Here is a 114459-nt window from a genome sequence, read left to right on the forward strand (position 1 = left end):
CGAGCACCACCTCACCAGCAACGGCCGCCTGACCGGCACCGACATCCTGCTCGACGAAGCCTCGGTGATGGCGACCGAGAACGCCGTCATGGCCGCGGTGCTGGCCAAGGGCACCACCCTCATCCGCAACGCCGCCTCCGAGCCCCACGTCCAGGACCTGTGCGAGATGCTGGTCCAGATGGGGGCATCGATCGGGGGCATCGGATCGAACCTGTTGATGATCGACGGCGTCGACACGCTCTCTGGGACCGAAGCCACCATTGCTCCCGACTACATGGAGGTCGGGTCCTTCATCGGCTTGGGCGCGGTCACCGACGGCGACTTGCGGATCGGACCGGTGCGCCACGCCGACCTGCGCATGATCGTCGCCAAGTTCGCCGTCCTCGGTGTGGAGGTCACCACCGACGCCGACGAGGTCATCGTTCCCGGCCACCAGAGCCTGCACATCCAGGAGGACTTCGGTGGCAAGATCCCCCGCCTCCACGAGGCCCCATGGCCCGGATTCCCCGCCGACCTCATGTCCATCGCCCTGGTGGTGGCCACCCAGGCATCGGGCACGGTGCTCATGCATCAATGGATGTTCGAGAGCCGTCTCTACTTCACCGACCGCCTGATCGAGATGGGCGCCCGGATCATCGTCGCCGACCCGCATCGCGCCGTGGTCACCGGCCCCTCCAGCCTCCGGGGCGCACGCCTGCAGTCTCCGGACATCCGCGCCGGGATGGCCCTGCTCATGGCCGCGCTGTGCGCCGAAGGACCCTCGTCGATCGCCAACATCGGCCAGATCGACCGCGGCTACGAACGCATCGACGACAAGCTGCGCGACCTGGGGGCCCACATCGAGCGCGTGCCCGCCTGAGCCCCGACGCCTCGGGTCGGGTGGACGACCACCGGGGCGACACCACTACAGTCCAACACCTCGACCCCGTTCCTGTGCACACCGGGGCTTGAACTCAGGCACCGGCTGCCGATGGAACGGGGTCCAGCCGCTGTGAGCGATATGGGGGGAGTGCCAGCATGCAGATCGAGTCGAGCCGCACCAGGCTGCTCGTCGCGGTGGCCATCGTGTCGGGCCCGCTCGCTGCAGCCACCGCGGCGGTGTTGTCGGGCCCCGGACGCCTCGTCGCACCAGCCGTGGCCGCCGCCATGGCCACGATCGGGCTCGCCGCCGGACACACCTACCGACGCGGGACCGACGCCGCGCTGCGCCAGCTGCAGCACGACCGGCTCAAGCTGGTCTCACTGCTCGAGGAATCCGACGCGGCGGTCGCGATCCTCGACGCGGACGGCCGCTACCTCGATCTCGGCCCCACAGCGATCGAGATCCTCGGCCGGACCGAGGAATCGCTCGTCGGCAGGTTGGTGGGCGAAGACATCGACCCCGAGGACCAGGCCCGGGTGATCGACGCCATCGGCTCAGTGGCCTCGCAGGGACTCAACCGCCTCACCGGGCTCCGGACCCGGATCCATGCCGGCGACGACCGCTGGCTCGACATCGAACTGGCCATCAGCAACCGCCTCGATGACCCGGCGGTGCAGGGGCTGGTCCTGACCGCACGTGACATCTCGCCCCAACTGGCGGCGACCAAGGAGCTCGCCGCCAGCGTCGAGCAGCAGGCAGGGGTCGCCCAGCTCGGGCGCCGTGCGCTCGAGGGCGCCGACCCGGCCCGTCTCGCACTCGAAGCGGTGTCCATCTTGGCCAAGACCCTGCACGTCGACGGGGTCGAGCTCTACCGCCACGTCGCCAACGAAGGCCTGCTGCTGCTCGAGACGTCCCTCGGTCCAACCCGCGACCTCGCCGGGCTCATCACCGTGGACTCGGACGAGTCGCTCCCCGAGGTGCTGGCCATCACCGAACGCAAGACCGTCGTGGTCGACGACGTGTTGATCGACCCGCGCTTCGACGTCCCTCCTCACCTGCGGACAGGCGGCCCCCACAGCATGCTGTCGGTCCCCGTCACCGGCCCCGGACAGCCCTACGGCGCGCTGTCGGTCCACTCCGCGCAACGCCGGATCTTCACTCCCGACGACACCGTCTTCGTGCAATCGATCGCCAACGCCCTCGGCTTGGCGCTGGACCGCCGACGCGCCGAGGAGGAGACGCTGCACCGCGCCTTTCACGACGCGCTCACCGGGCTCCCCAACCGCACCCTGTTCGTCCACCGCCTGCAGCGCACCATCGAACGCTTGGGCCCCCACGCGTCCGACGTCGGCGTCTTCGTCATCGACCTCGACCACTTCAAGGTCATCAACGACTCGCTCGGCCACGAGCTCGGCGACGCGCTGCTCATCGAGGTCACGAACCGGGTCCGCGACACCGTCCGGCCCGGAGACATGATCGCCCGACTCGGTGGCGACGAGTTCGCACTGCTCTGCGACGACGCGGGCTCGATCGAACGGATCGACTCCATCGCCAGCCGCATCGCCGAGGCGCTCTACGTCCCCATCGAGATCGCCGGCCGGGCGATCCACGTCACGGCCAGCATCGGCGTCGCCGGCCCGTCGTCGGCTGAGGACACCGCCGCCTCGCTCCTTCGCGACGCCGACATCGCCCTCTACCAGGCCAAGGACCGCGGACGTGGTGGCTACGCGCTGTTCGATGAGACCCACCGTGTGCGGGCGGTGAACCGCCTCGAGACCGAGAGCGAACTACGTCGCGCCGTTCCCGCCGGTGAGCTGCGGGTGCACTACCAGCCCACCGTCGACCTCTCCACCGGCGCGACCTCGGGTGTCGAGGCGCTGGTCCGCTGGAACCACCCGACCCGCGGCATGATCCGGCCGAGCGAGTTCATCCCCATCGCCGAGCAGACCGACCTCATCGACCACGTGGGGCGGTGGGTCCTCGAACAAGCGTGCCGGCAGCTGGTCGACTGGGAACGGCGAGCCGACACCTGGAACCTGTGCGTCGCGGTGAACCTCTCGGCCCGTCAGTTGTGCCTCCCCGATCTGGCCGAGGACATGGCGCTCATCATCGCGCGTTCGGGGGCCGACCCGGCCAAGCTCTGCCTGGAGATCACCGAGAGCGCGCTGATGATCGACCTCGACCGGGCTACCGAGGCGGTGCGTGCCTTGAAGGCACTGGGCGTGCGGATCGCAGTCGACGACTTCGGCACCGGATACTCGTCGCTGACCTACCTCACCCGCCTTCCCGTCGACGTCGTCAAGATCGACCAGAGCTTCATCACCGCGATCGCCCACGATCCCCAGGACCGTGCCATCACCCGGGGCATCATCGACCTCGCCCACTCCCTGGGACTCACCGTGGTCGCCGAGGGCGTCGAGAACGAGCAACAGCTCCTGATCCTCGACGAGCTGGGGTGCGACCAGGCTCAAGGGTTCCTGTTCGCCCGTCCGGACGTCGCCAGCGCGGTGTCCACCAGGCCGATCTCGGTCGACGCCGACGTCGTCGGTCCATGATCCCCACGTCTCCGACGGGACGCGATGCACCCGAGTGACCGCGTCCGGTTCGCGACCGAGACCGCCAAGGCGGTGCTCGAGGGGCGCCTCGATCCCGTCGAGGCCGAGGCCGCGCTGGCCCTGCAGCTCGAACAGCTCGTCCCACAGCTGCGCAGCGACCGCGACGCGGTCACCCACAGCGAGTGCGAAGCGGTGGCGACGACCCTCCGGCTACTCGGTGAGCAGATCAACGACCGCTCGTCCGAACACGGGGAGCCGGCCGCCCACACCGCCATCGCCGAGATGCTCGGGCGCCTCGCCCAAGTCCTACGCTGAGGTGGCGGCGGTGACCGAGGACAGGAACGACGGCAGCTCCGACACCCGCATGGGGCGTCCGAGGAAGTAGCCCTGCAGCGAGTCGACCCCGAGCGCGCTGAGCGCGTCGAGGTCGGCCTGAGCCTCGACCCGTTCAGCCAGGACCTCCAGACCCAGGCGCTTGACGAGGGCCACGATCCCGTCGACCAGGTCGCGCTGGCGCCCCTCCGACGCCGCCCCACCCACGAACGCGCCATCGAGCTTGACCACATCGAGCGGCAACGCGTCGAGGTGGGTCAGCGAGGACAGGCCGGTGCCGAAGTCGTCCAAGGCGACCTTCACCCCGCGTCGACGGAGCTCGGCCAGGGTGGCGCGGGCCTGTGCGATGTCGCCGACGACCGCTGTCTCGGTGACCTCGACCCCCATGGCATCAGGCGGCAGCTGGTACGCGTCGAGGGCCGCCATGACGTCGCCGACCAAGGTCGGCGACATGAGCTGGTCGGCCGCCAGGTTCACCCACACCCGGACACCGGCGTGGCGGTGGACCAACCACCGGCGAGCATCGTGGCACGCCCGGTCGAGCACCCATGCCCCGAGCCTGGACATGAGCCCGGCGTCCTCGGCCACCGACAGGAACTGGTCTGGTGCGAGCCGGCCTCGCACCGGATGGTTCCACCGGATCAGCGCCTCGACACCGACCCACCCGCCCTCGACCAGTGACCACAGTGGCTGGTAGAAGAGCTCGAGCTCATCGGAGTCGAATGCCCGCCGCAGGTCGTGTTCCACCTGGTGGCGGGCCAGGGCCGCCTGGCGGATCTCGTCGGTGAAGAGCTCGACCCGGCGGCGACCCATGGCTTTGGCGTGGTACATGGCCGCGTCGGCGTCGCGCAGTACCGAGGCCACCGTGCTGTCGGTGACCGCCACCACCACACCGATGCTGGAGGTGATGACCACATCCTCCCCGTCGACCTGCACCGGCTCAGAGGTCGCGGCCACCACCCGCTCGGCAAGCGACAACGCATCGGCCGCCGACGAGATCCGGTGGGACAACACGGCGAACTCGTCACCACCCAGGCGTGCCACCACGTCGCCCGGCCGCACCGACCTCGTCAACCGATCAGCCGCAGCCTGCAGCACGGCATCGCCCACGTCGTGACCCTGGCTGTCGTTGAGCACCTTGAACTGGTCGAGGTCGATGAACAGCACGGCGGGAAACGCCCCGCTTCGTGTCCCGTGGCGCAGCGCGTCGTCGAGGTGCTCGGAGAACAGTCGCCGGTTGGCGAGCCCGGTGAGGGCGTCGTGGGTGGCCTGATGGATCAGCGACGTCTGCAGACGCTGCTGCTCGGTGACGTCGCGCACCACCACGATCGCTTCGTTGCCGGCCACGGTGACCCTGGCCTCGTACGACCTCGTGTGCCCGCCCCGTGATTCCTCCACGGCCTCGATCCGGCTGGTGCCGGCCTCACCACGATGCAACGCCTGTTCCACCGGTCGGACCAGCTCGGGAAACACCTCGGCGAGCAACCGACCCGACGCGGCATCGGCCGACAGGAAGGTGGGGTCCTCCGCCGAGGGGCGCCAGTCGAGCACCACGCCCTCGGAATCGACACGGACCAACAGATCGGGGATCCCCTCGACGAGCGCCCGGAACCGTCGTTCGGAACGGCGGACCTCGATCTCGGCATCACGCCGGGCGATCACCTGGCCGAACGACACGGCAGCCGAGCCCAGCACCGTTGCCTCCTGATCGGACCAGGAGCGGGCTCGGCCACACACGTCGAACCCCACCGATCCGATGAGGCGCCCACCGTCGACCAGGGGCATGACCATCGTCGACTCGACGCCGGTGGCCTCCCAGACAGCTTGCTCGGCTTCCCATCCCGACCCGAGCGTCTCGACCGAGCTGATGCGAACGGTCTCGCCGCCGGACAGCGCCTCGCGGACCCGGGGCATGGTGGTGTCGGGGAACGCCACCACCGACGGCCGAGCCGCCGGGACTCCCGGGGCCGTCCACTCGTGGGTCATGTCGAGCAGCACCCCATCGGGACGGTACTGGGTCACATAGGCACGGTCGGCCCCCATCGCCTGGCCGAGAGAACTGAGGGCGGCCTCGATGCCCGAGTCCACCTCATCGGGCGGTATCTCGATGAAGCGCTGACTGACCTGGGTGACCAGCGCCAGCACCTCGGACCGCTCTTCGACCGCCACCTCGGCACGCTTGCGGTCGGTGATGTCGATGCCGACCGCCTGGATCTGGGTGACCCGACCGTCCTCGACCACCGCCGAGGTGCTCCACTGTTGCCACCGTTGGTTGCCCTCGGTGTCGTAGAGGAACCCCTCGTCGATCACCAGCGGGTGTTCGGGGGTCAGCGACGCGATGGTGACCGCGGCCGGCTCACGACGCGGCTCGGGCAGCAGGTCGAGCATCCGCTTGCCGACCAGCTGGTCGGGCTCGTGGCCGTGGTAGTGGGCGAACGCCTCGTTGGCGAAGAGGAGCGTCGAGTCCGGGAGGAACCGGCACACCAGCTCGGCCTGGTGTTCGACCAGGTCCCGGTAGCGACCCTCGCTCTCGGCCAAGGCGGTGAGCGCCTCGTGCTCGCGCGTGACATCGCGCAACGACACCACCACCTGATCTCCCCTTGGGATGGCCGACAACGCGAGCCGGTGCGTGGTGCCGCGCAGGAACGTGGCTTGCACCTCGGTGGCCTGGGGCTTGCCGGAGGTCACGGCCTCTTCCAGGAGCTGGTAGCGGCCATCCTCCACCGTGGCCGGCAGGTGCTCGCGGAGCCGGCGACCGACCCAGTCTCCGCTGCCGGGTGGGAACATCCCCAGGAGCACCTCGTTGACGAAGACCATCTCGAAGTCGATGATCTGGCCCGAACCGTCGCGGACCGCGCGGTGCACGGCGATGCCGTCGCTGGTCGCGTCGATGACCCGGCGAAGGAACGCCGCGTCGTACACCGGTTCGTTCGGGTGGTCGGCCGCTGAGGCCAGGGTCATCGTCAGCTCCAGGAGCCGTGAGCGGAGATCTGGTGCAACCGTCGGCACCTGGGGGACCCAGATGAGTGTGAACCACGGGGTGCAGTCGACGCCGAAGGTCACCGAAAGTCCCTGGACGGGCGGGTGCGGGCGGCCAACGGCAGCGGCTCGATCCGCTCGGCGATGACGTTGACCACCCCGCCGTCGCCACGTTCGAGACGACCGTGCACCATCAGCGCCGGGGCCCCCCGAGCCACCCGCCGGTACCGGCTCCAGCACCCCATCGACACCACCACGTTCACCAGGCCGGTCTCGTCCTCGAGGTTGACGAAGGTGGTGCCCGAGGCGGTGGCCGGCCGTTGCCGGTGGGTCACCACACCGCCCACCAGGACCTTGGTGCCGTGATCGAGACCGACCAGGTCGGCGGCGGTGACCACCCCCAGGCCGGCGAGATGATCCCGGACGAACCGGGTGGGGTGCCCATCGGGTGACACGCCGGTGGCCCACAGGTCGGCCATGGCCAGCTCGTGGTCGCTCATACCGGGCAACGGCGGTGCCTCGACCCCGGTGAGCATGCCCTCGAGGCGATCGTCGCGCGCCACCGCGACCGCACCCGCGGCCCACAGCGCCGAGCGACGGTCGAGTCCGAAGCCGTCGAAGGCCCCTGCGGTGGCGAGCGCCTCGAGCACGGGGGCTGGTGGCCGGACCCGCCGGGCCAGGTCCTCGGGCGAACGGTAGGGAGCACCGTCCACGATGCGTTCGGCCAGATCGGTTCCGACCCCACGGATCGACGACAGCCCCAGCCGTACCGTCGGTCCTCCCACCCCCCACTCCGACGGCGGGGCACCCGACGGTGGCGGCGTGCCGGCAGATCCTTCGAGGGTGGCATGCACCCCCGACGCATTGATGTCGGGGGTGGCCACCGGGACTCCGTGACGGCGGGCATCCTGGACCAGCGAGTGCGGCGAGTAGAACCCCATGGGTTGGGCGCCGAGGAGCCCCGCGCAGAACGCCGCCGGGTGGTAGCGCTTGCACCACGAGCTGGCATAGACCAGGTAGGCGAACGACACCGAGTGGCTCTCGGGGAACCCGAAGTTGGCGAAGGCCGCCAGCTTGTCGTAGATGGCATCGGCCACCTCGCCGGTGATGCCCCGGGCGCCCATGCCATCGAAGAGGCGCCGACGGAGGCGTTCCATGCGCTCGGCGCTGCGCTTGGCTCCCATGGCCTGGCGGAGCTGATCGGCCTCGGCCGGGCTGAAGCCGGCCACGTCGATGGCCATCGCCATGAGCTGCTCCTGGAACAGCGGCACACCGAGGGTCTTGGCCAGCGACCGCTCGAGCAGCGGATGAAGGTAGGTGACCGGCTCCTGGCCGTTGCGGCGCCGGATGTAGGGGTGCACCGACCCGCCCTGGATCGGCCCGGGACGGATGAGCGCGACCTCGACCACCAGGTCATAGAACGTGCGGGGACGCAACCGTGGCAGCGTGGCCATCTGGGCCCGGCTCTCGACCTGGAAGACCCCGATGGAGTCGGCCCGGCACAGCATGTCGTAGACCTCGGGGTCCTGGGGCAACGAGGCCAGGTCGATGTCGATGCCCTGGTGGTCGCGCACCAGGTCGATGGTGAGGTGCAGGGCGGTGAGCATGCCGAGTCCGAGCAGGTCGAACTTGACCAGGCCGGTGGCCGCGCAGTCGTCCTTGTCCCACTGCAGCACGGTGCGGCCGTCCATGCGGGCCCACTCGACCGGGCACACCTCGACCACCGGCCGGTCGCAGATCACCATGCCCCCGGAGTGGATGCCGAGATGGCGGGGGAAGTGCTCGACCGCTCCGGCGAGCTCGAGCACCGACGGCGGGATGGAGGAGTCCGGTCGGGCCGCGGTGGCCGACACCGGACCCCAACGGTCGACCTCCTTGCTCCAGGCGTCCTGCTGGCCCGGCGCGTGGCCGAGCGCCTTGGCCATGTCGCGCACCGCGGACTTGGCCCGGTAGGTGATGACGTTGGCCACCTGGGCAGCGTGGCGGCGACCGTGCCGTTCGTAGACGTACTGGATGACCTCTTCGCGCCGATCGCTCTCGATGTCGATGTCGATGTCGGGAGGGCCGTCGCGCTCGGACGAGAGGAATCGCTCGAACAGCAACCCGAGCGAGACCGCATCGGCGTTGGTGATGCCGAGGGCGAAGCAGACCGCCGAGTTGGCCGCCGAGCCCCGTCCCTGGCAGAGGATGTTCTGGCGGTGGCAGAACTGGACCAGGTCCCAGACGATGAGGAAGTAGCCGGGGAACCCCAACTGGTCGATGACGCTCAGCTCGTGGTCGATCTGAGCCCACGCTCCCGGCACCCGTTCGTCATGGCGGGAGCCATACCTCGAGGTGGCGCCCTGTTCGGTGAGGTGCCGGAGATGGGACATCTCGTCGAACCCGGCCGGGCAGGGGAACGGCGGCAGCTCGGGTGCCACGAGGGCCAGGTCGAACGCGCACGCCAACCCCAGCTGTGCGGCCCGCTCGACCACACCGGGATACCGGGCGAAGCGTCGGGCTTGTTCGGTGCCCGACCGCAGATGGGCGCACGGACCGGCCGGGAGCCAGCCGTCGACGTCGTCGAGCGAGCGTCGGGACCGCACCGCGGCGAGCGCGGTGGCGAGCGGCCGACGGGCGGGGCTGGCGTAGTGGACGTTGTTGGTGGCCACCGGCTCGACCCCGAGCGACATCGCCAGGGAGGCCAACGCGTCGTTGCGGGCCGAGTCGAGGGGATCGCCGTGATCCCACAGCTCGACGAAGACGTGGTCGGTCCCGAAGCGCTCGACCAACCGCTGCAGCTCGCGCCGGGCCCCGGTCGGGCCCTCGGCCATCAACGCCCGGTTGACCGCTCCCTTGCGGCACCCGGTGAGCACCGCCCAGTGCCCGGGCGGACCAGCCAGCCCTGCCAGGGCGTCGAGGTCGAGTCGGGGCGCTCCCTTCTCCCCTTCCAACTGGGCGTCGCTGATGGCCGCAGACAGCCGGGCGTAGCCAGTGGGGTCGCGAGCCAGCACCACGAGGTGGTCGCCATCGGGATCGGCGTGGCCGGCCGGTGGCGCGACGGCGCCCAGCGTGAGCTCGGCCCCGAACACGGTGGGGAGGCCGTGGACCCGGGCGGCCTCGGCGAAGCGGACCACCCCGTAGAAGCCGTCGTGGTCGGTGAGCGCGAGGGCCGCGAGCCCGAGCTCCGCGGCGTGCTCCACCAACTCCTCGGGGTGTGAGGCTCCGTCGAGAAAGCTGAAGTTGGAGTGGCAGTGCAGCTCGGCATAGGGCACCGAACCCGGCCGGCGCCGGACCTGGGCGGGCGGGGTGTAGGGCCCACGTGTGCGCGACCAGGCCGGGCTGTCGGCGCCGTCACCGGGGAAGGGGTGGTCGCCTCGGGCGCTGCCCGACAGGCGCTGCTCGAGCACCGACCATCGAACCGGAGGGTTGCGCCATCCCATAGGGAGCCCAGGCTATCGAACAGTTGTTCGACCTACGCCGCTCGGTCCGGGCGCGGGTGGGCCCCGGCCGCGAGACCGGGGCCCACCCCCTCGAACTGCCTCCCCTCAGATCAGCAGCTGTCGACCTCGGTCCAGGAGTTGGTTCCGGTCTGCTGCAGCGAACTGAACGAGAACGAGCTGTTCCAGCCCAGGTAGTCGCCGGAGCCACGGGCATAGACAAAGCCCCAGATCGACACGGCACGGTCGTTGTCGACATGAGCCGCGTTGCTCGACGTGATGCAGACCAAGCCGTCGTCGCCGTCGTCGTCGCCGTCGTCGCCGTCGTCGCCATCGTCACCGCCGGTTCCCCAACCGGTGTCGCAGTTGTCGCGGACGTCGCTGAACGAGGCGCCGAAGCCACCCGCGGTCGGGGCCTCGTCGCCGCACAGGAACGTGTTGTAGCGGGAGTCGTCGTCGACCCAGCGCTTGAACCACGACACGCTCACCGCCGAGATGTCGGCGTTGGTGATGTTGGGAGCGCCGTGACCCGCTCCGTCGAGCTCGACATACATCTTCGGAGTGGAGTCGGGCAAGCCCTCATAGAACGGGATCGAGTGCGAGCTCACCGAAGCGATCGAGTCGTTCTCGGCGCCGACGATGAGCTGCGGGACGGTGATGCTCGACCAGGTCTTGGTCGTGTGCCAGGCCGTCAGCGGGACCGAGGCCTCCAGCGAGGGACGGTCGTCGGAGGCCGCCAGCGAACCGCCGCCTCCCATGGAGTGGCCCGACACCGCCATGCGGCTGCTGTCGAGACGGGCCTGCACCGCAGAGGGAGGCGAGCTCGAGCTCAACCAGTCGGCGGCCGCCAGCAGCTGGTCGCCACGGCTGTTGGGGAAGTCGAACGCGCTGTTGGTGTCGATCACCAGCACCACGAACCCGTGCGACGCCAGGCGCCGGCCGTACCAGCTCAGAGTCGACGAGCCAGCGGTGTAGCCCGGCGACGCCACGATCCCGCCGAAGGTCTCGCTGGTGCCGGTCGGGTAGTAGACGGTGCCTCCACCGAACCCGCTGACGAACGACGACACGCCGCTCGTCGAGACCGAGTACGGTCCCGAGCTCTCGATCGACGACGAGGTGGGATCGGGTCCCCGTTCGTAGGGATTGGTCTGGGCCTCCACCGCCGACGGCGCGAAGAACAGGCTCGCCGCCAGCAGGGTGAGGGTCACGAGAAGCGCCGAACGCCTCCGGTGTTGAGTGGTCATCGAGTGGTTCCCCTTCGCTTGGCTGTACTGGTGCCCACACGGGCAGGTCGGGAAGGTCCCGAGCTCGGGGCGCGACGAGCCAGCACCCCCGCGCGTCGCGTCGGCGACACCCGGGCGGCACGACTCGCTGGCCCCCACCGCCGACCGAGGAGGATCGCTCCTCCACAGCCAACGTGACGCGACGGTAACACGACGAGGCGTTGGTGACAAGAGGCACTGTTGACCGGCTTCTACTGACACCATGGCGTCAACAAGGTGGCCCGGGACGGCCCCCGACCGTCAGGGCTCCTTCGGGTGAGGGATGGTCACCCTGACGGTGGTGCCCCGACCCGGCGCCGTGGCGATGTCGAGCGTGCCACCGATCCGCGCGATGTTGGTCTTGACCACGTCCATGCCGACGCCGCGACCCGAGAGGCTGGTGACCTGCGAGGTGGTGGTCAGGCCGGGCAGGAAGACGAGCTTGACCAGCTCCTGTGGGGTCATGCTCTCGCCCTGTGAGCGAGTGATGCTCCCCCGCTCGATCGCTTCGTCACGAATCCGGCGCGCATCGATGCCCCTCCCATCGTCGGCGATCTCGATGACCACCTGCCCAGTTTCGTGGTAAGCCCGCAACCAGAGTCGACCCTCGATCGGCTTTCCGGCGGCTGCTCGGGCGGACCGGTCCTCGATGCCATGGTCCACCGCGTTGCGCACCAGGTGCGCGAGGGGATCCTTGATCGCCTCGACGACCGCCTTGTCGACCTCGACGTCGGCTCCGTCCATCTCGACCCGGACCTCCTTGGAAAGCGAGCGGGCGAGGTCCCGCACCACACGGGGGAACCGCTTCCAGAGGACCCCGATGGGCTGCATCCTGGCGCTCATCACCTTCTGTCCCAGCTCGGAGCCGATCCGCTCGAGCCGCTCCACCGGATCGGCGAGCCCTTGTCGAGCACTGTCGGGCCCGAGACGTCTCAGGTCCTCGCTCACCGACCCCAGCTCGCCGACGAGCCCCAGGAGCTCGTCGAGCAACCGAACGTCGACCCGGACCGTGGATGCGGCGGAGGCGACCCCTCGGACCTCGCTCTGGGCGTGCAAGGCGGCCTCGACGGTGGCGTCGTCGATCACGCCGAGGGCAACAAGGATCTCCCCGAGCGGCCGCCGGTCGCCGAGCGCCTGTTCGGTGACGGCAAGCTCGACGGCCTCCGCGCTGACCAGGCCCTGCTCGACGAGCAGATCGCCGAGACGTACCGGACGGCTCGGAGGTGGACCATCCTGCAACCGGATCAGCTCCGCGATGAGCTCCTCGTGGTCCCCGGCTTCGTCGTCGGATCCGGTGGCCGCGATCACGAGCAGGATGTCTCGCATCGCGTCGACCGTGGACAGCAGTGCTGCGGTGACCTCATCGGTCACCGCGAGGTGCTCGTCGCGTAGCAGGCTCAACAGGTTCTCCGCCGCGTGACCAACCGACCCGAGCAGGTCGTAGCCGAAGAAGCCACACGTTCCCTTGATGCTGTGCACCGCCCGGAAGATCGAACCGAGCAACTCGGTCGAGGGACGCTCCTCCAGCGCGAGCAGATCGAGATCGAGTCGATCGAGGCTGTCGTGGGCCTCGGCGAGGAACTCCTGCACCACCTCGTCGACGAGTCCATCGTCCATGTCGGTCACACTGATCGGTCTCCGGTGTCGTCCTTGACACGGCGCTGGGGTCGGGCCGCACTCGATCAGTGGGCGCGATCGGCACCGGACCGGGCGGGATGAGCCTTCACCGGCACGGGTGACCGAACCGCGGTCACGGCACCTAGTGTCACGGTGTCGAGACCCACTGGAGGAGCGCACCGATGACCCGCATGCCCGCTGTCTGTCTGACCGCTGTCCCCGGCAAGAAGCAACGAGCCATCGAGGTGGCCCAGGAGGTCGAGCACCGAGGGTTCAGCGGGATCTACGCCGCCAGCTTCGGCGATGCCATGGGCCTCTGCCAGGCACTGGCCCAGGCGACCTCCACGATCGAGCTCGCCACCGCCATCCAACCGATCTACATGCGAGTCCCCTCCGAGCTGGCCACCCACGCCGGCACCATCCACGAGCTCTCCGGCGGACGGTTCCGCCTCGGTCTGGGCGTGAGCCACGAGCCTGCTCTGGCCCGCATGGGCATCGAGACCGGCACCCCGCTGGCGGACATGCGCAGCTACGTCGAGGGACTCAGGGCCGCCGAACGCCAAGCGGGCGAGCTGCCACCGATCGTGCTCGCCACCCTGCGGGACAAGATGCTCGACCTGGCGGTCGAGATCGCCGACGGGGCGATGTGGGCAAACGGGTCGCTCAGCCACATGGCCCACTCCCTGGCCCGCATCCCCACCGAGCGACGCGACGCCGGCTTCTTCGTCGCCAACCTGGTGCCGACCGTGATCGACGACGACATCGACGCGGCCCGGGCCGTGAACCGACAGACCATGTGGATGTACCTGCGACTACCGAACTACCGCAACTACTGGAAGGCGGCCGGCTACGTCGAGGAGATGGAAGCCATCGAGGCTGCCCTCGAACAGCGCGACCGCGACGCCGTCTTTGCTCTCATGTCCGACCGCTGGCTCGACGACTGCACCATCTCGGGTCCCGCGGCACAGGTGCGCGAACGGGTCGAGGCGTGGTTCGACGCGGGCGTCACCACCCCGGTGCTGGTGCCGTCGTCGACCACGGGCGGCCAGTTCGTGGCCTTCGAAGAGGTGCTCGCGGCCTACTCCTGACGCGGACGCTTGGTTCAGTCGTAGACGGCGGCGATCCACCAGCTGCCGCCTTCGAGCACCAGCAGCCGAGCGGCGCCATCGTCGGTCACCATCTGGAACCGGGCCCGCCGTCGGCGCGACCCAGGGTCCCACCAGCGCTCGTCGACCGGCCACGGCCCCGCCCACGCCACGATCTCGGCCGGTGCGCCGCCGACCACCACCTGTCGGGGCGCCGCAGTGGGCGTGCCCCGTCCATCGACCCCCACCCGGCGGCCGTGGTGGTCGAGCACCTCGACCCGAACGGCTTCGGCCAACACGGTCGACGGCGACGGTGACGGCAACCGCCCCGGCCATGGAGCCACGGCGCCGGTGGGGTCACCGACAGCGCCGACCGCGCGTCGCTCGGTCAGCTCGACCGCCTCGACGGGCACCAGCATCACCTGACTCGACGGATCGCGACCGCCGCGCAACTCGGGGACCACCACCGCACCGGAGCCCAACGTCGCCTGCAACCGGGCGAGGGCGCGCGCCGCCCGTTCGGTGGCCGCCGACTGCCCTCCCCAGAACCCGAGCTGGCGACCCGATGCCGCCCGGACCTCGTCGGGCAGCAAGGCCAGACGGGCGATGCCGCCGGTGGGGCGGGTGACCGCGGATCCCGACAACCAGCCATCGAGCTGCCACCGGACCCGGTCGGCGATCGCGCCGGGCGACAAGGTTCCTTCGTGACGCCACTGGCGCTCGAGCCGCTCGCCGTGCTCGGTCTCGGCGGCGATGGTCAGCATCGAACACCCGAGGCCCACGGCGTCGAGCCGCTCGTGCAACCGATCGGCCAGCGCCTTGGCCACGAACGCCGCCTGGTCGACCCGCTCGGCCGGCGGATCGAGCTCGGTTGCGACCTCGATGTTCGGTGGGACGGGCCGAGCGTCGGGCGGTCGGGGATCGAGCCCGGAGGCCAACCGGTGCGCGTGATCGCCGGATGGACCGAACCGGGCGGCCACGTCGGCACGGGGCAGGGCGGCGAAGCGGCCGAGGGTGCCGATGCCCAGACGTTCGAGGACATCGACCAGCTCGGGCGCGTCGAGGGTCGAGATCGGCAAGCCAGCGAGGAAGTCGGGGGTCTCACCCGTCGCGATCAACCGGTGAGCGGGGTCGCGGCGACGGGCGGCCAGCGCGGCGGCGAAGGGACCGTCGGCGGTGCCGACCCGCACGTCGATCCGCCGACCGTCGTCTGAGTCGAACGCCGCAGCTGCAGTTGCCTCGACCAGCGCCATCATCGCTGCGTCGCCCCCGTGGTAGCGCGAAGGCCCCCGGGTGGCGAACGCGCACAGGCCGGGGCGGGTGACCTCGATGAGTGGGGTGACCGTCTCGATCGCGGCGACCACCGGTTCGAACGTCCGGGCATCGCGGGCCGGATCGTGGTCGAACAGAACCAGATCGGGACAGCGGGCCTGGGCCTCGCGGCGCCGCTGTCCTCGCCGCACCCCCTCGGCTCGAGCTGGCGGTGATGTGGCGACGAGCCGGTTGGCGTGCACCACCCCCACCGGCTGATCCGACGGGGCCCCCGTGGCGACGACCGGCCAGTCGGGGCACCACACGACCGTGGTACGCACCGATGGCGGAGCCATCACCCCACCGGACGCAGACGGGCCGGCCCCGCGTCGGTGCCGGCAGGAGGTTCGGAACGGACATGGGGTTCGGACCGGGCGGTGGGATGGTCGAAGGTGGCGACGCCCCCGTCCGGGCCCGGCAACCAGAGCTCGACCGAGCGGGAGCGGGCCGCCTCACGCCGCCCGGTGGCGGTGACCCGGACCCGGCGGGCCTGCAGATGGCCGTGACCGGCACCGAGACCCTCCCAGCGACCGTGGCCGGCGGTGAGCACGACGTCGGGAGCTTCGGGCCAACCGGCCGCCACCGGCATCAGGACCGCTCCCCGTTCGCGAGCCCTGGCCGCCAGACGGCGAGCATCGGTGGGCCGGACCCGGGCGGGGCCGAACAGCACCACGTCGACCGAGTCGACCAGCGCCGCGACCGTGGCCGCCCAGGTGCCGGGCCGGGGCTCGACCAGCGCCGTGCGGTCGAGCGCCACCCCCAGCTCGGACGCGGCGACCAGGCCCACCGACGGCATCCCCACCATCACCACCCACGAGCCCAGCCCGGATGACTCGGCGGCCACCGCCAAGGCCAACGACGTGGCCACGTCACCATCGACGGCCACGATGCTGCCCCGACCCAGCCCACCGGCGGCGAACAGCGGCTCGAGGGGGGCCAGCACGGGAAGGAGCTGACGGGTGGCCATGGTGACCGGGCGGAACCGCTCGTCGAGCGACCGCAACGCTGCTCGGGCCTGGGCCCCCTCGGCGACTGCCATGCCACAGTATCGAACAGATGTTCGATACTGTGCAAGCGTCAGGTGACCAGCACCACCACGGCGACCAGCGTCGCGACGAGGGCCACCACCACCATCACCGCAGCGAGGACCAGCCCCAGCGTCAGGGCGAGCCCCGATCGGACCTCGACATCGGCGAACCGTCGCCGGAGGCGAGCGCCCCGTTGTCGCATCGCCTCGTATCGACCTCAGCCCTCGGAGGAAGCCGACTCGGGGATCTCGACCTCGACCCCTGGCCGGTAGTAGATGTAGAGCTGCTCGACGATCTCGCGCAGTCCATCGAGGTCGGCGCCGTCCTCGAGCTCGAGGGTGATCATGTTGGCGTAGATGTGGATCGCCGAGACCCCGCCGTGCTCGAACAGGGCGCGAGCCAGGATGTCCGGTGGCCGGTCGTCCTCGACGGGGATCCTGGCGAGGTAGCGCTCGTGTCCCATCCCGGTGAGGCTGCGGTTGATCTCGAACCGCACCGTGCCTGGCCGGGAGGAGCTGGTCGTGACGGCGGTGATCGGCTGACCCATGGTGGCCGGATCGTAGCGGGCCGGTCCTGGTTCCGACTAACCCACCCGGGATGGAGGAGCGACCGGCCAGGTCCGCCGCAGCCCCCATGCCGCGATGCCGGCCACGACCAGGGAACCGATCATCAGCGCGGTGTGCACCAGCTTGAACCCCACATCGTGGTTGGGGTCGAGCAGGATCCCCACCCCTCGGATGGTCCACACGATGACGGTCCACCCGCACAGCAGCGTGGTGGCGGACACGCCCCAGCTCGACAGACCGGGACCCACCCGCCAGCCTCCGCGCTCCCAACGAGCGGACTCACGCCAGTTGGGGCGACGCCGACCCGCCCAGCAGGCGGCCAGGACGAGGGCACCGGCGGTGATGAACGACACGGCCAACGCCAAGCGGATCCCTCGAGCGGCGCCGGTCAGGGTCTCGTCGCCCACGATGTTGCGGATCCGACCGGTCCACATCGCCACGCTGAGCACGCCCAAGGCGACGACGGGCCAGGTGCGGTGCCACCAGCCCGGTACCGGAGGCGATGACGCGAGCGACATGACCGGACGGTATCGCCCCCGCCCCGCCGGGTGGTAGTCGAGGTGTCAGGGGTCGAACAGCGAGCCCTGGGGGTCGGGGGCGACGTAGCGCGGCACCCCGGTCCAGGGCATGTGGTCCATGAACACCCAGCTGCGTCGGTGGATCGAGGTGGGGCCGTAGCCGGCGAGGGCCAGCTTGTGGCGAGGGCACGGGTAGCCCTTGTTGGCCTCGAAGTCGAAGCCAGGGAACTCGACCGCCTGGGCCCGCATCATCCGGTCGCGGGTGACCTTGGCCAGGATCGACGCCGAGGCGATGGAGAGGCAGGTGGCGTCGCCCTTCACGATCTTGCGGGTGTTGCCACCGCCGATGAAGTCCCAGTTGCCGTCGATGAGCACCTGATCGGGTGTGACACCGAGTCCCTCGATCGCCCGCCGCGCCGCCAATCGCTGCGCCTCGGACATCCCGAGCTCGTCGCACTCGTCGTGGGTGGCGTGGCCGACCGACCAGGCCACACACCAACCGGCGATGCGGTCGAACAGCGCCTCACGCTCGGGTTCGGTGAGCATCTTGGAGTCCCTCACCTTGTACACCCGCCGGTCGCCGGGCACGACCGCGGCACCGACGGTGAGGGGACCGGCCCACGCGCCCCGCCCGACCTCGTCGACACCGACCACCACCCGGTGGCCCTCGGCCCACAGCTCGCGCTCGACCATCAGGGTGGGTCCCGTGGTCTTGAGTGCCCGCCGCAGGCGTGGCGCGGTGGTCGTGGCGTTCACCGGTCGCGGGCCTCGGGTTCGACGGTCGCGATGGTGTCGAGCTCGTCGGCATCGGGATCGGCGGAGAGGAAGGCGTCGAGCATCTCGGCCGCGACCTCCTCAGAGGTGAGCCGCAGGCCCATGGCCAACACGTTGGCGTCGTTCCACCGGCGGGCACCCCTCGCGGTCTCGGCGTCGGTGCACAGCGCGGCCCGCACACCGGCAACCTTGTTGGCCGCGATCGACACACCGGTGCCGGTCCAACAGCAGACGACCCCGCGATCGGCGCGTCCGTCGGCCACCGCCTCGCCGACGCGGCGACCCACCTCGGGCCACGGATCGTCCTCTGCGATCACGGTCACGTCGTGGCCGGCGGCGACGAGGCGCTGGGTGATCGCCGCGGTGAGCGAGGTGGTTTCGTCGGTTCCGAACGCGATCTGCATCTCGGCACCCGAGCCTACGCTGGGTCCATGACCCGTCGCGTGACAGTCGTGCCCCACACTCACTGGGACCGCGAGTGGTATCGCCCGTTCCAGTCGTTCCGGGCCGATCTGGTGGCGCTGCTCGACGAGCTCCTCCCCCGCCTCGACGCCGACCCCTCGGCCGGTCACTTCATGCTCGACGGTCAGATGGCGGTCGTCGACGACTACCTCGAGATCCGTCCCGAAGCCGAACCCCTCATGCGCCGACTGGCCGCCTCGGGTCGGCTGGGGGTGGGGCCCTGGTACATCCTCATGGACGAGTTCCTCGTGTCGGGCGAGACCATCGTGCGCAACCTCGAGATGGGCCTCGACCGCGCCGCGACCTTCGGTGGCGCCATGCGGGTCGGCTACCTGCCCGACATGTTCGGCCACATCGCCCAGATGCCCCAGATCCTCACCCAGTTCGGCTTCTCCGACGCCGTCGTGTGGCGCGGCGTCCCGACCGCGATCGACCAGAGCCCCTTCTGGTGGCGAGCTCCCGACGGATCGACGGTGAAGGCCGAGTACCTGCCGAGGGGATATGGCAACGGAGCCCGTCTTCCCGACGACGCCAAGGACCTCGTCGAACGCATCCGGGAGTTCGACCGCGCCCAGACCCGCTTCGTCGGCGACGGCCCCATCCTCTGGATGAACGGCACCGACCATCAGGTCCCGGCCTCGCACCTCGGGCGTCTGGTCGCCGAGGCCAACGACCAACAGGACGACTACGAACTGGTGGTCGGGTCGCTGCCCGAGCACCTGGCCCTCACCTCGGCCGATGGCGCCCCCACCTGGACCGGCGAGCTGCGATCCGGCTCGCGGGCGAACCTGTTGATGGGGGTGGCCTCCAATCGCACCGACGTCCGACAGGCTACCGCCAGGGCGGAGCGGTCGGTGGAGCGTCTCGCCGAACCGCTGGCCACCATGGCCGCGGTGGCGGGGTACGAGTGGCCCTCCACGTTCCTCGGCCTGGCGTGGCGCAACCTGGTGCTCGACTCCGCCCACGACTCGGTGTGCGCCTGCTCGGTCGACGAGGTGTGCGACGCGGTGCTGGTCCGCTACGCGGAGGCGAACCGCATCGCCGAGGCGGTGGCCGGCCAGGCCTTGGAGGCGGTGGCGTCGAGCCTCGCCGAACCGGCGACGATCGTCGCCAACACCTCGGGCCGCACTCGCGGGGGCCTGATCGAGCTGGAACTGCCGGGCAACGGTACCGACGACAGCCTGCAGCTGCTGTCCGAACGCCCGGAGCGGGAGTTGATCCACACCGTCGCCCGCAGCGACGCGCCCACGGTGGTCGAGCGCGAACTGCACATCCACCTCGGTGTCCAGGGTGTCGAGATCGACACCAGCGACGATTCCTCGGTCGACGTGACCATCCACGCCGACCCTGCCCACCGTCGCCAGCCGACCTTCGGGTGGGTCGTCACCGAGCTGCGGTCGATGGTCGACCACGCCCCCGACGGCGCAGTGCGGGTGTGGCTTCGGCGGCCACCCACCCGGAAGGTGCTCGCCCGGGTTGGCGACGTACCCGGCCTGGGATGGACGGCCTGGACACCAGGTCTGCTCGACGTCGACCCCGTCCAGGTACTGCCGGCCGCTCGGCCCAACCGTGAAGAGTTGAGCACCGCCAAGGTTGGAAACTCTTCACAGAATCCCGCGGTGGCAGCCCTCGGGCTCGCCAATGGACTGGTCACCGTCGAGGTCGATCCTGACGACGGCACCTTCTCGGTCAACGGCCACGGCGGACTGGGGAGATTGGTCGACGACGGGGACGAGGGCGACACCTACAACCACTCTCCCCCGTCGCACCAGCAGGTCATCGACACGCCCGACTCGGTGCAGGTCGCAGTGACCGAATCGGGACCGCTCCGTGGTCGCGTGCAGGTCACCTGCAACTACACCTGGCCCGAGGAGGTCGTCGACGGGGTCCGGGTCGGGTCGGTGCCGGTCGAGGTGTCCACCACCCTCGAGCTACGGGCAGGCGAGTCGCTGGTTCGGGTCACGACCGCTCTCGACAACCGCTGCCGCGATCATCGGCTGCGGGTGCACCTCCCCCTGGTCGAGCCGGCCGAGGGCTCCGAGGCCGAGTGCGCCTTCGGGGTCGTCACCCGTGGCCTCGTCGCCGAAGGCGGCGAGACCGAGACGGCGCTGGCCACCTTCCCGTCCCGGCGGTTCGTGCGGGCGGGCGGGATCACCGTCGCCCACGAGGGTCTGACCGAGTACGAACTGGTCGACATCGAGGGCGAGACGGCCCGGACCCTGGCCGTCACCTTGCTGCGCTGCACCGGGTGGCTGTCCCGAGGGCCCATGGCCTACCGACCCCAGCCCGCTGGGCCCGTGCTCGAAGCACCCGGAGCTCAGATGTCGGGCCGCCAGGAGATGCGGTGGGCGGTCCAGGTCGCCCATCCCGGCGATGCGGCTCCCGATCCCTACGCCATGGTCGACGACGCGTTCCTCCCGCTGTTGGTCACCCGCGGCGACGGCGGCGGCACGTCGCCGCTGCACCACCAGCTGGTCGATGTGCAAGGCGCCGAAGCTTCCGCGGTGCTCGGTCGTGGCGCTCGGGTCGAGGTGCGCGTGTTCAACCCGTCAGCCGAACCGACCGAGGTCGCGGTACCGCACCGGTCCGGGTGGGTGTGCGACCTTTCGGGGAGAGCGATCGAACGCTTCGACCAGCGCCTCCGACTACCACCCTGGCGCATCGCCACCCTGTCACTCGACAGGCACTGATCAGGCGAAGGACTCACCCTCGGTGGGCCCGGTCCCGGCTTGGGGCGGGGCGGGTTCACCGTCGCCGTCGCCATCCACGAGGTGAACGGGGGCTGCGAGCAACGCCTCGCCCCGACGCTCGCTCGAGCTCCACGACGGGTCGAGCCCCGGGATGGTGAGTTCCACCGCGTCCACACCCGGGTGGGGTTCGAGCTCCCACAGGAGTGCGGGGCGTTCGCCGTGCCAACGGATGGCAAAGGACACGGTCCCGAGCGCGGTGCGGAGCCCGTGCACCTCGACCGGGGCGCCGAGCCAGGACTCGGGCCACACCGCGCACAGCACCAGACCGGCTCCATCGGCGGTTTCGTGGACGAGCAGGTCGAGCACCAGATCGACCAGTGACGCGGCCGCCGCGGCCGAGCACCCGTCGCCTCCGCAGCCGGTGCCCAGCCGCGGATGCAGTCGCTGCGACCACGAGCGCGTCGGGCCACCGGTGCGCACGAACCAGTCGATGCGATCGAGCGCCGACACCTCGCCACGACGCAGCTCGGCGCGGCCCACGAGTGCGGTCAGTTCGGGCGAGAGGCCGGTCGCACCGGTCAACCGGGCGACACCTCCGTCGTGGATCGCACGGTCGCGCACCCAGTCCAGCACCGAACCGACCAGCGGGTGCGACGCATCGAGCACCCCGAGCGGCGCGACGAGCGCGAGGACGTCCACCAGCTCGGCATCCACCCGCGCGGTGGTGTCGACCACCGCGTCGAGCTCGGCCCGAGCCGTCGAGGCCAGCGCGTCGAGCGCCTCGGCCGCGTCGGGCTGGCTGGCACGCACCGCCGAGCCGGCGTCGACGATCCCCCGTAGGCGCCAGCCCAGATCGACCAGCGGCGCGGGCGCACTCCGGCCCCGGCGCAAGAGTCCACCACGCCGCGCGTGGTGGTGGCCGCCCGCCGCGAGCGGTCCGGCCATCTCGGCCATGAGGACATCGTCGCGCCCGATCCGCCAGTGTCGCCCGGCGGCGGACAGGGCCGCGCTGGTGGCATCGGAGGAGGGATCGGCACCACCGAGGCGTCCGCCGCCCCGCTGGCCGTGCGGCAAGGTGGCCACGACGCGCCGCGTCTGGTCGTGGAGTCCGAGTCGATCGAGCGCGCCGACGAGCGCCGCCGTCTCGGTGGTGGGTTCGCTGCCGGTCAGGGCTCGTCCTGCCGCCGAGAGTGACAGCTGTGCCGTCGCCGCCGACAGTGACGCGCTCCACTCGGGGTCCGGCACCTCGACGCGGGTGTGCTGGCCCAGATGCGTTGCCCACCCGCGAGCCACGGCATCGGGTGGCGGCACCGCTTCGGGTCGCTGGTCGTGGTCACCGGGAGCGAGGGGGATGAGCACCCGCAGGGTGGCGGTGTGGGCGAGCGGATAGATCAGCGCGGCGGTGGCGAACCCAGCCGTGCACTCGACCGTGCCGTGGCTCGCGCCGACGGCCTCCCCGGCAAGGACGGTGTCGGCGGCATCGCCGTCGGCGAGCGACGACCATGCCGTGCGAGCCGCAGGCTTCGGGAGCCACAGGACCTTCCGGCCGTCGATGTCCAGCCCGGCGTCGGTGACCTCGATGCGATCGATCCGGCCCGCGCCGTCGGGTCCGTAGGGCCGGACGGCGAGGGCGAGGGCCACCGGCAGACGGCTCGCGTTCTCGAGCTCGACCGCCAGCGCATCGCCGGCGCTGGAGTCGCGGAACGCCCAGACCCGCTGGATGAGATCGCCACCGGGGATGCGCATGGCCGTCTCGACCACGGGCGCATCACCGATCAACCCCTGTCGCACCGCGGGCTCACGTGACGGTAGGTGCCAGCGGTCGTCGGCGCCCACCCACCAGTCGAGCGACCAGCCCTGCTCGCCCGGGGTGACCAGGCCCCGGGGATCGACCGTGGCGATGACGGTCCCGTCGAGCACACCGACCGGTGCACGGTCTCGACAGGTGGTGTTCACCACGCCCCCTGCCGCTGGGGCCGGCTCGAAGGCGGGGCTGGCCGGGTCGGCCTGGCGCTCCAACCAGTGGGGCAGCACCCAGCTGCCCCACCGCTCGGCGAGCACCCTGGTGCGGGCGGGATCGGGTGGTGCGGTTCGCGACATCGGACCGGCGATGCTACCTGCCGGGACGAGGAGTCCCGGCCGAGCCAAAGCCGGTCAGCGATAGAGCTCGGGGCGCTGGTCGCGAGACAGGAGGTGACGGTACGCGTCGACCGCGGTGCACCGGCCCGCGCACACGGCGGCGACCTGGCGCGCGATCGGCATCTCCACCTGGTGCTCCTCGGCCAGCTCGACCGCCACCGGCGCCGCCTTGACCCCTTCGGCCACCATGTCCATGTCAGCGATGACGTCATCGATCTTGCGCCCTGCGCCGAGCTGCTCGCCGACGTAGCGGTTGCGGGACTGGGGACTGATGCAGGTGGCGATCAGGTCACCCATGCCGGCCAGACCCGCGAAGGTCATGGGATCACCACCCATGGCCAGCCCCAGTCGGGTCAGCTCGGCCAGGCCCCGGGTGATCACCGCGGCCCTCGTGTTGTCACCCGCGCCGAGCCCATCGGCCATCCCCGAGGCGATGGCGATGACGTTCTTGAGGGCGCCGCCGATCTCGGAGCCGATGACATCGGGGTTTGTGTAGACGCGAAACCGCTCGCCCGCGAAGAGCTGTTGGAGCTCGGCCGCCACCGTGAGATCCGACATGGCGATCACCGACGCCGCGGCGTGACCGGCCAGGATCTCCTTGGCCAGGTTCGGACCCGTGAGCACACCGACCGGGTGTCCGGGCAACACCTCTCCCACCACCTGGGTCATCCGTAGTCGGCTGCGCTGTTCCAGTCCCTTGGTGAGGCTCAACACCGGCACCCAGGGACGGAGGTGCTCGGCCACCGCCTCGATGGTGTCGCGAAAGCCGTGGGAGGGCACTCCCATCACCAGCACGTCCGCGCCGCTGATCGCCTCCGACATCGAGGAGGTCGCCCGGAGCTCGGGGTGCAGATCGAACCCGGGCAGGTAGCGGCGGTTGGTGTGCTCCTGGTTGATCTCGTCGGCCACCGCGGCGGTCCGCGCCCACAGCACCGTGGCCGCGTTGGACGCCGCGAGGTGCGCAACGGTGGTCCCCCAAGAGCCTGCGCCGACGACGGCGACACGGATCCCCATGCCACGACTGTACGCTCGGCTGCCATGTCCGCGCGGTGTGGAGTGCTCGTACCGGTGAAGGCCTTCGCCGAAGCCAAGGTCCGGCTCGCCCCCGCACTCGACCCCCAGAGCAGGGCCACTCTCGCCAGAGAGATGGCGGGGGTGGTGTTGGCCGCGGCGGCGCCGCTGCCGGTCGCAGTGGTGTGTGACGACCCTGGTGTCGCCGACTGGGCCCGGATCCACGGTGCCGAGGTGTTCTGGCGGCCCGAGCGTGGGCTCAACGCGGCGGTTGCCGACGGGGTGGAGCGTTTCGCCCAACGTGGATACGACCGGGTGATCGTCGCCCACGGCGACCTCCCCCTCGCCGAGCACCTGGGATGGGTGGCCGAGTTCGACGGCATCACCATCGTCCCCGACCGCCGCGACGACGGCACCAACGTCATCTGCGTCCCCGCGACCGCGGGCTTCGAGTTCCAGTACGGCGCCGGTTCGTTCCGCCGTCATCTCGTCGAGGCCGAACAGCTCGCCATCGCGGTTCGAGTGGTCCGCGAACGACGGCTCGGATGGGACATCGACCATCCCGCAGACCTCGACCTGCCAGCCGACCTCATCGCCCCGAAGGCCACCCCGTGACCACCGACGACACCGGCACACCGCGACGCGCCCTGGCCATCGGCGCCCACCCCGACGACGTCGAGTTCCAGTGCGGCGCGACACTCGCCAAGTGGGCCGCGGCCGGATGCGAGGTCTCGCATCTGATCTGCACCGACGGCTCGAAGGGCTCGTGGGATCCCGACGACGATCTCGACGCGCTCGTCGCGCTCCGCCAGCGCGAGCAGCGGGCGGCCGCGGCGAGCCTCGGTGGTACCGGCGAGGTGGTGTTCCTCGGCCGGGTCGACGGCGAGCTCGACAACACCCGGCCGTTGCAGGCCGAGGTCGCCGCGTGGATCCGCCGGCTGCAGCCCGACGTGGTGCTCGGCCACGACCCCTGGAAGCGCTACCGCCTCCACCCCGACCACCGCGCCGCCGGGTTCCTCACCATCGACGCGGTGGTCGCTGCACGCGACCCCCACTTCTTCGCCGACCAGGGCCTCGGCCACCACCGGCCCGACGCGCTGCTGCTGTTCGAGGCCGACCAACCCGACCACCACGAGGATGTCACCGGCTTCGCCGGAGCGAAGCTCGCGGCCCTGGAGTGCCACCAGAGCCAGTTCCGCACGACGATGTACATCGAGCCCGACGACGACGGCACCCAACGCCAGGCCTTCCGCGACCGGATCACCGACGAGCTGGCGACCGTCGGCAAGTCGATCGGCGTCGCCCACGCCGAGCGGTTCAAGCGGATCGCCCCGCTGTGAGGGTGCACCGGTGAGCGACACGCCCGCGCTGCCCGACGGCACCTACGACGCCTTCGTCGTCGATGCCGACGACGATGCCGACAGCGCCGACCGGATGCACCTGTCGGTCACGATCCTGGCCGGTGAGCACAAGGGTGAGGTCGTCGAGCTCACGGCCAGGGGTCTGGCGGGGACCAGCATCGACCTCATCGGCATGCCGGCCACCCTCACCGTCACCGGTGGCTCACCGTCGCTGCGGGTCGACGAGCCCTGATCCCTCCAGTGCCAGAGATGTGACCTCCGGCCCCTTGCCGAGCCGGGCATCACCTGTGAACCTACGGTTCATGAAACGACTCAGCGGGCTGGACGCGACGTTTCTCTACCTCGAGACGCCCACCTGTCACATGCACGTGTGCGGACTCGCGGTGTACGACCCTTCGGAGGCGCCCGGAGGATGGTCGTTCGAGAAGGTGAAGGAGGTGTACAAGTCTCGACTCCACCTCGCTCCACCGTTCCGGCAACGGATCGTCGAGGTGCCCCTCGGCCTGCACCATCCGCTGTGGATCGAGGACCCCGACTTCGACATCGATCAGCACATGCACCAGGTGGCCGCCCCCGCGCCGGGCGGGCCTCGCGAACTCGCCGAGCTGGCGGCGCACCTCGTCACCATCCAGCTCGACCGGTCGCGGCCACTGTGGGAGATGTGGATCATCGACGGACTCGAGCACGGACACGTCGCCGTGCTGTCGAAGCTGCACCACGCCACCATCGACGGCGAGTCGGGTACCGAGCTCACCGTCGCGACCCTTGACCTCACTCCGGAGATCGCGATCCACGACCCCGAGACCGAGTGGGTCCCCGACCACATCCCCAACGAGGTCGAGCTGCTGGGGTACGCCACCAACTCACTGGTGCGTCAACCGGCGAGGGTCGCCAAGTCGCTCCAGCGATCGCTCAACGCGGGGCTCGACGTCCGTCGACGCAACCGGCGACCCGAGGCCCACCCTCCGCCCGCCCCCTTCGCGGCGCCTCGCACCTCGTTCAACCGAGCCCTCACCCGAAACCGCAGCTTCGCTCCGGTGACCTTGTCGCTCAGCGAGGCCAAGCAGGTCAAGCGCGCGTTCGGCACCACGCTCAACGACGTCATCCTCGTGTTGTGTTCGGGGGCCCTGCGCCACTACCTGCTCGAGCAGGACGAGGAACCCGACGCGCCGCTGGTCGCCATGGTGCCCATCTCGGTCCGCACTCCTGAACAGAACGGCGAGATGGGAAACCAGGTCACCTCGGCCCTCGCCTCGCTCGCGACCGACCTCGACGATCCCGCCGAGCGCCTGCGAGCCATCGCGGCGGGCACCCGCGAGGTCAAGTCCCAACAGGAGGTCATTGGGGCGACCACCCTGCAGGACTGGGCCGAGTTCGCCGCCCCGGCGGTGTTCGCTCGGGCCGCCCGTCTGTACTCCCGCACCAGGATGGCCGACCGTCACCGTCCCATCTTCAACCTGACCATCTCCAACGTGCCGGGACCCCCGTTCCCGCTCTATCTGGCGGGTGCCCGGATGGTGCACAACTATCCCCATGGGTCCCATCTACGACGGCGGTGGGCTCAACATCACCGTCATGAGCTACCTCGACAACCTCGACTTCGGGGTGGTCGCCTGTCCCGAGCTGGTCGACGACGTGTGGATCATCGCCGACGGGCTCCGGACCAGCCTCGATGAACTGCTCGCGCTGGTGCCCGAACCCGAGCCCGAGCCCGACACCATCAACCTCGACACCCAACCAGAGCACAGCCAGAGCTGACCTGTCGGCGCCATCCGCGTCCTGGCACCTCGGATGCGCTTTGATGGTGGAACGCCGGTTTCACCTCTGGAGTGTGCTGTGACTGATCTCCTCCCTCGCTCGTCGGACTCGGACGCGGAGGAGGTGACCAACCCGGTACGGACCTGCGTGGTGCTCGACACCTCGGCGCTCATCGCCGATCCCGAGTGCCTCTTCTCGTTCCCCGACGCCGACGCGGTGATCCCGCTGGTGGTCATCGAGGAGCTCGACCAGCACAAGACCCGCCTCGATGACGTCGGCCGCGCCGCCAGAGCCGTGATCCGCACCATCGAGGACCTGCGGGTCGGAAACGCCGGCGACATACGCCACCCGGTGACCGTCCCTGGTGGGGGCACGATCCGGATCGAGACCAACGGGTTGCACCTCGACCGCATCTCCGATCAGGGCCTCGACGCCGCCAAGGCCGACAACCGCATCCTGGCCGCGGCGCTCGGACAGGCCGAGCACCACCCGGTGCGGGTGATCTCCAACGATGCCGCCCTGCGGATCAAGGCCGCACAGCTCGGCCTCGACGCCAGCGAGCATCAACGGCTGAGGGGCCGGCCCGAGCGGGACCGCCCCCACGGCTGGACCACCCTCGAAGTCAGCCCCGAGACCATCAACCAGGTGTTCGCTGCGCCCGACGGCGTCGCCACGACCGACCTCGCGATGGGGGGACAGCTCGCGGTCGACCTGTTGCCCAACCAGTTCGGTGTCCTGCGTTCGGGCAGCCAGTCCGCGTTGGTGCGTCGCCGCGAGGACCAGATCGTCGCCTTGTCCCGTCCGGTCGAGGCCTGGGGGCTTCGCCCCCGCTCCAAGGAGCAGCAGTTCGCCCTCGACCTGCTCCTCGACCCTGCCGTTCGCATCGTCGCCCTCGACGGCATGGCGGGCACGGGAAAGACGCTGCTCGCGCTGGCCGCCGGCCTCGAACAGGTGATGGAGCGGTCGCGCTATGACAAGGTGGCGGTCTACCGCCCGGTGGTGCCGGTGGGCCGCGCCGAGCTCGGCTTCCTGCCCGGGGGCCTGGAGGAGAAGCTCGACCCGTGGATGACCGCCGTCACCGACGCGCTGGTCGCGCTCACCGAACGCCGCAGCCACGCCGATGCCCGCAACCTGCTCGAGGAGATGACCGACCGCGACAAGCTCTCGCTCGAGGCGGTGACCTATCTGCGCGGCCGGTCGCTGCAGGGCACCTACGTGGTCGTCGACGAAGCCCAGAACCTCGAACCCCCGACGCTCAAGACCATCCTCACCCGGGTCAGCGAGGGCACCAAGGTGGTGTTCACCGGCGACACCAGCCAGATCGACGCCCCGTATCTCTCCGAGCACAACAACGCGGTAGCGGTGCTGATCGACGCGTTCGGGGGCGAAGAGGTGTTCGGCCATGTCCGCCTCACCCACTGCGAGCGCAGTGAGGTGGCCAACCTGGCGGCTCTGCGGCTGTGACATCGGCCACGACCATCACCCACCTGGCCACATGGGGTCCCTAGCGTCGTGGGTGAGATGACGCGACGTACGCCGATCTACGGGCTGGACATCGAGACCGACACCACGGTCGATGGTCTCGACCCGGCGGTGGCCCGCATCCTCACCGTCGCCGTGTCCTCCGACGAGGTCGACGAGTTGTTCACCGGTGCCGAACCGGACCTGCTCGCCGAGCTCGATGCCAGGCTCGCCAGCCTCACTCCGGGGGTGATCGCCACCTGGAACGGGGCTGCGTTCGACCTCCCCTTCATCGCCGACCGTGCGGCGATGCACGACACGCCGCTGGGGTTGCGCCTCGAGCACGATCCCTCGATCATCGTCCGGGGCCGCAACCTTCCCGGGCACAGGGGCGCCTACCGGGCCGCCTGGCACCACCACTCCCATCTCGACGCGTTCCGCGTCTATCGCGGCGATGTCGGCCCTGCGCTGCGGATCTCGTGCGGGCTCAAGTCGATCGCCCGCTTCGTCGGCCTGCCCGTGGTCGAGGTGGACCGCGAACAGATCCACGGCCTGAGCCAGGAGGCGTTGCACGCCTACGCGTCCAGCGATGCCCGACTGGCCCGGGTCCTCACCGAGCGACGATGGGCCTCGGCGCGTCGCGCCGTCGACCGCCATCCACTCAGCCCGACACCTGCGGTCGATCACACCCGTCGCCTCGAGGCCATGCAGGCCGCGACCGGCGGTGAGGCCTCATCGGCGTTGCCCCGCGTCGAGGTCGGCGGAGAGCGCGGGGCCCGACAGGACGAACCACCGCGGACAGGACCCATCGCCGACGCCGGCTGAGCCGGCCCAGCGACGGCGACCGACGCCGTGGCACCGCAACGGGGCGGCGCCACGGCGTCGGTCAGGGTGCCACGTTGGAGAACACCACGGTGCCGCTGGCGGCGAACATGCCCCCCGCCCCGTGGGCGATCGAGATCTCGGCGCCCTCGACCTGGGCCGGAGCGATCCCCCGCAGCTGGCGGACCGATTCCTGGAGCGCGTACATGCCGTACATGCCCGAGTGCATGTAGGACAGGCCGCCTCCGTTGGTGTTGAGCGGCAGGGAACCGCCGATGGCGGTGTTGCGCTCGGCGATGAAGGCGGGGGCCTCGCCCCGGCCGACGAAGCCCAGGTCCTCGAGCCCGTAGATGGGCAGGTGGGCGAAGGCGTCATAGATCATTAGATGGTCGACGTCGGCGTGGGTGATGCCGGCCTCCTCGAACGCGCTCGAGCCGGCCACCCGGAACGCTCGCGAGGTGGTGAAGTCCTCCATCTGCGAGACCATCTGGGTCTCGACGCTCTCACCGGTACCCAGGACATAGACCGGCTTCTGGGGGAAGTCCTTGGCCCGATCGGCCGAGGTGAGGATCAGCGCGCCACCGCCGTCGGTCACCAGACAGCACAACAACTTGGTGAAGGGCCAGGCGATCATGCGGGAACCGAGCACGTCCTCGACGGTGACGGGTTCGCGCTGGGACGCCCGGGGGTTGAGTGCCGCCCACTCGCGCTGGATGACCGCCACGTTGGCCAGGTCGATCTCGCTGGCCCCGTAGGTCTTGGCATAGCGGAGCCAGGGGATGGTGAACAGCGTCGGGGGTCCCATCGGCCCGTAGGGCATCTCGAACTGGCCGTTGAGGCTGGCACGCGCCATCGACCCACCGCCCACCCCCACCCGCGACCGGCCGCTCTCGCCGTGGGTGATGAGGATCGTGGAGGCCAGCCCTTCGTCGATGGCGGCGGCCGCGTGGCGGACGTGGACCATGAACGAGCATCCGCCCACCGCGGTGCCGTCGACCCACGTGGGCACGATCCCGAGGTACTGGGCCAGCGCGGCCGGCGACTCGCCGGCGGTGGCGATTCCGTCGATGTCGACGGCGGTCAACCCGGCGTCGGCCATGGCGTTGAGGGCGCCATCGGCATGAAGGCCGATCTGGGACAGCCCGGGGATCCTGCCCATCTCTGTGGTCTCGGCGGCGCCGACGACCGCGACGGTCTTGGGAGTCATGGCGACACCTCGACGGGACGAAACAACGGGAGGGAGATCTCGTCGCTGACGGATTCGAACGTGACCTCGAGCTCCATGTCGAGATCGAGGGCGTCTGGGGTCTGGTCGCATCCGACGATGTTGGTCATCATGCGAGGCCCCTCGGCGAGCTCGACCACGGCGATGGAGTAGGGAGCGGTGAACCCCGGAGCGTCGCGCTGGTGGATCACGTAGCTGTAGAGCGTGGCTCGGCCGCTGGCGGCGAACACCTCGACCGACCGACTCGAGCACGTGGGGCAGAACGGCCGCGGCGGGAAGTAGGCGTGCTCGCAGTCGGAGCAGCGCTGCAGGCGGAGCTCGCCGGCTCGGGTTCCGTCCCAGAAGTGCTGGGTCTCGGGGGTCGGTTGCGGCAGTGGACGATCGGGGGGCACAACTGATCCTTCGGAGCGGAAACTGGGGGTCAGGAGCTCGGGAACCGTATGGCGTACACCAGCGAGCCGGTGACCGCCAACTCGGCGTCATCGGCTCGCACCTCGGCTCGGCAGAACACCGTCGACCGCCCCCGCCGCTCGACCCATCCCTCGGCCACCGCGTCCTGCTCACGGATCGCCGAGAGATAGTTGAGGTTCATCGAGATGGTGAGCTGCACCGGTCGGATCTCGTACACGGCGGCCACCGCGGGCACCACCACCGTGTCGACCAGGGTGGCCAACGCCCCGCCGTGGATGACTCCGGCAGGTTGGTTCAACTCCGGCCGGTACCGCAGACGCAACCGGCAGTAGTCGGTGCGGATCTCCTCGCGCTCGATCCCGATCCAGGTCGGGAAGAGGGTCTGGTCGGGCCAGGCCAGGAAATTGTCCCACGCGGCCAGGCGTTCGGGCGGCAGTGGTTCGAACCGGTGGGCGTTGGGCGCGGTGGCGGTGGACTCAGCGGACACGGGGGGCGAGGTTACCCGCGCCCGACAGCGGATCGGTCCGCCTCGTAGCGAGACGGGCGACGAGGTGTGACCACACATCGGGAGCCAACAGCTCGGACAGCTCGACGGTGACCTCGAGCGGGTCGGCGAAGGCTCCCAGGCACACCCGTGCGAACATGCCCTCGTCCATCCACCGGGCGAGCTCGGGATCGACCTCGAGCTCGGGCCACGAGCCGTCGCCGCACTGCCACCGGAGATCGGTCCAGGTCGCGGGCAGTCGCGGACGCAGGGCATCGACCGTGGAGCGGTCGACGTGGGCGGTGCCGACCGCCGCCTGCAACACCCGGTGCAGCCAGAGGTTGTCGGAGACGGTGTGCACGGGAGCCAGGGGAGCCGGGGTCGCCAGCCCCAGAGACCGGCGCAGGACGTCGAGCAGCCGGCCGACACCGGCCTCGGGGGAGGTGGTCTCGGACACGACCTGGACCAGCGGCTCGTCGTCATTGACCCGCAGGGCGCTGGCGACGGTCCCGTCGCGGCTGCACAACACCGCCGTGGACGCACGCCCGAGGCGTTCGCCGGGAGCGAGGCGTCGGTCGGGATCGCCGAGCGAGCGGGCGGTGCCTCGGACCACGAACCCGGCAGCGTCGAAGTCGTCGGGCACGGTGGCACCGAGCAGGGCGTCGTAGACATCGCGATCGGCGATCGGCGCGAGGGCGAGCTCGAAGGCGTCGGTGTCGAGCCCCCGAACCTTCACCAACGAGGCTCGAGGGTCGGGTGAGCGGTGGTGCGCCGCCTCGAGTACCTCGGCCAGGTTGAACAACCGGCGGGCGGACGAGCCCTCTGGCAGCGGAGTCGATGATGTTGGCACGGGTGGCCTCCCGGGTGGAGCTCGGTCGGGGAGGCGACCTGACTGCCATGCGGAGGTCGCGCGCCGCAGCGGCCATCATCGCAGGCCGGTGTGACATCGAGCTCGGGGCCCGCGACGAGCAGCGCCACACGTGGAAGACTCGCGACATGCCCGATGCACCCCCCAGCCCGCCCCACACCATCCTCGTGGGCCTCGACGGCTCGGACATGAGCCATCGAGCCGCGGCCTACGCAGCCATGCTCGCCAACGCCTTCGGTTCCGATGTGGTCGCGGCGCACGCGGTCGGTCTCCTCAGCGTCATCGACGGTGAGTCGGTACCCAGCGACCAGGTCCGGGACCGCATCGAAGAGGCCTGCAGCTCGTGGTGTGCACCGTTGAGCGCGGCCGGCGTCACCTACCGCACGGTGCTCGATGACGGCCCCCCGGGGCTGGTGCTGCTGCGGCTGATCGAGCGCACCGGCGCGGGCATGGCGGTCATGGGCACTCGGGGCATCGGCTCAGCCGAGGGTGTGGTGCTGGGTTCGACGAGCTACCACCTGGTGCAGCACTCCCCGGTCCCGGTGCTCGTCACCCACTGATCGGGCGGCGGCTGGGCGAAGATCGACTCAGCCCGAGTCGGGGCGGCGGTGCCGCCGCTCGTCGAGACGTGCGGCGAAGGCCGCGGCCTCGGTGCGACGGTCCATGCCCAGCTTCATCAACAGGTTCGAGACGTAGTTCTTCACCGTCTTCTCGGCCAGGTGCACCTGCTCGGCGATCTGGCGGTTGGTGAGACCCTCGCCGATCAGCTCGAAGATGCGCAGCTCCTGCTCGGTGAGCTGGGCGGTCCGCTCGTCCTCGACCACGCCGGTGCGGATTCGCTCGAGCACCTTCTGGGTGAGCGTCGGATCGAGCAACGACTGACCGGCGGCGACCGACTGGATCGCTTCGATGAGGTCGTTGCCCTTGACCTGCTTGAGGAGGTACCCGGCAGCACCGGCCATGATCGCCTCGAACAGCGCTTCGTCGTCGGAGTAGGAGGTCAGCATGAGACAGGCGATCTCGGGGTGCTTCGACCGCACCTCCCTGCACACCTCCACCCCGTCGCCGTCGGGAAGCCGGACATCGAGCACCGCGACCTCCGGACGCGTGGCCGGGATCCGGCTCAGTGCCTCCTCGGCCGTTCCCGCCTCGCCCACCACCTCGAACTGCCCCGAGGCCTCGAGCAGCTCACGAAGCCCTCGGCGAACGATCTCGTGGTCGTCGAGCAGGAACACACGTGTTGAGGCCATGCCCTCAGTCTGGCTCAGCGCCGACCGCCACGGGTACATCCCACACCAGCACGGTGCCCGATTGGACACCGGGACGCAGCTCGCAGGTGCCGCCGAGCTGTTCGGCACGCTGGGCCATGTTCACCAGACCGTGACCGGAGTTGGCCGAACGGGCTCCCTCCGCCGAAGTGCGGACCCCCACCCCGTCGTCGGCGACCTCGAGGACGAGACGTTCGGCGCTCCCGGACACGGTGACCTCGACCTGGGCTGCCTCGGCGTGGCGGGCGACGTTTGCCAGCGCCTCTCGAAGGGTCGGAAGGAGGTGCTCGACCACCTCACCGGTGACCGTGGCATCGATCGGGCCGACGAAGTGAACCCTCGGTTCGAACCCCAACACCGCGGTCGCCTCACGGACCACCTCCAGCACCTGGGCCCGGAGTCCGCTGCGGAACGCACCACCCTGGAGCCCGAAGATGGCGGTTCGGATGTCGCGGATGGTGGTGTCGAGGTCGTCGACGACGCCGCGGAGACGGTCGGCGGCATCGGGGTCGCCAACCCGACCAGCCAGCGCCTGGGCCGACATGCCGGTGGCGAACAGGCGCTGGATGACGGTGTCGTGGAGCTCGCGGGCGATGCGCTCACGGTCCTCGAGCAGCTGGACCGCTTCGTGCGCCTCCCGCAGACGGTGCTCGGACTCGAGCCGTTCGCTGATGTCTCGGACCAGCGCCACGACCGTGGGTTCGAGCCCCCTTCCCAGGTCGGGGCACTGCACCACCACCTCGACCGGGACCCACTGCCCGTCGCGGCGACGATGGCGGGTCGTGAGGCTCCGCGAACCGACCCGGTGGTCGAGAAGTGGAGCGAGGATGGCCCGCAGCGCCTCCTCGTCGTAGTCGACCATGAGATCGATGGGACCCATCTCCACGAGCTCGGCGCGGGTGTAGCCGACCTGCTCGATGGCCCCCTGATTGACATAGGTGAACCGGAGGTCGTCGGGACCGAACATGAACACGCCGTCGCTGATCGCATCGAGGCTCTGCTGGATGCGTCGGGCATGAGCTTGCGACGCGAGCCGCTCGGTCACGTCGCGCACCGCGGCGACGACCAGCAGTCCGCCGGCGCTCTGCAACGGGCTGAGGCTGATCTCCACCGGGAACTCGCTGCGGTCGGCCCGGCGGGCGCTGAGCTCGAGCCCCACCCCCATGGGACGCGCATGAGGGCTGGCGTGATAGGCGTCGCGGTCAGCCTCGTGGCGCTCGCGATGGCGCGTGGGCACCAGCTCCTCCACCAGGGTGCCGACGAGCGTGCCGGGCTCGTAGCCGAACATGGCGTGGGCGACCGAGTTGGCCAGCACGATCGTGCCGGACTCGTCGACGATGACGATGCCGTCGGGCGAGGAGTCGAACAACGCCGACGCCAGCGGGTCGGAGAGGTCGACCTCCTGGGACTCCATGGCTGCATCGTAGGCACGACACCTCCCCTCGCCGACAGCTGGGGTGAGCGGTGCCGAGGCGCTGCACGTGCCACGATGGCGGCGCATGAACGTCGAGACCGCAAACCTGTTCTTCGCCTTCCTGAGCCTGGCCGCCCTCGCCCTCGCCGTGGCCATCCCCATCGGAGTGCTCGCGGCTCGTCGCCGACCCGACAGCTCGGTGGCCGTGTTGCTCGACGACCTCCGACCGGTGGCGCTGTGGCTGGCCTTCTCCATCGCCGCGATCTCGACCCTCGGCAGCCTCTACTACTCCGAGGTCCAGGACTACACGCCGTGTCTGCTGTGCTGGTACCAGCGGATCGCCATGTACCCGCTGGCGGTCATCCTCGGCATCGCCGCGTTCCGTGACGACCATCTGATCAAGTTCTACGCACTCCCGGTGGCCGCGGTCGGTGCCGCCGTCTCGACCTACCACTACCAGCTCGAGCTGTTCCCCGATCAGGGGTCGGGGGTGTGCGCGGTCGACGTGCCCTGCACCGTGCGGTGGTTCGAGGTGTTCGGCTTCATCTCCTTGGCGTTCATGGCCCTGACGGGCTTCCTCGCCATCATCGCCCTACTATCGATCGCGCGGCCCCGGCCGCTCGACGAGCCTCTCGACGAGGCTGCCGCCGCCAGTTCCGGACCGGCGGCGGTCTGATCACCGTTCCCAACCTGAGGATCACCTCATCACCATGCCTTCGACCCGAGCTCCACGTAGCCGGTCCTCTGCGGTGGCCAAGGCCGCCAACGCAGGCGACGGCTCGAAGAAGATCTGGATCATCGCCGCAGTCGTGCTGGTGGTGGGCCTGGCCGGGGTGATGGCCGTGGCCCTCGCCGGCGAGGAGACCGCCAGCGAGGTCCGAGCCAACCAGACCGCAGAGGTCACCGTCACCGGCGATCCGGTCCCACCCGCCGACCCCGAAGGAGCCGCCCCCGCCGGCGTCTCGACCCCCGAGCTGTCCGGAACGTCTCTCGACGGCGATCCCATGGCCATCGAACACGACGGCGCCCCCAAGGTCATCGGCTTCTTCACCCACTGGTGCCCGCACTGCCAGGCCGAGGTGCCCGAGGTCAGCGAGTGGTACAACGCCGACAACGCTCCCGACGACGTGGACGTGGTCGCCGTGAGCACGGCGGTGAACCCCACCAGCGACAACTACCCGCCGTCGGACTGGTTCGAGCGCGAGGACTGGGAGGTCCCCACGCTGCTCGACGACGCCGCCAGCAGCGCGGCGAACGCGTTCGGGCTCACCGGCTATCCCTACTGGGTCGCCGTCGACGCCGAGGGCGAGCTCGTCGCCCAGCGCAGCGGGCGCATCGGCATCGAAGAGCTCGAACGGCTCATCGACCAGGCACGAACGGGGGCCTGAGGTGACGGCCACCATCATCGCCGGCGTCGACGGATCCCCCGGCAGCCGAGCAGCGCTGCACTGGGCCATCGAAGAGGCGACGCTGCGCAACGCCACCGTCGACGCGGTCATGACCTGGCAGACACCGACCTACGCCTACACGGGCATGGCCGTGATGCCACCCGTCGCCGAGCTCGGCGAGTCGGCCACGGCCGCGCTCGACGACGCCATCGCCACCGAGACCGCAGACCTCTCCGGCGCTGCGGCCGAGGTCGAGATCCGCCCCGTCGTGGTCGAAGGCCCCACTGCCTCGGTGCTCATCGAACGCTCGGCCGAGGCCGATCTGCTCGTCGTCGGCTCCCGCGGCTACGGCGGGTTCCGGGGGCTCCTGCTCGGCTCGGTGAGCCACCAGTGCGCCAGCCACGCGCACTGCCCGGTCGTCGTCGTCCCCTTCCGCGACGACGACTGAACGTCCCTGTCCGACCGCGCTGAGCGCGCAGTCGTCCTCAGATGGGTTCATTCTCACGACGAGGTGCCGATAGGTCCGTGACCAACGTCTCAACAGAGGCGGTCGAACACGAATCCCGACGATCAACGATGTCTTCTGGGGGAGTCCGATGAATCACATGCGGCGCAGCTGGTGGCAGGTCCTGGCCACCCTTGTCGCCTTCACCCTGATCAGCGCCGCCTGCGGTGGCGGCAACGGCGACGATGCCGCCACCGACACCACCCTGCCACCGCAGGGTCTGATCGGCGGTGACGACGAGGACGAGGGCGACGGATCCGACGACGGCAGCGGCCCCGAGTACGGCGGCCGCATCGTGGTGGCGCTCGAGGCCGAGACCGACAACTGGCTGCCCGGCCAGGCCGACTTCGTGGTGCCCAACGGCAGCTCGGTGGCCCACACCATCTATGACCCCCTGATGATCCTCAACGAGGACGACAAGCTGGTGCCCTACCTCGCCGAGAGCATGGAGCCCAACGACGACCTCACCGAGTGGACGCTCACCCTGCGACCCGACATCACCTTCCACGACGGCTCACCGCTCGACGCCGAGACGCTGGTGTGGAACTTCGACACCCTCCACGACCAGCCCGGATCCAACACCGCGGGCTCCATCGCCAACAACGGCATCGAGGAGGTCGAAGCCATCGACGACCTGACCGTCGTCTACCGCCTGAGCGGACCCAACGCCGCGCTGGCGGACTCGCTGCGCAACTCGCTGGGATGGCCCGTGTCGCGCCAGGCCTACGAGGAGATGGGAGCCGACGAATTCGCCGAGAACCCGGTGGGCACCGGCCCGTTCGAGTTCCAGGAGTGGACCCGCGACGACCGCCTCGTCGTGACCCGGAACGAGAACTACTGGCGCACCGACGAGGACGGCAACCAGCTCCCCTACCTCGACGAGATCGAGTTCCGGCCCATCACCGACGAGGACAGCCGCTATCAGAGCCTCGCGGCCGACTCGGTCCAGGTCATGGTCACCCTCCGCGGCAGCACCGCCAAGCAGGTGCTCAGCCTGGCCGACGAGCGCAACTACCGGGGCAACCTGTACTACGGCAACCAGTCGGGCAGCTCGATCTTCAACACCGAGCGCCCGCCGGTCGACGACCTGCGGGTCCGGAGGGCCCTGGTGGCCGCGAGCGACGGCGAGGCGGTGGCGATCGTGCTCGGCGACGACGGGCTGGTGCCGCCGACCAACCAGTTCTTCAACGACGAGAGCCCGTGGTACTCCGAGGTGGCGGCCGAGGCCTATCCCGCGGCCGACGGCCCCGACCTCGAGCTGGCCGCCGAGCTCATGACCGACTACGTGAACGACCCCGATCGCTCCGACGGCAAGGCCCCGGGCGAACCGGTCGACCTGGAGTACGCCTGCCTACCCGACCCGAGCCTCATCGAGATCGGCCAGCTCTACCAGCAGGACTGGGGCGACATCGCCGGTGGTGGCTATGTCAACGTCAACCTCCGTCAGGTCGAACAGGCAGAGCACGTGAGCAACGGCATCAACGGCGACTACATGATCAACTGCTGGCGGGCGGGCGCCGGCGCCGGCGATCCGCTGACCCAGCTGCAGAGCTTCTTCTCCGATCCCGAGACCAACCCGCTGAACTTCACCAACTTCGGCCATCCCGAGATCGACGAGGCTTTGGTCGACCTCCGCACCAACCTCGACTTCGAGGTCCGCTACGCCGCCGCGGAGACCATCAACCGCATCGCCAACGAGAACTCGGTCATGACCTGGAGCATCGCCACACCGACCTTGGTCGGCTGGCGTGACGACATCCACGGGTTCACCACCTGGCGCCTCCCCGACGGCGACCTGGGCAACGGCACGCCCGGGGGTCACATGCACTTCTCCCAGGTGTGGATGGAGCAGTAGCAGCCCGGCCCCGGTGACACCGCCGGGTCCGCTCCTGTCCACGGGACCCCGACCAGCCGGACTGGTCGGGGTCCCGTGCTGTGTGGTGCCGAATTCTGTGGTGCCGGGGTTGTGCCGTCGCCGGTCCGGCGTGGCAGACTGGGGAAACCCGAGAAGGGGGCGACCGCACACGTGGCGCCCACCACCACAGGAGAACTCGATGCGCCGCCGCATGATGAAGTCGAAGATCCATCGCGCCACGGTCACCGACGCCAACCTCAACTACGTCGGTTCCATCACCATCGACCGTGATCTCATGAGCGCGGCCGATCTGCTCGAGAACGAGCAGGTGCACGTGCTCGACATCGACAACGGAGCCCGGTTCGAGACCTACGTGATCCCCGGCGAAGCCGGCGACATGTGCCTCAACGGGGCGGCTGCCCGCCTCGTCCAACCGGGCGACAAGGTGATCGTGGTGAGCTACGCCGACTACGACGACCACGAGCTCGAGGACTTCGAGCCGCGGGTGGTGCACGTCGACGAGTTCAACCGCCGGCACCAGCCGATCCTGGCCTGAGCCCTCGTCTGCCCGCCCCGACCGCGCGGGCCGCTCCCGCTCGGCCACACTGGATCCTCGTCGTCGTGAGGAGGCCACGGTGGGCAAGCTGAAGTGGGCGGTGGGCGCGATCGCCGCGGTCGCGGTGCTGATCGTGGGGGGCACCTGGGTCTACATCAACGTGATCCGCGACGACCCGCCCGAACGGCTCGCCTTCGACGCCGGCGAGTCTCCGGAGGACGACGGGTCTCCCGACGACGCCACCGCAGGGTCGACCGTCGACGATGCCACGTCTCCCCCGTCGACGGAGGCCACCAGCGGCGGCGATCCTGTTCCGGGCGGCTCGGACGGCGATGACGCGGTGGAGGGCCGATGGGAGCTCGGCGGCGAGTCGGTCGTCGGGTACCGGGTCGAGGAGGTGCTCTTCGGTCAGGCGACCGAGGGGGTCGGACGGACCAGCGAGGTCGACGGTCACCTGACCATCGACGACACGGCGGTCACCGAGGCCACCTTCGTGGTCGACATGGCGACCCTCGAGAGCGACGACAGCCGCCGCGACGACCAGTTCCGTGGCCGCATCATGGACGTCGACACCCATCCCACGGCAACCCTCGAGCTCGTCGAGCCGATCGAGCTGGGAGAGATCCCCGCAGAGGGCGAGGTCGTCGAGGTCACCGCCACGGTCGAGCTGACGCTACGGGGCACGACCCGCACGATCCCGGTCGACCTGCGGGCTCGCCGGACCGACGCCACGATCGAGGTCGACGGTTCGGTGCTGATCGTCTTCGAGGAGTGGGACATCCCCAACCCCAGCCGCACCGGCGTCACCACCGACGACGAAGGCGAGCTGGAGTTCGTGCTGGTGTTCGAGCCGGCCTGAGCCTCGGTCCGCCCCGGCTGTCTCACCCCGCTCCTAGTGTTGACGCCATCGGGCGAGCGATCGCTCCTGGGCGCCGTCACCACCGGAGACATCCAGTCATGACCACCACCGACACGAGCACCGACACGAGCACCGACACCGTGCTTCGGCGGATCCGCGGCCTGCTCGACCAGGCCGAGAGCACGCCCTACCCCGACGAGGCCGAGACGTTCGCGACCAAGGCCGCCGAGCTCATGGCCCGCTACCGGGTCGACGAAGCCATGCTGGAGCGGGCCGGGAGGCACCGTGGTCAGGGCATCATCGAGCTCGACATCGAGCTCGGTCGCGGCCAGTACGTGCGGGCGCGCCTGGCCCTGCTCGGCGCGGTCGCCGGCGCCTTCGGCTGCCGGCTGCTCAGCTCCTCGGGGCCCGACGGCCGCACCGGCCACCTCGTGGGCCATGCCGGCGACGTCGACCGGGTCGCGGTGCTCTACACGTCGCTGCTGGTGCAGGCCACCAGAGCCGCCGACGCCGAGCCCACCCCATCGGGCCACGCCCGCGTCACCTTCAGGCGGGGGTTCCTCCTCGGCTTCGCCAACCGCGTCGGCGACCGGCTGGCCGAGCAGATGGCCTCGGCGGTCGACGACGCAGACCGCGCCGCGCACAGTGGCGGACCATCGGTGGCGCTGGTGCTGGCCGATCGCCGCCACGAGGTCGATTCCTGGGTTTCGGACCGCTACGGTCGGCTCGGCCGCTTGGGTCCGGCCGCCCCGGTCCACCTCGGCGCCGCGGCTCGGGGCGCAGCGGCCGGCGATCGCGCCGACCTCGGTGGCCGTCGCGTCGACGGGCACGGTCGGACCCTCACCCCGTGACCCCGCCGAGCGACCGGCATCGCCAGCGCTGCTACGACGCCGAGGCGAGCGCCTTCGGTGGCACCACGCTCGACCGCCGCATCGGCTGGGACGACCTGGTCGCCTTGTTCGAGGCGGTCACGCGGCACCCCTGGTGGCTCTCACTCGGTGTCGTGCCGCCCGTGCTCCGCCCTGCCCGCCGTGATGCTGCTCGGTCCTCGGCCGACGGTGCAACCATCCGCATCGCGCCCGGGGGCCGTACGGCGCTCACCCTTGGCCACGAGCTGTGCCATCACCTGGTCTCTTCCCTGCAGATCGACGACCCTGGTCACGGTCCCGCCTTCCGTGCCGTCGAGCTGCGGGTCGTCGAGCTTCTCGGCGGGGGAGGCGCACGACAGCAACTGGACCAGGCCTGGCGCCGCCACGGGTTGGATGTCGGCCGGTGGCCGGGTCCCGAGCCGGACAGCAGCGGCCCGGGGCTCGCCACCTCGCTCACCGCAGCAGCGCCCGGCCGGCTGCGGGGAGCGGTTCCGCTGCCCCCCTCGGTGATACCCGAGCCCGTGGTCCGATGACGCTAGGGTTCGACTCCATGGACAAGGTGGTCATCGACTCCGAGATCGTGTCCGAGGTCAAGATCGGCGGAGACTGGTACAGCATCAAGCACGGGAGCCTTCAGATCGGTGAGCTGTCGTGGACCAGCGCCGGGGAGACACAGGTCGACTCCGGCCAGCTCGGGTTCACCTTCGAGATCTACGGCAGCCAGGCCTTGGTGGTCGCGGGACCCCTCACCGCCATCACGGGTGTGCGCTACAGCAAACCCATCTGATCCACGTCACCCCGCTGCAGGGACGACGCCGAGCTCGACCCGGCGCAGCAGCTGCGCGTTGAGGGCAACGACCACGGTGGAGGTCGACATCAGGATCGCGCCCACCGCGATCGGCAGGATGAACCCCCACGGCGCGAGCACCCCTGCGGCGACCGGGAGCGCGACAACGTTGTAGCCGGCCGCCCACCACAGGTTCTGCACCATCTTGCGGTAGGTCTGCTGGGAGAGGTGGCGGATGGCGACCACCCCCCGGGGGTCGTCGGAGGCGAGGATGATGCCCGCCGACTCGATGGCGACGTCGGTCCCCGCGCCGATGGCGATGCCGACGTCGGCTCGGGCCAGCGCAGGAGCGTCGTTGACCCCGTCGCCGACCATCGCCACACGACGCCCGCGATCCTGGAGCGCCTCGACCTTGGCGTCCTTGTCCTCGGGAAGGACCTCGGCGAACACCTCGTCGATCCCGAGCTCTGCTGCCACGGCATCGGCAACCTGTTGGGCATCGCCGGTGATCATGGCCACCGTGACCCCGGCCTCGTGCAGCTGGGCAACCGCGTCGCGGGAGGCGTCGCGGAGCTGGTCCTCGAGGGCGATGGCCCCGATGACCTCGCCGCCGCGAACGACGTGGAGGATCGCGGCCCCTCGGTCCTGCCACCGTTCGAGGTCCTCCCGCAGGTCGTCGGGCACCTGGAGTTCGCGCTCGCGCAACAGCGCGGGACCCCCCACCGCGACCTCGGTGCCGTCCACCGTCGCCTGCACGCCCCGGCCCGCCATCGACTCGAACCCGCTGGCGGTGGGCAGCTCGCCCGCTTCCTCCTGTGCGTAGGTGTGGATGGCGCGAGCGAGGGGGTGCTCCGAGTCGGATTCGACCGCTCCGGCAAGTCTCAGCATCTCCTCCAGGGAGGTGTCTCCCGCAGCCGCCGCGTCGGCCACGGTGTGCTCACCGATGGTGAGGGTGCCGGTCTTGTCGAAGAGCACAGTGTCGATGCTGCGCATCGCCTCGAGTGCCAGGCGGTCCTTTACCAGGATCCCCGACTCCGCCGACTTGGATGTCGAGATGGCGGTGACCAGGGGGATCGCCAGGCCCAGCGCGTGGGGACAGGCGATGATCAGGACCGTGACCGAACGGTCGAGCGCGGCATCGGGCCGGCCGGTGAGCGCCCACACCACGGCGGTGATCGCCGCGGCGGTGACCGCCACGTAGAACAACCACCCAGCAGTTCGGTCGGCCAAACGCTGGGTGCGCGACTTCGACTGTTGGGCATCCTCGACCATCTGCTGGATGCCGGCCAGGGTGGTGTCCTCGCCGACGGCGTCGACCTCGACCCGCAGGCTCGAGCCGGCCACGACGGTCCCGGCGACGACCCGCTCGCCCTCGCCGCGGGTGACGAGCGTGGACTCACCGGTGATCATCGACTCGTCGAGGTCGGCCGAGCCATCGGCGATCCGGCCATCGGCAGGGACCCGGCCTCCTGGACGAACGAGGATCGTGTCGCCGACCGCCAGCTCGTCCACCGCCACCATCTCGGTGGATCCGTCCTCGCCGACCCGTTCGGCCTCGTCGGGCATCATCTCGGCCAGCGCCGCCAGCGCGCCTCGGGCGCTGCCGACCGCCCGCATCTCGACCCAGTGGCCGAGCAGCATCACCGCGATGAGCAGGGCCAGCTCCCACCACACCTCCGAGTCGAAGAACCCCAGCGAGGTCGCCAGGGACGCGAGGTAGGCGACGCTGATCGCCATCCCGATCAGCAGCATCATCCCTGGCTGGCGTTGGCGGATCTCGTGGACGGCACCGCTGAGGAACGGCCACCCGCCGTAGGCCAAGATGATCGAGCCGAGCACCGGGGCCAACGCATCGTCACCGGAGAACTGCGGGGCGGTGTAGCCGAACCAGTCCTGGATCGTGGGCGCCCACACGACCACCGGAACCGACAGCACCAGGGTCAACCAGAAGCGGTCCCGGAACTGAGCTGCGTGGTCGCCGTGGCCGGCGTGGTCCTCGTGTTCCATGACCTATTCCGGATCGGAGGCGAAGACCATCGCGTCGTCGGCGAAGGCCTTGAGCTCGATGGCGTTACCGGCGGGATCGCGGAGGAACATGGTGTGCTGCTCGCCCGGGCGCCCGGCGAAGCGCACATGGGGCTCGAGCACGAACGCGACGCCCGCGTCGCGCAGCCGTGAGGCCAGCCCTTGCCACACCTCGACATCGATCAGGACCCCGAAGTGGGGTACCGGTACCTCGTCGCCGTCCACCGGGTTGGTCGCCGAGTCGCGCAGCTGATCGGGCACCAGGTGGGTCACCAGCTGATGACCGAAGAAGTCGAAGTCGACCCAGGTGTCAGCAGATCGGCCTTCGGGGCATCCGAACAGCTCGCCGTAGAACCGGCGTGCGGCCTCGAGGTCGTCGACCGGCACCGCGAGATGGAAGCGGGGAGGCGGGCTCACGGGAGCAGCGTATCGAGCACCCACCCGCGTCGGGCGATCAGTGGCCATCGTCAGGAGCGGAGCGTCCGCGCCCCGAGGGCGCGTTGGGCGATGGTGGCGACCACCAACGCCGTCATGAGCCACATCCAGCCGGTGAGCCAGCGGGGTAGGGCGAGCATCAGGGAGTACAGCACGATGGTCTCGGTCCCTTCGATCACGCCGACGGGCATCGAGATGCTGGTGGGTGTTCGGCCCGCCTGCCCCCGCTTCTCCATCAGGGCCGACAGGTACGCCCACGACACCGAGTTCACGTAGAAGGAAGCCAGCAGGGCGGCGCACGCGATCCAGGTCGCTCGGTCGTCGACCGCGAAGGCGAGCCCCAGCGGGACGACGGCGTACACCACCGTGTCGGCGAGCTGGTCGAGGTACCCGCCGAGGTCGCTCGTCGAGCCGCGCTGTCGGGCGACCGCACCGTCGAGACCGTCTGCGACACGGCTCAGCCACCAGAGCAGCAACGCGACGACGAACAGCTCCAATGCCGCGAACGCGCCCGCGGCCACGCCCGTGACGAGCGACGCCGAGGTGAGCGCCGACGGCGACATCCTGGGGGCGAGCACCCGGACGAGCGGTCGGGCCACCCGGTCCTTCACCGGGCGAAGGTGGGCGTCGATCACCAGGGCCGGACCCCGCCCGTCACGGGGCGAGGATCCTGACCTCGACCGCGCCGACGTTGCCTCCCGTCGACCGGTCGACGTCGAAGCGGAACACCTGACCGGTGGTCTCGACCTCGGCGATCTCGAGCTCGGCCGGGGTTGCAGCAGGGAACGGGCCGAGCGGTTCACCTCCGTCCACGGTCACGGTGAACATCTCGGCGATGGCGGACCCATCGGCCATGGACCGGGTCACGAACTCCACCCCGCCGACCTCGGCAGGCGCACCGAGGTCGACCGTGATGGAGGCATCGTCGCCGTCACCCGCCGATGACCACTCGGTCAGGCCGTCACCGTCGATCGCGAGCTCGGCGCCGAAGCTCGCACCGAACTCCGAGCTCACCTCCGACACCGTCGCATCGAGTGCGAGGTTGGTGCCGGTGCGCTCCGGGGCCGGCTCGGTGCCGGATTCGGGAATGGTGAAGGTGCCCGTCTCGGACCGGAACTGGCGACCGTCGGCGGTCGAACCCTGAACCCGGAACACGTAGGTGCGTCCCGGCTCGGCACCGGGGAGCGACACATCGTGTTCGATGATGCCGGTACCGCTCATGGCGAGACTGTTGTTGAAGTTGCCGAAGCTCTCGTCCTCGCCCCAGATGATGGCGCAGATCATCGGTTCGGTGGTCGTGACCCGGAAGATCCCCCGGTCGGGGTCGGCGGGGTCGGCCTCGAAGACGAAGTCGCTGTCCTGGACCTCGCTGAAGGGCAGAAGTTCGGCGTCCGCGGCGCTGTCGGAGTCATCCGATGGCGAGCAGGCAGCGAGGACCACCAGTGCCGCGGCGGTCACGCCCAACGCCATCAGATGCCGCCACGCCGTGACGCGGCGCCTGGTAAGAGTCGAGATCGACACGCTCATCTGTCGAGATGATAGGTCTGGTTCGGGGTGATGAAGGGATCGGTCCCAGGTGGTGCAGCGCTGCCAGCCCGGGGGGCCCGCCGCCGAAGCAGGCGTGAGGCGGCGATGCTGGCGAGGATGAGGACCACCGACACCACGAGTGCGGTGCGGTCGATCCCTCCGACCCCGGTGGTCAGATCGCTCAGTGAGGCGCCGAGCAGCACGAAGGAGACGGTGCCGGGCAGCGAGCCGATGGCGGTGGCGGCGAGAAACGACCACCGGCGGACTCCCAGGTAGCCGGCGGCGTAGTTCACCAGGTCATAGGGAAGGAAAATGAGCCGCATGAGCAGTACCGCCTCGAAGCTGTTGCGTCGCAGGCGGCCGCGCCAGGTCGCCACCAGGCCCGCCCGCTCGACATCGCCGATGAAGCTCCGACCCACGGCGTGGCCGATCAGCGCCGATCCGTTGGCCCCCGCGGCGGCGATGACGACACCCGCGACCGGTCCGTAGAGCAGGCCGGCGGCGACGGTGATCAAGGTGGCGGGCACCAGGACGAAGGGCCGGGCGAGCGAGAGGAGCAGGAACGCCGGCACCGACCACCACGCTCCACGGATCGACTCCACCAGTTCCTGTGCCGCAGCGGTGGTTCCCAGCCCCGAGCTCCATCGGTAGGCGAACCACGCGATGACGATGGTGAGCCACGCCGCGACCAGCCCTGCAAGTCGTCGCCGCCTCATGAGAAGGAGAACCCTCCGCTGCTCCCCTGAATTCCCGCCTGGCCGGGCCCGGAATGACGCGGTGTGCAACGGGGTTCCACCTGGCATGCCCATGACCTATGACCTGCTGGTGATCGGCGGCGGTGCCGGCGGTCTCGTCGCCGCGCGCGAGGCCAGGCGGCGCGGCGCCTCGTGCCTGATCGTGCAGGACGGACCCGTCGGCGGCGACTGCACCTTCACCGGGTGCGTGCCCTCCAAGGCGCTGATCGCTGCCGCCAACCGGGGCGAGTCGTTCGACGACGCCATGTCGGCGGTGCGTCGAGCGATCGAACGGATCGCCGCCACCGAGGACGCGGCTGCGCTGTCCCAGGCGGGGATCGATGTGATCGACGGACGAGCCCTGGTCGTCGCTCCCGACGCCGTGGAGGTCGATGGCGCGCGGATGCAGGGCCGCAACCTGGTGGTGGCGACCGGATCACGACCAGCGATGCCGCCGATCCCCGGTCTCGCCGAGCTGGAACCGCTCACCACCGAGACGCTGTTCGACACGTTGGCGCTTCCCGAGTCGTTGGTGATCCTCGGGGGTGGTCCCATCGGGTGCGAGATGGCGCAGGCCTTCGCCCGCCTCGGCACCCGGGTCACCCTGATCGAGGCGTTGGATCGCCTTCTGGGCCACGAGGAACCCGACGCCTCCGAGGTGGTCGCCGAGGCCCTGCGAGACGACGGCGTCACGGTGATCACCGATGCCACCGTCGACCGGGCGGGACGACTGGATGACGGGACCGTGTGGGTGCACCTTGCCGACGGTGCCCAGGTCGACGCCGCCGAGCTGCTGGTGGCCACCGGCCGGGTGCCGTCGGGAGGCGGCATCGGCCTGGAGGAGATCGGGGTCGAGGTCGACGTGCGAGGCGCGGTCGTCGTCGACGCCACGATGGCGACCTCGGTTCGTGGTGTCTGGGCGGTCGGAGACGTCACCGGCGGGATGCAGTTCACTCACGTGGCCGGCCGCCAGGGGTGGGTGGCGGCGTCGAACGCGCTGGCGAAGCTGGCCCGACTCCATCGCTTCCGGTTCGATCCGACGGCGATCCCCTGGGTGACCTTCACCAGCCCCGAGGTCGGTCGGGTCGGGTTCACCGAGGCCGAGGCCGCCGAACACCATCCCCGTGCCAGGGTGGTCCATCTCGATCTCGCCCATGTCGACCGGGCAGTCACATCAGGGGACGAGCGGGGGTTCGTGAAGCTCATCGCCGCCCCCAAGCGCGGCGCTCGACACCTCGGCGGAGGACAGATCATCGGTGCGACCGTGGTGGCACCGACCGGCGGTGACCTCGTCCACGAGGCGGCGCTGGCCATGCAGACCAAGATGTTTGCCGGTCGGCTGGCACAGACCACCCATGCCTACCCCTCGTGGGCGATGGCCATCCAGCAGGCCGCCCTGGCCTTCTTCGGAAGCTCGGCGGGAGTCGAAGCACGCCCGGTCCGCAGGCAGGGCTGACCAGCTCAGGGGGACGGCGACTCCTCGCCACGGGCGAGTCGTTCGCCGAAGTGGCGGAGGCGATCGACCGCGTCCTGGGGCACCTCGGCGCAATGGGTCGCGAGGCTGGTCTTGATCCGCTCGTAGGTCTCTGCTTCGAGCCCGCACCGGCGGCACTCCTCGAGGTGGTCGGCGATGAGCTCGGCCCGGTCAGGGTCGATGTGGCCGTCGAGGTAGCGCTGGAGCAGCTTGCCGACCTGGTGGCAGTCCATCTGCACGCCCCGTCGCCTGAACAGGTTCGTGATCCACTGCTTCATGAGGTGCTCCTGGGGGCCAGTCCAGACTGGTCGAGCTGGTCGCGGATGCGGCGCCGGGCCCGGTGGAGACGGCTCATCACCGTGCCCACCGGGATGTCGAGGGCGTCGGCTGCCTCGGCGTAGGTCAGCCCATCGATGTCGACCAGCTCGACGATCCGCCGAAACGGTGGATCGAGCGCATCGAGGGCGTCGGTGATCGCGGCATCGAAGGAACGGTCGACGAAGTCGTCGACCCGCTCGTCGCTCGCCGCCTCGATCATCCGGTCGTTCGTCTCGTCGGGATCACGCAGCAGCTCGGGTCGGCGCTTGCGATTGCGGTTGATGTGGGTGTTGCGCAGGATCGTCAACAGCCACGCCCGTGGATAACGGCCGTCGAAGCGGTCGATGGCCCGATAGGCGCGCACCAGGGTGTCCTGCACCAGGTCTTCGGCCTCGGCGTGGTCTCGGGTGAGCGACATGGCGACGCGCAGCATCACCTCGATCTCGGGCAGCACATAGCGTTCGAACGCCGCCTGCTCGGCCTTCTGATCCGGCACGCACCGGGAACCCTAGCGCAACCGCCCCTATTCCGGGGAAGAGTCGGGCCGGCTACCGGGTTCCGTGTGGCGTGCGCATCGTCGACGTGCTCGCCCATCTCCGCTACCGGCGCTTCCTCGACGCGCACGTCGACCACGAGCTGAGCGACGTGTTCGCAACGCGGGTGGCGACCCATGTGGCCAGCTGCCCCCGATGCGCCCGCGAGGCGGATCTCGCCATGGTCGTCAAGAGTCACCTCGCGCTGCACCGGTTCCTTCCGCCACGGCCGGATCGTGACAGAGGGTGCAGCACCTGAGCCACGGGGCGTGGGTCAGGGCGTGGCGGCGGGCTGCTCGGTCAGCGCGGAGTCAGGTTGGAAGGCCGCCCACGCGAACCAGAACGTGTCGAGGTGCTCGACCGGTGTCAGGCGTTCGCCGGTGAGGGGGCCGTCGACGGCATGGCCGAGGATGTTCCACTCCGAGCCGGTCTGATCGTCGGTGAAGCCGCCGTCGTCCCCGGTGAAGGTGAGATCCTGTCCGTCGGCTGCGGGGATGAACACCCCGGTCGACCCGACGTCGTCGCCGTCGGCGATCGAAGCCGAGTCGAGCGCCGACGCGGTGCCCGGCTCCCAGAACACGACCAGTCGCTGTCCGCCCAGCTCGTGGGCGACGACCCGCTCGTCGCGCAGCTGGGTGAGCGGAACCGCCAGGGCCTCGTCGTCGAGCTGGATGCCGACGATCCTCGTCATCGCGGTGAAGCGACCGTCGACCTCGCCCTCGAACAGGAACGGCTGACTGGTCACATCGTCGTAGCCGGGATAGGGGTTGCGCCCGTAGTCCCTCGAGAACCCGGTCTCGCGGCTGAGCACCAGGGCATCAGGGTGGGTGTCTCGCCAGCGACCCCAGGGAACGGTGGCGACCGGGAAGGTGTCGAGGGTGGTGCCGGTGAGCTCGCCGACGATTCCCTGGCCGGTGAAGTGGCTCCACAACGTCTCGGTCTGGCGGTCGTACATGACCAGCGCCGAGTTCCACAGCATCCCCGAGGTGCCGAAGTCGACCACCAGGTCGTCGAGGCGCCGGTCATAGGCCACCGCCGAGTTGCACAGCGGGCAGTAGGTGACCGACACGGGCACGCCGGCGATGGTGTCGTTCACGATCTCGTGCCACATCAGGATCTGCACCGGATAGGCCCGCGCCTCGCCGTCGATCTCGACCGCGAGCACCGGTTCGTTGTCGGCCAGGAAATCCACGTCGTCGACCGAGGAGAACCGGGGCTCGTCGATCGGTGGGATGCCATCGGGTGGAGGTCCGCCGCTGATGATCTCGTCCATCGGTACGAGCGGGCTCGGCCCCTCGACCTCGGCCTGTCCCCTGGCCATGTCGAGTCCCGAGATGGTCACCGTCGACGGCGACGAAGCGATCTGGTCGACCGTGATCGACGTGGAGTCCTCGGCCGGTTCGGTCCCGTCCTCGGTCCCGTCTTCGGGCGGGCTCTCGGCCGGTTCGTCGCTCTCCCCGGCCGAGCACGCGGCCAGCAGGAGCACCAGCACCGCGAGCAAGCCGGTGCGGCGGCGGAAACGGGATGTGAGGAGATCCATACGAGTGGAAACCCGGCGAGGCAGCGAGGACTTCCCGGATCGGGAATCGAGCGACCCGACCGCCGGGTTCCTGGCTACGGTGCCCTGAATCCCACTCTCACGTTCGAGGAGACCCCATGGAGCTCGACGATCGGCAACGACAGCTGTGCAGCGAGAGTCGCTGGGACTTCTCCGACCTTCGGGCGCTGTTCCTCAACTGCACCCTGAAGCCCTCACCCGAGCAGTCCCACACCCAGGGACTCGCCGACATCGCCATCGCCGTGATGGAGGCCAACGGGGTGGCCTGCGAGGTCGTTCGAGCGGTGGATCTCGATCTCCCACCGGGCGTGCAACCCGACATGACCGAGCACGGGTTCGCCACCGACGATTGGCCCGGTCTCTACGAACGGGTGATGGCAGCCGACATCGTCGTGGTCATGACGCCGATCTGGCTGGGTGACAAGTCCTCGGTCTGCAGCCGCGTGATCGAACGCCTCTACGGCAACTCGGCGGTGCTCAACGACGCCGGCCAATACGCCTACTACGGGCGGGTCGGCGGGTGTCTGGTGACCGGCAACGAGGACGGCGCCAAGCACTGCGCCATGAACATCCTCTACTCCCTGCAGCACCTGGGGTTCACGATCCCGCCACAGGCCGACGCGGCGTGGCTCGGCGAGGCCGGCCCCGGACCGTCGTACCTCGACCCGGGTTCGGGTGGGCCGGACAACGACTTCACCAACCGCAACACCACCTTCATGACCTGGAACCTCCTGCACATGGCGCGCCTGCTGGCCGACCAGGGAGGTATCCCCGCCCACGGCAACCAGCGCGCCGGGTGGGACGCCGGATGCCGCTACGACTACGCCAACCCCGAGTACCGATAGGCGGGTGTGCCCGACGGTGGTGTCAGCCGCTGATCTCCAGCACATAGGTGGAGGACTGACCCTCGGAGTCGGGGAAGACCTCGATGTACCAGGGAGCGGCCACGGGATCATCCACGACAACCGTCCGGGTCTCCTCGACACCGAACTGGTCCATCGTGTCGGCATTGGCTGTCTCGCCGGCAGGCCGAGCGGAGAGCGCGATCTGGCCTTCGAGGCCGCTCAGCGTGACGGTGAACGCATCGAGCCGGGTGGATCCTCGGCGCCATCGTCGGGATCAGGTGTCCCCTCGGTGTCGAGCACCGTGGTCTCCGCAGCGGTGAAGTCCGATCCGTCGTCGTTGCCGCACGCCCCGGCGAACAACAGCACCGCCGACACCACCAGCAAGAACCGCCCCGACCTTCGATGCCCCATGCCGTTCGCTCCCCGGCTCGTGCGCTCCCACACCCGGCCAGCCCGGCGCACAGACCACCACACCGTGCTCGGGTGAAGCCGACTCCAGGTCTGCGCGGAGTGCTGCGGGTTTGCGCCGAGAACAGGTCAACGATGCAGGAACCGTGCCCGGCTCACCCGCCGACGAGCCGCAGGTGCGCAGGGCTCGAGGGCACGACCCCGACCAGGTCCCGAATCGCCACCTCGGTGCCCTCGTCGGCCGGCACCCACACGATCGCGCGCTGGTCGTTGGCGCTTGCGGGCGACACCGTGGGCACACCACCGCCGCTCGAACTCCGCGAAGCCTCGGAGCCCGACCAGCAGTTCGCTCATCCGGCCGTCCTGGCCCCACCGCACTGCGGGATCACGGATCCCCGACGATCGAGCAACTGCGCGCCGCGCTCCCCCAACGGCGTTGACTCGACACAAGCCAGGTGCCCCGGGAAGATCCGGGGCTGCGCCTTCGAGCTCGCACAGGCTTGTCCGATGGCCGGGCCCATCAGCCGTCGCGAGGGACGGCAACGGTGACCGTCCCACCGCCGTATCCACTGAGTTGATCGCGGCCCTCGACGGTGATCTCCTCGACGCCGTCGGGAATCTCCACCGTGGTGCTGCGGGTGAAGGGCTGCTCGGCCGCGTGATCATGCAGGAGCTCGCGACGGCCGAGCTCGTTGCCGTGTTCATCGAGCACGCGCCAGGCGTCGGCGTAGCGCTCGGGTGAGTCATAGGGCGACGACAGTGTGGCCGCCACCTCATAGCGTCGGTCGGCCAACGGGGTGACCTCCACCTCGATGACGTCGGGGAAACGCTGGGGACTCTCATCGGCGGCGCCACGGTCGGAACCACCTCCCGTGGTGTCGACGTCGGTCTCGGGAACCTCCGGGTCCGACTCGCCGGTCCCGCAAGCGCCGGTCACGACCACCATCATGGCCGTAACCGCCAACGCTGCCATCCTCGTCCGCCAGCCACTGGGCGCACCGGTCACGGACATGTTGGCCCACGGTACCGGGCACACCGGGCCACGAGTCGGGTCGCGTCGAGCAGCCTCGCCCCGGCCTCCTCGACCCCTGGTCAGGCGCGATGTGCAGTGCTGCGACCAGGGGCATCTCGCGTGGTACCCCCAACGGGATTCGAACCCGTGCCGCCACCTCGAGAGGGAGCGGCAACCGAGGCCTTCAGAATAATGAGGTGCTCGTTCACACCAGCACCGCCGCGGCGGTGACGACGACGACAGCGATCCCGAAGAACATCTGCTGCAGGCCGATGACCTGGGCGGGCCGGGGCGCGGCACGGATCGCCGCCGCGTTGAACGCAGCAACCGAGGCGATCGCGACCGCTGCCGCGGGGGGCACGGCACCGATGAGCCATGCGACGGCGACTGCGGCGACTGCGAGAGCTTGCGCCATGTCGCTGTGCCAGAGGTGGTGCGGCCTGCCGTGTGCCCGGAACACCTGGGTCCGTGCGTAGGGGATCGCAGCTGCGCCTCGTGCCGCGACGACGACCCACAGTCCTAGAGCTAGTGAGGCCTCCGCTCCGTCCGCGAGCGCGATCGCTGCGGCAACCGAGCTGATGCCGACGGTCCCGGCCAGCTCGGGCAACAGCCGTCGGCCACGGCTACGCATGTCGAACCACAGTTCGATCGCCACAAGAGGCGCTGCGGCGAGCAACGGCCACCACATGCGTGCGTCGCCTCCCACCGCCGCGGCCATCGCCAGCGCGACGAGCGCGACGAGCTCCACCGCCGCGACCCGTGCGGCGAGAGTGGTCCGCGGCAGCCAGCGGCCGCGCCACCGATCGACGAGCACGAGCTTCAGGGGTGCCCGTGCGAGGAAGGCCAACATGGCCGCGGCACCGAGCGCCAGACCGGGCCAGGACCATGCGACCAGCAGACCGAGCAGGATCGGTTCGAGCGTCAGACTCCAGCCGCCGTGCTCGATCGGCATGGCCACGGCTCGCAGCGCGGAGCGGTCTCCGGGAGAGACCGGTTCGCCCGACGCACCCGCAGCGCGACGAACGGTCGACTCAGCCATGTCGAGCCTGCGATTCGCTGGCCATGGCCCTCGGCATCTCAGCCAGCTACGCCCTGGGCACTGAGCCAGGCTCTCGCCAGATCCTCGAGGGTCTGCGGACGGTTTTCGTCGAAGTCGAGGTCGCACTCGCCGAGCGTTCGCTCTCCGTACTCCTCGGCTACGGCTTTCCACAGGTGGAGCAGGGCAAGCTCGTCATCCACGCCTGCCTCGACGAGGTTGGTGGCCGATGCCGATGCCGGGTCGGCGTCGAGGAGCGACGCGAGGAGGTCCACGACGTCGTCCAGGGTCGGCGGCTCTGCGAGCTGGTGGGTCTCGGCTGGCATCAGCACTCACCTCCTGATGTGATCGTTGTTTCGTTCACTGGTCGGTTCAGTTCACGACGGTTCGGACGTCGTGATCGACCCCGCGGAGACGCCGTGAGATCAGTCCGGCGGTGGCCGCCGCGTGTGCCTTGGCTTGCTCGGAACGTGGCCCACTCCACCGGGCATCGATTGAGGTGACCCACAGCTCATACCACCGATCGAAGTGCTCGTCCCGGAGCGGGTCCCGCTGGTGCACCTCCCGATGGGCCCCGAGCAACGCGCCGTGGTAGGCCTGCTCGCCGAGCAGGATCGTGCACCAGTAGTCGACCAGGCGCGGGATGTGTGCGGCCCAATCGGTCTCTGCGGTCTCCGCGAAGACTGGAGCGAGGAGATCGTCGAAGACCACCTCACGATAGAACGCGACGACGAGATCGTGGATCGCCGAGCGTGTGTCGAGGTCACCGACCGGTTGGGAAATCAGTCCTGGCCCCCGGTCTTGCACCAGGGATCGAGGTGCTGCTCTGCTGCTCATGTCGATTCGCCTCGTTCGAGTGCGACGGGATGTCCGAGCAGTTGCTGGCTGTGGACGCGCGCGACGTTGTCCGCGAGCTCTAGTGCGCGTTGCACGTTGGGACCCGCCCAGCCAGCCTTGAGGGTCTCATGGAACAGGCTCAGCCACCGCTCGAAGTGCGCGGGGCTGAAAGCTCGTTTCGCGTGAACGAGCTGGTGGGCACGAAAGGGGTTGCCCTGGTATCCGGGTTCGCCGAGCAACGCCCGACACCAGAACGCGACCAACTTCGGTAGGTGCTCGGTCCAGTCGACCTCAGCCACCTCGTTGAACACCGGGCCGAGCAGGTCGTCCTGGGCGACGTCGGCGTAGAACCGACGGACCATCTCGGCGATCTCGGCTGCCGAGTCGAGGTCGGCCACCGCAACCGATTCGACTGCCGGGTGGGCTGCTTGGTGTTCCACCACAGATCCTTCCATCGAGCGGCCTAGTACACGCTGGCAATCGAGACACCGACCAACAGCACCGACACCGCCACCATCAGCAGGATCGCCCGTCCCCTCGGATGGCCCGGACCACTCTTGGGTGGCGATGGCTTGTTCGGTCGAGGTCGTCGAGACCTCGGTTCGTCGGTCATGGTTCTCCGGCACTCCCTCGCCTCGAGGCGCCTGCGACGCGGTCGCACGGCTCAGCCTGCTACTTGCAGGAAGTATTATTACAGCTTAGACTAGAAAAATACAAGGAGGGTGAGCATGTCCGCAACAGCACCAGACCCTGAGGTCCTTCGGCCTGCGGCAATCGGCGCCGCCATCGGCTTCGTCGTCATCACGCTCGCCGTGACCATCGGCGGCTCGGCAGGAGGCATCGAACCAGGAGCTGCCCTCGGGCTCGGACTCTTCACTGGCATGTGGGCCGGTGCGGGCTTCGGGTTCATGATGGGAGCCACGCTGCCGCTCGCGCGGCACATGGACGCAGCCGAACGCAACAAGGCGAGGCCCACACCGGCCAGCACCGATAGTGGACATGAGACCAAAGCCGCGTGATCCGGCGGTCCGAGACCTGCTCGAGATCGCCTTTGACAGCCCCGGCGACCACGACCGCGCCGTCGCCGCGCTGGTGTCGTCCACACCCGACCGTGAGACCCTCGAGTCAGCTCATCTCGAGCTGCTCGAACAGATGCACAGGGGCCCCTCCGACGACTTCGAGGCGACCGCGACGCTGAGGCGGATCCTTGCCGCGCTCGCATCGATGCCTCACCACTACGATCGGCGAACGGTCGGGCCCGGTCCAGGTTGACCTTCGAGGTCGGTCCGACCCAGGACCTCGAACACCAACGGTGGCGCACAGCATCGCCGTTCGTCGCGATCGGCGTCGTGTCGATCGTGGCGGGAGGACTCGTCGCCGCGCTCACCCGTCCCCTGGAGCTCGACGCCGGACCGTGGATCACTGCGTACCTCGTGCTCGTCAACGGTGTCGCCCAGATCGGACTCGGTGCCGGTCAGGCCGCACTTGTCCACGGGGCTCCGCGTCCCCGCGTGGTGATCGTCGAGGTCGTGGCATGGAACACGTCGACGACCACCATCATCGCCGGCACGCTCATCGGGTTGCCGCTGCTCACCACCGCCGGTGCCCTGAGTCTGCTAGTCGCAGTCGGGTGCTTGATCCGACACGTCCCAGTTGCGCCAGCCAGGCGACGCATACTCGCCGTGGGGCACTGGACACTCGCTGTGCTCATAGCTCTGAGCACCCCCGTCGGGGTGCTGCTCGCCTGGCTCCGCCACGGCTGACGGTCGTGCTGATCTGCCCCAGCTGCCCCACCAGGCGGCTCCACCAGCACGGTGCTCAACGACGAGTTGCGGACACCATCCGGCGTAGGACGTGTTCGAGGATGCCGCCGTGGCGGTAGAACTCGGCCTCCTGCGGGGTGTCGATCCGCACCCGGGCCCGGAACTCCAGCGACCCGGCTCGAACCGTGACCTCAGACGGAGGATGATGCTGACCGTCGAGCCCGAGCACGGAGATCTCCTCGTGTCGGTAAGACCCAGGGAATCGAGCGACTCGCCATCGGGGAACTCGAGTGGGAGGACGCCCATGCCGATCAGATTGGACCGATGGATGCGTTCGAAGCTCTCGGCGAGGACAGCCCTGACCCCCAGGAGTTGAAGGCTGGCGGCTCCACACCCTGCTCGATCAACCACTGTCCTGCCGGGCTCTCGGCCCGGATCGCTCCGGCAGGTGAGATGTGGTCGGTCGTGACGCTGTCACCGAGCGCCGCCAGAACCCGCGCGCCGGTGATGTCGCGAAGGGGCTCCGGTTCGGCGGTCAGGTGTTCGAAGTAGGGAGGCTCGCGGACATAGGTGGACTGATCGTCCCACTCATAGCGATCCCCACCGAGGCTCCGGGGGCTCACTACAGACACGGCCCGGAACTCACGGGGAGCGGAGGCCCCGCCGTCGTTCGGCGAGGTCCTCGCGCCAGGCATGCAGGTGGGCGACTGCGAGGTGGATCGTTGCCCTCACCAGGGTTGGTTGCGTGTCGTTCTCGCCAGCGTGGTGACCCATGGTTGGCTCGACAGCCCCCGCTCGACGGCCTTCTTGGCGAGGAGGCCGGCGGCGAGCATGACCGACGGGTTGGAGGTGTTGGTGCAACTGGTGATGGCAGCGATGACGACGTGGCCGTGATCGAGGGTCACGTCGTGCCCGTCCTGCAGCCGCACCGGCACCGCTGCCCGCGGCCGCGCACCGTCCAATCCTTCGGCGTCCTGCTCGAGCTCGGGCTCGTCGATCTCTGAGACCCACTGTCGCGGTGTGGGAGGGTCGCTGGCCGGAAACGACTGGATCGACAGCTCGTCGGGAGATCCCCGGCGACGGATCGGGCAATGACGACTGCAGGTCGATGGCGAACCGTGCCTTGGCCTCATCGAGGCGCACCCGATCCTGGGGGCGGGCCGGACCGGCGATGCTCGGCACCACCGTTCCCAGGTCGAGCTCGAGGGTCTCGGAGAAGCGCGGGGTGGCGTGCGGGTCGAACCACAACCCCTGCTCCTTCGCATATCGCTCCACCAGATCGACCTGTGCCGGTTCACGTCCGGTGAAGCGCAGGTACCGCAGCGCCTCGTCATCGATCGGGAAGATCGTCACCATGAGGATCCGCGCCGGCATGAACGAGATCTCCTGCTCCACGTCTCCGCCGCCCGACCAGTCGGCCAGCGCTCGAGCGTCCGCGGCTGTCACCGACGTGCCGTCCTCGTGACGCAAGAGGTTCTCGAGGAACACCTTCGGGCTGAACGGCAGGCCGTCGACATCACCGCCCACGGCATCGAGCCTGAACATCTCGAGCGAGCCACCCTCGGTGGGAAGCGTTGCCCGGGCACCGAAGCTGTTCTCAGTCATCCACCCATGCCGCCCCACCGCACCCAGGTATGCACCTGGCACACCAAGCACCGCCGGGGAGACCCTCGCGGAAGCTCACTCGGCGTCGTAGACGACGCGTCGATCGCCCAGTCGTGCACCCGATGTGATCGGGTGCTCGGTGATCCGGCCGTCGTGGAGCAGGTGCCTGACGTCGGCACCTTTCACCAGGACCAAGTGGTCGGCGAGCAGTCGGCGGTGGCAGCGCCACCACACCGACTCGGCGCACATCACCGCGGCGCGCGACACCTCGGCCACCTCGAGCAACGCGTCGACCGCAGCGCCGAACTCGCCCGATGCCATGTGGTCGGCGTAGGCACGAAACTGACGGTTCCGCAAGGCACTGTTGGGTGAGTCCTCGCGCACGGATCGGCGACCACCCAGTTCCACCATCCATCGGTAGCCGACTCCCCGATCGGCCAGCCAAGGCTCCATCGCCTCGCGCCCGAAGTGCGGGTGTCGGCGACTACCGGGGTAGCGCCGCACGTCGACGACGAGGTCGATGCCGACAGGCTGCAGGATCTCCAGGAACCCTGCGGCCGACACCGTACCGTGCCCGACCGTCCAGATCGGGGGCCTTCGATCCAGTGTCACCCGACGATTATTTCTAGGAACGACTAGAGTTGCAACGGCGGGACCACTGCCCACGACCGATGGCTCGGTCAGAGCCGCCAGGATGGAGCACCTCGTGACCGCCACCACGCTCCAGGAGCAAGCAAAGGCGCTCGGCGACCCGACGCGCCACGCCATCTTTCGTCATATCGCACGGTCTGGACGCCCTGTTGGCATCGCCGAGCTCGACGACGAGTTCCCGTTCACGCACAACGCCATCCGACAGCACTTGGCAAAGCTGGTCTCGGCCGGTCTCGTTCTCGAGGCCAAGGCTCCACCCGCCGGACGGGGCCGACCTCGCCTGATCTATGAAGTCGATCCGGCCGTCGAGGGCCAATGGGGGACGACGGGGCCGTATGAGCGCTTGAGTCAACTGCTGGCCGAGGTCATCGACACAGGGCTCGGGCCCGAAGAGGTGGGTCGACGCGCCGCCGATCTGTTCCGTGTGCCCTCGCCGTCGGGTGACATCGTCGCCGATGTGACCGCCGCAATGGCTCGCCACGGCTTCGACCCCGAGGTCAGGCCGCTACGTGATGGTGCCGAGATCGTCCTGCAGAACTGCCCGTTCGCTGCCACCGCCCTGTCCCATCGCGACACCATCTGTACGCTTCACCTCGGCATCGCCGAAGGGTTGGCCGCGGCCGAGTCCGCCGTGGTCAGCGAGCTCGTGGCCTACGATCCTCGCAAGGCCGGCTGCAAGCTCCGCATCCGCCTCGTCGCAGAGGATTCAGAGAACCCAGAGGACTCCGGGACCCTGACCGTGCGTGGGAAGGCTGGCACCCGATGACACCGTCAGTCGGGGGCGGTGAGGATCCGCTGGACCACCCAGAGGAGACCGATGAACCAGGTTGAGCTTCCTGTCGGCCTCGTCGAGGCGAGACGTACGCCGATGTTCGACTTCGAGTCGATGCCCGAACCCATCGCGACCTCGCACCGCACCACGGTCTGGGCATCGCTGCACGTCGAGGCAGGCGATGTCGACTACAACGACCTCGAAGGCGACGAACGACGCCACGAGCGGCTCGAGGAGGGCGACAGCATCGTCATCCCCCCATGGGTGCTCCACCGGGTCGATCCATCCACCGATGCCCACTTCTTCGTGCAGTTCTACCGGGAGCCCCAGGAGGGTCTGGTACCGGAGATTCATCCCACACCCCCACCATCCCCGCGCGCGGCAGGTCCGTGGCAGCATCGTGGCCGCGACCTCGACTCCCCCGGGGAGATCCTCGAGATGGTCACCCGGCAGTACGCGGTGGTCGTCCAGGACGATGTGCTCGAGCCGTACTTCACACCCGAGCAGGGCTTCATCGACTGGCAAGCCCACATCGGCAGGGTGTCCGACTACTGGAACCACGTGCTCCTGTTCGCACCCGACTACCGAATCGACCCCATCGAGGGGCATCGCGAGGTGCACGAGCGGCGCCCGTTCACCGAAGCAGCACTCGATCGCTGGCTCGAGATCTTCCACGAGACCATCGACACCGGATGGACCGGGCCCGTCGCGGAGATGGCCAAGAAGCGTGGCACCGGAACCGCGTGGGCCATGGCCCAGCGCCTGCTGGGGCACGGCGCCTGGCGTCCACCTGGGCATCGTCGGATCTGATGGGCCCGGTCACTCCCACCCTTCTACAGCGGATCGAGGAGGCCGAATGCGAACCCTTGTACAAGTAGGCGGTGCCAACTGCACCTTCTGCATGCAGGACGTGCGCGCGGAGCTGCTCAGCCGCCCGCGGGTGCAGCAGGTCAACCTGTGGACCCCAGAGTCCTGTCTCGAGGTGGTGCACGAGCACGACGACGTGACCGCGATCACCGACTTTCTGCGCCGCTCGCTGCACGGGTGGGAGGTCGCCGACAACGGTGAGGTCGTGATGGTGGAGACCACACCCGAATCGGTCGACCGGTGCCAGCGCCACGGCTCGCAGGTGGCCACAGGCGATTCCTGCTCAGCCTCGCCAGTAGTCGTTGGCCGCCGCGACCGTCGCGAACTCGACCGCCACGACGTGCGCGGCTGCGGTGAGCGAGTCGGGATCGCTCGCGTATAGCGCCCTTACACCCTGGCGGGCATCAGGATCGGGCTGAATCGCGCCGATGGTCTTGCGCGCGAGCATGATCGCCAATTCGCGCCCTTCTTCGGGCGTTGCGGTGATCAGGGTGTTCTCTGGAACAAGTGGCATGCCGACCTCCCGGTCAGGACGTGCGCACCATGCTGTCGGACAGATCGGATGCGCTGACTAGTGGGACCTTCGACCCTACGGACATGGGGAGCCTGGGTCTAGAATTTCAAGTAGATACTAGAACAAATTGGGACGTCAGACGCGCCACCGGGCAAAGGAGCACCCCATGTCCACCGTCAATGCCTCTCACGACCCGCTCGATCGCACCTTGGGTGAGCTCGTCGCCGAACGACCGGCACGTGCCCGCATCCTCGAACGGTGGGGCATCGACTACTGCTGCCATGGCCAGCGCACGCTCGCCGACGCCGCCGCCTCCGCGGGACTCGATCCTGACGAGGTCGCGACCGAGGTCGATGAGGTCGTCGATGACACCGATGGCCACATCGACCGGCTGGAGCCGATCGCGTTGGTCGACCACATCCTGACCACACACCACGACTACCTCCATGAGGAGCTGCCGCTGCTCGTCGCGCTGGCCGCGAAGGTGCGTGACGTGCACGGTGCACGCCATCCCGAGCTCGCACGGATCGCCGAACTGGTCAACGAGATCCAGGCCGATCTGACGCCACATCTCGCCAAGGAGGAGCAGCTGCTCTTCCCGGCGATTCGCGAGTGGGCCGATGGGCAACGCACGTTCCCGTTCGGCACACTGTCCAACCCGGTGCGGATGATGATGTTCGAGCACGACCAGGCCGGTGAGCTGCTGGCCGAGCTTCGATCGGTCACCGGCGACTACACCCCTCCACCAGATGGCTGCACCAGCTACGAGGTGCTGTTCGCCCGGCTCGCGCATCTCGAGCTCGACACCCACCGGCACATCCACCTGGAGAACAACGTGCTGTTCCCCGCTGTCACCGCTGGCGAGCAGTGACCCTCCACCTTCCCGGCTCCAGCAGACGATCAACCGCCGAGATCGACGGCCATGTGTGATCACTGCAGCTGCCGCGAGAACGCTCCGATCGCCGAGTTGTCCGAGGAACACGAACAGATCCTGGAGGTCGCCTGGGCGCTAAGCGAGCACCATCGCACCACCGGAGTTGCCGACGGGCCGCTTCGGGATCGGCGACCGCGCACGCCTGGAAGAGGAGCACGCCGCGCTCGGCGCCGCGCTCCAGCACGGCACCTTCGACCGCCGAACCTTCTACGAGCTGGCCGCCCACATCGAGGAGGAGGAGATGGAGCTCTTCCCGATGACGATGTTCGGCTTCGACGACGACGAGTGGACCGTCCTGGCAGCAACACCCCGGTTCCTCGCCGAGGCACCCACCCCTCCCTGACCTCTGGATCACGTACGAGGCGGGGTGGTGGTCCTCGATGCGGTGTCGGGCCGGCTTCGAAGCCGATCGCCGGACGCTCCGTTCGCGGAGTCCAGAAGTTCCCGGACCATGTCTTGAGCATCGGCAACCGCCGCTGTCAGCGAGTCGAGTCCGGGCTCGGCGTCGCCGCTCTCGAGGCGCCACTTCGCCACCGCGAGGTGCTGCATCATGCTGTCGTGCACCTCGGCGGTATGGCGCCCCAGCATCTCCAGGCGCCGGGCGCGACGCTCGATCCGCTCTGCATCGCGGATCCGGTCAGCTGCATCGCCAACCAGCGCTCCGAGCAGGACGAGCGGAACGATCCGGCTCGTCCAGCCGAGCACCGTGAGATGGTGGCCCATAGCAAGGACCCACCAACACAGCAGCACCGTGGCGATCGCACCGGCACCGAACCCTGCACGCCGCCCCGAGGTGAGCGCCACAAGAGCGACGGGGAGGGCATACAACGCAGCAATCGGGTCCTCGAGGCCGCCGACGGTGAAGCGCAGCACGCAGATCGCCACCGTCAGCATGACTGCCACTCCGAGCGCCGGAATGGGGTGAGCCCAGAACCACGGGCCACGTCTGGCAGCTTGCTCACGGTGCATACCGACATGCTGTGGCCTGGAGACCTGGGTGGCGAGAGGAAAAGGTCCTCATCTGGCGCGACCAGTGTCCGGTCGCTCACAGCGATCTGCTCGGATGGTCCGTGCTGCACCACGCGGACGTGATCGACGTCCTCCACGACCATCAGACATAGCGAAACCAGGTGTCTCAGCACCTGTCCGTGCCGAACGGCATGGATCCCCCCGATCACACGCCGTACCGGCGCCTGATCGAGCCGTACTTCGGTTCCGAGTCGATGGAGCGCTTCGCTCCAGCCTGCGCGCCAGGGTCGCGAGCGACCTGATCGCGTCGGTCCCGCGCGGCGTGCCGATCGAGGTGATGGACTCGTTCGGCCATGAGTTCGTTGTCCGTGTGCAGTGCGCGTTCATGGGCTGGCCGGACGATCTCCACGAACCGCTGCGCACTTGGGTGCACGGGCAGCACAGGGCAACCCTCGCCGGCGACCGCGCCGCGCTCACTGCGAGTGCCGATCGGTTCGACGAGGTGGTGCGTGAGCTGATCGACGTTCGGCGAGAGGCTGGGGCCGACGCCCCCGACGACCTCACCACCCGTCTCATGGAGGAGCGGATCGATGGTCGGCCTCTCAGCGACGCCGAGATCGTCAGCATCGTGCGCAACTGGACCGTCGGCGAGTTCGGCACGATCGCCTCGAGCGTCGGGATCATCGCCGTGTACCTCGCCCACCATCCCGAGGTCGAGGCCCTGTTGCGGTCCGTGACAGAGCTGGCTCCCGTCCGGGCCACCTATCCGGCGGGCGGCTATCGGTCGGCGTGGGTGGTGCTCGGCGACCCGACATGACGACCGACCCTCGGATGCGGACGTGTAGGAACCGGGTTCAGAACAAGCCAAGCTCGAGCCGTGCCGCCTCGGAGATCCGGTTCCGCGACCACGGCGGGTCCCAGACGATGCGGACGTCCACCTCGTCGACCCCGGCGACCCGTCGAACGGCGGCGGCGGCGTCCTGCTGGATGACGTCACCCATCCCGCAGCCCGGTGCGGTCATGGTCATGTCGATCTCGATGCGTCGGCTTCCGTCGTCGAGCATGACCTCATCGCACCTGTACACCAGGCCGAGGTCGATGATGTTGATGGGGATCTCTGGGTCATAGACGGTGCGCAGCGCGGCGTCGACCTCGGCGGGGTCGAAGGTGCCCGAACTGCGGCGGAGATGAACGGACCTCTCGCTAGGGGGCTCGAGGCCGAGCGCATCGGCATCTGCACCATCGATGCGCAGGAGGGTGCCCATCTGGGTGCGGACGGTCACGCTCGAACCGAGCTGTTGGCTGATCTCGACCTCGCCGCCGGCGGTGAGCGCCACTCTCTCACCGTAGGGAACGGTGACCGCCTCGCAGTCGCGCCTCAAGACGGTCGGGTTCCATGTCCCGGTCATGTGTCTGCCTCCCAACCGAACCATTGGGCGATCTGGGCGCGCAGCGAGAGGGGCTCCACCTGTTCGACGATCGCTCGGGCGAAGGCCCCGACGAGGACGCTGCGGGCCTCGTCGCGGCCGATCCCGCGACTGCGCAGGTAGAACAGCGCATCGTCGTCGAGGCGGCCGGTCGCCGAGCCGTGGTTCGCTCGTACATCATCGGCGAGGATCTCCAACCACGGACGGCTGTCGGCTTGTGCGGTCGGGTCGAGGAGTATGGCATCGCTGCGCTGCTGGACGACGCTCCCCGCTGTTCCCGGGCGGACGATGACGTGGCCACTCGAGGTGGCGCGTGCGTGTTCGGGGACCACCGCGCGCACGACCAGGTCGCTGGTGCACCTGGACGCCGCGTGATCCACGGTGGCCAGGTCGTCGTGGCGAGCGTGCGGCAGCGGTGCGAGCAGCCCGGTGATCCGACACGACGCGGTCTCCTCGTTCAGGCCGACCGCGGTCGACAGCCGCGAGATGGACGCGCCGTGTGACAAGACGGTGACCTCGCTCTGGGATCCGTGCTGTTGGACCACCGCGAGGCGTCCGACGTGGACGGCATCGGGCTGTTCATCCTGTACTCGGTGAAGGCCCAGGTGTGCGCCGACGGCAAGGTGCGCGGTGGTCGACGCGTTGGTGAGGCCGCCTCCGGCCGCACCGACGTAGGTCTCGACGAGGTCGAGGCGACTGCCCGCCCCGACCTCGACCACCAGACGAGGGTGAGCCACGCGTGCGCCGGTCGACACGTGGATGACGTGCACGGTCTCGCTCAGCTCGACACCATCGGCGACAAACAGATAGGCGGCGTCCCCCGACGACGCCCGGTTCAGTGCCTCGAACCCATCCGGTGGGTCACCGGCGGGCACCAGGCGCTGACGCATCGCCTGTGAGAGCTCGCGGGCCGTCCCGAACCGCAAGCCTGGGAGCTCCTCGATGCTCGACAGGGTCGATGCGAGGACACCGTCGACGAAGACGATCTGGATGGCGCCGTGGCGCCCAGCGAGCCGGTCGAGGTCGTCGCCACCCATCTCCATCGGCGGTGCCGACGTCTGCGAGAGGCTGTCGAGGCGATGGCGGATGTCGTCGACCGGCGCGTAGCGCCAGGGCTCTTCACGACCTGTGGGGAACCCGTGCTGGTCGAGCCAGCGCTTGGCATCGGCCGCTCCCGGGCCGGTGACATGGTCCTCGACGGCGGTGGTCATGCCGGCACCCGACGAGCGATGCCGCCATAGCCTTCTGTGTCGAGCTCTCGCGCCAGTTGGTGGTCGCCGGAGCGGACGATGCGCCCGTGGTCGAGCACGTGCACCTTGTCGGGTCGGACGAGTTCGAGCAGCCGGGGGTAGTGGGTGATGACCAGCATCGACCGATCGGGGGCCCGGAGGCGTTCGATCCCCTGAGCGACGACGTGCAGGGCATCGATGTCCAGGCCGGAGTCGGTCTCGTCGAGAATCGCCAGGCGGGGTAGGAGCAACGACATCTGGAGGATCTCGTTGCGCTTCTTCTCGCCCCCAGAGAAGCCCTCGTTCACCGAGCGGCTGAGGAACGCTGGATCCATGTCGAGGGCTTCGAGGTGTTCACGGGCGGCGGCCAGGAAGTCGGTGGCCGCGATCTCGTCGAGGCCACGAGCGCGGCGCACCGCGTTCAGCGAGATCCGCAGGAAGTAGGCGTTTCCGACGCCGGGGAGCTCGGTCGGGTACTGGAAGGCCAGGAACACCCCCGCCGTCGCCCGGTCCTCGGGGTCGAGGGCCAGGAGATCGGCGCCGTCGAGGGTCACCGTCCCCCGGACCTCGTACCCGTCGCGGCCGGCCAGCACGTTGGACAACGTGCTCTTGCCGGCACCGTTGGGACCCATCACGGCGTGGACCTCCCCCGCCGGCAGGTCGAGATCAACACCGGTCAGGATCGCGTTCCCGTCGATCGAGGCGTGCAGGTCGGCGATGTGCAGCATCAGCCCACCGCTCCTTCCAGACTCAGACGCATCAAGGCGTGCGCCTCGACCGCGTACTCCATGGGCAGCTCGTCGAAGACCTCCCGGCAGAAGCCGTTGACGATCATCGATGTGGCGTCCTCTTCGTCAAGGCCTCGCTGGCGGCAGTAGAAGAGCTGGTCGTCGCTGATCTTGGAGGTCGAGGCTTCGTGTTCGACCTGGGCCGAGTCGTTCTTCACTTCGATGTAGGGGAACGTGTGGGCACCGCACTCGGACCCGATGAGCAGCGAGTCGCACTGGGTGTGGTTCCTCGCGTCGCTGGCGGAGCGGAGCACCTTGACCAGCCCGCGGTAGGTCTGCTGGGCCTTGCCGGCGGAGATCCCCTTGGACACGATCGTGCTGCGGCTGTTGCGTCCGATGTGGATCATCTTGGTGCCGGTGTCGGCCTGCTGGCGGCCCGTGGTGACTGCCACGGAGTAGAACTCACCGACCGAGTCGTCGCCCTGCAGGATCACGCTCGGGTACTTCCAGGTGATGGCCGAACCGGTCTCGACCTGGGTCCAGGAGATCTTCGCCCGGTGTCCGGCCCGACCGCGCTTGGTCACGAAGTTGTAGATGCCGCCCTTGCCGTTCTCGTCGCCCGGATACCAGTTCTGTACCGTCGAGTACTTCACGTCGGAGTCGTCGAGCGCCACGATCTCCACCACCGCCGCGTGCAGCTGGTTCTCGTCGCGCATCGGTGCCGTACAACCCTCGAGGTAGCTGACAGAAGCTCCCTCCTCGGCGACGAGCAGTGTGCGTTCGAACTGGCCGGTCTGGGCTGCGTTCATCCGGAAGTAGGTCGACAGCTCCATCGGACAACGCACCCCGGCGGGCACGAAGCAAAAGGAGCCATCCGAGAACACTGCGGAGTTCAGCGTCGCATAGAAGTTGTCCCGTGGCGGCACCACCGAACCGAGGTACCGGCGCACCAGCTCGGGGTGTTCGCGCACCGCCTCGGAGAACGAGCAGAAGATCACGCCGGCCTCGGCGAGGGTCTCCTTGAACGTCGTGGTCACCGACACCGAGTCGATGATGGCGTCCACCGCCACCCCCGACAGCCGCTCCTGTTCTGCGAGAGGGATGCCGAGCTTGTCGAAGGCCGCCAAGATCTCCGGATCGACGTCATCGAGGCTCTCCGGCGCGGGGCCCTGCGACTTGGGTGCCGCCCAGTAATGCATGTCCTGGAAGTCGATCGGAGGATGGTGCACGTTCTGCCAGGTGGGCGGCTCGAGGGTCATGAAGTGCCGGAACGCAGCCAGCCGCCACTCGAGCAACCAGTCGGGCTCTTCCTTCTTCGCCGAGATCAGCCGCACCACGTCCTCGTTCAGGCCACGCGGTGCCAATTCGGTGTCGATGTCGGAGTGAAAGCCGAACGCATAGCGCCGCTCGACGAGCTCCTCCACGAGATCGGTCATCGGGGACATCCTTCCGTCCCTTTATTTCTACCACATACTTGGTTTATTCCACCGGTCAGACGACACAGGATCGCTGCCCGGCGGCTTCGTCCCAACTCAAGCCGGACCTTTCGGTCCCCTCCCGCGCGAGGGTCTCGGCGGCTCCCCCGTCACAGGTGCAGCGAGGCTCTCCGTCGCCGGCACAATGTGGCACAGTTTCGAGCCGAAACGGGGTGGTAGGGACCGAATCAGAGTGACACACGTCGCCACGCGTTGGGACGTACGCATGGGGCCCGAGAACGACGAAACCCCTGGTCAGGCACTGTGTTGAGCGCTGCGACCAGGGGTTTCTCGCGTGGTACCCCCAACGGGATTCGAACCCGTGCCGCCACCTTGAGAGGGTGGTGTCCTAGGCCGCTAGACGATGGGGGCCGGTGCGCTCCACGAGGGAGCCGCTCGACTCTAGCAAGGGGCAGAGCCGCGCCCCAAGACAGAGATCGGGGCCTACGTGGCGAGACCCCCGGGCAAGATCGCCGGGAGCCTCACGACAGCTCGGGGGGGAGGACTCGAACCCCCAACGACTGGACCAGAACCAGCTGTGTTACCGATTACACCACCCCCGATCGGGTGAGCGATCACTGTAGCCGAGGCGGTCCGGGCGCCGAAAACCGATCCGACCTGCCGGCGGGAACGACTCCCGGGCACCACCGTCGCTGCTCTGTCGTGAACCGATCGCGTGGGAGCTGCGTAGTACCGCGTGCAGATCCCGATGGAAGGACGACGCCACCATGAGTCGACGTGTGCTGATCACCGTGTTCGCGGCCTTGGCCCTGATCGCGGCGGGGTGCGGGGATGACGATGCTGACGATGCCGGCGACACCCCAGACGAGCCCGGAGTCGAGGAGACCACCGACGACGAGGCGATGGACGACGACGCTGGCGACTCACCACCGATGAGCCCGGCAGAGCTGAGCGTCGAGGACCAGAGCGGCGACGGCACCACGGTGCAGGTGGCCTCGGTGACCCTGCCCGCCGACGGGTTCATCGCCGTGCACGCCGACGACGGCGGCCCGGGACCGGTCATCGGCTCGAGCGACCTGCTCCCCGCGGGCGAGTCCACCGACGTTGAGATCACCTTGGACGAGGCGGTCTCGGGCGACACGACCCTGTGGCCCATGGCCCACATCGACACCAACCTCAACGGCACCTACGACTTCGGCTCCCCTCCGGAACCAGATGCGGACGGGCCGGCGACCTTCGCCGATGGCGAGGTCGCGGTGCTGCCGCTCGACTACTCGATCGAGTGAGCCCGATTCGACGCGGGCCCGGGTGCCGCCCTAGCCCAACGAGTCGAGTCGCCGGAACCCGACGAGGCGCCCCAGTCCGACCGCGGCGGTCTCCCGAACGAGCGAGCGAGCCCCGAAGCCGGTGTCGGTCGGCGACACCCTGGCGTCGATCCCCACCTCGGCAGCGATCGCCAGCAGTCGCTTCGAGTGGTAGCCATCGGAGACCAACAGGGCGCTCGACAGGCCGCGCTGTTCGAGGATCCGCGATGTCGCCGCCAACTCGGTGTAGGTGCTCGTGCCGTCCACCTCCAGCAACAGCGCATCGTCGGGGATGTCACGGTCACGGAGGTAGTGGTAGCCGGCCAACGCCTGGGTGAAGCGGTCGCCCTCCTGGCGCCCACCGGTGACCACCACCACCGGAGCGTGACCCGCCCGGTACAGCTCGACGGCATGGTCGAGGCGGCCCCGCAGCACCGGCGACGGTTCCCCGTCGTACTGGGCGGCACCCAGCACCACGATGGCATCCGCGGGACCGGCCTGGTCGAGACGGGCGTCGCTCCACACCTGCACCAAGGTGGCCAGCAGATAGACCGCAGCCAAGGCCGCGAAGCCGACCAGCACCATCAGCGCCCGTCGCACCCACCGGGCCCGATGGCGCATGGTTCAGAGTCGGGTTCGGGCTGCTTGGAGACGCCGGAGCGTCTCGTCCCGACCCAACAGCTCGAGCGACTCGAACAGCGGCAGGCCCTTGGACCGACCGAGGGTGGCGACCCGCACCGGGGCCTGGGCCTTGGCCAGCTGAGGATTGCCCTCGGCACCGACGAGGTCGGCGTCGTGGGCCGCCTGCTCGACGATCGAGCGCACAACCTCCGCTGTCCACTCCCCTGCCGACTCGACGCTGTCGATCGCGCTGTCGAGCACCGCCGCGGCGTGGGCCTTGCCCATCTCCTTGTTCCAGCTGTCGGGGTCGTCGGGCGGATCGTCGAGGAACAACCAATCGATCAGCTCGGGGACCTCGCCGAGGGTCCGGCACCGTTCCTGGACCAGCGGCGCGAGCCGCTCGAACGCAGACGGGTCGAAGCGGTCGGGAGCCCACGGGACCTCACCAGCGGTGACCCACGGTCGCGCCCGCACCACGAACTCGTCGACCGGGAGCGCCCTGAGATACTCACCGTTGAAGTGGCTCAGCTTCTTGAGGTCGAACGCGGCCGGACTCTTGCCGATGTCGGCCAGCTCGAACAGCTCGACGATCTCGGACAGGGGGCGGATCTCGACGCCATCGGGAGCACCCCAGCCCAGGGTGGCGAGGTAGTTCAGCATCGCCTCGGGCAGGAACCCACGGTCGAGGTAGTCCGCGATGTTGACGTCGTCGCGCCGTTTCGACAGCTTCTTACGGGCCTCGTTCACGATGAGCGGCAGGTGCGCGTAGACCGGGGGCTCGGGATGACCGAGCGCCTCACGTAGCAGGAGCACCTTCGGGGTGGTGTTGACCAGGTCCTCGCCACGGATGACGTGGGTGATGCCCATGTCGATGTCGTCTACGGCGTTGGCCAGCAGGAACATCGGGACCCCGTTGGATCGGACGATGACGAAGTCCTCGAGGTGACGGTTCTCGAACTCGACCCGCTCGCGTATGACGTCGTCCCAGGCGGTGACGCCATCGTCGGGGGTGCGGAACCGCACGACCACACCGTCGCCGGGCGCGACGTCGCGGTCGCGGCAGTACCCGTCGTAGCCGGGTGGCCCGCCACGCTCGTCGGCCCTGGCCTTGACCGCCTCCTGGGTGCAATCGCACCGGTAGGCCAATCCGTCGGCGAGGAACCGCTCGGCGGCGTCGCGGTACAGGTCGAACCGAGCGGACTGATGGTGGGTCTCGTCCCAGTCGAGGCCCAGTCGTCGGAGCGCGTCGAGCACCGCCTCGGTGAGCTCGGCGGTGCTGCGGTCGGTGTCGGTGTCCTCGACGCGCACGATGAAGGTGCCCCCCGTGTGGCGGGCGTAGAGCCAGTTGAACAGCGCCGAGCGGGCACCGCCGACGTGCAGGTAGCCCGTGGGCGCAGGTGAGAAGCGAACCCGGGGGGTCGAGGTGGTCACCCGCGACAGGCTACGCCGCTGGGGGCAGGTCGAAGACCGAATGCCAGTCGGCCTGGGCGTCGGCCACCACCTTGGTGTGGGGCTGGCGGAGCACGCGCTCGGGCACCATGTCGACGAGTCGGCGGCGCTCGGCCCAGTGGTGCGAGCTCGCCACCTCGGCGAACAGCGGCATGCGGAACTCGACGAGATCGTGGGGAGCCACGGCCAGGAAGCCCCACACCCCGAACGCCAACGTGAGATCGTGGACGACGGGCGCCCGTCCGAACAGTGACGATCGCTTCATGGCCAGTGCGGTGCAGCCGGCGATGACGTCGTCGAGATGCTCGCGCTCGGCCAGGACAAGTTGGTCGACCATGCCGTGGGCCAGCTTCAGTGCGTAGCCGAGGTCGGGGCCCTGGCTGCCGAGCAGCGGGCCCGACGGCTGGCCCGGTCCGACGAGGTCGCCGGGCCGTGCCGCTTCCCAGGAGGCGGGCCGCCGGGGCGGCGACGCGTAGGTGCGGGGCTCATCGATGGTGGTGATGGGGACGTACTCGGGTGCAGCCACGTCGAGCAGGCTAGTCCCGGGCGTGCAACAGGCCGAAGACGAGCGAGTCGAGCAGGGCCTGCCACGACGCCTCGATGATGTTCTCGGAGACGCCGATGGTCGACCAGGTGTGCTCACCGTCGGTCGAGTCGAGCAGCACCCGGGTGACCGCCGCCGTGCCCGCACCGGTGTCGAGGACGCGCACCTTGAAGTCGACCAGGTGCAGGTCGTCGAGCTCGGGGAGGCGAGGCTCGATGGCCGCCCGGAGCGCGGCGTCGAGGGCGTTCACCGGCCCGTTGCCCTCACCGGTGGCGATGATGCGATCGCCGTTGACCCGCACCTTGATGGTGGCCTCGGTGGTGACCTCACCACCCGCACGGTGGTCGACGATCACCCGGAACGACTCGAACTCGAAGAACTCCTGGCTCCAGCCCGCAGCGTGGCGCATCAACAGTTCGAGCGAGCCGTCGGCCACCTCGAAGTGATAGCCGCGGTGCTCGAGCTCCTTGAGCTGGGCGACGACCTCGCCGAGCTGGCTCGGGTCGAGCTCGAGGCCGAGCTGGCGGGCCTTGAGCTCGACGGTGGCGCGACCGGACAGGTCCGAGACGAGGAAACGAGTGCTGTTGCCCACCGCCTCGGGATCGACGTGCTCGTAGCTGTCGGGGCTGCGGGCGATGGCGCTCGTGTGCAGCCCCGCCTTGTGGGCGAAGGCCGAGGTGCCCACGTAGGGCGCCTGGTTCAGCAGTGGCATGTTCACCAGCTCGGCCACGTGGTGCGACACCGAGGTGAGCTGCTCGATGCGGCCCTCGGGCAACGTCTCGATGCCCATCTTGAGCGTGAGGTTGGGGACGAGCTGGGTCAGGTCGCAGTTCCCGGTTCGCTCGCCGTAGCCGTTGATGGTGCCCTGCACATGGGTCGAGCCCGAGACGACCCCGGCGATGGCGTTGGCGGTGGCGCAACCGGTGTCGTTCTGGGTGTGCATGCCGACGGTGACCTCGGGGAAGTGACCGACCACCTCGGCGACGATCGGGCCGACCTCGTGGGGAAGCGAGCCGCCGTTGGTGTCGCAGAGCACGAGGGCGTCGACCCCGGCCATGGCGGCTCCCTCGAGCACCCGCAGGGCGAACTCGGGATTGCGCTTGTACCCGTCGAAGAAGTGCTCGGCGTCGAAGAAGACCCGGAGGCCCTCGGCCTTCAGGAACCGCACCGAATCGGCGACCATGGCCACCGCCTCGTCGAGGGTGGTGCGCAGCGCCTCGGTCACGTGGTAGTCCCACGACTTGCCGACGATGCAGGCGGTGGACACACCGGACTCGACCAGGACCCGCAACGTCGGATCGTCGTCGACCTTGCCGACGGCGCGGCGGGTGGATCCGAACGCCACCAACGTCGAGGTCGAGAGCGTCAGCTCCTTGGCGGCCCGGCGGAAGAACTCCTCGTCCTTGGGGTTGGCACCCGGATACCCACCCTCGATCCAGTGCACCCCGAGACGGTCGAGCTGTTCGACGATGCGGAGCTTGTCGTCGACGGTGACCGAGATCCCCTCGAACTGGACGCCGTCGCGCAGCGTGGTGTCGAAGATCTCGACCGCCTGGGGCCACGCCGGGTCGCGCACCGGCGCCAGGCGCGCCGCGGTCGGCTCGCCCTGCTCACTCGTCGACATGGGTCAACCAGTCCTTGTACCGGTCGTCTCGCCCCTCCACCGCGGCGAAGTACGTCTCCTGGATCTGGCGGGTGATGGGACCGGGGAGACCGATCTCACGGTCGTCGACCGAACGGACCGGGACCACCTCGGCCGCAGTGCCGCTCAGGAACGCCTCATCGGCGGTGTAGAGGTCGGAGCGCAACAGGTTGCCGGTCTCGTACGGGACGCCGAGATCGTCGGCGATGCGGTGCACCGAGTCCTGGGTGATGCCCTCGAGCGCACCCGCGCTGACCGGCGGGGTGATGATCCGCCCGTGCTTCACCACGAAGATGTTCTCGCCGGTGCACTCGCTGACATAGCCCTGGGTCGACAACATGATGGCTTCGTCGTAGCCGGCCTTGATCGCCTCGACCTTGGCCATCGACGAGTTGATGTACATCCCGGTGCCCTTGGCTGCCGGCGGCATGATGTTGGGGTCGTGGCGCTTCCACGAGCTCACCTTCATGCGCACCCCGTTGCGGATGCCGTCGTCGCCCAGGTAGCTCCCCCACGGCCAGATGGCGATCGCCACGTCGACCGAACACGGCAGGGGGTTGAGGCCCATCTCGCCGTAGCCGAGGTAGGCGATGGGGCGGATGTAGCAGCTCTCCACGTTGTTCACCCGAACGGTCTCGATCGTCGCCTCGATGAGCTGCTCGGGGGTGAAGGGGATGTCGATGAGAAAGATCTGGGCGCTGTCGAACAGGCGGTGGATGTGGTCCTCGAGGCGGAAGATCGCCGGGCCCCGTTCGGTCGGGTAGGCGCGGATGCCCTCGAACACCCCGCTGCCGTAGTGGAGCGAGTGGGTGAGGATGTGGATCTTGGCGTCGGCCCAGTCGACCAGCTCGCCGTTCATCCAGATCTTGTCAACGGTTTCGATGGGCATTCAGTCCCCCTGGACCCCGGCGGCGATCGCGTCGCCGATCTCTGTTGTGGAACCGGCCGGCGCCTCGGCGCACGCCCGGCGGATTCGCTCCGCGGCATCGGACTCGCCGAGGAAGTCGAGCATCATCGCCGCCGAGAGGATGGCGGCGACGGGGTTGGCCTTGTTCTGGCCGGCGATGTCGGGTGCCGAGCCGTGCACCGGTTCGAACATCGACGGTCCGGTGCGGCTCGGGTTCAGGTTGGCCGACGACGCGATGCCGATCCCTCCCGAGATGGCACCGCCGAGATCGGTGAGGATGTCGCCGAAGAGGTTGTCGGTGACGATGACGTCGTAGCGGCCGGGATCCTCGACGAAGTAGATGCAGGCGGCGTCGACGTGATGATAGGCCGTGCTCACGTCAGGGTAGTCGGCGGCGACCTCGGCGAAGGTCCGATCCCACAGGTCGCCGGCGAAGGTCAACACGTTGGTCTTGTGCACCAGGGTCAGGTGCTTGGCCGGCCGGCTCTGGGCGAGATCGAAGGCGTAGCGCACGCAACGCTCGACTCCCATGCGGGTGTTGACCGACCCCTGGGTGGCGATCTCGTGCGGTGTGCCCTTGCGGAGGAACCCGCCCTCGCCGGCGTAGGTGCCCTCGGTGTTCTCGCGGATGACGATCATGTCGACATCGGGAGCCTTGATGAAGGGTCGCTGGTTGGCATAGAGGTCGAGCGAGAAGCGCATCTTGAGCAGCAGACCACGCTCGATGACCCCCGGTGGCACATCGGGCGTCCCGACCGCGCCGAGGAACAGCGCGTCGAGCCCCCGCCACTCGTCGAGCACCTCGTCGGGGAGGATCGTGCCGTCGCGCAGGTAGCGCGCACCGCCGAGGTCGTAGTCGACGGTCTCGAGCGGCACGCCTGCGGCCGCGACCACCTTGAGCCCCTCGGCGACGACATCGGGACCGATGCCGTCACCCCCGATGACCCCGATGCGGTGCGGACGCTGCTGACTCACCAAGACAACCTCTCCCTGGAACGAAAAACCGTCCACCGGAGGTGGACGGTGAACACGCGCACGTCGAGATCGACGTGCGCTACCGAATGCGGGCTACTGGCGAAAAGAGACCGGTCACAGGGTCACAAGTGTCGATCAGGGGGGCACGTCCGTCAAACGCGCAACGCGGTCTCGACCGGCCGGGCGCCCGTTACCCTGTTCGACGTGGCACAGACGCATCACCTCTCCCAGGCCGCCTTCGACCGGCTCAAGGCCGAGCACGACGACCTCACCACCCGCGGGCGCATCGAGATCGCCCGCAAGATCGAGACCGCCCGCGAGCTGGGCGATCTTTCCGAGAACGGCGACTACCACGCCGCCAAGGACGAACAGGGCCACATGGAGGGCCGGATCGCCCACCTGGCCTCCATGATCGAGAACGCCGAGATCGTCGAGGCGCCGACAGGATCCGAGGAGGTGCACCCCGGGTCGATCGTGTCGATCGTCTACGAGGACGACGAGACGCCCGAGCGCTACCTCATCGGGTCGATCGAGGAGCGCCACGACGACCTCGAGGTCGTGTCGTTGACCTCGCCACTCGGCGCGGCACTGATGGGAGCGGCGGTGGGCGACGAGGTGAGCTACCAGACCCCTATCGGGGCCGAGCTGTCGGTCACCATCGTCGAGATCGAGAACTGAACGGCAGGCCGGATCACCGTGCGTGAACCCCGGCTGCCACCCGGACGTCCGCTGGAGCTGCCCGGACGGGGCACGACCTTCGTGCGCGAGTTGCCTGCCCCGCCGGGGGCGCCCACCCTGTTCCTGCTGCACGGATGGATGGCCAGCGCCGACCTCAACTGGTTCGCGGTGTTCCCCGAGCTGGTCGGACGCTATGGCGTGGTCACCATCGACCACCGCGGGCACGGGCGTGGCATCCGGAGCCGGCGCCGCTTCCGCCTTCGGGACTGTGCCGACGACGCTGTGGCCGCACTCGACGAACTGGGGATCGACACCGTCATTCCGGTGGGGTACTCGATGGGCGGACCCATCGCCCAGCTGCTGTGGCGCCACCACCGAGACCGGGTGGATGGTCTGGTGCTGTGCGCCACCAGCCGCAACTTCGCGGGCAGTCCGATGGCCAAGGCCAGCTTCAGCGTCTTCCCCACGATCGCCCTCGCCGGACGGGTCACCCCGGCCACCCTTCGCCAACGGGCCATGGAGCGGATGATGGTGCGCCGCAACGGGGGCGACAGCGGCTGGTTCCACGAGGAGTCGGTTCGCCACGATCCGGTGGCCCTGGCCGAAGCGGGCGGGGCGATCGGGCGGTTCACCTCCCACGAGTGGATCGGCGGGGTCGACGTGCCCACCGCGGTGGTGATCACCGAGCAGGACTCGGTGATCCCTCCAAATCGTCAGGAGAAGCTGGCTGCGGCCATCCCCGGCGCAACGGTTCACCGGGTTCCGGGCGACCACACGGTGTGTGTCACCGAACCCCACCTGTTCGGGCCGGTGCTGCGGGACGCCTGCGCCTCGGTTGCCGCGAGGGTGCAGATCCAGCGGCGTGGCACGTCGCCCGATCCTCTCTCCACCTGATCCCCAGCCCCGACCGCGGCGAAGGGGCCAGGATCGGGACCTCTGGCCCTACCCGAAGGGGATCTCGGCGGCGACGATCGAGTTGCGGACGCGGGAGGGACCGACATGGACGACACGACCGCCGTGGAGGGTGTCGTACTGCTCGACACACCCGACGGCGGGGGGGCGCTCGAACGCGCGATCCTCGAACGGCTCGGCCACCCCGTCATCGAGTGCAACGGGCCGTCCGCCGACGGCATCTGCCCCCTGCTCATGGGCGCCCCGTGCTTCCTCTTCGAACAGGCACGAGGAATCGTGTTCGAGCTCGATCTCGACCGCTCACAGCACCGGGCCATCCTCGATCGCTATCAGGAGCTCGCACCGGCGGATCTCCCCATCCGGGTGGTCCTCAAGCCCGGCCAGCGGGAGAGGTACGCCGACGAGCTGCGCGACGTCGTGGTGTGGGACCACGAGCCCTCGATCGACGACCTGGGTGCCTTTGCGGCCCAGATCGAAGCGGTCGAGCGGTCCGGCTGAGCCACCGGCCTCAGCCGTTGAGGTCGGCCTCGATCCGGCGTGCCGCGGCGACGACCGCCTCGCCATGGCGCGCCCCGGGTCGCTCCCCCATCCGGTCGACCGGCCCGGACACGCTCACCGCGGCGACCACCTGATCGCGATCGTCACGGACCGGTGCGCTGACCGAGGCCACCCCCGCTTCGCGCTCGCCGATGCTCTCGGCCCAGGGGGAACCGGCCGCCGACGCTTCACCACCGAGGATCCGTCCCGCCGAGCCGACCTCCAGGGGCAGTGAGGCACCCAACGCGACGATCGTGCGGAGGCCGTGGGGTGACTCCAGGGAAGCGACGCAGACCCGGGTGTGTCCGTCCCGCACGTAGAGCTGGACACTCTCGCCGGTATCGGCCCGCAATGACTCGAGGGCGGGGCGGGCGACATCGGGCAACGCCAGCGCGCGGCTCGCCGCCCGGCCCAGGGCCACGAGCCGCAGACCGGGCACGAACTGTCCCCGGTCGTCGCGGCGCACCAGGCCGTGGGCCTCGAGCGCCACCGCCAGGCGATGGGCGGTCGCCCGCGGCAGACCGGTGGCTTCGACCAGCCCACCGAGGTCGAGCGCACCATGCTCCACCGCATCGAGCACCCGGACCGCCTTGTCGATCACGCCGACACCCGTTACTCTAGGTTCCACAGAACAGGAGTATAGTCTCACATACTGAGATTCTCAACCCTGTGAGGTCCGCCAGCCAGGGAGCACGCAGCGATGAACGACCGGCCCCGCACCATGGCCGACAAGATCTGGGAGCGCCACCTGGTGCACCGCGGCGATGGCGATCCCGACCTGCTCTACATCGATCTTCACCTCGTCCACGAGGTCACCTCGCCCCAGGCGTTCGACGGGTTGCGCCTCGAAGGCCGCCGTGTGCGGCGCCCCGACCTCACCGTCGCCACCGAGGACCACAACGTACCGACCGCCGACATCGACCAGCCCATCGCCGATCCGATCTCACGCACCCAGGTCGACACCCTCCGCCACAACGCCGAGGAGTTCGGGGTCACGCTGCACCCCATGGGAAGCCCGGGACAGGGCATCGTCCACGTGATCGGGCCCGAACAGGGACTCACCCAGCCGGGCATGACCATCGTGTGCGGCGACAGCCACACCTCCACCCACGGGGCGTTCGGGGCCCTCGCCTTCGGCATCGGCACCAGCGAGGTCGAACACGTCCTCGCCACCCAGACCCTCCCCCAGCAACGACCGGGCACCATGGCCGTCACCGTCGACGGCACACCGCCAGAGGGCACCACCGCCAAGGACATCATCCTCGCCGTCATCGGCCGCATCGGCACCGGCGGTGGAGTGGGCTCGATCATCGAGTATCGCGGCGAAGCCATCCGGGCGTTGTCGATGGAGGGCCGGATGACTGTGTGCAACATGTCGATCGAAGCCGGGGCCAAAGCCGGCCTGATCGCTCCCGACGAGACCACCTTCGAGTACCTGAAGGGCCGGCCCCACGCCCCCACCGGCGAGACCTGGAACGCAGCCGTCGCCGACTGGCGGTCGCTCACCACCGATCCGGGTGCCGCCTTCGACAAAGAGGTCGTGCTCGACGCCAGCGAGATCGTCCCGCACGTCTCGTGGGGCACGAACCCCTCGCAGGTCGCGCCCATCACCGCATCGGTCCCCGACCCCGACTCCTATGCCGAGCCCAGCTCCCGCGACGCCGCCCGCCGCGCCCTCGACTACATGGGCCTCACCGCCGGCACACCGATCCGAGACATCCCCGTCGACACGGTGTTCATCGGATCCTGCACCAACAGCCGCATCGAAGACCTCCGAGCGGCCGCCCAGATCGCCCGAGGCCGCCACGTGGCCGATGGTGTGCGCACCCTGGTCGTCCCCGGCTCCTTCGCGGTCAAGCAGCAGGCCGAGGCCGAAGGGCTCCACGAGATCTTCACCGCCGCCGGGTTCGACTGGCGCGAGCCGGGCTGTTCGATGTGTCTGGCCATGAACCCCGACAAGCTCGCTCCCGGCGAGCGGTGCGCCTCCACCAGCAACCGCAACTTCGAGGGACGCCAGGGACGTGGCGGCCGCACCCACCTGGTGTCGCCCGCGGTCGCCACCGCGACCGCCATCGCCGGACACTTCGCCACCCCCGCCGACCTGGACTGAGAAGAGGAAGCCATGGAAGCCGTCCACATCGTCTCGGGCACCGCGGTGCCCCTCGACCGCTCCGACGTCGACACCGACCAGATCATCCCCTCCGACTGGCTCAAACGGGTCGAGCGCACCGGGTTCGGCGCCGGGCTCTTCTCGGAGTGGCGCGACGACCGCGACTTCGTGTTGAACCAGCCCCAGTACGCGGGCGCCTCGATCCTCGTCGCGGGCCCCAACTTCGGAACCGGCTCCTCGCGCGAGCACGCCGTCTGGGCGATCATGGACTACGGGTTCGCGGCGGTGGTCTCGCCCCGGTTCGGCGACATCTTCCGCAACAATGCCACCAAGAACGGACTCGTTCCGGTCCAGGTCGATGATGCGACCGGCGAGGCGCTGTTGCAAGCCATCGAGGCCGATCCCGCCCTCGAGCTCACGATCGATGTCGAGCGCCGCATCCTGAGTGCCCCGTCGCTCGGCCTCGAGGTCGAGTTCCCGCTCGACGCGTCCACCCAGGAACGCTTCCTGGAAGGGCTCGACGACATCGGGATCACGCTCCGCTACGCCGAGGACATCGACCGCTTCGAGACGTCCCGTCCCGCCTGGGCACCCTCCCTGGACTGAGATTCCGGATCGGCGGGAACCGGAGGCGGGAGCGGTTCGTCACACCTCCAACACCAGTACACGGCATGGAGGGTGTGACATGGGACGACGCTGGCTGAGCCCGGGAGCGGCGATCGCGGCGATCACGGTGGTGGGGCTGCTCGCCGGCTGCACCTCGTCGAGCGAGGAGGACCCCACCGCGAGCCCACCCGAGACCGTCGAGCTCGGAGGAGACGACGTCGAGCTCGTCTCCGCGCTGTTGCAGCGCTATGACTCGTGCGACGCGTTCCTCGCCGACGTGAAGGCCGAAGCCCTCGAACGGGTCGGGCCCTACGGACTCGGCAACCAGCACGGCTACCCCATCGGCCTCGGCGGCGGCGATGGCCGCATGGCCTTCGCCGAAGCGGGCGACGACATGGCCGACTCCGCCGGGTCGGCGCCCGCGCCGACGGCGACCGGCACCGATCCCGCGTTCTCGGGCACGAACCTGCAGGAACAGGGCGTCGACGAGCCCGACCTCGTCAAGACCGACGGCACCCTCGCGGCCGCGGTCAGCGGCGACCGCCTACACATGATCGACGTGGTCGATCCCTCCGACCCACAGCTGCTGTCGTCGACTCCGCTGGCCGGCCACGGGGCCGAACTGCTGCTCGACGGCGACCGCCTCCTGGTGCTGCAACGGACCGGACAGCACTGGGGACCGCCCCAGCCGCTTCATGGGGAGGCCATCGGTGCGCCAGCGGGAGCCGCCGGCACCGGGTCCAGTGCGTCGGGCGGCGGTGACCGAGTCGCTCCCGGACCGTACCTGCCCTCAGCCGAGCTCACCACGATCGCCATGGTCGACATCTCCGATCCCGAGACACCACGGGCCGAGCGCACCTGGACCGTCGAGGGTGGCTACCTCAGCGCCAGGGCGGTCGACGGCACTGCCCGCATCGTTGCCCGGAGCAACCCGGCGAGCACCCTGGCATTCGTCTATCCGAGCGGCCCGAACGCCGAGGAGGCGGCCACCGAGGCCAACCGGGCGGTGATCGAGGCCTCGACGATCGACGACTGGGTCCCGTCGCTGACCGTCAGCGACGCCGACGGCACCGTGACCACCGAGACGCGGGTCGCACCCTGTGACCAGCTCTACCGGCCGTCGGTGTTCTCCGGGTTCGGGTTGGTGTCGGTCCTCACCGCCGACATGGGCGGCGACGGGGTGAACGAGAACGACGGCGTCGGCGTGCTCTCGAGCGGCGAGACCGTCTATGCGTCGCCAACCAGCCTCTTCGTCGCCACCAACCAGTGGCTCGACCCCGAACCCGACCCCGCCACCTCCGAGGACATCATGCCGGTGCCACCACGCCGCTCGCAGCGCACCGACGTCCACCAGTTCGCGATCGACGAGCCCGGGCCCGCCCACTACCTGGCGTCGGGATCGGTCGAGGGGCGGGTCCTCAACCAGTTCTCGATGTCCGAGCACGACGGGCACCTGCGGATCGCGGTCACCGAGGATCGCAACGGTTCCGACTCGGCCAGCTCGGTGGTCGTGCTGAGCCGCGACGGCGAGACGCTCGACGAGGTCGGCAGGGTGGGCGACCTGGGCGTGACCGAGCAGATCTACGCCGTGCGGTTCATGGGTGACCGTGGCTATGTGGTGACGTTCCGCCAGATCGACCCGCTCTACACGCTCGACCTCTCCGATCCCGCCGATCCGAAGATGCTCGGCGAGCTCAAGATCCCGGGGTTCTCGTCATACCTGCACCCGGTCGGCCAGGACCTGTTGGTCGGAGTCGGCCAGGACGCCACCGATGACGGGCGGGTGACCGGCTCACAGGTGTCGCTGTTCGACGTCTCGGACCCCGCTGACCCGCAGCGGGTGTCCCAGCTCGACCTCGGCGAGGGCACGAACTCCGAGGTCGAGCACGATCACCGGGCGTTCCTGTTCTGGGAGGACCTCGCGGTGCTGCCGTTCACCGCCTACCGATGGGAGGACGGCGACGACTCGATGCGCACCGGGGCGGTGGGTGTCGACATCGACGTCGAGGCCCGTGCACTCAGCGAGCGGGGTCGCATCAGCCACGCCGACCAGCCGTCGGGGGCGGTGGGTGAACCCTCGACCAGTGCACCGCACCCGTCGTGGGAGCGACAGCACCGCAGCCAGATCCGCCGCTCGCTCGTGGTCGGCGACTCACTGCTGACGGTGTCCGCTCGGGGCATCCTCTCCTCCGACCTCGACACCTTGGAGCCCGCGGGCTGGTCCAGCTTCGACGGCTGAGGCGTGGTTCAGTCGCTCGAGCGACCGGCGGCGTGAACCGACAGGATCCCGTCGGCGGCCTGGAGCTGGCGGACCACATCTGCCGAGATCGCCTGTCCGGTGGCGATCACCATCAACGCCGAGTCGCCCCCTTCGGTTTGGCCCACCGCCATGTCGGCGATGTTGACCTCGGCCTGGCCGAGGATCGTGCCGACCGATCCGATGACGCCCGGTCGGTCGTCGTTGCGGATGAACAACATGTTCGCGGCCGGCGGCACGTCGATGGCGTGCTGGTCGACCATGACGATGCGCGCGTCGCCCCGCGGTCCGGCAAGCGTGCCGGCGATGGAGTGGTCCCCGCCGCGCAAGGTGATGAGGTTGACGAACTCCTGGGTGGCTTCGGTCTTGATCTCGCGGACGCCGACACCCCGGGACTCGGCGAGCTGCGGGGCGTTCACATAGGTGACCGGCTCGTCGGTCACGCTGCCGAGCAGGCCCCGAAGCACCGACAGGGTGAGGATGCGGGTGTCGTACTCGGCCAAGTGACCCTGGTACTCGATCTCGAGGGTGGAGGGCATGCCGTCGGTGAGCCCCACGAAGAGCTGACCGAGCCGTTCCGCCATCGGCAGGAATGGCTGGATCTCCTCGGCAGCCTCACTGGCGGCGATGTTCACCGCGAACGGAACGAAGTCACCAGCGAGGGCGAGGGCGATCTGCTCCGCGACGATGACCCCCGCCTTGTCCTGGGCCTCGGCGGTACTTGCCCCGAGGTGGGGGGTGGCCACCACCTGGGAGTGGGCGAACAGCGGGGACTCGGTGCACGGCTCCTCCTCGAACACGTCGAGGGCGGCCCCGGCCACCGTGCCGGCGGTGATGGCCCGGTCGAGCGCCGCCTCGTCGATGATCCCGCCCCGTGCGCAGTTGACGATCCGGAGTCCGGGCTTGGCCTTGGCGAGCAGGTCGTCGTCGATCAGGCCGACGCTCTCGGGGGTCTTGAGGAGATGGATGGTGACGAAGTCGGCCTGGGACATGAGCTCGTCGAGCTCGAGCAGCTCGATGCCGAGCTGGCGACCCCGCTCGGCCGACACCCAGGGATCCCACGCGACCAGGCGCATGCCGAAGGCCAGGCACCGCTGGGCGACGAGGGTGCCGATGCGCCCGAGCCCCAGCACACCGAGGGTCTTGCCGTAGAGCTCGGTGCCCTCCCACTGCGACTTCTCCCATCGTCCCGCCTGGAGGGCGCCGTGGGCCTGGGGCACGTTGCGGGCCTGGCTCAACAGCAGTGCCATGGTGTGCTCGGCGGTCGAGAGGCTGTTGGAGCCCGGTGCGTTGGCCACCATGACCCCGCGGCTGGTCGCCGCCGCGACGTCGACGTTGTCGACCCCGAGGCCCGCCCGGCCGATCGCGACCAGGTCCGAACCGGCATCGAGCACCTCGGCGGTCACCTTGGTGGCCGAGCGGATGACCAGGGCCGATGCTCCCTTCACCAGTTCGAGCAGCTCGTCCGGGGCCGGTCCGAGCTGGATGTCGACCTCATGGCCTGCTTCGCGCAGACGCTCGAGGCCTCGTTCGGCGAGTGATTCGGTGACGAGGATGCGGGCCATGTGGCAATGATGGAGCCCCGGCGGGCCTGTCGCCAAGCTCGATCCTCAACCGGTGACCAGTGGCACCGCCTCGATGGCGTCGTTGGGAGCGAATCCGAGCACGTGACCGTAGAACCACAGCTCCGCCTCCAGGGCCCGGATGATGTTGGGGGCTTGGCGGAACCCGTGCTGCTCGCCCTCGAAGGCCAGGTAGGCGACGATGACCCCCCGCTCGGCGAGGGCCGACACGATCGCTTCGGACTGGTTGGGCGGCACGATCGCGTCCTCGGTGCCCTGGAACACGATGAGCGGTCGGTCGAACCCGTCGAGGTGGTGGATCGGCGACCGGTCGCGGTAGATGGCCTCGGCCTCGGGGAGCGGACCGACGAGCCCGTCGAGGTAGCGGGACTCGAACTTGTGGGTGTCGTTGGCGAGGGCGAGCAGGTCGGCGACGCCGTAGTGGCTGGCACCGGCGACGAACGCGTCGCGAAACGCCAGCGCGGCCAATGTGGTGAAGCCGCCGGCCGACCCGCCCCGGATGAGGAGGCGGTCGGCGTCGACGAGCCCGTGGGCAGCGAGATGGGTGGCGGCCGCGACGCAGTCGTCCACGTCGACCACTCCCCACTGGCCGTCGAGCTGGCGACGATAGGCCCGGCCGTAGCCTGTCGAGCCTCGGTAGTTCACGTCCACCACGGCGAATCCCCTGCTGGTCCAGAACTGGGTGGCGAGGCTGAGCTGAGGTCGGGCGGCACCGGTCGGCCCACCGTGGCTCATCACCAGCAGCGGGGGTCGTTCGCCCTCGGGCTCGGCGGTGTCGGGGTTGGTCGGCGGGTAGTAGAGGCCGTGCGCGGTCCGACCGCCGGTCGACGGGAACGAGATGGGCTGCGGAGCCGAGAACCAGCTGGGGTCGAGACCGAGGTCGCGTGGTGGCCGCAGGAGCTCGACCTCGGGTGTGGCTCCCGTGAGGTGGATCCGGACGATGGCAGGCTCGGAGTGCGGCGATGCCGCGACGCACACCACACCCTCGGGCACCGCTCGCAGCGCGCTGATGGCCGTGAACGGTGTGTCGATCTCGACCAGGTCCGCGCCAACGAGCACGGCGAGTCGATCCATGCCGTCGCGGCTGAGGGCCATGACGGTTCTGCCGTCGGCCAACTCGACGTATCGCGACTGGCCGAAGACCCAGGGCGGGGTGGCGACCTCGGCATCGACGGGGGCGAGCGGGACCAGCTGGCCGCGGGATTCGACCCGGTGCAGGTTCCACCAGTCGGAGCGGTCCGACACGACCCGCAGCCCGCCGTCGCCGGTCCACTCCGGCTGGACGAGCGACTCGTCGGGCCCACCCGCCAGGTACCGCGGATCGACCAGATGCGGCAGGGCGCCGTCGAGGTCGAGCTCGGCGACCCACAACTCGGTGCCGTCCCACGGCATCCTCGGGTGGTCCCACACCAACCAGACCAGGCGCGCTCCCGCTGGGTCGAAGCGGGGTGCAGCGACGAAGTCGGAGCCGGCCACGAGGGCCACCGGCTCCGATGACCCGTCGGCGCGCAGGATCACGATCTCGTTGCGGGCTTCGTCGAGCGGGCCGCCGTCGGGGAGGACATGGGTCTCACGGACACAGGCCAACCAGGTGCCGTCGGGGCTGAGGTGGCCATCCGCGTAGCGCCACCCGTGATTCGCCGGTGGTTCGGCGGTGACCGGTTCCGGTTCGTCGTTGCCGGCGGCGAGGCGCCAGATGCGCTGATCGGTCCAGTTCACGAACCACACCGAGCCGTGGCCGACCCACCACGCCCGACCGCCGTACTCGTGGACACGGGTGCGCACCGACATCGCCGACGGGAGGGGTTCGGTGAGGCTGCCGTCGCGGTCGCGCCGGACAAGCGCCACCCGACCGCCCTCGTCGGGCCGGCTCTCGGACCACCAGATGGCACCGGTCGATGGGTCGACCTGTGCGTCACTCAGCCCCGCGGCCGCGCGGACCACCAGGTCCGCGGTGATCGCGGACGGCCATGTGCCGCAGGGGCGGGGCGAACCCATCAACCCGATGAGAGCAGCGTCGCGATGCGGCTGATGCCTTCGACGAGGTCGTCGTCGCCGAGCGCGAACGAGAGACGGGCATAGCCGGGCGAACCGAACGCTTCGCCGGGGACGATGGCGACCTTGGCCTCGTCGAGAAGCAGATCGGCCAGCTCCAGGGTGGAGCCGGGTCGGCGTCCGGCGATCTCGCGGCCGAGGACGCCCTCGAAGGAGGGGAACGCGTAGAAGGCTCCCTGGGGGTCGAGGACCGTGACGCCGTCGATGGCCGACAGCAGCTCGCACATCTTCTGGCCGCGACGCTCGAAGGCGGCGCGCATCTCGGCGACGGCATCGAGGGGGCCGCTCACCGCTGCCAGCGCTGCTCGCTGGGAGACGTTGGCCACGTTGGAGGTCTGGTGGGACTGCAGATTGGTGGCAGCCCCGGCCACGTCAGCAGGGGCGATCATCCACCCCACCCGCCAACCGGTCATGGCATAGGTCTTGGCAACACCGTTGAGCACCACGCACTGCTCGGCCAGCTCTGGCACACGAGCCGGCATGGAGGTGAAGACGTGATCGCCGTAGGTGAGGTGCTCGTAGATCTCATCGGTGATCACCCAGATGCCGTGCTCGACCGCCCATCGGCCGATGGCTTCGACCTCGTCGGGCGGATAGACCGCTCCGCTGGGGTTGGACGGCGACACGAACACCATGGCCTTGGTGCGGTCGGTACGGGCCGCCTCCAGCTGGTCCACGCTCACCCGGAACCCCGATCCGGCATCGGTGGGGATGGGCACCGACGTGGCGCCACTGAGGGCGATCGGTTCCGGGTAGGTGGTCCAGTACGGCGCAGGAAGCAGCACCTCGTCACCCGGATCGAGCAGGGTGAGGAAGGTGTTGTAGACGGCGTGCTTGCCGCCGTTGGTGACCACCACCTGGGACGACTCGACCTCGTAGCCGGAGTCGCGCCTGGTCTTGTCGACGATGGCCGCGCGGAGCTCGGGTAGCCCGGGTGCGGGGCTGTACCGGTGATTCACCGGGTCGGTGCAGGCGGCCACTGCGGCCTCGACGATGTAGTCGGGGGTCGCGAAGTCGGGCTCACCGGCGCCGAAGCCGATGACCGGCTCACCGGCGGCTTTGAGGGCCTTGGCCTTGGAATCGACCGCCAGGGTGGCCGAGGGGCTGATCGCCGCGACGCGGCTCGAAACGCGGGGGGTGGACATTTCTGATTCGCTCCTGTGATCGTCGCCCGCGATAGTGGCACGCGTGAGCGAAAACATCCCCACCATTGACCTTCCATCTGCGATGTTGCCCACCGACGGACGCTTCGGGTCGGGCCCCTCGCTCGTGAGGCCCGAGGCCATCGCGGCACTGGCCGACGTCGCCCCCACCTACCTCGGGACATCCCACCGCCAACCTACGGTCCGCGGCGCCGTTGGTGCGCTACGGGAGGGGGTGAGCGAGCTGTTGGCCCTGCCCGACGGCTACGAGGTGCTGTTGGGCAACGGTGGCACCACGGTGTTCTGGGACGCGGCGCTGTTCGGGCTCATCGAACAGCGCAGCCAGCACCTCTCCTTCGGTGAGTTCTCCTCCAAGTTCGCGGCGTCGGTGGCCGCGGCTCCGCACCTGGAGGCGCCGTCGGTGATCGAATCCGAGCCGGGGACCCATCCCGAGGCGGTGGCCGCAGCGGGGATCGACCTGTACGCCCTCACCCACAACGAGACCTCGACGGGGGTGATGATGCCCCTCGAACGGCCCGGTCCAGACGGCTTGGTGGCTGTTGACGCCACCTCGGCGGCTGGTGGGCTGCGGTTCGACCCGTCTCGAGTCGACGTGTACTACTTCGCACCCCAGAAGGCGTTGGCCTCCGACGGTGGGCTGTGGATCGCGGCCTGTTCGCCAGCAGCAATCGATCGGATCGAGCGCATCGCGGCCTCCGACAGGTGGATCCCCGCCTCGATCGACCTCAAGACGGCGTTGGACAACTCACGCAAGGACCAGACCTACAACACACCGGCGCTGGCCACGGTGTTCCTCGCCCAGCACCAGGTCGAGTGGCTGAACACCAACGGCGGAATGGACTTCGCTGCTGGTCGCTGCGACCGCTCAGCCGAAACGATCTACGGGTGGGCCACCGAGTCGCCGCTGACGTCTCCGTTCGTGACCGATCCAGCGGCGCGGTCCCACACGGTGGCCACGATCGACTTCGACGACTCGGTGGACGCAGCGACCCTGTCCGCGGTGCTGCGCCACAATGGCATCGTCGACACCGAGTCCTACCGCAAACTGGGACGGAACCAGCTTCGGGTGGCGCTCTATCCTGCGATCGATCCCGAGGACGTGGCCGCCTTGTGCACCTGCATCGACCACATCCTCGAGCGCCTGGCCTGACCCCCGACCAGCCTGCAACTCCAGGTCGGTCAGGAATCAAACCCCTCGAGTTCGCGGAGTGAGGCGACGGTCTGGCGCTTGTGCTCGTAGGCATCCACCAGTGGCCTGCCGCCCCGGAGGTCATCGACCACAGCCGCTTCGGCCTCGGCATAGCGCCGAGCACGCGCAAGAACCTCGCCTTCGATGTCGGCATGAAGCGCCACGACCCCTCCGTCGTCCATGACCACGAGATCGCCACCATCGATGTGCACGTCGCCCACCTGTACCGCGTCGCCGACACCCACCACCTCGACCGACCGGCCTGGACCAACGGTTCCCTGGGCTCGGGCCCAGGTGGGCAAAGCGAGTTCGTGGAGCGCTGCCACGTCGCGGGCAGTTCCATCGAGCACGACGCCACGCACACCTGCGTTGCGCGCTGCAGCACCGAGGATCTCACCCCACACCGCCCCCGACATCGACGGCGCTCCACCGATCACCAGGATCCGGCCGCCGACGGACTCTCGATTCAGGATGGAGAACAGCGGTCCGAGCCCGGCACCGTCCTCGACCATCGCCAGCTCCACGGTCACCACTCGAGCCGCCACAGGCTGGGGCGACGTCACGATCGGCTCAAGCGGCGGCGAGATCCATCCGTTCGAACCGCCCATCAGCAACACGTCCGCGAGCGCGGTGGTCGGCGGCATGCCGACTCTGTTAGGTCCGGTCTCGCCAGTCATGGCTGTCCCTCTCCTTGGGCATCTCTCTCAGCCGGCCCGAGCAGGAACTTCCGGATCTTCCCCACCGAGGTGCGGGGCAGCTCGCGAACGACGTGCACGGCCCGCGGACGCTTCGACGGCGAAAGACGTTCGGTTGCCCAGGCCATGACCTCCTCGGGGTCGAAGTGCTCGACCTCGGGTCGGACAACGACATAGGCGACAGGAACCTCATCCCGCACAGGATCGGGCTCACCGACAACAGCGACCTCGAACACCGAAGGGTGGTCGGAGAGCACCTCCTCGACCTCGACGATCGAAACGTTCTCACCTGAGACCTTCAGGACGTCACCGGAGCGGCCCTCGAATCGGAACCAGCCCTCTTCATCGACCCGACCCCGGTCACCTGTGCGGAACCAGACGACTCCGTCCGGCTCGTGAGAGATGATGGCCGCCTCGGTCGTGGCGGAATCGTCGAGATACTGCATGAACAGGGTCTCGCCCGGCACCCCGCCCACGACGAGGTCGCCGACCTCACCAGGCGCTGCCGGACGACCGGCGTCCGTGGTGAAGACCTCGACGGTACACCCCAGCGTGACCTGGCCCATGGCACTCGGTCGTTGCCCAACCGGTGGATTCGTCAGCACAGCCGGCAAGGTCTCGGTCATGCCATAAAGCTGACGGGGGTGACAGCCCACGAGCTCAGCGAAGGACTCGTACTGCTCATCGGTGAGGTTCTGGGCGAACCAGACATGTCGCAGAGCGAGCCCTTCGACCTCTCCTCCAGCGTCTCGGGCCAGGATCATCCTCATCGGCGCGGCGAAGAGGCTGGCGTGGGTCGCCCCGAGCTGAGCCGCCTGTTCCCGAAAGCGGCTCGCGGAGAACGAACCGACCAGACCCACACTGGCACCGGCCGAGATCGCCGAGGCGAACGAGTAGTACTGGGCGTTCGCGTGGAAGAGCGGCAGCACAACCAGTTGACGGTCCCCCGGTCCGAGTCCGGCGGCCGCGGCCATGACGTCTCCCGCAAACGCGTAGTTGGCCTGGGTGAGCTCGACCCCCTTCGGTGCCGAGGTGGTACCCGAAGTGAACATGACCGCCAGTCGATCGGTCGGCAGGGGCGCAACTGTCGAGAGCGGGCCCGAGCCCCGGGCACTCGTCGATGACCCGTACATCCGGATCTGATCCAGTCGGGTGTCGGACTCGTCGATCGCCACCATCCCGCGCGCGGTGTCACTAGCGAGCGACGCCACCGCCTCTCGGTAGACCTCGGCCCGCTCGATGGCACAGAAGCCGACCGTCGGCTTGGTGCGGGCGATGTGGCCTGCTAGCTCGGTCGAGGACGCGTGGGGATCGGATGGGACCATCCATGCGCCGAGCCGGGCGGTGGCCAGCCAGATCGCCACGAAGGCGGGTGAGCTGGCAAGGGTCAGGTGGACCGAGTCGCCGCGCCCGACTCCCTGTTCGTCGAGCCAGGTCGCTACCTCGCCCACCAACGAGTCGAACTCCGAGTAGGTCCACTCGGTAACGACTCCGTCTTCGCCGAGCCAGAAGAGGAACGGCGCATCTGCCCGGGCCGCGACCGCCCGATCCCAACGGGCGGTGAAGGTCGGGAGGAACCGGCGACGCATCGTCAGACGCGGGCGTCGTCGTCGTCGACGGATCCGTACCCTCCACCGCCGGGGAGATCGAGACGGACGACATCGCCGGGCTGGAGCGTCAGGCGCTGTTGGGTCACCACCGGTTCGCCGTTCACGGTGAACCGACCGGTCTCCCCCGCGTCGCCACCGAAGAGTCCCGCTGGGCCCTTCGCCAACCGGCTCGTCACCGCGTTCAGCTGCCATGGACGCTCCGTGTCGACGGTGAACTCGATCGTCTGGCCCAACCCACCCTTGGAGATCCCACCACCACCCGACCCGGCGCGCAGCTCCTTGCGCAGGAACCGCAGCGGGGCAGAGGCCTCGACCACCTCGATCGGCACAGCGGAGACACCGGTCGGATAGGACGTGGCGGAGAGCCCGGGCTTGTGAGATCGGGCACCGACCCCACCTGCGTAGGTGAACATGGCGGTGATGAAGGGGCTGCCGTCGTCGTGGTTGCCGCTCACCTGCATGGTCCACACCGCACCTGCACCTTCGGCGATCACCGCCTCGGGGACCACCTGGGCCAACGCCTTGAGCAGTGGCATCGGCAGGAACATGCCGACCACGTGGCGAGCGGTCCCCGGCATGGGCGTCACCGCGTTGACGATGCTGCCCTCAGGGGCTCGCATCCGGATAGGGGCCAGGCTCCCATGGTTGTTCGGGATGTCGGGGTTAAGCACGGACCGGATGGTGAAGGTCGTGTAAGCATGGGTGTAGTTGGGCGCGACGTTGATGCCCCACGGACTTGCACCCGAGGTGCCTTCGTAGTCGACGAAGATCTCACCGGCATCGGGATCGATCGTGATCGCCACCGCCACCGTGATCTCCGAACCATCAGCGAGGTCGAGGATCGAGGTCGCCTCATAGGTGCCGCCCGGAAGCGCACGCACCGCCCGCCGCGTGGCGTCCTCGGATCGATCGATGATCTCCTGGCCGAGCTCGGTGAGGTCGGCCAGCCCATGGGTGTCGCAGAGCGCGAGGAGCCGCTGGGCACCGACCTCACCGGACGCGACCTGCGCATGGAGGTCGCCTGCCATGTGATCGGGCTGACGGACGTTGGAGAGGATGAACTTCCAGACGTCGGCGTTGCGCTCTCCACCGATCATCAGCTTGGTGATGGGGATCCACAAGCCTTCTTCGAACACATCACGTCCACCCGCCCCGATGCCGTAGCCACCGACGTCGGTGTGATGGATCGTCGAGCCGAAGAAGGCGATGACCCGCTCGTCCCGGAACACCGGGCACAGCACCGTGACATCGAGCAACTGGCCCGCGGTCTTGTACGGGTCGTTGGTGATGAGCACGTCACCGGGTGAGAGGGTGGCCGCCGGGTACTCGGCGAGGATGGCGGGTGCCGAGGCGGCGAGGAGTTGATGTGGCCAGGGGTTCCCGTCACCGCCTGGGCGATCATCCTGCCATCCCGGTCGAACAGAGCATTGGCGAGGTCGCCCGCCTCGCGCACGATCGGACTGAAGGCCGATCGTTGCAGGGCCTTGGCCTGCTCGTTGACCGTGGCGATGAGGCTGGCCCAGAGGACCTCGAGCTCGATGGCGTCCATCAACGGGTACCTCCGGGGTCGCGGACGGCGACAAGCGCGCCGTCAGGGAGAACAGTGACGTCCCATCCGGGACGGATCACCGCCGTCGTCTCACGCTCTTCCACTAGGGCTGGCCCGGCGAACCGGGCACCCGGGACGAGCTGGCTCCGACGGTAGACGAGGGTGTCGGCGCTCCCGGTGTCCCGTGCGAAGCGGGCCGGTCGGACGTGATCCGGTCGGGGGGAGTCGGGCGGGTCAGCGGCGTGCACGATGGGCTCCACCTCGGCCTGCTGGCCTTCGATGGCTGCCAGTGCCGAGATCCGCCACGTGACGATCTCCAGGCCAACTCCTGGAATGGCCAGACCGTAGATGCGCCGGTACTCGTCCTCGAACCGGGCGAGGAGCTCATCGTCGGTGACGGGCCAGGCGTCGGGGTCTGTGCCAGCCGGGAACCAGATGGTGATCTCGTTGCCCTGACCAACGTAACGGGCATCGACTCCGTAGCGGAACGCCACGTTCTGATCCGGGACACCGGCCGAGGTCGGAGCACGCGCCTGCCCTCGACGCGCAGCTCCTCTAGGAGCGAGTCGCGCTCGTCGTCGGGGATGCTACCGAGCCTGGCCACCCGGGAGCGCGCCAGGTCGATCCGGACCGGCGACACCAGGGTGCCGAACGCTGACAGGACCGAGGCGTTGATGGGGAAGACGACCCGGGTGGCCTCGAGGAGCTCGGCCACCCCACAGGCGTGGACCGGTCCAGCTCCTCCGAACGCGATGAGTGGCACCCCCCGCAGATCGACGCCGTGCTCCACGGCGTGCATCCGAGCAGAGGCGGCCATGTTCTGGTTGACGAGCTCGTGGATGCCAGCGGCGGTCTCGTCGGTGCTGAGCCCGAGGGAGCTTGCGAGCTTGTCGATCGCTTGCTCAGCTGCGCTCCGGTCGAGGGGCATCTCACCGCCGAGGAACCAGTCAGCATCGAGGAGGCCGAGGATGAGATCCGCGTCGGTCACCGCGGCCTCGCCGCCGCCACGGCCATAGCAGGCGGGACCTGGATCCGCACCGGTGGAGTCGGGCCCGACCTTGAGGAGACCCAGGTCGTCCACTCGGGCGATGCTGCCGCCGCCGGCGCCGATCTCGACCAGGTCGACCGACGGGACCGATACAGGAAAGCCTGAACCCTTCTTGAACCGGTAGATCCGAGCGATCTCGAAAGTGTTGGCAAGATCGGGCTCGTGATCCTCGATCAAGCAGGACTTGGCCGTGGTCCCTCCCATGTCGAAGCAGAGGAGCCGGTCCTCGCCGAGGCGGCGTGAGTACCACGATCCAGCGAGGGCGCCAGCGGCTGGGCCGGACTCGACGAGGCGGATCGGTACACGCTTGGCGTCGGCAGCCGAGACCACGCCGCCGTTCGAGAGCATCATCAGGACACCACCGCCGAACCCCTCGGCAGCGAGCCACTCCTCGAGCTCGTCGAGGTAGGGCCCGATGACCGGCATCGTGGCAGCATTGCAGGCACTGGTGATCATGCGCGGGTACTCGCGGATCTGGGGCGACACCTCACTGGAGATGCAGATCGGGGCGTCGAGCGCGTCGACGAGATGGGCGACGACGAGTCGTTCGTTGGATGGATTGGCGTAGGAGTTCAGTAGGCAGACCGCAACGGATTCGACCTCGTTGTCGACAAGCGAGGCCGCCAGCGCATCGAGAGCCGCCGACTCCGGGGCATGACGGACCTCACCGGTCGCCATGGTGCGTTCGTCGAGCTCGAAGGTAAGCGATCTGGGGATCGGCGGCTCCGGGAACTCGATCTGGAGGTCGTACATGTCGTACCGGTGCTCATCCCGGATGAGCAGCGTGTCACCGAACCCGCTGGTGGTCACCAGCGCGGCCCGACCGATCTTTCCCTCGATGAGTGCGTTGGTGATCAGAGTCGTCGCGTGAACGATCGGTGCCCGTATCTCGGACGGGGCAACGCCCGCCTTGGTCAGCAGCTGGGCGATGCCGGCACGAACGCCGTCGAGCGGTGCAGCGGGAGTGGTAAGGGCCTTGTCCACCACCACGTTGCCGGAATTGGCATCGAGCAGCACGACATCGGTGAACGTGCCGCCGATGTCCACCGCGAGTCGCCAGTCAGCCATGAGCCACCTCTTCCTCGGGTGCACCGACTCGGCGTGGCGCGAAGACGTCGATGATCCAGCACTCGTCATACTCGTCGTCGCCGATAAAGACCGAATCGCCGTGCCAGACTCCGGGCCGGGCGAAGTAGAGGTCACCCGGGCGCAGGACCGTGCGCTCGGTCGGCTCGTCACCTTCACCGATCCGAAAGTCGAGCCCCCCGCGCACGATGAGTCCGAACTGCTCGTGGTTGGGGTGCTGGTGCAGGTAGGAGCCGGTTGCTCCTCCCGCGATCCTCCAGAACCAGATCGTCATTCCCTCAGCATCGATCACACGGCGACGAAAACCTGGTCGCCCGGTGTCATCGAAGCTTCCCTCGTCGACGAACCACACGTCTTGATTGCCCTGGCCCAATGTTCGGAATCCTCCTCAGTGATCGCTGGCCGCAGCACCGGCACCAGAGCCGCGCCGTGGTGGACGGACCGGAGACCGGCGTGGGTGCGCGCCTGCGCGGCACGCACCCACGCCGGGTCCGGGGAGATCAGGCGTCGACGTGCGCCTCTGGGTTCGCACCCCACTCGATGATCTGCAGGTAGTTGCCGTCGGGGTCGGCCACGGTGCCGATGAGTCCGAAGGGCATCTGCTCCACCGGACGGATCCATCGGACCCCAAGGTCCTTCAGGTGCGCTTCCAGGCCTCGGCAGTCGTCCACGTGGAAGTTGATGACGTAGCGAGCGGCGTCGGTTGCGGGCCCGGACACCTCCGAGTGCTCCTCGATGAAGTACTGGACGGGCCCGTACTCGAAGGCACCACCCTCGTTCTCCTCGACCCCGAACCGCGCGCCGATACCAAGTCTTCATCTCATCGACGTTGCTCGACCCGATGAGCAAGCTCCCGATCGGTGGTGCAGTCATGTTCGTCTCCTTGCCTGTGGGTGTCTGTGGAGCCGCGACATGCACGAGACCCAGACTCCGCCCGGTCAAGCCGGTTCCGGGAGCCTCCCACTGTGTCGCTCAGTCCGATTGACTGTTGGTCTGACAATAGTAACGTCTGGGTGAGCTGTCAAACTGACTCATCGATCCTCTACGATGAACGCTGAACTACTGTGCAGCAGAAAGACCGCCCCCACGCGCCCTGGAGGGTGCGCCTGGCGGACAGCAGGCACACCCGGTGCAACGTGCGACCAGGGAAGGGAACCTCAATGTCATCGCCGAACAGTCGGTTTTCCCCGATCGCGAGGACGACCGTCGCATCTGCGGTTCGCGACGCGATCGAGGAGAGCATCCGTTCAGGGGCGATGCCCCCCGGCAGCCCACTTCCGTCCGAGCGGGAGCTCTCCGAGCAGTTCGACGTCGCGCGCGCACCTCGGTCCGCGAGGCTGTCCAGGGTCTGCTCACGTTGGGCCTGATCGAAAAGCGCGGCAACCGCTCCTATGTGATCGAGCATCTGCCCTCCTTCAGGCTCGACGGCGACGACCGCCGCAAGCTCCGGGTACGCGAACTGTTCGCGGTCAGGGAGATCCTCGAGCCGCCGATCGTGCGCCTCGCCGTGCAGAAGGCCAGCGAGGACGAACGCCAACGTATCGCTGACATCGCCCGACAGTTCCAGGCCGGAATGCCCCTCGAGGAGTTCCGCCACCTCGACCGTCAGTTCCATTGGGCTTTGGCCACAGCATGCGGCAATGAGACCCTCGCCGAGCTCTCGGGAAAGGTTCTCGACAGCCTCTTCGCCTCAGACGAGTTCCACGAGCTGCTCGGCTCTCGCGACAACGATGCGGCAGTTGCCGACGTCATCGACACCTCGGTGCGGGCGCATCACCGAATCGCCGAAGCAATAGAGAGCGCCGACGCGTCGAGGGCCGTGGAGGAGATCACCGCCCATCTCCACGACGTGGAGGACCAGATGGTCTCCCGCATGTCCTGACCGGATCAGGTGGGAGCCGCCGGGACCCCACGATCGCAGTGTGTTGGTGCTCGACGTCCGCCCAATGAGAGACCTCAGCCCTCGAGGACCTCGAGTCGCCAGGTCACCTCCTGAGAGCCAAAGCGGCGCACGTCCCCGTCGAGGTCGAGCGGTCGCACGATCGCTTCGTTCTCCTCATCGCCCCATTCAGTGGGAGGGACCAGCCACATGACCTCGAACTCGTTGCCGTCAGGATCGCGCGAGTAGAGACTCTTGTTCACGCCATGGTCACTCGCACCGATGAGCGCGCCGGCCTCGGCGAGACGCCGCTCAGCCGCCTTCAGATCCGCGAGGGTCGGGACCTCCCATGCGATGTGGTATAGCCCGACGGTGCGGCCACCCGAAGGCGGTCCCGCTTGCTCGCCAACGCTGAACAAGGCGAGGTCGTGGTGGTTCTCCGACTCGCCCGCCCGAAGGAACGCGAACCGGTCCATCGGATCGGAGATGACCAGCGAGAACCCCATCACCTCCTGGTAGAACTCGGCAATTCGGCGGGCGCTGCGGACATAGAGCACCGCATGGTTCAGTCGTGTGATCCTCATGGCTTCTTCGCTCTTCATGGTCGATGGTCGTCATGGGGTAGGAAGCTGGGCCGGATCGGCGGGCGTGCCTCCCGTCCGCTCCGGCCCTCAGCTTCGGCTACCTCAGGTATCAGCTGGCGGCTGCTCGATCAGCCGAGCCACCCGGCAATCTCTCCGGAGTCGATCGCGGCCACGACCTCGTCGAGGACTGCCTGCTCCTCCTCGCTCGGATCGCAAAGGATCGCTCCGACGCCGACGCCATCGGCCACTCCGAACAGTGCCCACTGCTCGCCCTCGGTGATCTCTCCCGCGTCGAAGGCGGCGATGACCTCCTCGAGGTACAGCGCTGGGTTGTACAAGATGGCCATGTCGAACTCGGCACTCGTGTCATCACAACGGTCGATCGACGTCGAAGCCACGCTGATGCCTGCTTCGTTGCCCGTCCTAACCACCGCGGAGAGCGCTCCACCCAGATAGGGATAGACCACCTCGCATCCCTGGTTGATCTGGGCGGTGATGGCCTCCTGCGCGAGTGCGGTGTCCTCGAAGTCGCCGGTGTAGGTGACCAACATGTCAAGCTCCGGGTTCACGTACTCCAAGCCCGCCCGCATCGAGATGTCCATGTTGTTGACAAACTGGAGCTCTGGTCCGGCAACGATGCAGCCAGTGTCTGCTTGCCTTCGCTCGAGCAGCAGGCCCATGGCGACCCCGCCGACGTAGTGAGCTTCGTTCTCGTTCGCCCCCACGGTGGCGTAGTGCTCACTCGCAGCTGGAGCGGAGGTCACCATCACGAAGGTGCTGTCGGCGTACTCGGGCGACTCGGCGACCGGTACGAAGCCCTCCGCCAGCTCGGCGCCACCGGCGATGATGAGGTCGGGGCCCTGGCGTGCGACGTTTTCGAATGCCTCGCGCGCTGCGCCGGGGTTCACGTTGTCTACCACGATCACCTCATAGCCAGCGGCCGCGCCCGCACCGGCAACGGCATCGGCCTGGCCCTCGTAAAATCCCCCGTCATTGCGATCTCCAGCAACCATGTATGCGATCGTGCCCGCGCCCTCATCGTCGGTCGGCTCATCAGCGTCGCCGTCATCGGGCTGATCTGTATCACCTCCAGAACCGTTCGCTCCTGTGTCGGCTTCATCGTCGTTTCCGCATGCCGTCGCTACGAGGCCCAGCACGAGCAGGATCAAGAACAGGGTTCGAGTCGGTGAGATTCGCTTGTGGGGCATGTGCCCTCCCTTGTCGTTTCGGATCGGGATGGAACCGACCCCCCAGATGGTCACTGGCTCGGAACCCGACCGCCCTCTTCGGAAGGGCGGCTTTGGCACCGCGAGCCTTCACGGATTGCCTGATTGTCAGACCGTCCTGCTATCAGGCTGTCAGCCTAATGAGCGGCGGGGGGCGCGTCAAGGAATACGAGGATCAACCCATCGCGAGGTTCGTGCCTCGCATCCGGACGCCGGCAAGGGGATCGATCTCGTGCCCCGCCTCGCGGAGCAGCTGGCGGAGTCGGGCCGCTCCGAGGTTGGTCTGGCGAATCGTGACCCCGAAGGGCCTCAGCGCGTCATGGATAGCGTTGGCCAGCGCGGTGGGCCCGACGATGATCCCGGCCTCACCGGCACCACGGAACCCTCCGGACAGTGCAGCGGGGGTCTCCCGATGGACGGTCCGGACTCGGGGACCGAGTCGAACGCCGGGATCTTGTAGTCGAGCAGCGAGGTGGTGAGGGGCTGACCCAACTCGTCATAGAGGACCTCCTCGAGCAGCACGGCGCCAACGGCCTGGGCGAACGCGCCCTGGATCTGACCATCGACAATCATGGGGTTGATCACCCGTCCACAGTCGTGGACGATAACTGCGTCCTCGACCGAGACGTGCCCCGTGTTGACGTCTACCTCGACCACGACGGCCGCGGCCGCAGTGGCATAGGTCGCGGCGACGTTCATGCGCCCCTGCTCGTCGGGAAAGGCGCTCGTGTTGCCCGGATCGTAGGCCTCCAGCACGCTGAGTCCCATGTCCTCTCCCTTGGGGACCAGGAAGGTGTGCAGGTAGGCAGCACCCGCCACCGCAGCGAACGGCAGCTCGGCTTCCCCGGTGCGGAACATGCCGTCATCGAGGGCCACCGCCTCGACCGGAACCTCCAGCATCGCAGCGGCAATCCTCAGCATCTTGTCTCGCAAGCGCTCAGTGGCCCGAAGCACGGCCCCACCACCCATGACCGCAGAACGACTTCCCCACGTGCCCATGCCATAGGGCAGCATTGCTGTATCGCCTTCCTCGACGCGGACGTGGGCCAGCGGCACTCCTAGTCCGTCGGATGCGACCTGAGCGAGCATCGTGGCGTGCCCTTGGCCTTGGCACTTGGTCCCCACCGCGATCGTCACCTGACCATCGGGCTGGACCGTCACCAGCGCCATCTCGAAGCCCCCGTAGCGACCCGCAACGACGTGCAGGTTGGGCGCGGTGGCCTCGACCATCGATCCGAGGCCGATGCCGAGGTGACGACCCTCAGCCCGCGCAGCCTCCTGGCGCTCCCGAATGCTCCAGTAGCCGACCTCCTCGAGTACCTGCTCCAACTGAGCGGAGAAGCTGCCCACGTCATAGGCGGCGCCGGTCGCCGACGAGTAGGGTCGGGGAGCGTCGGGGATCATGTTGAGCTGCCGAACCTCCGCAGGGTCCTTTCCGAGGCGCTCCGCGAGCAGATCCATCATCCGCTCGATCGAGAACTGTGCCTGCGGCTGCCCGAACCCTCGGTACGTGCCGAGTGGGCACTTGTTCGTGGCCACACAGTGGAGATGATAGGCGTAGCGCTGAATGTCGTAGGTGCCGGTCATGAGGCTCGTCGTCACCATCGCCGGCGCCGCGCCGGTGAAGTACAGCTCGGGACTTCCCACGTCTGCGACGATCTTCGCCCTGAGGCCCAGCACCCTTCCGTCGTCCCGATAGGCCAGCTCGACCTCGTGCACCTGGTCCCGGGAGTGGACACTCGCCGCCAGGCTCTCCGACCGGTCCTGCACCCACATGACCGGATGAGGCACCAACATCGCGACCAGGGCGACCAGTGACTCCTCTCGCATGAAGTGCTGCTTGTTCCCAAACCCGCCACCCATGTCCGGGGCGACCACCCGGATTCTCGCTTCGCTCAGCCCGGTGACGTCGGACACCACGGTTCGGAGATTGTGCGGCTGCTGAGACGATGCATGGAGCAGCAGGTCGCCGGTGCCCGGGTCGAATGAGCCGCAGGCTCCATGGCCCTCCATCGGAAGCCCGATGACCCGATGCTGGGTGAAGCGCTCGGTCAACACGCCATCGGCAGACGCGAACGCGTCATCGAGATCACCGGTGTCGAACTCGAGGGTGAGGAACTCGTTGGAGCCCCAAGCGTCGTACAGTTGCGGCGCATCCGCCGCAGTCGCGGCGATCGGGTCGGTCACTGCGGGCAGCACCTCGTAGTCGACCTCGATGAGCTCGAGCGCGTCCTCGGCCTGATATCGGCTCTCGGCCACCACCACGGCGACGGGCTCACCGACGAAGCGCACCTTCTCGATCGCCAGCACGTACCACTCCAACGGCTTGATCGTCGGTAGCGGCAGGAGATGGGAGAACGGTTGGCTCACCCGAGCAAGCTCTGCCCCGGTGAAGGCTGCGACCACCCCGGGGGACTCGAGCGCTGGAGCGATGTCGATGCTCGTGATGAGAGCGTGAGCGTGTGGACTCCGCAGGATCGCGAGATGCTTCAACCCGGGCACATCGAGATCAGCGAGATAGGTTCCGCGGCCAGTCAGAAAGCGGACGTCCTCCACCCGGGGGACGCGCTGACCGATCATCGGCTCGGCGGCTCCGGCAACTGCTTCGCTCACCTGCGGTCGCCTCCTTCGCTATTGTGGTCTCGGTCCGAAGATCTGCCCGCGGCCTCACAAACAGCGTCGACGATCGACTCGTAACCGGTGCAACGACAGAGATTGCCCGCCAAGGCCGTTCGGACATCCTCCGGTGTGGGGGCGGGATTATCACCCAACAACTCGACCGCAGCGATGACGATCCCCGACGTGCAGAACCCGCACTGGAGCCCGTGATTGGCCCGCAGCGACTCCTGGACCGGGTGCAGCGCCTGGGGCTGTCCGACTCCTTCGACGGTCACGATCTCGCACCCACCGGCCTGCACCGCGAACATGAGGCACGATCGGACGGCGGTGCCATCCACCAGGACCGCGCACGAGCCGCACGACCCCTCCTCGCAGGCCGCATGGGTGCCGGTCAACCGCAACCGGTCCCTCAGCAGGTCGAGGAGCAACAGACGAGGCTCGACCTCGCCCTCGTACGGCTGCCCGTTGACCACGGTCTCGATCTCGGTCATCCTCTGCTTCCCTCACTCCGCGCCCAGGCGGTTCGAATGGTCTCGAGCAACAGCAGTTGGACCAGCTCGGCCCGATCCTCGACCGACACGTGCGCGTCCCCGATCGGATCGAAGCTTCCGGCCACACGCGCCGCCATCTCTCGTAGGAGGTCGTCGGAGAGCGCGCCGTGGCCAACCATCGGCTCGAGCGCCGCGGAGAGGTCGACCGGGACCGACGAGAGGGCGCAACCTCCAGCCCGGGCACTGGTGCAGCGTCCCTCGGCGTCGCGCCGCAGCACGACCCCGACGCCCGCCGTGGCGAAGTCACCCCTTCGGGGCGCGACTTCAGCGAACGCTGTGCCATCACCCGGCTGCGCTCTTGGAACCGAGACGTCGACCACAACCTCTCCCGGTTCGATGGCAGTCGAGAAGAACCCTTCGAAGAAGTCGATCGCTGCCACCTCGCGTTCGCCCTCGCCGTCCCGCAGGCGCACGCTGGCACCCAGCGCGATGAGCGCGGCGGGAAGCTCGGCAGCCGGATCGCCATGAGCGATGCTGCCGCCGAGGGTCCCGCGGTTCCGGATCTGAGGATGTGCGATGTGGCCTGCCGCCTCGGCGAGCAACGGGGACACCTCGGCTACCTGGGGATCCCGCTCTAGACGACGATGCCGACACAGGGCACCCAACCGGACCCACTCCTCATCGACCTCCACAATGTCGAGGGCCGACAGCCCGTTCAGGTCGACCAGCAGTGACGGTCGAGAAAGTCGGTGGTTCATCAATGGGACGAGGCTCTGACCTCCGGCGAGGATTCGAGCCTCCTCATCCGATGCGAGCGCCTCGAGCGCTTCATCGAGGTTGGTGACCGCGAGGTAGTCGAACGTCGCCGGTTTCACGGTCTTCGCCTCGTGATCCCTGTGCTTGCATGGCCCTGCATCAGACCTCCCACTAGCCAGACGGCTGGACCCCCGGCATTTTATAACCGATCTTCAGACAGTCAGACCATAGGATGTCCTGCTGATATGGTCAACAGGCACCGCATCGGTCTCGTCATCGCAGCCGCGGCGCTGTGGGCACTCCTCAGCATCTGGGTGACCGAGGCCCTCGCAGCCGGGGTCGGGCCTCGCGAGGTGGGGTTCTGGCGGGCGGCGGTCGGCGCCGGGTGCTTCGCGCTCCACGCCCTCCTGAATCGGAGCCGGCTAGAGGTTCGCCAGCTCCCGTCCGGCTTCGTGCTCGGCGTCATCGGCGTCGCACTGTTCTTCGTCGCGCTCCCCGAAGCGGTGTCGCGAGCCGGAATCGGCATCGCGTGGGTGCTGCTCTACACCGCACCGGGCTTCGTCCTGGTCGTCGCATGGCTGCAAGGAGCCCCTGTCCGATTGCGACCCGTGGGCCTGCTCGCGATGGTGCTCCTCGGCGTCGCGCTCATCGCCGGGGACACCGCAACGATCGGATCCGGCACCGGTCTGCTCTGGGGGTTGGTCAGTGGAGCCGCCTACGCATCCCACTACGTGGTGGGGGGCTCGGCGGCTCCGGGCAGCCCCCTGAGCCGCTACGCGTTCGCCCTCGGGATCGGAGCGCTCATGATCGTTCCGTTCGTGGACTGGGCGCCCAAGTCTCCAGAGGCATGGTTCCACCTGGTGTCGACGGGTGTGGTCTCCACCTACCTGCCGTTCCTCGCCCTCGCCTACGCACTCCGAACAGTCGACCCCACCACGGCCGCCATGCTCGCAACGCTCGAGCCCGTGTTCGCCACGACGATCGCGGCAACTGCGTACGGGGACGTGCTCGGACCAGTCACCCTCATCGGGGGTGTCCTGATCCTGGGCGCGGCCACGCTCAGCGCGACCCGACCGGCGACCGCCGCCGCCTCACGTCCAGCGCTTCATCGAACTCCGCCCGGCCACGACTCGCGATAGCGCTTCACCAGCCAGCGGTTGAACTGCTGCAGCGTCTCCTCCTGCCAGGAGTACCGACCCCTCGGAGCAAAGACCGAGCGCAGTCCCTTCTGGGTCATCTCATCGGCGTAGAGATCCTGGATGTTGAAGTTCTCCACGCCCCGATCGGCGGCATCGAAGAGGAACTCGAACATCGGGTCGTCGAGCGCAGCCTGCTCGAAGCAGTAGCCGATGTGGATCGTGATCGACTCCGGCCCCGTCGGGTCGATGATGAAGTAGGCGACCTCGTCAGGAACGATCGCCAGCGCCAAGGTGGGTGGGATCAGGACGAACGACCCCCGCATGCGGTCCTCGTCGGTCAATCCCTCGAACACCGGGAACATTGCTCGCTTCATCGGGTTGAAGGACCCGTCCTTCTCGGTGAAGTGCTGGATCCGACCGATCGCGTTGTCCTCGTCGTCCCATTCGAGGAAGTCGTTCATGTGGCTGGGAGCGAACGTCTGCAGTGGTCCGTGCAGTCGACTGGCATGGTAGGGGTCGTTGAAGTTCTCCATCATGATCTTCCAGTTCCACGGAAGATCGGCATGGGTCCGCCCATCGAGGGTCTTGGTGTTCTCCAAGCCGTAGTTCTCGAGGATCGCATCGATCTTCGTCAACGACGGTGCGAGAGGCCTCGGGTCGGGGCCGAAGGAGACGAAGATGAAGCCCTGCCACAGCTCGACAGCCAAGCGTGGCAACGGGTAGTCGGCCTTGTCGAACCCGACGGCCCGATCCATCGCTGGCGTTCCGAGCAGCTCACCGTCCAGACCGTAGGCCCAGTGGTGGTACGGACAAGTGAACCGATTGCAGTTGCCACTGTCATCGGCGACCACCATGCCACGGTGCTGACACACCGCTGACATCACGTTGACCTGCCCCTCCTTGTCCCTCGCGATGATCAGCGGCTCCCCGAAGAGCGTCAGGGTGCGGTAGTCGCCAGGCTCGGGGATCTGATCGGACCGTCCGACACAGAGCCAGTCCTTGAGGAAGATTGCCTCCTTCTCGAAGTCATACCACTCCTGCGAACGGTACAGGTCAGGGGGCAGCAACCGAGCTTCGTCCACAGGCTGGACCGATTCCTCGAAGCTGGCGAGGAGCTCATCGTCGAAGACGCTCATTCTCAACTCTCCTTGTGTGGGTTCGGTCCACCGAACGGGACTGCCGACATCGGCTGGAGGAGCCGTCGGGCTCAGAGCTGACCCCGGGTCTCGAAGGTCAGCGGCGAGACATACCGGGTCTTCAACCATCCGTGCTCGAACGGTGTGACGAAGGTGTCCCGATACCGAATGTGCTTGATGAACCAACTGCCGTCGAGGCACGCGAAGTCGTTCTCGTACCAGGCACCCATCCAGACCTGGGCGCGACCGTCCCGGAGGGTCGCCGCCTCCAGCACCTGCCACTGACCCCATCCGGTCATGAGGTCCTGGGCTACACCGATCGACGCGTTGGCGAGATAGTGCGCCGTGAAGGGAAGCATCGACGGGTTGTCGAGGAACATCTCATAGATCCCGGCACGGCCCTCGGTAACGCCGAACTCAGCGAAGTTGCCCTGGCCCTCCCACTTCGCATCCTCGGTGAACATCGAAGCGATCAGCTCCGCCGACTTCACCACGTCACACGCATGGATGTATCGATACATCAGCTTCTCGATGCGGTCGACAGCATCGTGATGCTCGACCCGCTCCCGCAGCCGCGCAACCTCGGTCCGCAGTCGCTCGATCTCACTTCTCTCGGTCATCTCGATTCCTTCCTCTCGTATCGCCTGATCCGCGAACTGCAAGTCGGGACCGATCAGGCGGGCGTGAGCCCGACGGAACGGCGCGTTGTCCAGAGCCCGACGGGCACGGTCGAATGCCTGTCGCAGCCAACCAACGCGACGGGTCCGTGCACCGCGGCGTCTCATCACGACGTGGCCAGGCCGACCTCGTTGGCGTAGGACCGATAGCGCTGGACCAGCCAGCGGTTGAGCTGCACGATGGTCGTCTCCTTCCAGGAGAACGGTCCACGCGGAGCGAACTGGGACCGAAGGCCCTTCTGGACCAGCGTGTCGGCCTTGACGTCCTGCTCGTTGTACATCATCACCCCGTCCACGATCCATCGGATGATGTGGTCGAAGTTGTCGACCTTCACGGACTCCGGAGGCACACAGAGGCCGATGCGCAACGAGATCTCATTTGCCCCCTTGGGCAGGATCACGAAGTAGAACATGTGATCCGGCACGAGCCCGATCGGGGTCATCGGCGGGACCATCGCGAACATCACCCGGTTTCGCTGTTCCTCGGTGAGCGTCTCGATCGGTGGCAAAAGCGCCCGGTGGACTGGATTGAACGCGGCGTCCTTCCGGTCGAAGCCGGTCGGATGCATGATCACGTTCTCGTCAGGGGTGTGCTCACAGAAGCCATGACCCAGGGCGAAGTCATGGATGCCCTTGTGCAGGTACGCGTTGTGATATGGCTCCATGAAGTTCTCGAGCATGATCTTCCAGTTCCAGGGGTAGCTGTCGACCTCGATGGGCGGAAGGCTCACCATGTCGGCGACCCCGTAGTTCTCCATCTCCTGCTCGAGCGCGACCAGCGTGGGAGCCAGTGGCGATGCATCCTGCTGGTAGTGGCAGAAGATGAACCCCTGCCAGAGTTCCACCTTCAGCGATGGCAGGGTGCAGGCCGACTTGTCCCATTCGGTCTTGTTCATCTCGGGTGTGTGCACCACCGCGCCTTGAAGGTCGTAGGACCAGAAGTGCAGTGGGCAGCGCATCAGGCCGCGTTCGATGCTCCCGCTTCCCTCCATGAGGAGATGCCCGCGGTGCCGGCACACGTTGGACATCACCCGGATATCTCCGTCGTCGTTCAGCACGACGAGTGGGTCATCGTTGATATCGATCGTGAAGTAGTCCCCCGAGTTGGCGACCTGGTCGGCGCGCCCGACGCAGAGCCAGTTCCGTTCGAAGATGGCCTTCTTCTCGAACTCGAACCACTCCTCGGAGGTGTAGATGTGGGGCGGGAAGAACTTGGCGGTCGCCACATCTCCGGTCGACCGTTCGAGGTCCTGGAGTACGTCGTCGTTGATGAGATGGGAGAAGCTCATTCTGGTGGGTGTTCCTTTCTGGTGATCAGTCGTTCGTGCTTCGGGGGCTGATGGATGCTTCACACCGCTCTGCGTTCGAACCCGATGCCGAGCATTCGTGGTTGACGCTGACGCTGGCGGAAGATGTACAAGGCGAGGAGTGCCATGATGTACGGAGAGGCGATGAGCAGCTGCGGGTTGAGCTCGATGCCCAGGGCCGGCAACGCGAGCCGAAGTGCGTCCATGAACCCGAACACGAAGCAGCCGAGCAGGGCCCCCTTGATGCTCCACGCCCCGAAGATCACAGCGGCGATGGCGATGAACCCTCGGCCCGCTGTCATGTTCGGGCTGAAACCGCCGATGGCCCCGATCGAGAGGAAGGCCCCACCGAAACCGGCGTAGAGGCCACCGATGATGATCGCCTGCCGCCGCCGGAGGTTCACGGAGATGCCGGTGGCATCCGCCGCCTGCGGGTTCTCGCCCACTGCTTGGGCCTCGAGACCCCACCGGGTCCGATGGATCAGGAACCAGGCGAGCGGTACGAGCAGGTAGATGGCGAAGAACGGGGCTCGTTGCTCGAACAGCACCTCGCCGAGAACAGGGATCTGGGCCAAGGGCGGGATCGACCAGACTGGGAACCGCTCTGGATTGAAGCTCATTGACACGAAGAGGAACGTCGTGAGACCCAGAGCGAGGATGTTCAGCGTCAGGCCCACCACGAACTGGTTCACCGTGAGCGCGTGGGACAGGTAGGCCTGCACCAGGGCCACAACCCCGCCGATCGCGATTCCTGCGAGGAGCCCGATCATGGCAGATCCCGAGACCGAGGAGCCGACCACCGCGCCGAAGGCCCCGGCAAGCATCCCCCCTTCGACCGAGATGTTGAGGGTCCCTGCTTTCTCGGCGACGAGCTCGCCCATCGCCACGAAGGCCAGCGGCACAGCCAAGCGCGTTGCGCTGTCCAGTAGGAGTGTGATGTCGCCGACCACCTACGCACCTGCCTTCGCTACGTTGGCTCCGGCTTCCGCTTCGATCTGTTCGACCATGAGGCGCGCCTGACGACGGCGCTTGCGCCGACGCACGTACAGGGAGGGGAGCATGATCGCCAGGACGATCAGGGACTGGACCACTCCGACGATCGCCGAGTTCACCCCGGTCGCGGCAAGCACACCACCTCCCGCACGCAACGCGCCGAACAGGAACGCGACGAAGATGGCAAAGATCGGGCTGAACCCAGCCACGAGCGCCACGAGCAGTCCTTCCCATCCGTAGTTGTTCGACAGCCCTGGGTTCACCCGGAACGCCACCCCAGAGAGGATCACCCCACCAGCAAGGCCAGCGAATGCTCCTGACATGAGCAGGGCACCGCTACCGAAGGCGAGGTCGGACACTCCCGCCCGCTTCGCGGTACGCTTGTTGAGGCCGAACATCCTGAGCCGGAACCCCCACGTGGTCCGAGCGATCGCGAACCCGGCCGCGAGCGCCAGCCCCAGCGCGAGGAAGATCCCCACATGGAGCCGGTATCCCGAACCGGAGATGAGCACGGGAAGGCGCGCTGTCGCACTGACCGGATCGCTCTGTGGCGCCGCAGGCTGGATCGATCCCTCAGGGACGGTCTCCTGGAGCAACCACGAGCGGTTCACCAGGTACGAGACCAGAGCGAAGGCGATGAAGTTGAGCAGGAGCGTCGTGATGACCTCGCTCACGCGTGCCTGGTGGCGGAGAATCGCAGCGATGCCGGCCCAACAGGCTCCCCCAAGTGCCGCAGCGAGGAGCACGGCGGGAAGAACCAACACGATCGGGCCGGGCACGGTCAGGCCGACGACCACTGCCAACGTCGCTCCGATGACGAACTGCCCCTCCTGACCGATGTTGACAAAACCTGCTCGACCGGCGATCGCCGCACCGATCGCCACGATGAGGAGCGGGCCGGTGTGGTTGAGGGTGGTCACAAAGGATGACAACGACCCGAGACTGCCCTGGAGCATCGAGCTGAAGGCAGAGCCGGGCGGGTTCCCCGCGATCCAGAGCAGCGTGGCGGCGAGAGCGAGCGCCGAGAAGACGGCGATGGCGGCGAGACCGGCGAACCAGGCGAGGTCGGCCGCAGCAGCGGGCGTCAGCCGGCCCCGCATCCGGTAGAGGACGTCCCTGGGCGAGGTGGTCACTCCGTCTCACCACCCATCAGGAGGCCGAGCCGTCCGAGGTCGACGTCTGCACGGAGCATCTCGCCCACGACTGCCCCTCGGAAAATCACCGCCACTCGGTCTGCCAAGGCGAGGATCTCGTCGAGTTCGGTCGACACCAACAGGATGCCGGCCCCCTCGCTCGCCGCGAGTCTGAGGCGGTGCCACAAATACTCCATGGCCCCGACATCGAGTCCCCGTGTCGGCTGCTCGGCGATGATGAAATCTGGTCTTCGCGACAGCTCCCGGGCGAGCACAACCTTCTGCTGGTTGCCACCGGAGAGAGTCCACATGGGAGCGTGTACATCGCTGCACATGACGTCGAACTCCTCGACCAACATCCTGGCGTTGGCGTCGATCGCTTCTCGATCGATCACGCTGCTGCGTGTCACCGAATCCAGGTGGTTGAGCACCAGGTTCTCGGCGATCGACATGTCGAGCACGCAACCCGAGTCGTGGCGTTCGGCAGGGACTACTCCGAGCGCAGAGAGATCCGCTGGCACGCCTTCACCACAGTCGGCTCCGGCGATCGACACCGACCCCGTTCCGCCCGGGATTAGCCCGCTCAACACCTCGACCAGGACGCTCTGACCATTGCCCTCGACACCCGCAAGCCCGACGATCTCACCCCGTCGCACCGACAGTGAGAACTCGTCGAGCAAACGGTGGCCGTCATCGCTGTGCACGGTCAGCGAGTCGATCTCCAATGAGCGATCAATCTCGGCCTGGCGCTCGATGTCCGCGTCAAAGGCCTCGTCGACGTCACCGAGGCCGAGAGCCGCACCTTCACGATCGAGCGCGACGTCCCGCCCAAGCATGAAGCTCGCCAGTGACGGGGCATCGGTCTCCACCGTCGGCATGGATGCCACGACGGCACCCGACCGCAACACCGTGACCCGATCGGTTGCAGCGAGGATCTCCGAGAGCCGGTGGCTGATCAGTACTGCGGCGTAGCCGTGATCGTCGACCATTGACCGCAACACGGTGAAGAGCCGCACCGACTCTGCCTGGGTCAGGACCGAAGTGGGCTCATCGAGGATGATCACCTTCGGATCGCTGCGGAGGCACTTGATGATCTCGACCCGCTGACGCATCCCAGCCGACAAGTCCTCCACCCGTGCCATGGGGTCGACCTCGATGCCGAAGCGCTCCCCAATCGACTCGACGAGACCGATTGCCCGTCTGGGACTGAACCGTTCGGCGTCACCAAGCAATACGTTCTGCCACACTGTGAGCGAGCTCACTAGGCTGAAGTGCTGGTGGACCATCCCCACCCCGGAGCGGGCCGCCACGGCAGGATCACCTGGTGCCAGGGCGGTCCCGTCAACCACGACCCGGCCGCGGTCAGCCGTCTCTACGCCGACCACCACCTTCATCAGCGTCGATTTCCCTGCTCCGTTCTGCCCGAGCAGGCCCATGACCTCGCCTGGACGGACCTCAAAGGAGATGTCGTCGCACGCGACCAGAGGCCCGAACAGCTTCGTCACCCGGTCGATAGCCAGGAGGGGGTGCTCGCTCTCAGCGTGACCATGGCCGGCAGTCGGCATCGTCGTCCCGTCGACGGTCATTCGACCCTCTCCATCTCGAGGCTGGTCGGACCGCTGCCGCTGATCTGGATGACGTCCATCGGGCAGGCCGAGACGACTACATAAGCGTCCAGCTCGGCCCGTAGCTCCACTCGGTCGCCGGGCTTCGAGGTGGCTTCGCGGTAGTCGATCGTGCCATCGGCCATCGGCGGGGTGTTCATGAAGAGGTTGACCGGGTTGAGGGGCTGACGTCGGGGGTGAACCCCAAAGCCACGGCGCACTCGCGGAGGTTCTCTTCGCAGCTGTCGTGGTGACCTTCGACTCCGAGCTGCCGGTAGCGCTCTGGGTCACACGCGGCGATGAGCAGATCGTGGATCCCCGGAGACGTGTCGGACACCAGGGTGAGGATCGGGCGGCGCCGGTTCGTGAAGAAGGCCTCACCGATCGCCGGAAACAAGCGACGCAACGCAGACCGGGTGTGGGAGGCACTGAGATGTTCGGTGGGGTCCTCGGCGACGAACGCGAAGAGGTCCCCCACCTGTGCCCCGTGGACGTCGCGCACAGCGAGGGTCTCGCCACGGCGCACCAACACGCCTCGTCCCTTGCGGGCAGGTACTTCCACGCGCGGACCCCATTCGAGAGACTGCCCGGAATCGGGTGCGGTCACGTCGTCGCCTCCTTCTTCGCCTCGATGATCGGCGGATCGGTGTCTCGGGTTCCTGAACCGAGCGCGATGCGAGGGTCGTGGCCTGCCGCGAGGAGCAGGCGCAGCAGTGTCACCACCTTGGTGACGGGCAAGGTCGGAGCGGGGATCAGGCCCGCAGCAAGCAAGTCCCGCTCCGATCCCTCGAACCCATAGGTACGTCGAAGTGGCGGGCCAGCGCCGGTACGCGTCGTGTAGACCACCGGTATCTCGCCGGCCAGCCAGGCGAGGGGCGATACCCAGCTCGGTGGCACGTGGCCACCTCCCAGGGCCGCAACGACGACACCGTCGACCGATCCGTCGACGAGCACCGACACCGTCGACGGATCGGCTCCGGGCAGCGAGGACACGAGCACCACGTGGGAGGGATGCAGCGTGCTCGGGTCGGGCCGGATCGGGCCCAGGCGCACACGCGGCGACAGCACCAGCTCGGGCGAACCCTCGACCACCCATCCGAGCGCTCCAGGGACAGACTCGAAGGCGGCCGGAGACGCGGAGTGGCCCTTGGTGACCAGTGCCCCAGCGTGGATCTCCGAGGACAGGACGGCGGTGACGCCGATGCCGCGGCACGTGTCGGACCGGGCGACGGTGACCGCGTCGGCCAAGTTGGCGAGCCCGTCAGCGCCCGGCTGATCCCCAACCCTCATCGATCCGGTGACCACCACCGGCATCTCGTCGTCGTGCATGAGGTCGAGCGCGAAGGCGAGCTCCTCGATGGCGTCGGTGCCCTGGGTCAGCACCACGCCACGCCGGCCAGCAGCGGCCTCGGCGGAGATGGTGGCGGCCAGCTCCACCCACTCTTCGACCCCGAGCGCACCGCTCGAGGTCTGGTGGACCTGGGACGTCGTGACCGGGCCAAGTCCCGCTGCCGCAGCCAGGTCGGCGACGCCCTCCACGGGAACAGCTCCCTGTCCCTGGTCCTGCATCGCGATCGTGCCACCCAGGCCCATGATGAGGATCTCGTCGTCGTCGATCGGTCGCCCCGTCTCCCCCACGCGTCCCACCTACCGTCGGACAGAGACCGGTGCGCCATTCACCGAATCCGCAGCGCGGTATCGCTCGATCAGCCAGGTGTTGAAATCGGCCAGCACCGACTCCTGCCAGGAGTAGCGACCACGTGGGGCAAAGCGGGACTCCATGCCTCGCTGGACGGCGGTGTTCGCGGGGAGGTCCTGGTTGTTGAAGAACTCGACCCCGCTTACCTGCATCTCGAGCGTCTGCCTGAACAGCGGTAGCTCGACGGTGCTCTTCGGGAAGATGTAGGCCATCGAGAGCGTGTGGGTGCCGGGTCCAGTCGGCAGCACGGTGAACCAGAACGCCGAGTCGCACTGGATCCCCATCATCAGCCCGGGCGGCACGTAGACGAACTGGACGCTGTTGCGCTCGACCTCAGTCAGAGTCTCGATCGTGGGGAACAGCGCCTTCTGGATCGGGTTGAAGCCACCCTCGGCAACCTCGGTCGGATGGTGCCCGTACATGTAGGCCTGACCCGGCTCGAAGAGGGCGTAGTTGATCGTCGAGCTCGGGGCGAAATCGTGGATGATGGCGTGGAGACGGTCGGGGTGATACCCCTCCATGAAGTTCTCGACCATCACCTTCCAGTTGAACGGCAGATCCTCGATGAGCTCGGGATCAACGGTGACCATCTCGTCGATGTGCCAGTTCTGGAGGAAGGCATCGAGGGGGCCGAGCCGAGGAGCGAGAGGCTCGGCATCACCGCTGAGGTTGATGAAGATGAAGCCCTGCCATACTTCCACTCGAAGTTCAGGTAGGCGGATTGTGGACTTGTCGAAGCCGTTCGTCCTGTTCATCTCCGGTGCGCCGAGCAGACGGCCATCGAGGTCGTAGATCCACCAGTGGTAGGGACACTTGAAGGTCCGGGTGTTCCCGCTCGTCTCGGGAGGAAGCTCCAGCCACTCCTCCTTCGGACGTTCCCCCGGGGCGGTGACACACATTGCCCGATGCTGGCACACCGAGGACAGGACCTTGACCTCGCCCTCGGAGCTGCGGACCACGATGAGTGACTCGCCCAGCACAGTGATGGTGAAGAAGTCGCCGGTGTTCACCACCTGATCGCTTCGCCCCACACAGATCCACTCCCGCTCGAACACCGCCTGCATCTCGAAGTCGAAGAAGGCCGAATCGGTGTACACGCTCGGTGGCATCCCCACCGCGTCAGCAAAGCTCCCAGCAGAGCGATCGAACTCCTCGAGGGGGATCGGGCTGGCAAGCCCCGACGCGTTGGGTCCAGTTGTCATTCATCCCTCCGAGGAAGATACGGCCTGTTGACCTGATTGTCTGTCCAACGGACAGGATCGTGCACGGTGTGCCCGATGTCAACTCGGGCGCGTCCCGCTCGTGACGCGCATCAGAGACCTGCCGCGCGGGGCGCGGAACGTCGAAACCGGGCAGGACCAGGGTGTGCCTTGGCTTGTGTTCGGGAGCGGCTCGACCAGAGACCGGCCGCGACTCAGCGGCGGCGGCGAAGCCTCGCTCGAGGTCGGCGATGATGTCGTCGAGGGTCTCGAGCCCGACCGACAGGCGCACCAGGCCGGGCTCGACCCCCGACTGCAGCTGCTCCTCCTCGGAGAGCTGGCTGTGGGTCGTGGTCGACGGCTGGATCACCAGGCTGCGGGTGTCGCCGATGTTGGCGACGTGGTAGTGCAGCTCGAGCGCCTCGACGAAGCGGCGTCCCGCCTCCTGACCACCCTTGATCACGAAGGCCGGCACCGAACCGGCCCCCTTGGGGGCGAGACGCTGGGCCCGCTCATACCACCGGCTCGACGCCAATCCGGCGTAGGCCACCGACTCCACCTGATCATGTCCCTCGAGGAACTCGGCCACCGCCTGCGCGTTGGAGACGTGGCGCTCCATGCGCAAGCTCAGGGTCTCGAGCCCCTGCAGGAAGTAGAAGACGTTCTGCGGGCTGATCGCCGTTCCCAGATCTCGCAACAGCTGCACCCGGGCCTTGGCGATGAACGCGCCGTGGCCGAGCATCGGGAAGTACTGCAGGCCGTGATAGCTCGGGTCGGGCTCGGTGAAGTTGGGGAACCGCCCGCTCGCCTCGTAGTCGAAGGTGCCACCGTCGACGATCACCCCACCGATCGAGGTGCCGTGACCGCCGATGAACTTGGTGGCCGAGTGGACCACGACGTCGGCACCCCACTCGAGCGGCCTGATCAGATAGGGCGTGGCCACGGTGTTGTCGATCACCAGGGGGATCCCGTGCTCGTGGGCGATGGCCGACACCCCCTCGAGGTCGAAGATGTCGTTGCGGGGATTGCCGATCGACTCGCCGTAGAACACCTTGGTGTTGTCGCGGACCGCGGCCCGCCACGCGTCGAGGTCGTCGGGGTCGTCGATGAAGCTGACCTCGATGCCCATCTTGGGCAGCGTGTAGTGGAACAGGTTGTAGGTGCCGCCGTAGAGCGAGGCGGACGACACCACATGGCTGCCCGACTCGGCCAGGTTGAGGATCGTCAGCGTCTCGGCCGACTGGCCGCTGGAGACCGCGAGCGCTCCGGGGACACCAGCAGCGGTCTCGGCGATCCCACCCTCGAGCGCGGCCATCCGCGTCTCGAACACCACCTGGGTGGGGTTCATGATCCTCGTG

General features: G+C 68.5%; 117 protein-coding genes, 2 tRNA genes and 3 pseudogenes (2 of these 122 running past the window's edge). 43 read left to right on the forward strand and 79 right to left on the reverse strand.

The genetic code is table 11. The features are described 5' to 3' along the window. From murA to U5K29_09585, 3 genes are all read left to right on the forward strand, one after another. Positions 1-859, forward strand: the 3' portion of a protein-coding gene (gene murA, locus U5K29_09575) for a UDP-N-acetylglucosamine 1-carboxyvinyltransferase (protein ID MDZ7678790.1). The gene continues 428 nt to the left of window position 1, outside the view; 859 of the gene's 1287 nt are visible here — the last part of the coding sequence; the start codon falls outside the window, past its left edge; it ends in the stop codon at positions 857-859. A 158-nt stretch (positions 860-1017) separates the two neighbouring features. Further along, on the forward strand, positions 1018-3417 hold the full coding sequence (locus U5K29_09580; GenBank protein MDZ7678791.1) for an EAL domain-containing protein: 2400 nt from the start codon (positions 1018-1020) through the stop codon (positions 3415-3417). Between the two features lie 24 nt (positions 3418-3441). After that, on the forward strand, positions 3442-3732 hold the full coding sequence (locus U5K29_09585; protein MDZ7678792.1) for a hypothetical protein: 291 nt from the start codon (positions 3442-3444) through the stop codon (positions 3730-3732). Here the strand turns inward: U5K29_09585 and U5K29_09590 are convergent. The 4 genes from U5K29_09590 to U5K29_09605 form a co-directional block, all read right to left on the reverse strand. Continuing rightward, positions 3724-6711 (reverse strand): EAL domain-containing protein, encoded by a 2988-nt coding sequence (locus U5K29_09590; GenBank protein MDZ7678793.1) that lies wholly within the window; start codon positions 6709-6711, stop codon positions 3724-3726. The genes U5K29_09585 and U5K29_09590 overlap by 9 nt on opposite strands. A 98-nt stretch (positions 6712-6809) precedes the next feature. Further along, positions 6810-10151: an error-prone DNA polymerase gene (locus tag U5K29_09595; GenBank protein ID MDZ7678794.1), complete on the reverse strand. Its 3342-nt coding sequence runs from the start codon at positions 10149-10151 to the stop codon at positions 6810-6812. A 110-nt stretch (positions 10152-10261) separates the two neighbouring features. Beyond that, the gene (locus U5K29_09600) at positions 10262-11392 is read right to left on the reverse strand and encodes a hypothetical protein (GenBank protein MDZ7678795.1); all 1131 of its coding nucleotides are present in this window, start codon (positions 11390-11392) and stop codon (positions 10262-10264) included. 279 nt (positions 11393-11671) lie between these two features. Next, the gene (locus U5K29_09605) at positions 11672-13027 is read right to left on the reverse strand and encodes an ATP-binding protein (GenBank protein MDZ7678796.1); all 1356 of its coding nucleotides are present in this window, start codon (positions 13025-13027) and stop codon (positions 11672-11674) included. A gap of 182 nt (positions 13028-13209) precedes the next feature. Between U5K29_09605 and U5K29_09610 the strand changes: the two genes are divergently transcribed. Beyond that, positions 13210-14115: an LLM class flavin-dependent oxidoreductase gene (locus U5K29_09610; GenBank protein ID MDZ7678797.1), complete on the forward strand. Its 906-nt coding sequence runs from the start codon at positions 13210-13212 to the stop codon at positions 14113-14115. 14 nt (positions 14116-14129) lie between these two features. Here the strand turns inward: U5K29_09610 and U5K29_09615 are convergent, their stop codons facing one another. From U5K29_09615 to U5K29_09645, 7 genes are read right to left on the reverse strand one after another with little or no spacing between them, the layout of a single operon-like run. Beyond that, on the reverse strand, positions 14130-15704 hold the full coding sequence (locus U5K29_09615; protein ID MDZ7678798.1) for a DNA polymerase Y family protein: 1575 nt from the start codon (positions 15702-15704) through the stop codon (positions 14130-14132). A 14-nt stretch (positions 15705-15718) separates the two neighbouring features. Further along, positions 15719-16462 (reverse strand): hypothetical protein, encoded by a 744-nt coding sequence (locus U5K29_09620; GenBank protein MDZ7678799.1) that lies wholly within the window; start codon positions 16460-16462, stop codon positions 15719-15721. A 38-nt stretch (positions 16463-16500) separates the two neighbouring features. Then, positions 16501-16653 (reverse strand): hypothetical protein, encoded by a 153-nt coding sequence (locus tag U5K29_09625; protein ID MDZ7678800.1) that lies wholly within the window; start codon positions 16651-16653, stop codon positions 16501-16503. Positions 16654-16668: 15 nt separating this feature from the next. Further along, the gene (locus U5K29_09630; GenBank protein ID MDZ7678801.1) at positions 16669-16998 is read right to left on the reverse strand and encodes a hypothetical protein; all 330 of its coding nucleotides are present in this window, start codon (positions 16996-16998) and stop codon (positions 16669-16671) included. A 36-nt stretch (positions 16999-17034) separates the two neighbouring features. Beyond that, entirely contained in the window at positions 17035-17535 is a 501-nt protein-coding gene (locus U5K29_09635; GenBank protein MDZ7678802.1) for a hypothetical protein, read from the reverse strand. 45 nt (positions 17536-17580) lie between these two features. Next, positions 17581-18291 (reverse strand): ribonuclease HII, encoded by a 711-nt coding sequence (locus tag U5K29_09640; GenBank protein MDZ7678803.1) that lies wholly within the window; start codon positions 18289-18291, stop codon positions 17581-17583. Beyond that, positions 18288-18713 carry an RpiB/LacA/LacB family sugar-phosphate isomerase gene (locus tag U5K29_09645; protein ID MDZ7678804.1) on the reverse strand — a complete coding sequence of 142 codons (426 nt, stop codon included), beginning with the start codon at positions 18711-18713 and terminating at the stop codon, positions 18288-18290. The genes U5K29_09640 and U5K29_09645 overlap by 4 nt, the downstream gene beginning before the upstream one ends. Before the next feature lie 27 nt (positions 18714-18740). Here U5K29_09645 and U5K29_09650 point away from each other — a divergent pair, with 27 nt between their 5' ends. Then, positions 18741-21461, forward strand: a complete 2721-nt coding sequence (locus U5K29_09650; protein MDZ7678805.1) for a glycoside hydrolase family 38 C-terminal domain-containing protein — start codon at positions 18741-18743, stop codon at positions 21459-21461. Here U5K29_09650 and U5K29_09655 read toward each other — a convergent pair whose 3' ends face one another. Next, on the reverse strand, positions 21462-23561 hold the full coding sequence (locus U5K29_09655) for a hypothetical protein (protein ID MDZ7678806.1): 2100 nt from the start codon (positions 23559-23561) through the stop codon (positions 21462-21464). A 54-nt stretch (positions 23562-23615) separates the two neighbouring features. Beyond that, entirely contained in the window at positions 23616-24614 is a 999-nt protein-coding gene (locus tag U5K29_09660; protein MDZ7678807.1) for an NAD(P)H-dependent glycerol-3-phosphate dehydrogenase, read from the reverse strand. 24 nt (positions 24615-24638) lie between these two features. On the opposite strand from U5K29_09660, the gene cofC reads away from it, so the two are divergent. The 7 genes and pseudogenes from cofC (at position 24639) to U5K29_09695 (ending at position 30016) form a co-directional block, all read left to right on the forward strand. Next, the gene (cofC, locus tag U5K29_09665; protein MDZ7678808.1) at positions 24639-25226 is read left to right on the forward strand and encodes a 2-phospho-L-lactate guanylyltransferase; all 588 of its coding nucleotides are present in this window, start codon (positions 24639-24641) and stop codon (positions 25224-25226) included. Further along, positions 25223-25951: a PIG-L deacetylase family protein gene (locus tag U5K29_09670; protein ID MDZ7678809.1), complete on the forward strand. Its 729-nt coding sequence runs from the start codon at positions 25223-25225 to the stop codon at positions 25949-25951. The genes cofC and U5K29_09670 overlap by 4 nt, the downstream gene beginning before the upstream one ends. A 10-nt stretch (positions 25952-25961) precedes the next feature. Further along, on the forward strand, positions 25962-26204 hold the full coding sequence (locus tag U5K29_09675; protein ID MDZ7678810.1) for a hypothetical protein: 243 nt from the start codon (positions 25962-25964) through the stop codon (positions 26202-26204). A gap of 70 nt (positions 26205-26274) precedes the next feature. Beyond that, positions 26275-27498, forward strand: a pseudogene (locus U5K29_09680) (wax ester/triacylglycerol synthase family O-acyltransferase). 49 nt (positions 27499-27547) lie between these two features. Continuing rightward, the gene (locus U5K29_09685; protein ID MDZ7678811.1) at positions 27548-27730 is read left to right on the forward strand and encodes a WS/DGAT domain-containing protein; all 183 of its coding nucleotides are present in this window, start codon (positions 27548-27550) and stop codon (positions 27728-27730) included. Between the two features lie 123 nt (positions 27731-27853). Continuing rightward, positions 27854-29194 carry a PhoH family protein gene (locus tag U5K29_09690; GenBank protein MDZ7678812.1) on the forward strand — a complete coding sequence of 447 codons (1341 nt, stop codon included), beginning with the start codon at positions 27854-27856 and terminating at the stop codon, positions 29192-29194. Between the two features lie 57 nt (positions 29195-29251). Further along, on the forward strand, positions 29252-30016 hold the full coding sequence (locus tag U5K29_09695) for a 3'-5' exonuclease (protein ID MDZ7678813.1): 765 nt from the start codon (positions 29252-29254) through the stop codon (positions 30014-30016). 61 nt (positions 30017-30077) lie between these two features. On the opposite strand, the gene U5K29_09700 is transcribed toward U5K29_09695, so the two are convergent. From U5K29_09700 to U5K29_09715, 4 genes are read right to left on the reverse strand one after another with little or no spacing between them, the layout of a single operon-like run. Then, positions 30078-31220 (reverse strand): hypothetical protein, encoded by a 1143-nt coding sequence (locus tag U5K29_09700; protein MDZ7678814.1) that lies wholly within the window; start codon positions 31218-31220, stop codon positions 30078-30080. Next, positions 31217-31630 carry a Zn-ribbon domain-containing OB-fold protein gene (locus U5K29_09705; protein MDZ7678815.1) on the reverse strand — a complete coding sequence of 138 codons (414 nt, stop codon included), beginning with the start codon at positions 31628-31630 and terminating at the stop codon, positions 31217-31219. The genes U5K29_09700 and U5K29_09705 overlap by 4 nt, the downstream gene beginning before the upstream one ends. Before the next feature lie 29 nt (positions 31631-31659). After that, positions 31660-32136, reverse strand: a complete 477-nt coding sequence (locus U5K29_09710; protein MDZ7678816.1) for a PaaI family thioesterase — start codon at positions 32134-32136, stop codon at positions 31660-31662. Next, positions 32126-32983: a hypothetical protein gene (locus tag U5K29_09715; protein MDZ7678817.1), complete on the reverse strand. Its 858-nt coding sequence runs from the start codon at positions 32981-32983 to the stop codon at positions 32126-32128. The genes U5K29_09710 and U5K29_09715 overlap by 11 nt, the downstream gene beginning before the upstream one ends. Before the next feature lie 47 nt (positions 32984-33030). Between U5K29_09715 and U5K29_09720 the strand changes: the two genes are divergently transcribed. Then, the gene (locus tag U5K29_09720) at positions 33031-33561 is read left to right on the forward strand and encodes a universal stress protein (GenBank protein ID MDZ7678818.1); all 531 of its coding nucleotides are present in this window, start codon (positions 33031-33033) and stop codon (positions 33559-33561) included. A gap of 27 nt (positions 33562-33588) precedes the next feature. On the opposite strand, the gene U5K29_09725 is transcribed toward U5K29_09720, so the two are convergent. Together U5K29_09725 and U5K29_09730 are read right to left on the reverse strand one after the other, a co-directional pair. Beyond that, positions 33589-34251, reverse strand: coding sequence for a response regulator transcription factor (locus U5K29_09725; protein MDZ7678819.1), 663 nt, complete (start codon positions 34249-34251; stop codon positions 33589-33591). 4 nt (positions 34252-34255) lie between these two features. Further along, positions 34256-35683 (reverse strand): PAS domain-containing sensor histidine kinase, encoded by a 1428-nt coding sequence (locus U5K29_09730; protein ID MDZ7678820.1) that lies wholly within the window; start codon positions 35681-35683, stop codon positions 34256-34258. An 85-nt stretch (positions 35684-35768) separates the two neighbouring features. On the opposite strand from U5K29_09730, the gene U5K29_09735 reads away from it, so the two are divergent. The 9 genes from U5K29_09735 to U5K29_09775 all read left to right on the forward strand — a co-directional run bounded on the left by U5K29_09735 (position 35769) and on the right by U5K29_09775 (position 42502). Beyond that, positions 35769-36359 carry a disulfide bond formation protein B gene (locus U5K29_09735; protein MDZ7678821.1) on the forward strand — a complete coding sequence of 197 codons (591 nt, stop codon included), beginning with the start codon at positions 35769-35771 and terminating at the stop codon, positions 36357-36359. A gap of 34 nt (positions 36360-36393) precedes the next feature. Next, the gene (locus U5K29_09740; protein MDZ7678822.1) at positions 36394-37071 is read left to right on the forward strand and encodes a TlpA disulfide reductase family protein; all 678 of its coding nucleotides are present in this window, start codon (positions 36394-36396) and stop codon (positions 37069-37071) included. A gap of 1 nt (position 37072) precedes the next feature. Beyond that, on the forward strand, positions 37073-37519 hold the full coding sequence (locus U5K29_09745) for a universal stress protein (protein ID MDZ7678823.1): 447 nt from the start codon (positions 37073-37075) through the stop codon (positions 37517-37519). A gap of 157 nt (positions 37520-37676) precedes the next feature. Continuing rightward, entirely contained in the window at positions 37677-39431 is a 1755-nt protein-coding gene (locus U5K29_09750) for an ABC transporter substrate-binding protein (protein ID MDZ7678824.1), read from the forward strand. A gap of 199 nt (positions 39432-39630) precedes the next feature. After that, positions 39631-39987, forward strand: coding sequence for an aspartate 1-decarboxylase (gene panD, locus U5K29_09755; GenBank protein ID MDZ7678825.1), 357 nt, complete (start codon positions 39631-39633; stop codon positions 39985-39987). Positions 39988-40066: 79 nt separating this feature from the next. Continuing rightward, positions 40067-40846 carry a YceI family protein gene (locus tag U5K29_09760; GenBank protein MDZ7678826.1) on the forward strand — a complete coding sequence of 260 codons (780 nt, stop codon included), beginning with the start codon at positions 40067-40069 and terminating at the stop codon, positions 40844-40846. A gap of 98 nt (positions 40847-40944) precedes the next feature. Then, the gene (locus tag U5K29_09765) at positions 40945-41697 is read left to right on the forward strand and encodes a DUF2786 domain-containing protein (protein ID MDZ7678827.1); all 753 of its coding nucleotides are present in this window, start codon (positions 40945-40947) and stop codon (positions 41695-41697) included. Next, positions 41694-42248 (forward strand): hypothetical protein, encoded by a 555-nt coding sequence (locus tag U5K29_09770; protein MDZ7678828.1) that lies wholly within the window; start codon positions 41694-41696, stop codon positions 42246-42248. Before U5K29_09765 ends, U5K29_09770 begins: the two co-directional genes overlap by 4 nt. 17 nt (positions 42249-42265) lie before the next feature. Continuing rightward, positions 42266-42502, forward strand: coding sequence for a hypothetical protein (locus U5K29_09775; GenBank protein MDZ7678829.1), 237 nt, complete (start codon positions 42266-42268; stop codon positions 42500-42502). A 6-nt stretch (positions 42503-42508) separates the two neighbouring features. Here U5K29_09775 and U5K29_09780 read toward each other — a convergent pair whose 3' ends face one another. From U5K29_09780 to U5K29_09800, 5 genes are read right to left on the reverse strand one after another with little or no spacing between them, the layout of a single operon-like run. Beyond that, entirely contained in the window at positions 42509-44509 is a 2001-nt protein-coding gene (locus U5K29_09780; protein ID MDZ7678830.1) for a heavy metal translocating P-type ATPase, read from the reverse strand. Positions 44510-44512: 3 nt separating this feature from the next. Further along, positions 44513-44944, reverse strand: a complete 432-nt coding sequence (locus U5K29_09785; protein ID MDZ7678831.1) for a VOC family protein — start codon at positions 44942-44944, stop codon at positions 44513-44515. A gap of 50 nt (positions 44945-44994) precedes the next feature. Continuing rightward, entirely contained in the window at positions 44995-45597 is a 603-nt protein-coding gene (locus U5K29_09790) for a CDP-alcohol phosphatidyltransferase family protein (GenBank protein ID MDZ7678832.1), read from the reverse strand. A 19-nt stretch (positions 45598-45616) separates the two neighbouring features. Beyond that, positions 45617-46489, reverse strand: coding sequence for a discoidin domain-containing protein (locus tag U5K29_09795; GenBank protein MDZ7678833.1), 873 nt, complete (start codon positions 46487-46489; stop codon positions 45617-45619). Then, positions 46486-47205, reverse strand: coding sequence for a VTT domain-containing protein (locus tag U5K29_09800; GenBank protein MDZ7678834.1), 720 nt, complete (start codon positions 47203-47205; stop codon positions 46486-46488). The genes U5K29_09795 and U5K29_09800 overlap by 4 nt, the downstream gene beginning before the upstream one ends. Positions 47206-47290: 85 nt before the next feature. Between U5K29_09800 and U5K29_09805 the strand changes: the two genes are divergently transcribed. Further along, on the forward strand, positions 47291-48679 hold the full coding sequence (locus tag U5K29_09805; protein MDZ7678835.1) for an NAD(P)/FAD-dependent oxidoreductase: 1389 nt from the start codon (positions 47291-47293) through the stop codon (positions 48677-48679). 5 nt (positions 48680-48684) lie between these two features. Here U5K29_09805 and U5K29_09810 read toward each other — a convergent pair whose 3' ends face one another. Continuing rightward, entirely contained in the window at positions 48685-48975 is a 291-nt protein-coding gene (locus tag U5K29_09810; protein ID MDZ7678836.1) for a zf-HC2 domain-containing protein, read from the reverse strand. Continuing rightward, positions 48972-49511 carry a sigma-70 family RNA polymerase sigma factor gene (locus tag U5K29_09815; protein MDZ7678837.1) on the reverse strand — a complete coding sequence of 180 codons (540 nt, stop codon included), beginning with the start codon at positions 49509-49511 and terminating at the stop codon, positions 48972-48974. Before U5K29_09815 ends, U5K29_09810 begins: the two co-directional genes overlap by 4 nt. Before the next feature lie 71 nt (positions 49512-49582). Between U5K29_09815 and U5K29_09820 the strand changes: the two genes are divergently transcribed. Then, positions 49583-49807, forward strand: coding sequence for a zf-HC2 domain-containing protein (locus tag U5K29_09820; protein ID MDZ7678838.1), 225 nt, complete (start codon positions 49583-49585; stop codon positions 49805-49807). Between the two features lie 15 nt (positions 49808-49822). Here U5K29_09820 and U5K29_09825 read toward each other — a convergent pair whose 3' ends face one another. Beyond that, positions 49823-51088: a DUF3179 domain-containing protein gene (locus U5K29_09825; protein ID MDZ7678839.1), complete on the reverse strand. Its 1266-nt coding sequence runs from the start codon at positions 51086-51088 to the stop codon at positions 49823-49825. A 116-nt stretch (positions 51089-51204) separates the two neighbouring features. On the opposite strand from U5K29_09825, the gene U5K29_09830 reads away from it, so the two are divergent. After that, positions 51205-51951 (forward strand): flavodoxin family protein, encoded by a 747-nt coding sequence (locus tag U5K29_09830; protein MDZ7678840.1) that lies wholly within the window; start codon positions 51205-51207, stop codon positions 51949-51951. A gap of 219 nt (positions 51952-52170) precedes the next feature. Here the strand turns inward: U5K29_09830 and U5K29_09835 are convergent, their stop codons facing one another. The 7 genes from U5K29_09835 to U5K29_09865 form a co-directional block, all read right to left on the reverse strand. Further along, positions 52171-52362: a hypothetical protein gene (locus U5K29_09835; GenBank protein ID MDZ7678841.1), complete on the reverse strand. Its 192-nt coding sequence runs from the start codon at positions 52360-52362 to the stop codon at positions 52171-52173. 152 nt (positions 52363-52514) lie between these two features. Further along, positions 52515-52649, reverse strand: coding sequence for a hypothetical protein (locus U5K29_09840; GenBank protein MDZ7678842.1), 135 nt, complete (start codon positions 52647-52649; stop codon positions 52515-52517). 230 nt (positions 52650-52879) lie between these two features. Continuing rightward, on the reverse strand, positions 52880-53323 hold the full coding sequence (locus U5K29_09845; GenBank protein MDZ7678843.1) for a hypothetical protein: 444 nt from the start codon (positions 53321-53323) through the stop codon (positions 52880-52882). 253 nt (positions 53324-53576) lie between these two features. Then, on the reverse strand, positions 53577-54410 hold the full coding sequence (locus U5K29_09850; protein MDZ7678844.1) for a YwiC-like family protein: 834 nt from the start codon (positions 54408-54410) through the stop codon (positions 53577-53579). Positions 54411-54448: 38 nt separating this feature from the next. Next, complete coding sequence (locus U5K29_09855; protein ID MDZ7678845.1) at positions 54449-54733, reverse strand: hypothetical protein; 285 nt, start codon at positions 54731-54733, stop codon at positions 54449-54451. 46 nt (positions 54734-54779) lie between these two features. Beyond that, on the reverse strand, positions 54780-55244 hold the full coding sequence (locus tag U5K29_09860) for a group III truncated hemoglobin (protein MDZ7678846.1): 465 nt from the start codon (positions 55242-55244) through the stop codon (positions 54780-54782). After that, the gene (locus tag U5K29_09865) at positions 55241-55684 is read right to left on the reverse strand and encodes a group III truncated hemoglobin (protein ID MDZ7678847.1); all 444 of its coding nucleotides are present in this window, start codon (positions 55682-55684) and stop codon (positions 55241-55243) included. Before U5K29_09865 ends, U5K29_09860 begins: the two co-directional genes overlap by 4 nt. Before the next feature lie 282 nt (positions 55685-55966). Between U5K29_09865 and U5K29_09870 the strand changes: the two genes are divergently transcribed. Genes U5K29_09870 through U5K29_09880 form a run of 3 tightly spaced genes read left to right on the forward strand, consistent with a single transcriptional unit; the run spans position 55967 to position 57007 of the window. Further along, positions 55967-56263, forward strand: coding sequence for a hypothetical protein (locus tag U5K29_09870; GenBank protein ID MDZ7678848.1), 297 nt, complete (start codon positions 55967-55969; stop codon positions 56261-56263). After that, complete coding sequence (locus U5K29_09875) at positions 56244-56516, forward strand: hypothetical protein (GenBank protein MDZ7678849.1); 273 nt, start codon at positions 56244-56246, stop codon at positions 56514-56516. Before U5K29_09870 ends, U5K29_09875 begins: the two co-directional genes overlap by 20 nt. Next, the gene (locus U5K29_09880) at positions 56513-57007 is read left to right on the forward strand and encodes a hypothetical protein (protein MDZ7678850.1); all 495 of its coding nucleotides are present in this window, start codon (positions 56513-56515) and stop codon (positions 57005-57007) included. Before U5K29_09875 ends, U5K29_09880 begins: the two co-directional genes overlap by 4 nt. Positions 57008-57062: 55 nt before the next feature. Here U5K29_09880 and U5K29_09885 read toward each other — a convergent pair whose 3' ends face one another. The 3 genes from U5K29_09885 to U5K29_09895 all read right to left on the reverse strand — a co-directional run bounded on the left by U5K29_09885 (position 57063) and on the right by U5K29_09895 (position 59224). Beyond that, positions 57063-57236 (reverse strand): hypothetical protein, encoded by a 174-nt coding sequence (locus U5K29_09885; protein MDZ7678851.1) that lies wholly within the window; start codon positions 57234-57236, stop codon positions 57063-57065. 413 nt (positions 57237-57649) lie between these two features. Continuing rightward, positions 57650-58612 carry an aconitase family protein gene (locus U5K29_09890; protein MDZ7678852.1) on the reverse strand — a complete coding sequence of 321 codons (963 nt, stop codon included), beginning with the start codon at positions 58610-58612 and terminating at the stop codon, positions 57650-57652. Between the two features lie 75 nt (positions 58613-58687). Continuing rightward, on the reverse strand, positions 58688-59224 hold the full coding sequence (locus tag U5K29_09895) for a DUF488 domain-containing protein (GenBank protein ID MDZ7678853.1): 537 nt from the start codon (positions 59222-59224) through the stop codon (positions 58688-58690). Between the two features lie 94 nt (positions 59225-59318). Between U5K29_09895 and U5K29_09900 the strand changes: the two genes are divergently transcribed. Next, a complete protein-coding gene (locus U5K29_09900) occupies positions 59319-60029 on the forward strand; it encodes a helix-turn-helix domain-containing protein (GenBank protein MDZ7678854.1) in 711 nt (236 codons plus the stop codon). A gap of 51 nt (positions 60030-60080) precedes the next feature. Further along, positions 60081-60845 carry a DUF1971 domain-containing protein gene (locus U5K29_09905; GenBank protein ID MDZ7678855.1) on the forward strand — a complete coding sequence of 255 codons (765 nt, stop codon included), beginning with the start codon at positions 60081-60083 and terminating at the stop codon, positions 60843-60845. Positions 60846-61185: 340 nt separating this feature from the next. Here the strand turns inward: U5K29_09905 and U5K29_09910 are convergent, their stop codons facing one another. Then, positions 61186-61416, reverse strand: a complete 231-nt coding sequence (locus U5K29_09910; GenBank protein MDZ7678856.1) for a hexameric tyrosine-coordinated heme protein — start codon at positions 61414-61416, stop codon at positions 61186-61188. Between the two features lie 166 nt (positions 61417-61582). On the opposite strand from U5K29_09910, the gene ric reads away from it, so the two are divergent. Together ric and U5K29_09920 are read left to right on the forward strand one after the other, a co-directional pair. Then, the gene (gene ric, locus U5K29_09915) at positions 61583-62287 is read left to right on the forward strand and encodes an iron-sulfur cluster repair di-iron protein (protein ID MDZ7678857.1); all 705 of its coding nucleotides are present in this window, start codon (positions 61583-61585) and stop codon (positions 62285-62287) included. 166 nt (positions 62288-62453) lie between these two features. Beyond that, positions 62454-62693, forward strand: coding sequence for a hypothetical protein (locus tag U5K29_09920; GenBank protein MDZ7678858.1), 240 nt, complete (start codon positions 62454-62456; stop codon positions 62691-62693). Between the two features lie 8 nt (positions 62694-62701). On the opposite strand, the gene U5K29_09925 is transcribed toward U5K29_09920, so the two are convergent. Beyond that, positions 62702-63244 carry a hypothetical protein gene (locus U5K29_09925; GenBank protein MDZ7678859.1) on the reverse strand — a complete coding sequence of 181 codons (543 nt, stop codon included), beginning with the start codon at positions 63242-63244 and terminating at the stop codon, positions 62702-62704. Positions 63245-63641: 397 nt separating this feature from the next. Here U5K29_09925 and U5K29_09930 point away from each other — a divergent pair, with 397 nt between their 5' ends. After that, positions 63642-64136: a hypothetical protein gene (locus tag U5K29_09930; GenBank protein MDZ7678860.1), complete on the forward strand. Its 495-nt coding sequence runs from the start codon at positions 63642-63644 to the stop codon at positions 64134-64136. Between the two features lie 37 nt (positions 64137-64173). Here U5K29_09930 and sufT read toward each other — a convergent pair whose 3' ends face one another. The 6 genes from sufT to U5K29_09960 all read right to left on the reverse strand — a co-directional run bounded on the left by sufT (position 64174) and on the right by U5K29_09960 (position 68741). Continuing rightward, on the reverse strand, positions 64174-64728 hold the full coding sequence (gene sufT, locus U5K29_09935; protein MDZ7678861.1) for a putative Fe-S cluster assembly protein SufT: 555 nt from the start codon (positions 64726-64728) through the stop codon (positions 64174-64176). Further along, entirely contained in the window at positions 64725-65957 is a 1233-nt protein-coding gene (locus U5K29_09940; protein ID MDZ7678862.1) for a SufD family Fe-S cluster assembly protein, read from the reverse strand. The genes sufT and U5K29_09940 overlap by 4 nt, the downstream gene beginning before the upstream one ends. Next, complete coding sequence (gene sufC / locus U5K29_09945) at positions 65954-66703, reverse strand: Fe-S cluster assembly ATPase SufC (protein MDZ7678863.1); 750 nt, start codon at positions 66701-66703, stop codon at positions 65954-65956. Before sufC ends, U5K29_09940 begins: the two co-directional genes overlap by 4 nt. Beyond that, positions 66703-68139 carry a Fe-S cluster assembly protein SufB gene (gene sufB, locus U5K29_09950; protein MDZ7678864.1) on the reverse strand — a complete coding sequence of 479 codons (1437 nt, stop codon included), beginning with the start codon at positions 68137-68139 and terminating at the stop codon, positions 66703-66705. The genes sufC and sufB overlap by 1 nt, the downstream gene beginning before the upstream one ends. Before the next feature lie 335 nt (positions 68140-68474). Continuing rightward, positions 68475-68550 (reverse strand) — tRNA-Glu (locus U5K29_09955). A 119-nt stretch (positions 68551-68669) separates the two neighbouring features. After that, positions 68670-68741 (reverse strand) — tRNA-Gln (locus U5K29_09960). Between the two features lie 165 nt (positions 68742-68906). On the opposite strand from U5K29_09960, the gene U5K29_09965 reads away from it, so the two are divergent. Further along, a complete protein-coding gene (locus U5K29_09965) occupies positions 68907-69425 on the forward strand; it encodes a hypothetical protein (GenBank protein ID MDZ7678865.1) in 519 nt (172 codons plus the stop codon). A gap of 30 nt (positions 69426-69455) precedes the next feature. Here the strand turns inward: U5K29_09965 and U5K29_09970 are convergent, their stop codons facing one another. From U5K29_09970 to U5K29_09995, 6 genes are read right to left on the reverse strand one after another with little or no spacing between them, the layout of a single operon-like run. Continuing rightward, positions 69456-70064 carry a YdcF family protein gene (locus U5K29_09970; protein MDZ7678866.1) on the reverse strand — a complete coding sequence of 203 codons (609 nt, stop codon included), beginning with the start codon at positions 70062-70064 and terminating at the stop codon, positions 69456-69458. A 3-nt stretch (positions 70065-70067) separates the two neighbouring features. Next, positions 70068-71495 (reverse strand): glutamate--tRNA ligase, encoded by a 1428-nt coding sequence (gene gltX, locus U5K29_09975; GenBank protein ID MDZ7678867.1) that lies wholly within the window; start codon positions 71493-71495, stop codon positions 70068-70070. A 10-nt stretch (positions 71496-71505) separates the two neighbouring features. Continuing rightward, on the reverse strand, positions 71506-72039 hold the full coding sequence (locus U5K29_09980; GenBank protein MDZ7678868.1) for a hypothetical protein: 534 nt from the start codon (positions 72037-72039) through the stop codon (positions 71506-71508). A gap of 10 nt (positions 72040-72049) precedes the next feature. After that, positions 72050-73681, reverse strand: a complete 1632-nt coding sequence (cimA, locus tag U5K29_09985; protein ID MDZ7678869.1) for a citramalate synthase — start codon at positions 73679-73681, stop codon at positions 72050-72052. After that, complete coding sequence (locus tag U5K29_09990) at positions 73668-74588, reverse strand: branched-chain amino acid transaminase (protein MDZ7678870.1); 921 nt, start codon at positions 74586-74588, stop codon at positions 73668-73670. The genes cimA and U5K29_09990 overlap by 14 nt, the downstream gene beginning before the upstream one ends. Beyond that, complete coding sequence (locus U5K29_09995) at positions 74589-75581, reverse strand: 3-isopropylmalate dehydrogenase (protein ID MDZ7678871.1); 993 nt, start codon at positions 75579-75581, stop codon at positions 74589-74591. It abuts the gene before it with no gap. A 204-nt stretch (positions 75582-75785) separates the two neighbouring features. Here U5K29_09995 and greA point away from each other — a divergent pair, with 204 nt between their 5' ends. The 3 genes from greA to U5K29_10010 all read left to right on the forward strand — a co-directional run bounded on the left by greA (position 75786) and on the right by U5K29_10010 (position 77669). After that, positions 75786-76259 carry a transcription elongation factor GreA gene (greA, locus tag U5K29_10000; protein ID MDZ7678872.1) on the forward strand — a complete coding sequence of 158 codons (474 nt, stop codon included), beginning with the start codon at positions 75786-75788 and terminating at the stop codon, positions 76257-76259. Between the two features lie 18 nt (positions 76260-76277). Then, positions 76278-77153, forward strand: a complete 876-nt coding sequence (locus U5K29_10005) for an alpha/beta fold hydrolase (GenBank protein MDZ7678873.1) — start codon at positions 76278-76280, stop codon at positions 77151-77153. A gap of 105 nt (positions 77154-77258) precedes the next feature. Continuing rightward, positions 77259-77669 carry a hypothetical protein gene (locus tag U5K29_10010; GenBank protein MDZ7678874.1) on the forward strand — a complete coding sequence of 137 codons (411 nt, stop codon included), beginning with the start codon at positions 77259-77261 and terminating at the stop codon, positions 77667-77669. Positions 77670-77679: 10 nt separating this feature from the next. Here the strand turns inward: U5K29_10010 and U5K29_10015 are convergent, their stop codons facing one another. Continuing rightward, on the reverse strand, positions 77680-78336 hold the full coding sequence (locus U5K29_10015; GenBank protein MDZ7678875.1) for an IclR family transcriptional regulator: 657 nt from the start codon (positions 78334-78336) through the stop codon (positions 77680-77682). Positions 78337-78408: 72 nt separating this feature from the next. On the opposite strand from U5K29_10015, the gene leuC reads away from it, so the two are divergent. The 3 genes from leuC (at position 78409) to U5K29_10030 (ending at position 82663) form a co-directional block, all read left to right on the forward strand. Continuing rightward, positions 78409-79818, forward strand: a complete 1410-nt coding sequence (leuC, locus tag U5K29_10020) for a 3-isopropylmalate dehydratase large subunit (GenBank protein ID MDZ7678876.1) — start codon at positions 78409-78411, stop codon at positions 79816-79818. Positions 79819-79830: 12 nt separating this feature from the next. Beyond that, positions 79831-80424, forward strand: coding sequence for a 3-isopropylmalate dehydratase small subunit (leuD, locus tag U5K29_10025; protein MDZ7678877.1), 594 nt, complete (start codon positions 79831-79833; stop codon positions 80422-80424). A 79-nt stretch (positions 80425-80503) separates the two neighbouring features. After that, entirely contained in the window at positions 80504-82663 is a 2160-nt protein-coding gene (locus tag U5K29_10030; protein MDZ7678878.1) for a beta-propeller domain-containing protein, read from the forward strand. Positions 82664-82671: 8 nt separating this feature from the next. On the opposite strand, the gene serA is transcribed toward U5K29_10030, so the two are convergent. The 3 genes from serA to U5K29_10045 are packed head-to-tail and all read right to left on the reverse strand — an operon-like array spanning position 82672 to position 87464. Next, positions 82672-84246, reverse strand: a complete 1575-nt coding sequence (gene serA / locus U5K29_10035) for a phosphoglycerate dehydrogenase (GenBank protein MDZ7678879.1) — start codon at positions 84244-84246, stop codon at positions 82672-82674. A gap of 45 nt (positions 84247-84291) precedes the next feature. Next, a complete protein-coding gene (locus U5K29_10040) occupies positions 84292-86208 on the reverse strand; it encodes a prolyl oligopeptidase family serine peptidase (GenBank protein ID MDZ7678880.1) in 1917 nt (638 codons plus the stop codon). A 53-nt stretch (positions 86209-86261) separates the two neighbouring features. Beyond that, positions 86262-87464, reverse strand: a complete 1203-nt coding sequence (locus U5K29_10045; GenBank protein ID MDZ7678881.1) for a pyridoxal phosphate-dependent aminotransferase — start codon at positions 87462-87464, stop codon at positions 86262-86264. Between the two features lie 82 nt (positions 87465-87546). Between U5K29_10045 and serC the strand changes: the two genes are divergently transcribed. Beyond that, complete coding sequence (gene serC, locus U5K29_10050) at positions 87547-88632, forward strand: phosphoserine transaminase (protein MDZ7678882.1); 1086 nt, start codon at positions 87547-87549, stop codon at positions 88630-88632. 29 nt (positions 88633-88661) lie between these two features. Here serC and U5K29_10055 read toward each other — a convergent pair whose 3' ends face one another. From U5K29_10055 to U5K29_10090, 8 genes and pseudogenes are all read right to left on the reverse strand, one after another. Then, positions 88662-89315: an RraA family protein gene (locus tag U5K29_10055; protein ID MDZ7678883.1), complete on the reverse strand. Its 654-nt coding sequence runs from the start codon at positions 89313-89315 to the stop codon at positions 88662-88664. Between the two features lie 29 nt (positions 89316-89344). Beyond that, complete coding sequence (locus U5K29_10060; protein ID MDZ7678884.1) at positions 89345-90955, reverse strand: AMP-binding protein; 1611 nt, start codon at positions 90953-90955, stop codon at positions 89345-89347. Between the two features lie 2 nt (positions 90956-90957). Further along, complete coding sequence (locus U5K29_10065) at positions 90958-92271, reverse strand: hydantoinase B/oxoprolinase family protein (GenBank protein MDZ7678885.1); 1314 nt, start codon at positions 92269-92271, stop codon at positions 90958-90960. Positions 92272-92390: 119 nt separating this feature from the next. After that, a pseudogene (locus tag U5K29_10070) lies at positions 92391-92525 on the reverse strand (hydantoinase B/oxoprolinase family protein). Then, positions 92525-93019 carry a hypothetical protein gene (locus U5K29_10075; protein ID MDZ7678886.1) on the reverse strand — a complete coding sequence of 165 codons (495 nt, stop codon included), beginning with the start codon at positions 93017-93019 and terminating at the stop codon, positions 92525-92527. Before U5K29_10075 ends, U5K29_10070 begins: the two are co-directional and overlap by 1 nt. A gap of 188 nt (positions 93020-93207) precedes the next feature. Continuing rightward, positions 93208-94710, reverse strand: a pseudogene (locus U5K29_10080) (hydantoinase/oxoprolinase family protein). Then, positions 94634-94933, reverse strand: coding sequence for a cupin domain-containing protein (locus tag U5K29_10085; protein MDZ7678887.1), 300 nt, complete (start codon positions 94931-94933; stop codon positions 94634-94636). The pseudogene U5K29_10080 and the gene U5K29_10085 overlap by 77 nt, the downstream one beginning before the upstream one ends. A gap of 226 nt (positions 94934-95159) precedes the next feature. Then, positions 95160-95378: a hypothetical protein gene (locus U5K29_10090; GenBank protein ID MDZ7678888.1), complete on the reverse strand. Its 219-nt coding sequence runs from the start codon at positions 95376-95378 to the stop codon at positions 95160-95162. A 638-nt stretch (positions 95379-96016) separates the two neighbouring features. On the opposite strand from U5K29_10090, the gene U5K29_10095 reads away from it, so the two are divergent. Beyond that, on the forward strand, positions 96017-96541 hold the full coding sequence (locus tag U5K29_10095; protein MDZ7678889.1) for an FCD domain-containing protein: 525 nt from the start codon (positions 96017-96019) through the stop codon (positions 96539-96541). Positions 96542-96615: 74 nt separating this feature from the next. Here U5K29_10095 and U5K29_10100 read toward each other — a convergent pair whose 3' ends face one another. From U5K29_10100 to U5K29_10120, 5 genes are all read right to left on the reverse strand, one after another. Further along, entirely contained in the window at positions 96616-97122 is a 507-nt protein-coding gene (locus U5K29_10100) for a VOC family protein (protein MDZ7678890.1), read from the reverse strand. A 128-nt stretch (positions 97123-97250) separates the two neighbouring features. Next, on the reverse strand, positions 97251-98135 hold the full coding sequence (locus U5K29_10105; GenBank protein MDZ7678891.1) for a BMP family ABC transporter substrate-binding protein: 885 nt from the start codon (positions 98133-98135) through the stop codon (positions 97251-97253). Positions 98136-98657: 522 nt separating this feature from the next. Next, the gene (locus tag U5K29_10110; protein ID MDZ7678892.1) at positions 98658-100961 is read right to left on the reverse strand and encodes a xanthine dehydrogenase family protein molybdopterin-binding subunit; all 2304 of its coding nucleotides are present in this window, start codon (positions 100959-100961) and stop codon (positions 98658-98660) included. Beyond that, the gene (locus U5K29_10115) at positions 100958-101458 is read right to left on the reverse strand and encodes a (2Fe-2S)-binding protein (protein ID MDZ7678893.1); all 501 of its coding nucleotides are present in this window, start codon (positions 101456-101458) and stop codon (positions 100958-100960) included. The genes U5K29_10110 and U5K29_10115 overlap by 4 nt, the downstream gene beginning before the upstream one ends. Continuing rightward, positions 101455-102333: a xanthine dehydrogenase family protein subunit M gene (locus tag U5K29_10120; GenBank protein MDZ7678894.1), complete on the reverse strand. Its 879-nt coding sequence runs from the start codon at positions 102331-102333 to the stop codon at positions 101455-101457. The genes U5K29_10115 and U5K29_10120 overlap by 4 nt, the downstream gene beginning before the upstream one ends. A gap of 126 nt (positions 102334-102459) precedes the next feature. On the opposite strand from U5K29_10120, the gene U5K29_10125 reads away from it, so the two are divergent. After that, entirely contained in the window at positions 102460-103353 is an 894-nt protein-coding gene (locus U5K29_10125) for an EamA family transporter (GenBank protein MDZ7678895.1), read from the forward strand. Here U5K29_10125 and U5K29_10130 read toward each other — a convergent pair. From U5K29_10130 to U5K29_10180, 11 genes are all read right to left on the reverse strand, one after another. Then, positions 103320-104489: an aromatic ring-hydroxylating dioxygenase subunit alpha gene (locus U5K29_10130; protein MDZ7678896.1), complete on the reverse strand. Its 1170-nt coding sequence runs from the start codon at positions 104487-104489 to the stop codon at positions 103320-103322. The genes U5K29_10125 and U5K29_10130 overlap by 34 nt on opposite strands. A gap of 71 nt (positions 104490-104560) precedes the next feature. Continuing rightward, positions 104561-105109 carry a nuclear transport factor 2 family protein gene (locus U5K29_10135; GenBank protein MDZ7678897.1) on the reverse strand — a complete coding sequence of 183 codons (549 nt, stop codon included), beginning with the start codon at positions 105107-105109 and terminating at the stop codon, positions 104561-104563. Between the two features lie 164 nt (positions 105110-105273). Continuing rightward, positions 105274-106455 (reverse strand): aromatic ring-hydroxylating dioxygenase subunit alpha, encoded by a 1182-nt coding sequence (locus tag U5K29_10140; GenBank protein MDZ7678898.1) that lies wholly within the window; start codon positions 106453-106455, stop codon positions 105274-105276. 59 nt (positions 106456-106514) lie between these two features. After that, the gene (locus U5K29_10145; protein MDZ7678899.1) at positions 106515-107375 is read right to left on the reverse strand and encodes an ABC transporter permease; all 861 of its coding nucleotides are present in this window, start codon (positions 107373-107375) and stop codon (positions 106515-106517) included. A gap of 48 nt (positions 107376-107423) precedes the next feature. Then, on the reverse strand, positions 107424-108599 hold the full coding sequence (locus U5K29_10150) for a hypothetical protein (GenBank protein MDZ7678900.1): 1176 nt from the start codon (positions 108597-108599) through the stop codon (positions 107424-107426). Further along, entirely contained in the window at positions 108596-110185 is a 1590-nt protein-coding gene (locus U5K29_10155) for an ABC transporter ATP-binding protein (GenBank protein ID MDZ7678901.1), read from the reverse strand. Before U5K29_10155 ends, U5K29_10150 begins: the two co-directional genes overlap by 4 nt. After that, positions 110182-110364 carry a hypothetical protein gene (locus U5K29_10160; protein MDZ7678902.1) on the reverse strand — a complete coding sequence of 61 codons (183 nt, stop codon included), beginning with the start codon at positions 110362-110364 and terminating at the stop codon, positions 110182-110184. The genes U5K29_10155 and U5K29_10160 overlap by 4 nt, the downstream gene beginning before the upstream one ends. After that, positions 110361-110765 (reverse strand): urea carboxylase-associated family protein, encoded by a 405-nt coding sequence (locus tag U5K29_10165; protein MDZ7678903.1) that lies wholly within the window; start codon positions 110763-110765, stop codon positions 110361-110363. The genes U5K29_10160 and U5K29_10165 overlap by 4 nt, the downstream gene beginning before the upstream one ends. A gap of 41 nt (positions 110766-110806) precedes the next feature. Further along, positions 110807-111841, reverse strand: a complete 1035-nt coding sequence (locus U5K29_10170; protein MDZ7678904.1) for an asparaginase domain-containing protein — start codon at positions 111839-111841, stop codon at positions 110807-110809. A gap of 9 nt (positions 111842-111850) precedes the next feature. Continuing rightward, on the reverse strand, positions 111851-112999 hold the full coding sequence (locus U5K29_10175; GenBank protein ID MDZ7678905.1) for an aromatic ring-hydroxylating dioxygenase subunit alpha: 1149 nt from the start codon (positions 112997-112999) through the stop codon (positions 111851-111853). 22 nt (positions 113000-113021) lie between these two features. Continuing rightward, positions 113022-114459: the 3' portion of a bifunctional o-acetylhomoserine/o-acetylserine sulfhydrylase gene (locus U5K29_10180; protein MDZ7678906.1), read on the reverse strand. Its footprint extends 170 nt past the window's final position; 1438 of the gene's 1608 nt are visible here — the last part of the coding sequence; the start codon falls outside the window, past its right edge — the gene reads right to left on this strand; the stop codon is at positions 113022-113024.

Source organism: Acidimicrobiales bacterium, assembly GCA_034521975.1.
Lineage (GTDB): Bacteria > Actinomycetota > Acidimicrobiia > Acidimicrobiales > SKKL01 > SKKL01.

What these genes read in the sequence shown, in the direction of transcription:
- U5K29_09925 (MDZ7678859.1), bottom strand. Translation starts at nt 63,244, where the DNA reads ATGCTGACGGTGGCGATCTGCGTGCTGCGCTTCACCGTCGGCGGCCTC.
- U5K29_09750 (MDZ7678824.1), top strand. Translation starts at nt 37,677, where the DNA reads ATGCGGCGCAGCTGGTGGCAGGTCCTGGCCACCCTTGTCGCCTTCACC.
- U5K29_09965 (MDZ7678865.1), top strand. Translation starts at nt 68,907, where the DNA reads ATGAGTCGACGTGTGCTGATCACCGTGTTCGCGGCCTTGGCCCTGATC.
- leuC (MDZ7678876.1), top strand. Translation starts at nt 78,409, where the DNA reads ATGAACGACCGGCCCCGCACCATGGCCGACAAGATCTGGGAGCGCCAC.
- U5K29_09725 (MDZ7678819.1), bottom strand. Translation starts at nt 34,251, where the DNA reads ATGGCCTCAACACGTGTGTTCCTGCTCGACGACCACGAGATCGTTCGC.
- sufC (MDZ7678863.1), bottom strand. Translation starts at nt 66,703, where the DNA reads ATGCTGCACATCGCCGACCTGCACGCCTCGATCGACGGGAACGCGATC.
- U5K29_10125 (MDZ7678895.1), top strand. Translation starts at nt 102,460, where the DNA reads ATGGTCAACAGGCACCGCATCGGTCTCGTCATCGCAGCCGCGGCGCTG.
- U5K29_09875 (MDZ7678849.1), top strand. Translation starts at nt 56,244, where the DNA reads ATGAGACCAAAGCCGCGTGATCCGGCGGTCCGAGACCTGCTCGAGATC.
- U5K29_09660 (MDZ7678807.1), bottom strand. Translation starts at nt 24,614, where the DNA reads ATGGGGATCCGTGTCGCCGTCGTCGGCGCAGGCTCTTGGGGGACCACC.
- U5K29_10055 (MDZ7678883.1), bottom strand. Translation starts at nt 89,315, where the DNA reads ATGCCGCCGACCACCGCGCTCGCGGACGTGTTGCTGATGGGCGGTTCG.
- U5K29_09805 (MDZ7678835.1), top strand. Translation starts at nt 47,291, where the DNA reads ATGCCCATGACCTATGACCTGCTGGTGATCGGCGGCGGTGCCGGCGGT.
- U5K29_09890 (MDZ7678852.1), bottom strand. Translation starts at nt 58,612, where the DNA reads ATGACTGAGAACAGCTTCGGTGCCCGGGCAACGCTTCCCACCGAGGGT.
- U5K29_09580 (MDZ7678791.1), top strand. Translation starts at nt 1,018, where the DNA reads ATGCAGATCGAGTCGAGCCGCACCAGGCTGCTCGTCGCGGTGGCCATC.
- serA (MDZ7678879.1), bottom strand. Translation starts at nt 84,246, where the DNA reads ATGGCCCGCATCCTCGTCACCGAATCACTCGCCGAACGAGGCCTCGAG.
- U5K29_09775 (MDZ7678829.1), top strand. Translation starts at nt 42,266, where the DNA reads ATGGACAAGGTGGTCATCGACTCCGAGATCGTGTCCGAGGTCAAGATC.
- sufB (MDZ7678864.1), bottom strand. Translation starts at nt 68,139, where the DNA reads ATGACCGATCTCGTGGAGGAGCTCGTCGAGCGGCGCTATGCGTTCGGC.
- cimA (MDZ7678869.1), bottom strand. Translation starts at nt 73,681, where the DNA reads ATGTCGACGAGTGAGCAGGGCGAGCCGACCGCGGCGCGCCTGGCGCCG.
- U5K29_09830 (MDZ7678840.1), top strand. Translation starts at nt 51,205, where the DNA reads ATGGAGCTCGACGATCGGCAACGACAGCTGTGCAGCGAGAGTCGCTGG.
- cofC (MDZ7678808.1), top strand. Translation starts at nt 24,639, where the DNA reads ATGTCCGCGCGGTGTGGAGTGCTCGTACCGGTGAAGGCCTTCGCCGAA.
- U5K29_09940 (MDZ7678862.1), bottom strand. Translation starts at nt 65,957, where the DNA reads ATGACCACCGCCGTCGAGGACCATGTCACCGGCCCGGGAGCGGCCGAT.
- U5K29_09810 (MDZ7678836.1), bottom strand. Translation starts at nt 48,975, where the DNA reads ATGAAGCAGTGGATCACGAACCTGTTCAGGCGACGGGGCGTGCAGATG.
- U5K29_09800 (MDZ7678834.1), bottom strand. Translation starts at nt 47,205, where the DNA reads ATGAGGCGGCGACGACTTGCAGGGCTGGTCGCGGCGTGGCTCACCATC.
- U5K29_09990 (MDZ7678870.1), bottom strand. Translation starts at nt 74,588, where the DNA reads ATGCCCATCGAAACCGTTGACAAGATCTGGATGAACGGCGAGCTGGTC.
- U5K29_09595 (MDZ7678794.1), bottom strand. Translation starts at nt 10,151, where the DNA reads ATGGGATGGCGCAACCCTCCGGTTCGATGGTCGGTGCTCGAGCAGCGC.
- U5K29_09740 (MDZ7678822.1), top strand. Translation starts at nt 36,394, where the DNA reads ATGCCTTCGACCCGAGCTCCACGTAGCCGGTCCTCTGCGGTGGCCAAG.
- U5K29_09650 (MDZ7678805.1), top strand. Translation starts at nt 18,741, where the DNA reads ATGACCCGTCGCGTGACAGTCGTGCCCCACACTCACTGGGACCGCGAG.
- U5K29_09630 (MDZ7678801.1), bottom strand. Translation starts at nt 16,998, where the DNA reads ATGGGTCAGCCGATCACCGCCGTCACGACCAGCTCCTCCCGGCCAGGC.
- U5K29_09860 (MDZ7678846.1), bottom strand. Translation starts at nt 55,244, where the DNA reads ATGAGCAGCAGAGCAGCACCTCGATCCCTGGTGCAAGACCGGGGGCCA.
- U5K29_09730 (MDZ7678820.1), bottom strand. Translation starts at nt 35,683, where the DNA reads ATGGAGTCCCAGGAGGTCGACCTCTCCGACCCGCTGGCGTCGGCGTTG.
- U5K29_09855 (MDZ7678845.1), bottom strand. Translation starts at nt 54,733, where the DNA reads ATGCCAGCCGAGACCCACCAGCTCGCAGAGCCGCCGACCCTGGACGAC.
- U5K29_09795 (MDZ7678833.1), bottom strand. Translation starts at nt 46,489, where the DNA reads ATGAGCGTGTCGATCTCGACTCTTACCAGGCGCCGCGTCACGGCGTGG.
- U5K29_10010 (MDZ7678874.1), top strand. Translation starts at nt 77,259, where the DNA reads ATGGACGACACGACCGCCGTGGAGGGTGTCGTACTGCTCGACACACCC.
- U5K29_09720 (MDZ7678818.1), top strand. Translation starts at nt 33,031, where the DNA reads ATGCGGAGGTCGCGCGCCGCAGCGGCCATCATCGCAGGCCGGTGTGAC.
- U5K29_10060 (MDZ7678884.1), bottom strand. Translation starts at nt 90,955, where the DNA reads ATGCGTCGCCGGTTCCTCCCGACCTTCACCGCCCGTTGGGATCGGGCG.
- U5K29_10100 (MDZ7678890.1), bottom strand. Translation starts at nt 97,122, where the DNA reads ATGAGGATCACACGACTGAACCATGCGGTGCTCTATGTCCGCAGCGCC.
- U5K29_09700 (MDZ7678814.1), bottom strand. Translation starts at nt 31,220, where the DNA reads ATGACTCCCAAGACCGTCGCGGTCGTCGGCGCCGCCGAGACCACAGAG.
- U5K29_10030 (MDZ7678878.1), top strand. Translation starts at nt 80,504, where the DNA reads ATGGGACGACGCTGGCTGAGCCCGGGAGCGGCGATCGCGGCGATCACG.
- U5K29_09835 (MDZ7678841.1), bottom strand. Translation starts at nt 52,362, where the DNA reads ATGGGGCATCGAAGGTCGGGGCGGTTCTTGCTGGTGGTGTCGGCGGTG.
- U5K29_10115 (MDZ7678893.1), bottom strand. Translation starts at nt 101,458, where the DNA reads ATGACCGAGATCGAGACCGTGGTCAACGGGCAGCCGTACGAGGGCGAG.
- sufT (MDZ7678861.1), bottom strand. Translation starts at nt 64,728, where the DNA reads ATGACCGGGACATGGAACCCGACCGTCTTGAGGCGCGACTGCGAGGCG.
- U5K29_10130 (MDZ7678896.1), bottom strand. Translation starts at nt 104,489, where the DNA reads ATGAGCGTCTTCGACGATGAGCTCCTCGCCAGCTTCGAGGAATCGGTC.
- U5K29_09765 (MDZ7678827.1), top strand. Translation starts at nt 40,945, where the DNA reads ATGACCACCACCGACACGAGCACCGACACGAGCACCGACACCGTGCTT.
- leuD (MDZ7678877.1), top strand. Translation starts at nt 79,831, where the DNA reads ATGGAAGCCGTCCACATCGTCTCGGGCACCGCGGTGCCCCTCGACCGC.
- U5K29_09585 (MDZ7678792.1), top strand. Translation starts at nt 3,442, where the DNA reads ATGCACCCGAGTGACCGCGTCCGGTTCGCGACCGAGACCGCCAAGGCG.
- U5K29_10045 (MDZ7678881.1), bottom strand. Translation starts at nt 87,464, where the DNA reads ATGTCCACCCCCCGCGTTTCGAGCCGCGTCGCGGCGATCAGCCCCTCG.
- U5K29_09970 (MDZ7678866.1), bottom strand. Translation starts at nt 70,064, where the DNA reads ATGCGCCATCGGGCCCGGTGGGTGCGACGGGCGCTGATGGTGCTGGTC.
- panD (MDZ7678825.1), top strand. Translation starts at nt 39,631, where the DNA reads ATGCGCCGCCGCATGATGAAGTCGAAGATCCATCGCGCCACGGTCACC.
- U5K29_09685 (MDZ7678811.1), top strand. Translation starts at nt 27,548, where the DNA reads ATGAGCTACCTCGACAACCTCGACTTCGGGGTGGTCGCCTGTCCCGAG.
- U5K29_09600 (MDZ7678795.1), bottom strand. Translation starts at nt 11,392, where the DNA reads ATGACCACTCAACACCGGAGGCGTTCGGCGCTTCTCGTGACCCTCACC.
- ric (MDZ7678857.1), top strand. Translation starts at nt 61,583, where the DNA reads ATGTCCACCGTCAATGCCTCTCACGACCCGCTCGATCGCACCTTGGGT.
- U5K29_09645 (MDZ7678804.1), bottom strand. Translation starts at nt 18,713, where the DNA reads ATGCAGATCGCGTTCGGAACCGACGAAACCACCTCGCTCACCGCGGCG.
- U5K29_09735 (MDZ7678821.1), top strand. Translation starts at nt 35,769, where the DNA reads ATGAACGTCGAGACCGCAAACCTGTTCTTCGCCTTCCTGAGCCTGGCC.
- U5K29_09635 (MDZ7678802.1), bottom strand. Translation starts at nt 17,535, where the DNA reads ATGTCGCTCGCGTCATCGCCTCCGGTACCGGGCTGGTGGCACCGCACC.
- U5K29_09850 (MDZ7678844.1), bottom strand. Translation starts at nt 54,410, where the DNA reads ATGGCTGAGTCGACCGTTCGTCGCGCTGCGGGTGCGTCGGGCGAACCG.
- U5K29_09910 (MDZ7678856.1), bottom strand. Translation starts at nt 61,416, where the DNA reads ATGCCACTTGTTCCAGAGAACACCCTGATCACCGCAACGCCCGAAGAA.
- U5K29_09620 (MDZ7678799.1), bottom strand. Translation starts at nt 16,462, where the DNA reads ATGGCAGTCGCCGAGGGGGCCCAGGCCCGAGCAGCGTTGCGGTCGCTC.
- U5K29_09625 (MDZ7678800.1), bottom strand. Translation starts at nt 16,653, where the DNA reads ATGCGACAACGGGGCGCTCGCCTCCGGCGACGGTTCGCCGATGTCGAG.
- U5K29_10155 (MDZ7678901.1), bottom strand. Translation starts at nt 110,185, where the DNA reads ATGACCGTCGACGGGACGACGATGCCGACTGCCGGCCATGGTCACGCT.
- U5K29_10105 (MDZ7678891.1), bottom strand. Translation starts at nt 98,135, where the DNA reads ATGGTTGCTGGAGATCGCAATGACGGGGGATTTTACGAGGGCCAGGCC.
- U5K29_10135 (MDZ7678897.1), bottom strand. Translation starts at nt 105,109, where the DNA reads ATGACCGAGAGAAGTGAGATCGAGCGACTGCGGACCGAGGTTGCGCGG.
- U5K29_09695 (MDZ7678813.1), top strand. Translation starts at nt 29,252, where the DNA reads ATGACGCGACGTACGCCGATCTACGGGCTGGACATCGAGACCGACACC.
- U5K29_09590 (MDZ7678793.1), bottom strand. Translation starts at nt 6,711, where the DNA reads ATGACCCTGGCCTCAGCGGCCGACCACCCGAACGAACCGGTGTACGAC.
- U5K29_09905 (MDZ7678855.1), top strand. Translation starts at nt 60,081, where the DNA reads ATGAACCAGGTTGAGCTTCCTGTCGGCCTCGTCGAGGCGAGACGTACG.
- U5K29_10085 (MDZ7678887.1), bottom strand. Translation starts at nt 94,933, where the DNA reads ATGACGATCTGGTTCTGGAGGATCGCGGGAGGAGCAACCGGCTCCTAC.
- U5K29_10160 (MDZ7678902.1), bottom strand. Translation starts at nt 110,364, where the DNA reads ATGAACACCCCGCCGATGGCCGATGGCACGATCGACTACCGCGAAGCC.
- U5K29_09610 (MDZ7678797.1), top strand. Translation starts at nt 13,210, where the DNA reads ATGACCCGCATGCCCGCTGTCTGTCTGACCGCTGTCCCCGGCAAGAAG.
- U5K29_09655 (MDZ7678806.1), bottom strand. Translation starts at nt 23,561, where the DNA reads ATGTCGCGAACCGCACCACCCGATCCCGCCCGCACCAGGGTGCTCGCC.
- U5K29_09780 (MDZ7678830.1), bottom strand. Translation starts at nt 44,509, where the DNA reads ATGGAACACGAGGACCACGCCGGCCACGGCGACCACGCAGCTCAGTTC.
- U5K29_10140 (MDZ7678898.1), bottom strand. Translation starts at nt 106,455, where the DNA reads ATGAGCTTCTCCCATCTCATCAACGACGACGTACTCCAGGACCTCGAA.
- U5K29_09825 (MDZ7678839.1), bottom strand. Translation starts at nt 51,088, where the DNA reads ATGGATCTCCTCACATCCCGTTTCCGCCGCCGCACCGGCTTGCTCGCG.
- serC (MDZ7678882.1), top strand. Translation starts at nt 87,547, where the DNA reads ATGTTGCCCACCGACGGACGCTTCGGGTCGGGCCCCTCGCTCGTGAGG.
- U5K29_09605 (MDZ7678796.1), bottom strand. Translation starts at nt 13,027, where the DNA reads ATGGACGATGGACTCGTCGACGAGGTGGTGCAGGAGTTCCTCGCCGAG.